We start from the raw sequence: 115,343 nt of genomic DNA, 5'->3' as shown, positions 1-115,343 counted from the left end.
CCACCGCGCAGTACACCATCGGCCAGGCAGACGTCGATGCCGGTGAGGTCCTCAACACCGCCATCGCAGCAGGAACCACCCCGACCGAGGTCGATGTGTCGTCGACCGAAGCCGAGGTTACGACCCCGCTCGCTGCGGCTGGTCCTGCGCTGACGGCGACGAAGCGCGGTACTCTCGCCGCCGGGTCGACCGGCCGTGCGGGAGACACCGTCGAATTCCGCTTCTCGGTCGTCAACACGGGCGACGTGACGGTCAGCGAGGTCGCTTTCGACGACGCCCTCACCGGGCTGAGCCCCCTGGCGATCACCTGGCCCGATGCGACGCGCCCCGGCGTGCTCGCTCCCGACGCCGAAGCGACCGCGACCGCGACCTACGTGCTCCTGCAGTCCGACGTGGACGCCGGCGCGGTGTCGAACGCCGTCACGGTCACGGGTACCCCCGTACGAGGGACCCTCGCGCCCGCTCCTGCTGCTGCGACCGTTCCGATCACCCCCGGGGCGGCGCTGTCCGCGGTGAAGACGGGTGTGCTCGCTGCGGGAGACATCGGCGCGGTCGGCGATCGGATCGACTACACCGTCGTGGTGACGAACACGGGCAACGTGACGGTCACCGGCGGCATCCTCGTGGACCCGATGGAGGGGCTCCAGGGTGTCTCCATCGCCTGGCCGGATCCAGCCGTTCCCGGTCGCGTGGGTGTGGGGGAGTCCGCCACAGGGCGCGGCTTCTATCTGCTGACGCAGGCGGATGTGGATGCGGGGTTTGTGGAGAATACGGCGTCGGTGGCGGCGTTCGCTCCGGGTGGGGTGCGGGTGTCGGCGGATACGAACACGGTGCGGGTGAATACGGTGTTGCCTGCGGCGGGGTTGTCGGTGTCGAAGTCGGGTGTGGCGTCGGGTGCTGGTGCGGTGGGCGATGTGGTGTCGTATGAGTTCGGTGTGACGAACACGGGCAATGTGACGGTGTCGGGTGTGGTGCTGTCTGATGCGGTGCCTGGTGTGGTGTTGTCGGGTGTGGTGTGGCCGGATGCGGGTGCGCCGGGTGTGATCGCTCCGGGGGAGACGGCGACGGCGACGGGGTCGTATGTGATCGTGCAGGCGGATGTGGATGCGGGTCGTGTGGTGAACACGGCGTCGGCGTCTGGTGTGCCGGCGCGGAGTGAGCCGATCACGGTGGTGTCTGCGGAGAGTGTGGTTCCGACGGTGGCGGCGGCTCCGGCGGTGTCGGTGACCGATCGTGGTGCGTTGGCTCCGGGGGCGTCGGGCCGGGCCGGTGATGTGGTGACGTGGACGTATGTGCTGACCAATGACGGGAACGTGACGCTGACCGGCGCCGCCCTCGCCGACGCCCTCACCGAAACGACCCCGCCGAGCTACACCTGGACGACTCCGGTCGGCATCCTCGCCCCGGGCGAGTCGGTGACGGCGACGGCGACGTACGTCCTGACCCAGGCGGATGTCGACGCGGGCAGCGTGACCAGCCTCGTCACCGGAACAGGAACACCGGCCAACGGCGGAGCCGTGGTCTCGGCCACGAGCCCGGCGACCGTGCCGATCGTCAGCGCTCCGGAGCTCGTCGTCACGAAGGATGACACCGCGACGGGCGGCAGCGTCGGAGACACGATCGAGTACGCGTTCACGATCGAGAACCGCGGCAACGTGACCCTGTCTGGTGTCGTGCTGTCCGACACGCTCTCCGGTCTCAGCACACCGACGATCACGTGGCCGACGACGAACCGTGTGCTCGCGCCGGGCGAAGTCGCCACGGCCACCGCGACGTACGTCATCACGCAGAGCGATGTCGACGCCGGTGACGTGACGAACACCGCATCGGCCAGCGCGTCGCTTCCCGGCGGCACGAGCATCTCGGCATCCTCCGATGCCGTCGTGACGCCGCTCGACGTATTCGCACCCGCCGTGGTCACGACGAAGTCCGCCGTCATCGCGAACGGTGCCGGCGGAGCCGTCGGCGACGTCATCGAGTACACGGTCACCGTGCGCAACTCGGGCAATGTGACCCTCGACGGCGTGGGCATCGTCGACGAGCTCGACGACCTCTCCGACATCTCGGTCGTGTGGCCCGGCGTCGAAGGGGTTCTCGCGCCCGAGCAGATTCTCGTGGGCACCGCGCGATATGTCATCACGCAGGCCGATGTCGATCGTGGGTCGGTGTCGAACATCGCGGTGGGCTCCGGCACCGATCCCTCGGACACCACCGTCGAGGACCCGTCGGACCGAGTCGTCGTTCCCACAGTCGTGGCCGCGCCGGATGCGACCGTGAGCAAGAGCGGCGTGCTCGAGCCCGGTGCGACGGGCCGCGCAGGCGACACGGTGCGGTACTCGTTCCGCATCGCGAACACGGGCAATGTCACGTTGTCTGGGGTCGCTCTCGACGATCAGCTCGTCGGCCTGTCCGACATCGTGGTCTCCTGGCCCGGAGCAGACGGCGTCCTCGCCCCCGGTGCGACCGCCGATGCCACCGCGGAGTATGAGCTCACTCAGGCCGACGTCGATCGAGGGCGCGTCGACAACAGCGTCACCCTGACGGCATCCGCCCCCGGTGGTGCGCCGGTCGAACGCACGGCGACCGCGACGGTGCCGATCACCGAGGCGGCAGAGCTGACGACGGTCAAGAGCGGACAGGTGCTCGAGCCGGGGATCGGGGCCGTCGGAGACGTCATCGAGTACCGCCTGGTCGTGACGAACACGGGCAACGTGACCGTGCAGGACGGGCGGCTCATCGATCGTCTCGCCGGACTCTCTCTGCCCGAGATCGCCTGGCCCGGCCCTGAGGGCGAGCTGCTCGTCGGCGACACGGTCGTCGGAGTCGCTCGGTACACGCTCACCCAGGCCGACATCGATCGTGGGTTCGTGCGGAACGTGGCCGGCGTCGAGGCGGTCACCGAGCAGGGGACGATCGTCGTCGCGGACTCCAACCCGGTCGTGATCAACACCGTGCAGCCCGCGGCCGCGCTGACCGTCGTGAAGGACGGCGTCGTCGACGGCGACGGAGGTGCAGGCGGCTCTGTCGACTACACCTTCCGCATCACGAACACCGGAAACGTGACCGTGAGCGCGATCACGCTCGCCGACCCGATGCCGGGGCTCAGCGTGCCGGAGATCACCTGGCCGGGAACGGCCGGTGTGCTCGCGCCCGGGCAGACCGCGATCGCGACGGCCGGCTACACGATCACTCAGACGGATGTGGATGCCGGATCGATCGCCAATGCGGCGACGGCGAGCGGCAGCTCGCGGGGTGGTCCTGTCACGAGCCCTGCCGGCATCGAGACCGTCGACACCCAGGGCATCCAGGCGTCGATCGTCGTGGACAAGACCGCCGCGCTCGACCCCGATGCCACAGGCGTCGCGGGTGATGTCGTCACCTGGAGCTACTCGCTGCAGAACACGAGCAACGTCACTCTCACGGGCGTCGCCCTGACCGACCGTCTCAGCGGCTCCACGGCCCCCGAGTACACGTGGCCGGACCCGTCCCGCCCGGGAGTGCTGCTCCCCGGTCAGACGGTGACGGCGGTCTCGACGTACGAACTCACCCAGGCAGACGTCGATCGCGGCGGTGTGTCGAGCGCCGTCGACGGTGTCGGCACCCCGCCTCGCGGAGCGGACGTCACCGGCAGTTCCGTCGCCTCGGTCGAGATCGCGGCGCGCCCCGGCATCGCTGCGACGAAGTCCGGGGTGGTCGACGGCGCGGGCGACGTCGGCGACCGGATCGATTACACCTTCGGCATCACGAACACGGGCAATGTCACGCTCACGCTCGTGGACCTCGTGGATGCCCTGGTCGGCGTCAGCTCGCCCACATTCGACTGGCCCGGTGAGCCCGGCATCCTGCTGCCGGGTGAGACGGTCGACGCGGCGGCCGACTACACCGTCACGCAGGCCGACGTGGACCGCGGCTCCGTCACCAACATCGCCACGGCCAGCGGAAAGCCGCCGGTGGGAGACACGATCACGGCGAGCACACCGCCGACGAACACGAGCGTCGCAGCTGCGGCACCGGAGCTGCTCACGGGCAAGACGGCGACGGTGCGCGGCGACGGTGCTGTGGGCGACATCGTCGACTACTCCTTCACCATCGAGAACACGGGCAACGTCACGGTGTCCGCGATCACGCTCTCGGACCCTCTTCCGGGACTCTCGGCCCCGACGGTGCGCTGGCCGGGTGAGACGGGCGTGCTCGCGCCGGGCGAGGTCGCGACCGCGACCGCCAGTTACGCGATCGTGCAGACGGATGTGGATGCGGGAGAGATCGTCAACATCGCGACCGCCGCGGGGGCCTCTCCGAGCGGGGCTGCCGTGCAGGACGACTCCGACCGTGTCAGCACCCCGACCATCGAGGCGGATGCCGGGATCACGATCGACAAGACGGGCGCACTCGCACCGGGCTCCACCGGTCAGGTCGGCGACGTCGTGCAGTTCGGCTTCACGATCGCGAACAGCGGCAACCAGACTCTCCGCGCCGTCGAGCTCTCGGACGCACTGTCGGGGCTCAGCGCCATCGACGTGGTCTGGCCGAGCGATGACCCCGCAGCGACCGGCGTCCTTCCGGTCGGCTCCGTCGCACGCGGTACCGCGACCTACACGCTGACCCAGGCGGACATCGATGCCGGATCGGTCGCCAACGCGGTCGAGGTCGTCGCGAGCACACCCGCCGGCACGACGGTCGATGCCGCCGACGCCGCGACGGTCACCATCCCGAGGACTCCTGCGCTGTCTGCGGTGAAGTCGGGTGTTCTGGCTGCGGGGGACATCGGTGCGGTCGGTGACACGGTGCAGTACGAGGTGGTGGTGACGAACATGGGCAACGTGACGGTCACCGGCGGTGTGCTGGTGGATCCGATGGTCGGCCTGTATGACGTGTCGATCGTGTGGCCGGACCCCGCCGCGCCCGGTCGTGTCGGTGTCGGTGAGCAGGCCGTCGGTCGGGGGAAGTACGACCTGACGCAGGCGGATGTGGATGCGGGTTTTGTGGAGAACACGGCGTCGGTGGCGGCGTTCGCTCCGGGTGGGGTGCGGGTGTCGGCGGATACGAACACGGTGCGGGTGAATACGGTGTTGCCTGCGGCGGGGTTGTCGGTGTCGAAGTCGGGTGTGGCGTCGGGTGCTGGTGCGGTGGGCGATGTGGTGTCGTATGAGTTCGGTGTGACGAACACGGGCAATGTGACGGTGTCGGGTGTGGTGCTGTCTGATGCGGTGCCTGGTGTGGTGTTGTCGGGTGTGGTGTGGCCGGATGCGGGTGCGCCGGGTGTGATCGCTCCGGGGGAGACGGCGACGGCGACGGGGTCGTATGTGATCGTGCAGGCGGATGTGGATGCGGGTCGTGTGGTGAACACGGCGTCGGCGTCTGGTGTGCCGGCGCGGAGTGAGCCGATCACGGTGGTGTCTGCGGAGAGTGTGGTTCCGACGGTGGCGGCGGCTCCGGCGGTGTCGGTGACCGATCGTGGTGCGTTGGCTCCGGGGGCGTCGGGCCGGGCCGGTGATGTGGTGACGTGGACGTATGTGCTGACCAATGACGGGAACGTGACGCTGACCGGCGCCGCCCTCGCCGACGCCCTGCCGGGTGCGTCCGCTCCGTCGTATGTGTGGCAGGGGGCGGAGGGTGTCCTCGTGCCGGGTCAGTCGGTGACGGCGACGGCGACGTATGTCCTGACCCAGGCGGATGTCGACGCAGGCAGCGTGACCAGCCTCGTCACCGGAACAGGAACACCGTCGACCGGTGCACGGGCCGCGGCCACGACCCCCGCGACGGTGTCGCTCGTCGCGGCTCCCGGTCTCGTGTTCAGCAAGACGGCGAGCCTGGACGCCGCGAGTGCGAACGGCACCGGCGACGGAGTGACCTTCGACTTCCGCATCGAGAACTCCGGGACCGTCACCCTCTCGGGCGTGGCCATCACGGACGAACTCGTCGGCATCGGACCGATCACGGTGGACTGGCCCGCGGCCGCAGGCGTGCTCGCGCCGGGACAGATCGCGCGGGGAACGGCGTCGTATGACATCAGCCAGGAGGACGTCGATCGAGGATCCGTCCAGAACACGGCATCCGTCCGTGCCACGACACCGAGCGGCGAGGTGCTGTCGACCCGTTCGACCATCGAGCCCATCCCGACCGCTGACCACGCTCCATCGATCCAGACGGTGAAGGGCGGCAGCTACGTCAGCGGCACCGGCGGCGTGGGCAGCATCATCGAGTACACCTTCGACATCACGAACACCGGAAACGTGACCCTGAGACTGATCCGTCTGCAGGACGACCTCGAGGGCCTCGGCACTCCTCGTATCGAGTTCCCGTCGGCCACCGGCATCCTGCCGCCCGGCGGGACCGCGACCGGTGTCGCCCGGTACACGGTGACCCAGGACGACGTCGATGCGGGGTCGATCACGAACGTCGCCACGTCGTTCGGAACGTCTCCGCGCGGAGTCGTCGTCTCCGACAGCTCCGCCCCGTTCACGATCGACACGGACTCGCCGACCAATCCGGAACAGGCGATCCGCACGACGCAGTCCGCGCAACTCGCCGCCGGGGACGTCGGCGTGCTCGGCGACTCGGTCGACTACACGTTCACGATCCAGAACACCGGCAACACGACCCTGAACGGTGTGACGCTCAGCAATACGGTCGCCGGACTCACCGGCTTCGCGTACACCTGGCCGGATGCCGCGAACCCCGGACGCCTGCTGCCGGGTCAGACCGTGACGATCACGGCGTCGCACCTCGTCACGCAGCAGGATGTGGACACGGGCACGGTCCGCAACACCGCGACGGGGTCGGGCACGCCGCCGGCGGGGGCGGTCGTGACGAGCCGCACGCCGATGACCATCGTGCCGCTGGTCGGCGGAACGGGATCGCTCGACGTCTCGAAGACCGGTACGCGCCTGGGCGACGGCAGCCTGGGCACGCAGATCCGCTACGACTTCGTCATCACGAACACCGGAACGCTCTCGCTCAGCTCGGTCGCTCTCACCGACTCGCTCGACGGGCTGTCCGACATCTCGTACGCGGAGTGGCCGACCGCTGACGGAGCGCTCGCGCCGGGAGAGTCCGTCAGCGCGGCGGCGACATACACGGTCCAGCAGAAGGACATCGACACGGGCGAGGTGCGCAACACCGCCTCGGCGAGTGCGCTGACCCCCGGGGGAGACCCGGTGACGGACGAGTCGCCCGAGTCGGTCGTGACGACGATCGGTTCCGCACCCTCGATCGACATCGAGAAGTCCCAGGTGCTCGCCCAGGGTGCCACCGGGCGCCCCGGCGACGTCGTCGATTACACCTTCACCATCACGAACACCGGCAACATCACGCTCCGCGGCGTGACGCTCGCCGATGGCCAGGTCTGGATCACGGGACTCGGCATCGCGTGGCCGGGAGAGATCGGCGTACTGGCCCCCGGACAGTCGGCGACCGCGACGGCCACCTACATCCTGACCCAGGCGGATGTCGATGCCGGGCGGATCACGTCGCCGGCGGTCACCACAGGTGACGGCGCAGGCACGGTCGTCCGTGATGAGACCGTCGCAGAGACGGTCATCGCCGCCGCCCCCGCGCTCACCCTCGTCAAGACCGCCGAGCTCACCGGAGCAGCGCAGCAGGGCGGCGGAATCCGATACCTGGTCACGGTCACCAACACAGGCAACGTCACGCTGTCCGACGTCGCGATCACGGATGACCTCGCCGGCCTCGGTTCCCCGACCGTGAACTGGCCCGGTACGCCCGGGATGCTGGCCTCCGGCCAGAGCGTCACGATGACCGCGGACTACGTGATCACGTCGGCAGACGTCGTGCGACAGCACGTCGACAACACCGCCTCCGCGGTCGGCACAGCGCCCGGCGGCACGACGACCGACGACGCCGACTCGGTTCGGGTGGATGTTCCCGACGCCCCGAGCATCCGCCTCGGTATGAGCATCTCGGTGAAGGACGGACAGAAGGGTTTCGCGGGCGACGCGCTCATCTTCCGCTACACCGCGACGAACACCGGGACCACGACCCTCACGGGCGTGCGCATCACGGATCCGTACCCCGGACTCTCGTCGATCGTCTACACCTGGCCCGGCGAGCCCGGCGTGCTGCTCCCCGGGCAGAGCGTCACCGCGACGGCCAGCGTGGTCATCACCCCCTCGATGGAGGGCACCGTGGTAACGTCCCGTGCCGTGGTGACCAGTGTGGAGGCGCAGTCGGGTGTGCAGGTGCTCGATGTGGCCTCGGATGCCGTGAACCTTCCGCAGCCCGCGCAGATCGTGCCGATCGATCTGCTCCCCTTCACAGGTGGCGGCGATCCCCTGCCTCTCGTGGGAGGGTCCGCGCTGCTTCTGCTCGCGGGCCTCGTGCTCCTGCTCGCCGCCCGGCGTCGCCGGTCGATGCGGCCCCATGACCTCTCCTCCTAGCAATCCGTACTGAAAGGCGACACGATGCTGAACTCGAGCTCAACCACCCCGTCCACCGCAGGACGCCGTACGGCGACCAAGGGGGTCGTCGTGGCCGGCATCGCCGTGACTCTCGGCCTGGTGCTCGCCGGATGCACCGACTCGGCACCGGACCCGAAGCCGACGCCGACAGCGACGGAACCCGCCGAGGCCGGGATCACGGACATCCAGGACACGCCCGGCTCCGGAGAGGGGCTCGAGGGGGCGCTCGCGGATGCCGAGGTCAAGACCTGCGAGCTCGCCGGCGACCACTGGGAGGTCGCCGGATCCGTCACGAATTCGAGCGATGCGGACGCGTCGTACCGGATCTACGTGTCGCTTCTGACCCAGGGCGGCGACACACGGTCGCTGACGCAGGTCGATGTCGAGCCGATCGCCGCCGGGGCGAGCGCCGACTGGGAGACCACGGTCGCCGTGGAGGACGAGGCGCTCGATTGCGTGCTGCGCGTGGAGCGCTACGCCTCCTGAGCGGCCTGTGCCGCGATCATGCGTCCTGTCGTGAGGAGCGCTTGACGACGTCATAGGCGTCGAGCGCGGCCTTGCGCGTGGCGGCGAGGTCCACGATCGGCTCTGTCGGAGCATCCGATGCCCACTCCGAGATGTACAGCCTGTGGGGGTCGAACTTCTTGGCCTGCAGCTCCGGGTTGAAGACGCGGAAGTACGGCGCGGCGTCGGCACCCGACCCGGCGACCCACTGCCAGTTGAACGGGTTGCTCGCGCCGTCGGCGTCGACCAGCGTGTCCCAGAACCACTCCTCGCCGCGCCGCCAGTCGATCAGGAGGTTCTTGACGAGGAACGACGCGGTGACCATCCGCACGCGGTTGTGCATGAAACCGGTGTGCCACAGCTCGCGCATTCCGGCATCCACCAGAGGCACGCCGGTGTCGCCGCGCTGCCACGCCTCGAGATGGTGCGTGTCGAGGGGCGGCCACGGGAACGCGTCGAACTGACGGCGAAGGTTCACGGTCGCCAGATCGGGGGAGTGGAACACGGTGTGCCACGCGAACTCGCGCCAGCCCAGCTCCGACAGGAAGCCCGCGGCTCCGTGCGCGTCGACCGCTTCGTGCCAGACGGTGAACGGGCTCAGCTCGCCCCAGCGCAGACGGGGCGAGAGCAGGGCGGTGGCGCCGGCGGACGGCTCGTCCCGCGCTCTGTCGTACGCGCCGATGTCGTCCTGAAGGAAGGCGCGCAGACGGGCTCGTGCCGCGGGCTCACCCGGCTCCCAGGTCTCGCGCAGTCCGCCCGCCCAATCCGGACTCGTCGGCAGAAGATCCCAGTCGTCGAGATCGTCGGATGCGGGGGCAGGCGACATCCCGTCGAGACTCCGGGGCGCGGGGAGCGGTGCACGGGGCGCGGGGAGCGCGAGGCATGCGCGCCAGAACGGCGTGAAGACGGAGAAGTGGGTGCCGCCTCCGGTCTTGACCGTCCACGGCTCGTGCAGCAGGGAACCGGCGAAGGATGCCACCTCGAGGCCGCCTTCGCGGAGAGACGTCTTCAGGGCGGCGTCGATCTCGCGTTCCGCGCCCCCGTAGCGACGGTTCCAGAACACGGCTGTCGCCCCCGCGTCCGCGACGGCCTCGCGGACGACGCGTGCGGCGGGTCCGCGGCGCAGGGTCAACGTGGCCCCGATCTCGAGGAGTCGCTCTCGGAGCGAGGTGAGCGAGTGATGCAGCCACCAGCGTGCGGCGCCACCGAGCGGGCGGATGCCGGGGGACTCCTCATCGAGCACGTAGAGCACGACGATCGGCTCATCTCGATCGATCGCTGCCCGCAGGGCCGGGTTGTCGGCGAGGCGGAGGTCGTCACGGAGCCACACGATCGAGGGGGAAGCCATGGCTCCATTCTCGCCCGCGCGGCGGAATCGGCGGGCAGGGGTTGCGTGCCGTCTGTCTCAGCGGCTAGGCCGCCGGCGGCCCGCCGGGAGAGGATCGGGAGCAGTCGCCCACAGGGCCCACAGCACGAGCAGCGGCTGGAGGAACAGCCGGCCGAAGCGCCGCGCCTCGGTGTCGAGACCGGGAGTCGAACGATGCGTGCGCCACTGGTGCACGTTCCCGGGGAGCACGGCCACGAAGAACGCGGCGGTCGCGATTCCGATGCGTCGTCGCTCCTTCGGCAGCACGAGGAGTCCGGCCGCGAGCGCGACCTCGGCGGCGCCCGAGGCGATCACGATCGCGTCCTTGTCGAGACGCGTGGCCTTCGTGGCCCAGTCCGGCACGACGACCCGGAAGCCGCGGGTGCTCACGAAGTGGACGATGCCGATCGCACCCAGTGCGAGTGCGAGGATCCAACGCGCCAGTGCTCTGATCATCCGCTCACGCTACCCCGATGCACCCGCTGACTCCCGGTTCACCGAGGCGCGTCGCGCCGGGTCAGTCGGCGTCGAGGAGACGGTCGGCCTCCCACTGCAGGAACCCGTCGGCGATCTCGGGTGCGTGCGTGTGATGCAGGTAGTGCTCGCCGTCGAGGGGGATGACGGTTCCGTCGTCGACCGTCGCCGCCTGACGTTCGTGAAGGTCGATCCAGTCCGGATTGCCGGCGTTGTCGGCCACCACGAACAGCAGGAGAGGGAGTCCGGCGGGGAACTCGGTGCCCGCGGCATCCGCGAAGTTGGTCCTGATGTGCGTCATCTCGTCGAGATAGGTCGGGCTGAGGGAGTTCCGGTTGCTGAAAAGCGACATCTGCTCGCGCGTGCGGTCGTCGTAGGCGAGGCCGTCGAGACCGTCTCCGGCTGCGCTGGAGACCAGGCGGATCAGGCCGAGGTTCTTCGCTGCGGCCAACAGGCCGGTGGGGAAGACCGTGTCCATGTTCGGCTGCCCCGGCACGCTGGTGTCGATCCCGACGAATGCCGTCACCTCGTCGGCGTACCTGTTCGTGTACTCGATCGCGTAGAGCCCTGCGATCGAGTGCCCCATCAACACGTAGCGGTCGACGTGGAGCGACTGCAGCGCCTGGTGGATCTCATCCACGATGTTGTCGGTCGTCCGCTCGCTGTCGGTGCCGTCGCTGAGACCGTAGCCGAACGGCTCGACCACGATGACGCGGTGATCCCGCGCGAGCTGCGAGATCAGAGGCTCGAAATCGAGGGCGGGAGACGCCGTGCCGAACCCGGGGAGCAGCACGACGTCCTGCTCGCCCTCGCCGGCGACGACCACGTTCATCGCCCGCCCGTCGACGCTCACCGTCTGACCGTAGGTCTCGATACGGTTCTTCTCCGTCTCTGTGGATACGGCGTTCACCACGGTCGTGGTCGTCAGCCCGACCGCCAGCACGGTGCCGATGGCCCCGCCGACGACGAGGGCTCTTCTGAGGGATCTGCGCATCATGGCCTTCCCGGCGCACACGGGTGTCGAAGGGTGGTGCACGCCTGTCCTCCCAGACTGGATCGTGAACTCCACGGGCGCGTCAGTCCGCCGCAGACACCTCGGTACCGCGTTCGCGGTATGCGGGAGTCATCCGCCGGGCGGATCCGAAGCGCACGCCGACACGAAATACTGGATGCATGCCGACCACCCGTACCTCCCGAGACGGGTTCCGGATGAGCGATGTCCTCGCGGTCGCGCTGATCGTGATCTTCGCCGTCCTCCCGTTCCCCGACGAGACCTTCCGCGGCGACGGGCTGCTTCTCATCCCGGGCCTCGCGCCGGCCGTGGTCGTGCCGTTCCGGCGCAGGTGGCCGCTCGCCTCCCTCGGTGTCAGCCTGGCGTGCGTGGTCGCCGTCGCCGCCGCGGGGTCGATCTCCCCGAGTGCGCTCCTCGCCGTCGCGATCTCCTGCTTCGCGGTGCTCGATCGTCTCGGACGCCGCATCGGCCTGCTCGCCCTCGGCGTGTCGGTCGTGGTCGCCGTCCTCGCGAACGGGTGGGCTCTCGGGGGTGACCTCTTCGACTCGACGGCTCTGCAGTTCGTCCTGCTCATCGTCCTGGGCGGAGCGCTGGGCGACACTGCCCGGTCGCGCCGGGAGTTCGCGACGGCGATGACCGAGCGCGCCGAGCGGGCCGAGCGGAGCCGCGACGACGAGGCGCGCAGACGGGTCGCCGAGGACAGAGTGCGGATCGCCCGTGACCTGCACGACGTCGTCGCGCATCAGATCGCGGTCATCAGCCTGAACGCGGGCGTCGCATCCTCGTCTCTCGAGACCCGACCCGAGCGCGCACGTGAGGCGCTGACGACCGTGCGCAGCGCCTCACGGACGGTTCTCGCCGACATCGGCGGACTCCTGACGCTCCTCCGCGCCGACGGCTCCGACGGCTCGGACGACGAAGCCGAGCTCCGCCCGCAGCGGGGGCTGTCCGATCTGGACGCGCTCCTCAGCGGTTTCCGCGGTGCGGGGCTCCGCGTCGATCTGCGGCGCGGACGCCGCGAGATCGCTCTGTCGCCGGGTGGCGATCACGTCGCCTATCTGGTGCTGCACGAAGCTCTCACCAACGCGCACAAGCACGGGCGCGGCGGCACGGCGACGGTGGCGATCCGCGCCGAAGGTGCGGCGGTGCACCTGACGATCGTGAACCCGACCGCGACCGAGTCGTCGCCGCCCGCGGTCGGCAACGGCCTGCGAGGGCTGCAGGAACGCATCGCCGCCGTCGGAGGCGCCGTGCACTTCGGCAGCGAGGGCGGAGTCTTCTCCCTCGAGGCGTGGATCCCGACCGCGGCCGACACGAGCTCATGACGATCTCGGTGCTCGTGGTCGACGACCAGCCTCTCGTGCGGCATGCCGTGCGGGACATCCTCGTCGACGGCGGTCTCGTCGTCGTCGGTGAAGCGTCGAACGGACGCGATGCGGTGCGCGCGGCCGCCGAGACGGCGCCGGACGTCGTGCTCATGGACATCAGGATGCCCGAGCTCGACGGCATCGCCGCGACGGCGCTCATCTGCGCGGATGCCGGCGCAGACGACCGCACCCGAGTGCTGATCCTCACGACGTTCGAGGAGGACGAGAACGTCGTCGCCGCGCTCCGAGCGGGTGCGAGCGGTTTCATCGGAAAGGGTGCTGAGCCGGAGGAGATCGTCCGGGCCGTGCGCACCGTGCACCGGGGTGACGCGCTGCTCTCGTCGTCCGCGACCCGGGCGCTGATCGAACGTTCGCTCCGCCCCGGAGCCGTGCCGCCCTCGGAGCGCTGGGACGCCGTGCTCGCTCCGCTGACACCGCGCGAGCGCGAGGTTCTCGAGCTCGTCGCCGAAGGGCTGACGAATCACGACATCGCCGACCGTCTCACGATCTCGCCCCACACGGCGAAGACCCACGTGAACCGGATCATGGCGAAGGTCGCGGCGCGCGACCGGGCGCAGCTGGTGATCCTCGCCTACGAGTCCGGGCTGGTGACACCCGGCGGCTGACCCCCGGCTTCCGGGTCTTTGCCACACTGGGTGCATGACCGTCCTGCGCATCAGCATCCTCTTCGTGCTCGCCGCCGTCGCCGAGATCGGCGGAGCCTGGCTCATCTGGCAGGCGGTCAAGGAGAACAGGGGATGGGTCTTCGCCGTGCTCGGTGTCATGGCGCTCGGCGCCTACGGGTTCATCGCGGCGCTCCAGCCCGACGCGAACTTCGGGCGTGTGCTGGCGTCATACGGTGGCGTGTTCATCGCCGGATCCCTGGCGTGGGGGATCATCGTCGACGGCTTCAAGCCGACGCTCTGGGACTGGGTCGGATCCGCGATCGCGCTGGTCGGCGCGGCGATCATCATCCTCGCGCCGACGGCGGCGAACACCGCGACGGAGAGCGTGTCGTAGCGGTCAGCAGCCGCCGGGCATGCGAGTAGCCTAGATCCAGACCCAGATGGAGTGTGCAGTGCCTGAAAATGCTCAGCCGAAAGACGGCTTCGCCCTGTTCTCTGACCGTTCAGTCGTCGCGATGCGCGTCAACGGAACCCTCAAGGACCTCGCCGCGACAGTGACGGATGCCGACGAGGTCGAGCCAGTCACGATCGACAGCCCCGACGGACTCAACATCCTCCGTCACTCGGCGGCGCATGTGCTCGCGCAGGCGGTGCAGCGGATCAACCCCCAGGCCAACCTCGGCATCGGCCCGCCCATCACCGACGGCTTCTACTACGACTTCGGTGTCGAGACCCCGTTCACGCCGGAAGACATCAAGGCCATCACGAAGGAGATGCAGCGCATCGTCCGTGAGGGACAGCGCTTCGTGCGTCGCGTCGTCACCGATGACGAAGCGCGGGCAGAGCTCGCCGACGAGCCGTTCAAGCTCGAGCTCATCGGACTCAAGGGTGGCAAGGAAGCAGCCGAGGGCGCATCGGTCGAGGTCGGCGAGGGCGAGCTGACGATCTACGACAACACGACCCGTGACGGCGAGGTCGTCTGGAAGGATCTCTGCCGAGGCCCGCACCTGCCCAACACGCGGATGATCGGCAACGGCTGGGATCTCACCCGCATCGCCGCCGCCTACTGGCGCGGCAGCGAGAAGAACCCGCAGCTGCAGCGCATCTACGGCACGGCGTGGCCGTCGAAGGACGAGCTGCGCGAGTACCAGCACCGTCTCGAGGAGGCCGCCAAGCGCGACCACCGGCGCCTGGGCAAGGAACTCGACCTGTTCTCGTTCCCCGAGGAGATCGGCTCGGGGCTCTCGGTCTGGCACCCTCGCGGCGGAGTCGTGCGCGGCGAGATGGAGCAGCACGCGCGCAAACGCCACATCGAGGGCGGCTACACCTATGTGTACACGCCGCACATCTCGAAGGAAGACCTCTTCCTCACCTCGAACCACCTCGTCACGTACAAGGAGGGCATGTACCCGCCGATCGTCATGGACGAGGAGCGCGACGACGAGGGCAACATCACCAAGCAGGGCCAGGACTACTACCTGAAGCCCATGAACTGCCCGATGCACATCCTGATCTACAAGGAGCGTGCGCGCAGCTACCGCGACCTGCCGCTGCGGTTCGCCGAGAACGGCACCGTGTACCGCAACGAGCTCTCCGGTGCGTTGCACGGCCTCACCCGTGTGCGCGGCTTCACCCAGGACGACTCGCACCTGTTCGTCACGCCCGACCAGCTCGAGGGCGAGGTCGCGAAGGTCCTGGAGTTCATCCTCTCGATGCTCCGCGACTTCGGTCTCACCGACTTCGAGCTCGAGCTGTCGATGAAGGATGACGAGAAGTCCAAGTGGATCGGCTCAGAGGAGTTCTGGGAGTCGTCGACGGATGCTCTGCGTCGTGTCGCCCTGGCATCCGGTCTGAAGCTGACCGAGGTCCCCGGCGAGGCGGCCTTCTACGGCCCGAAGATCGACCTGAAGACACGCGACGCGATCGGCCGCACCTGGCAGCTCTCGACCGTGCAGGTCGACCCCAACCTGCCTGAGCGATTCGAGCTCGAGTTCATGGACAAGGACGGACAGAAGAAGCGTCCGATCATGATCCACCGGGCGCTGTTCGGCTCGATCGAGCGCTTCTTCGCGATCCTCCTCGAGCACTACGCCGGCGACTTCCCGGTCTGGCTGTCTCCGGTTCAGGTCGTGGGCATCCCCGTCGCCGACGACTTCGCCGACTACCTCGGAGAGGTCGTCGACACGCTGCGCACGCAGGGTGTGCGCGCCGAGCTCGACACGTCCGACGACCGGATGCAGAAGAAGATCCGCACGCACACGACAGGCAAGGTCCCGCTGCTGCTGATCGCGGGCGAGAAGGACCGCGATGCGGGCACCGTCTCGTTCCGCTACCGCGACGGAACGCAGGAGAACGGCGTGCCGATCGCCGATGCCGTGTCGCGCATCCGTGCCGCGATCGATGCGCACACGCTCGTGCAGACAGCAGGGGATCTGGCGTGACGCCCTCGGAGCCGTGGGAGGACGCCGGTGAGTTCGCCGGCGTCCCCGACGAGTTCCAGCGGCTGTGGACCCCGCACCGGATGGCGTACATCCAGGCGGGCCCCGAGCCGTTGCGCGAGGAGTGCCCGTTCTGCGAGGCTCCGAAGTTCCCGGATGCCGAACGGCTGATCGTCGCGCGGGGTGAGACGGCCTACGTACTGCTCAACCTGTTCCCGTACAACTCCGGACACCTTCTGGTCTGCCCGTACCGCCACATCGGCACGTACGACCAGGCCACGCCCGAGGAGGTCGCCGAGATCGGGGCGCTGACCCAGATCGGCATGAGGGTCCTCCGCGAGGTCTCGCGGTGCGACGGCTTCAACCTCGGGATGAATCAGGGTGCCGTCGCCGGTGCCGGCGTCGACGGCCACCTGCACCAGCACATCGTGCCGCGGTGGACGTCGGACGCCAATTTCTTCCCGATCATCGCGAAGACCAAGGCGCTGCCTCAGCTGCTCGGCGAAGTGCGAGAAGCTGTGGCGAACGCCTGGCCGACGCCGTAGAGCGGCGGTTCAGCGCACCTGGCGTGCGGTGAACTGCATCCGCGGGTTCGCGTAGAACTCCTGCGCCTCCACGAGCTGCAGTTCGCGCGCACCGGACTCGAGAGTCGCGGCGAGCAGGTCGAACACGCTGGATGCGGTGCGTTCGAGCGCCGTATTGGCGTCGCCCGTCTCGACGTAGTGCGCGGTGAAGAGCGCTGCCGTGACGTCGCCCGAGCCGTTGGCCTTCATCGGGAGGCGAGGCGTCTGCACGATCCAGGCACCCGCCGAGTCGGCGACGAGCATCTCGATCGTGCCCTCTTCGCGGTCCGGGCGCTCGACGCTCGTGACGAGCACGGTGCGGGGTCCCATGGCCATCGCCAGGTCGACCGAGGCCAGCGTGGACTCCAGCGTGTCAGGCTCGGTCCCGGTGAGGAAGCCGAGTTCGAACTGGTTCGGGGTGATGATGTCGGCTGCGGGCACGACCTTCTCACGCAGCAGGATCGGGATCGCCGGTGCGACGAAGCATCCCGACTTGGCGTTGCCCATCACCGGGTCGCACGCGTAGACCGCGTCAGGGTTCGCGGCCTTGACGCGGACGACGGCGTCGATGATCACGTCTCCGATGCCCTCGCCGCCCTGGTAGCCGCTGAGCACGGCGTCGATCTCACCGAACACGCCGCGCTCCTCGATGCCCGTGAGGACCTCGCGCACGTCGTTCGGATCGATCATCGGGCCGCGCCAGGCGCCGTACCCGGTGTGGTTCGAGAAGTTCACGGTGTAGACCGGAAGAACCTCGACACCGATGCGCTGCAACGGGAAGACCGCGGCGGAGTTTCCGACATGTCCGTACGCGACGGCGGACTGGATGGAGAGGACCTTCATTCCCCGATCCTTTCATTCAGGGCGGGAGTGCTCCCGCGGCGGTGGGTCATCGTGCGGTGGGTCATCGTGCGGCCGAGACGAGGTCGGCGACGAGCGTCTCCGCATCCTCTTCGGACAGGTCGTGCACCGTGAGACGCAGGTGGCGCGAGGGATCGGCGCGCTCATCGAGGGCGAAGTCGTCGCCGGTGCGTGCCAGCCACCCACGGCGCATGAGCCTCTCGGCGACGAGGCGCGCGGGCTTCGGCAACTCGATCCACAGGCTCAGCCCGTCGGTGACGGGGGAGTCGAGGCCCTGTTCGCGCAGACGCGATGCGAAGGCCGCGTTCCGCGCGGCGTAGTGCTCGCGAGCGTCGGCGATCCGTGAGAGCACCGAATCGTCGGTGAGCTGCGTGAGCGTGAGACGCTGCAGCAGATGGCTGACCCAGGTGGTGCCCGGGCTCAACCTCATCGCGAGCCGCTCGGCCGTGGCGGCATCCGTGGCCGCGATGGCGAGGCACATGTCGGGTCCGAGGAATTTCGACACGGAGCGCACGAGCGCGTAGCGGCGATGCTCGGGGCCGATCAGCGACTCGTACGGGCGCTGCGACAGCATCGAGAAGTGATCGTCTTCGATGATCAGGACGTACGGGTGGTCGACGAGCACGGCGCGGAGCTCCGCGGCCCGGGTGGCGGTGAGGCTCGCCCCGGTCGGGTTCTGCGCGCGGGGGGTGCAGATCACGGCCCGGACGCCGGCGTCCAGTGCGGCGCGAAGACCGTCGACCGTCATCCCCTGATCGTCGACGGGCACGGGAACGGCACGATAGCCGCCCAGGCGGACCGTGTGGATGCTGGCCAGGAAGCAGGGGTCCTCCAGCGCGACGGCGTCGTCGCGCATGAGCGCCTGCGCGAGCAGACGCTCGACCGCATCGACCGCGCCGCTGGTGACGGTGATGCCGAAGTCGACGTGATCGAGGTCCTGCGAGATCCACTCGCGCGCCCACTCGTCGAGGCCGCGGTCGATGACGGGCTCGCCGTACAGCACGGGACGACCGGCGACCGTCGCGAGAGCCGCGGACGGATCGGGAATCAGGCGAGGGTCAGGGTTGCCCGTGCCGACATCCCGCAGCACGGTGTCTGAGGCGTAGCCCTCCTGCGCGACGGACTCGTGACCCGTGATGACGGTGCCTGCCCGCCCTCGCGAGATGACGATTCCGGCCTGCGCGAGCTGACGGTACGCGGCGACAGCTGTGTTGCGGTTCACGCCGAGAGTCGTGGCGAGTTCGCGCACGGGGGGAAGCGCGCTGCCCGGTCGCAGGACTCCGCGGTCGCGCAGGTCGCGCACGCTGTCCGAGATGTCGGCTGCGGTCGTTCCGGTGATCTGGTCGCTCATGTGTCCTCTTCACCGATTCTAGGTCGTCGTGGACAGTGATACTGTTTGGCCTAGATCAAACGAGACATCGTTCGACACACTCATGCACATCGTGCTTCCCCGACAGGAGCTCTCATGACCGAACAGCCCACCACCGGATCCTCCCGCGTCAAGCGCGGTCTCGCCGAGATGCTCAAGGGCGGTGTGATCATGGACGTGGTCACGGCCGACCAGGCGAAGATCGCCGAGGATGCCGGCGCGGTCGCAGTCATGGCACTCGAGCGGGTTCCCGCGGACATCCGGGCCCAGGGCGGTGTCTCGCGCATGAGCGACCCCGACATGATCGACAGCATCATCGACGCGGTGTCCATCCCCGTGATGGCCAAGGCTCGCATCGGCCACTTCGTCGAGGCGCAGGTGCTGCAGGAGCTCGGCGTCGACTACATCGACGAGTCCGAGGTCCTCTCGCCCGCCGACTACGTGAACCACATCGACAAGTTCGGCTTCACCGTGCCGTTCGTCTGCGGCGCCACCAACCTCGGTGAGGCGCTCCGCCGCATCAACGAGGGGGCGGCGATGATCCGCTCGAAGGGCGAGGCCGGAACAGGCGACGTCTCAGAGGCGATGAAGCACATCCGCAAGATCCGCGGTGAGATCGCGGCGCTCACCGCCCTTCCGAAGGACGAGCTGTTCGTCGCCGCGAAGGAGCTGCAGGCCCCGTATGAGCTGGTCGCCGAGATCGCCGAGACCGGCACGCTCCCGGTCGTGCTGTTCGTCGCGGGTGGCGTCGCCACTCCGGCCGACGCCGCGATGATGATGCAGCTCGGCGCCGACGGCGTCTTCGTCGGCTCCGGAATCTTCAAGTCGGGCAACCCTGCGGAACGCGCGAAGGCGATCGTCAAGGCGACGACGTTCTTCGACGACGCGAAGGTGATCGCCGAGGTCTCGCGCGGACTCGGTGAGGCGATGGTCGGCATCAACGTCTCGGATCTTCCCGCACCGCACCGCCTGGCCGAGCGTGGCTGGTAACCCACGGGTCGGAGTCCTGGCGCTGCAGGGCGACGTGCGCGAGCACGCCGCCCTGCTCCGCGGGCTCGGCGCTGAGGTGGCGCTGGTGCGCCGGCCGGAAGAACTCGCGGCCGTCGACGGTCTCGTGATCCCCGGTGGGGAGTCCAGCGTGATCGACAAGCTGTCCCGCGCCTTCGGCATGCAGCAGCCGATCCGGGCTGCGATCGCTGCGGGGCTTCCGGTCTACGGCACCTGCGCGGGTCTGATCCTTCTGGCCGACGAGGTGCTGGACGGCATCGAGGGGCAGCAGTCCTTCGGCGGCATGGACATCGCGGTGCGGCGCAACGCGTTCGGCCGGCAGACCGAGTCCTTCGAGACCGAACTCGATGTTCCGGTGCTCGGGCAGCAGCCGGTGCGCGCGACCTTCATCCGCGCACCGATCGTCGAACGCACGGGAGCTCCCGTCGAGGTGCTCGCCACGCTGCCCGATGGCGGAATCGTCGCCGTCGAGCAGGGGCGGCTGCTCGGAACGAGCTTCCATCCGGAGGTCGACGGTGAGACTCGGTTCCACGCGCGGTTCCTCGCGCACGTGAGTGACCACGTCCGCTCGGCGTGACGGTCATCGCGTCCGACCCGCCCGGGGGCCACGGCATGGCGGCACGAGCACGGCGTCGCGACTACTCTCGATCGGGTGACTGGATCCCGAGCAGAAGCCGCGTACTCGCGCGCCGTCGCCGCCTTCAGCACACCCACCCTGGATCTCCTGCACGGACGGTTCGCACCTTTCGTCGTGGCAGCGCTCACGATCCTGTTCACCGCCGACCGTGCGTCCGTGCCCATCGCCGACGCGCATGCGGAGCTCGCCGAGGTCATGGACGAGCTCCGCGCCGCCGGTGACGAGGACGACCGCAGGATCCCGTCGGGGAGTGGCAGGGACGTCTGCCGCAACTGGGTTCGGCTCGGCTGGCTCGTGCAGCAGATCGACGACGAGGTCGAGGTCTACCGTCTCTCGGCCCACGCGGTCGAGGCGCTGGAGATCTCCGGTCGCACCGGCGGAGGGCGCACCCGAGTGTCGAACTCCCGCGTCCGCACACTGCTCGATGCCGTCGAACACCTCTCGGACAGCGCCGAGGCCGACCCCGTGCGCCGTCTCGCTCGGCTCCATGCGGAGCGCGACCTCCTCGACGCCGAGATCTCGCGCGTCGAGGAATCAGGGCGCGCAGACCCGCTCGACGACGACGAGCTCCTCGAGGAGGCGGAGAACGTCCTGCACCTCGCACGCGAGCTGCCCGCGGATTTCACCCGTGTCGCCGAATCGCTCAAGGCCATGCAGCGGGATGTCGTCGCCCACCTCCGCCGGGACGAACGGCCGACCGGCGAGGTGCTCCGCGAGTACCTGCAGCGCGCGCAGGACGTCATGCAGTCGACTGCGGAGGGGCGGGCGTTCGCGGGTGCTCTGCGCCTGATCGGAGACCCTGACCGCATCGACGCCCTCACCGAGCAGCTCAGCGGACTCCTCAGCCAGCCGTTCGCGCGTCTCCTCGACAGCTCTCAGCGCGCCGAGCTCGACGCCGTCGGCCGACGCGTCGAACTCGGAGTCGAAGAGGTGCTGGCCGCGCAGCGGCGCGCCTCGCACGTGATCACGGGGCAGGTGAAGACCCATGATCCGCTGCGCGACCGCCAGATCGATGACCTTCTGCGCGACGTGATCGCCGGACTGCACGGCTGGTCGGGCACTGCCGCACACGTGGATCCTGTGCGCAGCATGCCGCTGATCGATCTGGGGCACCTGCGCCAGACCACGAGCGACATCCGTCCTCCGCGCGCGCCCGCGCCGCTCACGGATGCCGACGACGTCGACTTCGTCGATCACGACACCCGCGCGTGGGGCGGGCCGCGCTACGCCGAACTCGAGGAGTACGTGGCAGGGCTCGATGAGGAGTTCGACCTCGCGGAGGCGTTCCGACACATTCCCGACGCCACGCGGCGCCCCGTCGACCTGCTGGGGCTTCTCGAGCTCGCTCACCGCAATGGCCTCACAGAGGGCGACGGGATCTCCACCGTCGAGGCGCTGCGCCCTGACGGGACGACTCGCCGCTTCGCCTTCGGTTCCGTGATCGCCCGCAGCACGAAAGAGGATGCAGATGACTGACGAAGACCTCGCCGCGGTCGGCGTGAGCGACCCGTTCATCGCCCCGACGGCGATGGAGCAGGATCTCGAGGAGCACTTCCCGGGAGATCGCGGCACTCTCGATCCCGAGATCCGACGCGTGCTAGTGCACCTGCTGCAGCGTCGGTTCATCTCGGCTGAGCGCAATCGCCGTGAGTGGGCGCTGCTGCTCGACCACCAGCATGTGGTCGAATCCCGTCTCAACGACATCTATCTGCGACTGGTCATCGATCACGCCCGTGGATTCGCCTACAAGCAGCAGCTCCGCTCCGACGAGATCGACATGCCCGTGCTGCTGAAGGATGCCCCGTACTCCCGGGCGGAGACCCTCGTACTCGTGCATCTGCGAACCGTGTATCAGCGGGAGTCCGCCGCCGGGGAGGCATCGGTGCGCATCGACATCGAGGACATCGAGCAGACGGTGCTCAGCTACTTCGCGGACGTCGACGGCGGCACCGCGAAGCAGCAGCGGGCGATCCGCAGCGCGCTCGACCGGTTGGATCGAGAAGGCATCGTGCAGGAGGAGACGAGCGGAAGGTATCGGATCACCGCTCTCGTCGAGGTGGTGCTGAGTGCGGAGACGCTCAAGGAGCTGCGGGAGTGGCTGCGAGCCCAGGCGGTGGTGGCGCGATGACGATGATGGACACGCTCTTCGGGATGATCCCCGCGAGCTCCCGCGGCCAGCAGTGGGTCGCCGAGGAACTGCAGCTCATCAACTGGGGCGGCTACGACGGCGGGCCGCACCGTGTGCGGTTCTCACCGGACGCGACTCTGCTGTGCGGGGGATCCGGTTCGGGGAAATCGACGCTGATGGACGGTTACATCGCGCTGATGATGCCGCACACCACGCCGTTCAACGGGGCATCCAACGGCGGAGTGACCGGACGCCCGCGCGGCGAGGAGCAGCGCAACATCCTCTCCTACGGTCGCGGCAAGATCGACGAGTCGCGCACGGACGAGGGCACGAAGCTCCGAGTGCTGCGCGGTGACGGCGAGGACACCTGGAGCGCAGTCTCCATGACCTGGCTCGACCACGACGGTTCGCGATTCACCGCGATCCGAGGCTGGTACATCCCTGCCGATGCCCGAACCCTCGACGACACGACGCGGCTCCGGGCGACGATCGACGGCGCGTTCGACCTCTCGCGTCTCGAACACGCGGCGACGCATCGACTCAGCGACGCGGCGGCCCGTTCGATGGGCCTCGAACCGGTGGCGACCGACCGGGAGTTCTCAGCACGCCTGCACGCAGTTCTCGGCATCGGCGCAGCCGGTTCGGGTGCGAAGGCGATCAGTCTGCTCGCCCGCATCCAGGCCGGCCAACAGATCACGACGGTCGACGATCTGTACAAGAAGCTCGTGCTCGAGGAGCCCGAGACCATGACGACCGCCGATGCCGTGGTCGCACACTTCGACGAGCTCGAGAGCACGCGAACCCGCATGCTGGTCGCCAAGCAGCAGGTCGCGGCCCTGGAGCCGATCCGCGGCATCTCGCAGCGCATCGATGCGGCGGCGGAGCGGGTGCGGGTCGTCGACGAGGTCGGGGTCTTCTCGGAGGCATCCTCGCTCGCGTCGCTGTGGAGTGCGGAGCGTCGCCTCGACCTGCTTCGCGAGGTCGAGGGGGAGTTGCGCGACCGGACCCAGTCGCTGCAGCTCGCCGTGCGCGAGAAGCACGCCCTCGTGGCGGCCGCCGAGCTCGAACGCGAAGGCCTTCTCGATGTCCTGCGACAGTCCGGGGGCGACCGGCTCGAGACGGCACAGCGCGAACTGCGTGCGGTCGAGCGCCGACTCGACGACGTCCGGCGGGAGCGGGATCGTTTCGACACCGTGGTGCGCGACCTCGGCGCCGAGGTGCAGAGCGCGGCGGACTTCGAGAGTCTGCTCGCCCGTGTCCGTGCCGAACTTCCGGAAGACGGACTTCGCGGTGCACGCGCCGACTTCGCCGAGGCCGAGTCCGCCCGTCGGTCGGCGGAACGTGAACTCGCGCAGCTGCGCACCGAACGCGACCGGACCGAGGAGCTGCGGGGAAGCGTCCCCGCCCACCTGCACGAATCGCGGGCGGAGCTCGCCCGAGCCGCCGGACTCTCCGCCGACGACCTGCCCTTCGTCGGAGAGCTCGTCGAGGTGCGCACCGAGTTCGAGCCGTGGCGTGAGGCCTTCAATCTCGCGCTCGGAGGCTTCGCCAGGACTCTGCTCGTCGACGTCGCCCATCTGGGGCGATTCCGCGCAGCCATCGAATCCGTCAGGACGCCCGATCGGATCAGCTATGAGGGCGTGCAGACGGGACTGTCCGAGACCCGCACGTCGGATCCGCGTACGCTTCCCGCGCGCCTCGATCTCCGATCGACACCGTTCACGGGATGGCTCCAGCAGCGGCTTCAGGAGCGCTTCGCGTACGTGTGCGTCGACTCGTCCGCCGAACTCTCGGCGCATCCGCGCGCGCTGACCCTCGCGGGCCAGGTCTCTCAGGGAGACCGGGGATCCCACGGCGGTCACGGGCGAGCGAACATGCTCGGGTTCTCGAATGCACGTCGACTCCGTGAGCTCGACGTGCAGATCGCCGAGCTCGAAGCACGCCGCGACGTCACCGCCGCGGACGCGGCAGACGCCGAGCGTCGCCTCGACCGGCTGGACACCACCGCGAAGGCGCGCGCGAAGATCGAGGATCTCACCTGGGAGCAGATCGACGTCGAGGCCGTCTCAGCTGAGAGACAGCGCTGGCTGTCGGTCGAGGCGGAGGTCACGGACGAGAACCCGCAGATCGCCGAGATGCGTTCGCAGGCGGACGAGCTTCGACACCGTGCGGCTCGGCTGCGAGATGAGAGCGCACGTCTCGGCGGCGAGCTCGCGCTCGCCCAGGATCGCTGGGTGGACGTCACCGATCAGGTCGACGCATGCCAGCGCGTCATCGATGCGGCGGAGGCGACGGACATCGCTCTCGAGGAGCGGCACCGTGCCTTCCTCGACGCCCGCTTCCTCGGCGCGGACGCGGCGGTGAGCGTGACGGCATCCGAACGACTCGCCCATCTGGACTCCGCGCTGCGGACCGCGGCGGCACGGCTCCTCGAAGACCGGACGGCCGCTGCGTCTTCGCACGCCGAGCAGCGCGAGCAGATGCGCCGCCTGATGACCGGCTTCCTCGAGCGCTGGGACACGCTCACGATCCTGCCCGACCCCGACGAATCGGTCGCCGAGTTCGAGGCGATCCTCGACGCGCTGCAGACGAACGGCCTGCATGAGCTGGAGGCCGAATGGCGCGACAGTCTGCTCAAGCTGTCGGGCAACGACCTCACGAGCCTGGACTCGACACTCAGCCGATCACTGCGCGAGATCAAGAACCGCATCGATCCGATCAACCGGATCATGGAAGAGCTGCCGTTCTACGACGACGACCACCGGTTGCAGATCTCCCCGCGCGAGAACCAGTCGGAGGCGCGCAGGCGGTTCCGCAGGGAGCTGCGCGAGGTGCGGGGGCTGATCGACGCCGCGGCGACGGATGCCGAGCGCGAGAACGTCTATCGCAGGATGAGTCGTCTGATCGGACGCATGCGTCGGACGGCACCGGACTTCGCCGAACTCATCGACGTGCGCAACCACGTCCGTGTCAGCGCCGAGCGGGTGCACGCCGTCACGCGGGAACACGTCGCCCTCTACGACCACATCGGCGAGAAGTCGGGCGGTGAGTCGCAGGAGCTCGTCGCGTTCATCGTGGGTGCCGCCCTGCGGTACCAGCTCGGGGATGCCGGTGCGGCGCGTCCGAGATACGCACCGGTGTTCATGGATGAGGCCTTGATCAAGGCGGACGCGCACTTCACCAAGCGTGCGATCGGTGCATGGCGCGGGCTCGGCTTCCAGCTCGTGATCGGTGCGCCGAACGACAAGTACAGCGCGATCGAGCCGCACGTCGACGTGGAGTACGACATCCTCAAGGACACGCGCGGTCGCTCGTGGGCGAGGCCGAAGGTGGGTCTGCCGGCCGAAGACGCGTGAACCGGCGCTGACCTCGGTACGCGCCCTCACCCCGCCACGAGCCCCCGGATCGCGTCGAGCGTGCGGTCGATGTCGTGCTGCGTCGTCACCCAGGACGACATCGAACAGCGCAGGGCCGAACGGCCACGCCACTCGGCGCCGGTGACGGCCGCGGTTCCCTCTGCGAGGATCGCGGCGCCCAGGTCGCGGGTGGCGTCGTCGGAGGCGAGACGGAACATGACCTGCGTGTAGACGACCTCGTTCACCACGTCGATTCCCTCGATCGACGCGAGTCCTTCCGCCATCGCCACCGCGTTGTCGTGGAGCCGGTCCATGAGACTCGCGACGCCGTTGCGCCCGAGGCTCCGCAGCGCAGCCCATGCGGGCACCCCGCGTGCGCGGCGGGAGAGCTCGGGGGTGACGTCCCACGGATCGAGGCTCGTATAGATCAGATAGTCGCCGCCGGTGCGGAACGCGGCGATCGAGTCGGCGGGGTCGCGGACGATCGCCATGCCGCAGTCGTACGGCACGTTGAGGGTCTTGTGCGCGTCGGTCGCCCACGAGTCGGCCAGATCCATACCCGCGGTGAGGGACCGCAGAGATGCGGATGCCGCGGCCCAGAGCCCGAACGCGCCGTCGACGTGCACCCAGGCACCGTGCTCGTGCGCGATCGGGATGAGGGAGGTGAAGTCGTCGAAGGCGCCGGTGTGCACTTCGCCGGCCTGGAGGCACACGATGAGCGGCCCCGAAAGGTCAGCGAGAGCAGCGCGCAGGGCATCCGGTCGCATCCGTCCGTGGTCGTCCGACTCGATGACCGTCAGATCGGCCCGCCCTATGCCGAGGAATCGGGCGGCGCGGTCGATCGATCCGTGGCGGTCCGCACCGACCACGAACCGGAGGGGAGGAGATCCACGCAGGCCTCGCTCGGCGAGGTCCCAGCCTGCGCGGGCGAGGACGGCGTTCCTCGCCGTCGCCAGACAGGTGAAGTTGGCCATCTGGCCCCCGGTGACGAACCCGACGCTGGATGTGTCCGGAAGATCGAGCAGATCGAGCATCCACTGGCCCGCGACGCGCTCCATGGCGACGGTCGTCGGGGTGAGACTCGCCGAGCCGGAGTTCTGATCCCATGCCGACACCAGCCAGTCGGCCGCGAGTGCCGCGGGATGAGTGCCACCGATCACGAAGCCGTAGAAGCGCCCGCCCGGTATCGCGACCAGTCCGGGGTCTGCCCGTGACGCGATCTCCTCGATCACGTCGACTGCATCGCATCCGTCATCGGGCAGAGGCCCGCCGAAGGCGGTGAGCATGTCGTCGAGGGTCGCGCGCGGCCACACGGGGCGGTCGTCGAGCGAGTCCAGGAATCGGAGTGCGGCCTCGTGTGCGGCGTCGAGTCCGCGGGCCCTGTCGTCGTCGACTCTCTCGTCCATGAGTCAGGACTACACCCGTGATCCGCGTCACGCCAGGGGCACAGCGTGGGCATCGGACGAGATCTCGACCCGGGTGCATCCACGGGCCGACCGCATGGTTCGATAGAATGGACGATGCCCTGGGCCGAGCCCACGGGCGGATACGACGAGCGGAGACTTATGTCCGGGCATTCCAAGTGGGCCACCACGAAGCACAAGAAGGCCATCATCGACTCCAGGCGCGCCAAGTCCTGGGCCAAGCTCATCAAGAACATCGAGGTCGCGGCCAAGCTCGGCGGGGCCGATCTGCAGGGCAACCCGACGCTGTTCGACGCCGTGCAGAAGGCGAAGAAGACCTCGGTCCCGAAGGACAACATCGACCGCGCGGTGAAGCGCGGAGCGGGCATCGGCGGCGAAGCCGTCGAGTACACCTCGATCATGTACGAGGGCTACGGACCCAACGGCGTCGCGATGATGATCGAGTGTCTGACCGACAACAAGAACCGCGCAGCGGCCGAGGTGCGCACGGCACTCAGCCGTAACGGCGGCACGCTCGCCGACCCCGGCAGCGTCGCCTACAACTTCAGCCGCAAGGGCGTCATCGTGGTGGGCTCCGAGGGAACCACCGAGGACGACGTCATGATGGCCGCTCTCGAAGCGGGTGCCGAGGAGATCGAGCCGCACGCGGAAGGCTTCGAGATCATCACCGAGGCGACCGACCTCGTGACCGTCCGCAGCGCTCTGCAGGAGGCCGGCATCGACTACGAGTCGGCCGACGTCGAGTTCGTGCCGAACCTCAAGGTCGAGATCGACGCCGACACCGCGCGCAAGATCTTCCGCCTGATCGACGCCCTCGAAGACAGCGAGGACGTGCAGAACGTCTTCACGAACTTCGATCTGTCCGCAGACGTGCAGGCTGAGCTCGAGAACGACGACGCGTAGGCGCGGCGAGCGTCCGGACTCGATGACGGCGAATAGCCTGGGGGAGTGACCTCCTCGCTGCGCGTGCTCGGCATCGACCCCGGCCTCACCCGCTGCGGTGTCGGGGTGGTCGACGTCGACGGTTCGCGCCGCGGCACGCTCGTGCACGTCGGGGTGATCCGATCGGCACCAGATCTGCCGATCGGTGAGAGGCTCGCGCTCGTCGCCGCCGGCATCCGCGAGGTCATCGAGGCGCACAACCCGGATGCGGTGGCCGTCGAGCGTGTGTTCGCTCAGCAGAACACCCACACCGTGATGGGCACCGCACAGGCGAGCGGCGTGGCACTGCTGCTCGCGGCGGAGGCCGGTCTGCCCGCCGCCACCCACACACCGAGCGAGGTGAAGGCGGCCGTCACCGGCTACGGCTCGGCGGACAAGCGGCAGGTGCAGTCGATGATCGCGCGCATCCTGCGTCTGGATGCTCCTCCGCAGCCGGCCGACGCCGCGGATGCCCTCGCCATCGCCCTGTGCCATGCCTGGCGTCGTGGGGCCACCGGAGCGCCGGGGCAGGGGGCGCTCACGCCCGCCCAACGCGCCTGGGCTGACGCGGAGCGTGTCGCTCGAACATATATACGACCGGGTGCGTAGGCTGAGGAGATGATCTCCTCGCTGCACGGCGCCGTCCTCCATTCGACCGCCGATCAGGTCATCGTCGACGTCGGCGGCGTCGGGTTCTCGGTCGCCGTTCCCGCGGATGTCGCGCACACGGCGACGGTCGGCGAGAAGATCCTTCTTCACACGAGCCTGATCGTGCGTGAGGACTCGCTGTCGCTCTTCGGTTTCGCCGACCGCAGCGAACTGGAGATCTTCGGTCTGCTGATCAGCGTGACCGGGGTCGGACCGAAGTCCGCGCTCGGTGTGCTGTCGCACCTCACGGTCGACCAGATCGCCGACGCCGTGACCGCCGAAGACGATGCGCCGTTCCGCCGCGTCTCGGGTATCGGCCCGAAGACGGCCAAGCTCATCGTGCTGCAGCTCGCGGGCAAGGTGCACCCGGTCGGGGCGCCGTCCAAGCAGGTATCCAGCGGTCCTGTCGACGTGGTCGATCAGGTCGCCGCGGCGCTCGTCGGACTCGGCTGGTCCGAGAAGGTCGCCGCCGAGGCGGCGGCGCAGACGGCGGCCGAGGCGACCGACGCCGAGCGCGCAAGCGTCGCGCCGCTGCTGCGTCGCACTCTCGCACTCCTGGGGCCGGCGCGTGTCTGACGCTCTCGACGCCACGGAACCCACCGACGACACGGAACTCGCGATCGAAGGTGCCCTGCGCCCCACGAGTCTCGGGGAGTTCGTCGGGCAGCAGAAGGTGCGCGGTCAGCTGCAGCTGCTGCTCGACGCGGCACGCATCCAGAACCGGCCTCCCGATCACATCCTGCTCGCGGGCCCCCCGGGTCTCGGTAAGACGACGCTGGCCATGATCGTGGCGCATGAGAGCGAACGCCCGCTGCGCCTGTCGAGCGGCCCGGCGATCCAGCACGCCGGCGACCTCGCAGCCCTCCTGTCGAGCCTCGTGCCGGGCGAGGTGCTGTTCATCGACGAGATCCACCGCATGGCGCGCTCTGCCGAGGAGATGCTGTACCTCGCCATGGAGGACTTCCGAATCGACATCATGGTGGGGAAGGGCGCCGGTGCGACGAGCATCCCGTTGGATCTCGCTCCGTTCACGCTCGTCGGCGCCACCACGCGTTCGGGCCTGCTGCCCAATCCGCTTCGTGATCGGTTCGGGTTCACGGGGCATCTCGAGTTCTACGACGAACCGGAGCTCGAGCAGGTCATCGCCCGCTCGGCGCTGGTCCTGGGGGTCGACCTTCCCCGCGACTCGCTGTCGGAGATCGCCCGTCGCTCACGAGGCACCCCCAGGATCGCCAACCGCCTTCTGCGACGAGTGCGTGACTACGCACTCGTGCACGGGGGAGGAGCGGCGACGCTCGAGGGCGTGAGGGCGGCCCTCGAGCTGTACGACGTCGATCCGATCGGCCTCGACAGGCTCGATCGGGCCGTGCTCGAATCCCTCGTGCGCCGATTCCGTGGCGGCCCGGTCGGTCTGAGCACGCTGGCCGTGGCGGTCGGCGAAGAGGCCGAGACCGTGGAGAGCGTCGTGGAACCGTACCTCGTGCGGATCGGATTCCTCGGGCGTACGCCCCGGGGCCGCGTGGCCATGCCGGAGGCGTACGCGCACCTCGGCGTGCCGCATCCGGACGGGGCGCTTCGTCTTGATGACCTATAATCGCTGAAGACTTCCCCCGATGAAACTGCGCGCCCGTCTTCTGGTGCGCGCACCTGAGAAAGGCCCTTTGCCACCATGCCCATGGAAATCCTCCTCTTCGGCCTTCTCGCCGTGCTCGTCGTCTTCATGTTCGTCAACGGACGCAAGCGTCAGAAGCAGATGAAGGCGGAACAGGAAGAGAAGGCGACCAAGACGGTTCCCGGCGTGAAGGTGCTCCTTCAGGGCGGCATCTACGGAACGATCGTGGCCTATGACCACGACGACCTCGACTCGCCCGCTCTGGTCGAGATCGCCCCCGGTACGGTCATCGAGGTCCACAGCCAGGCGATCCTCCGCATCGTCGAACCGAAGGACGCCGTCGTCGACGGCCTCGACGACGGCGTGGTCGTCGTCGACGAGACGCCCCTCGCAGAGGACGCACCGGCCATCGAGACTCCCGAGGAGACCCGGCGTCGCCTCGAGCGCGACGCCGACGACAAGTAAGCCCTCGCCGCTTCACACTCTCGGCACTCCGGCATCGTAGAAAGCTGATCACACGTGGCCACTTCCTCCCCGGTCCGTCACGCCTGGCGGGTCCTTCTGGGCCTGCTCCTGGTGACGGGCGTCCTGTTCGGCATCAACGCGCTGGGCGTGCACGTCTTCGAGAAGAGCTCGTGGACTCCGGAGCTCGCGCTCGACCTGCAGGGTGGAACGCAGATCGTGCTCAGTGCCGAGACCGAAGACGGTGCGGCTCCGTCGAGCGAGCAGCTCGATCAGGCCGCGGCGATCATCCGGCAGCGTGTCGACGCCTCCGGTGTAGCCGAGGCCGACATCACGACCGAGGGCGGCCGCAACATCGTCGTCCAGATCCCGGGTGTCGCCGACGAGCAGACGCGCGAGCGCATCCAGTCCAGCGCGCAGCTCGAGTTCCGTCCTGTCCTCGCCACCACCGCGGGCACGAACACGTACGTGGGTGAGGACGGCAACGAAACCGCGTATCCGACTCCGGACGACTCGCTGAACGCGACGCCGACGGCCACGCCGACCGACGCGAGCGACCTGTCGTGGGTCAGCGACAAGCTGGCCGCGGAGTTCCAGGCCTACGACTGCGCGAACCCCGAGAACGACCCGTCGAGCGCTCCCAAGGACCAGCCACTGATCGCCTGCGATCCGTCCGGCCAGGCCAAGTACCTTCTCGGACCGACAGAGCTCACGGGTGATGCGATCACCGACGCGACCGCCGGCCGCGACCCGAAGTCGGGCGCCTGGCTCGTACAGCTGACCATGAACGCCGATGGCGCTGACGCGTTCGGCAAGGTCAGCACCCGCCTCAACCAGAACCGCATCAACGAGCTCTCGCCTCGCGACCAGTTCGCGTTCGTCCTCGACGGCTCCGTGATCAGCGCTCCGCGTATGAACGGGCAGATCCTCGACGGCCGCCCGAGCATCTCCGGCGATTTCACCCAGGAGACGGCGACCACTCTCGCCGACCAGCTGAAGTTCGGTGCACTGCCTCTGAGCTTCACCGTGCAGAGCTCCGACACGATCTCGGCGACTCTCGGAACACAGCAGCTGCAGATCGGTCTCATCGCCGGTCTGATCGGTCTGGCGCTCGTCGCGATCTACTCGCTCATCGTCTACCGGGCTCTCGGGTCGGTGATCATCGCATCGATCGCGGTGATGGCCGTGCTGACCTACATCATCATCTGCATCCTGGCGTGGAGACTCGGGTTCCGCCTGTCGCTCGCCGGCGTCGCCGGTCTGATCGTGTCGATCGGATTCACCGCCGACTCGTTCATCGTCTACTTCGAGAGAATCCGAGACGAGCTGCGCGACGGCAAGTCGATCACCGCGGCGGTCGAAGACGGCTGGGGTCGCGCCAAGCGCACGATCTACATCTCGAAGTCGATCAACATCCTCGCCGCGGTCGTGCTCTACATCCTGGCCGATGCCACGGTGAAGGGCTTCGCGTTCACGCTCGGCCTCACGACGTTGATCGACGTGTTCATCTTCGTGATCTTCACCCACCCCGTGATGCAGCTTCTCGCCCGCACGAAGTTCTTCGGCGGCGGACACAAGCTCTCCGGCCTCGATCCCGAGTCGCTCGGTGCCGTCTACCGCAGCCGCTCGCAGTTCCGCCAGGTGTCGACCGCGACCGCCGGACGAGGCGCGAAGAACGCCAGAGCCAAGGGCGAAGCCGAACGCCGTCAGACCATCGCAGAGCGCAAACGCGCCGAAGCACTCGCCGGTGACAGATCCACCAGCACCGGAAGTGAGGGGGACGCGTGATGGCTTCCATGAACGAGTTCGGAAACAACCTCTACACGGGCAAGACGTCCTTCCCGTTCGTCGGGAAGCGTCGACTCTGGTTCATCATCGCGATCGTCCTGGTGGTGGGTTCGGCTCTGGTGCCGCTGATCCGTCCGATCCAGTTCTCGATCGAGTTCACGGGCGGTTCGCAGTTCACGGTGCAGGCTCCGGACAGCACCGATCAGCAGACGGCGACGGATGCCGTGCAGTCGGTCGTGCCTGACGCTGCCACCAAGGTGGTCGTCATCAACGAGACCAACATCCGCGTCCAGACCGACCAGATGAGCGCGGCCGAGACCCAGCAGGTCTCCAACGCCCTCGCCGAGGCGTACGGCGTCGAGCCCGACAGCGTCACCTCGTCGTTCATCGGCCCGGCGTGGGGTGAGAACGTCACCAAGCAGTCGCTCTGGGGTCTCGCGATCTTCCTCGCCCTGACCTTCCTGATCCTCGCGATCTACTTCCGCACGTGGAAGATGTCGGCAGCGGCGATCATCGGCCTCCTCGACGTTCTCGTCATCACCGTCGGCGTCTATGCGCTGGCCGGCTTCGAGATCTCGCCTGCGGCCGTGATCGGCTTCCTGACGATCCTCGCGTACTCCCTCTACGACACGACAGTCGTGTTCGACAAGATCAGGGAGAACACCACCGAAGATGGCGAGAAGTCCGCGCGGCTCTTCGGCGAATCGGTCAACCTCGCGGTCAACCAGACGCTCGTACGCTCGATCAACACCTCGGTCGTGGCTGCGCTTCCCGTCGGTGCCGTCCTCTTCATCGGCGCCTTCTGGCTCGGTGCGGAGTCGCTCACCGACATCTCGCTCTCGATCTTCGTCGGCATCCTCGTCGCGACGTACTCGACCCTGTTCGTGGCTGCTCCGCTGTACTCGCTGTTCCGCGAGAACGAGCCCGGAATCGCCGCCCGCGATGCGAGGATCCGCGAGTCCCGCGCGAAAGCCGCTGTCGAGGTCTGATCGTTCCCGTTCTGCGGGGCCGCACCCCACAGAGCACGCGTAAGCTGTTGTGATTCGGAGGTGAGCGGATGGCGGAACCGCAGACGGCGTCGCAGGGATCCAGCCTGAGACGACTGGTTCCCCGCATCTTCTCCCGCGCGCCCAGGGTCAACGACCTCGACAACCTGATCCGCACTGTGCGGGCGAATCATCCGAAGGGTGATCTCGCGGTCATCGAGCGTGCCTACAAGGTCGCCAAGGAGAAGCACACCGGGCAGCAGCGTCAGAGCGGCGAGCCGTACATCACGCACCCGCTCGCCGTCGCGCAGATCCTCGCCGAGATGGGCCTGGGGCCCCGCGCGATCGCCGCGGCGCTCCTGCACGACACGGTGGAGGACACGGGCTACGCACTGACCGACCTCACCGCCGAGTTCGGCGACGAGGTCGCGATGCTCGTCGACGGCGTCACCAAGCTCGACAAGGTCAAGTACGGCGAGAGCGCCCAGGCCGAGACCGTCCGCAAGATGATCGTCGCGATGTCGAAGGACATCCGCGTCCTTCTCATCAAGCTGGCCGACCGACTGCACAACGCGCGCACGTGGGGGTTCGTGCCTCCCGAGAAGGCGGCCAAGAAGGCCAAGGAAACCCTCGAGATCTACGCGCCGCTGGCCAACCGCCTCGGCATCCAGGCGATCAAGTCGGAGCTCGAGGATCTCTCGTTCGCCGTCCTGCATCCCAAGATCTACAACGAGATCCACAACCTGATCGCTCAGCGCACCCCTCAGCGTGAGAAGTACCTCGCCCAGGTGGTCGAGGAGATCGATGAGGACCTCCGCGATCTGCGCATCCGCGGCAAGGTCGTCGGGCGGCCGAAGCAGCTCTACTCCGTCTACCAGAAGATGGTGGTGCGCGGCCGCGAGTTCGACGACATCTACGACCTCATCGGCATCCGCGTGCTCGTCGCATCCGTGCGCGACTGCTACGCCGTCCTCGGTGCGATCCATGCGCGCTGGACCCCGCTTCCCGGTCGCTTCAAGGACTACATCGCCACGCCCAAGTTCAACCTCTACCAGTCGCTGCACACGACGGTGATCGGGCCGTCCGGCCGCACGGTCGAGATCCAGATCCGCACGCACGAGATGCACCAGCAGGCCGAATACGGTGTCGCCGCGCACTGGATGTACAAAGAGCGGATGAACGGCGGCAAGGCCGAGGTCCGCGCGTCGGACAGCGACATGGCCTGGCTCGCGCACATCTCCGACTGGCAGGCCGAGACGGCCGACCCCGGTGAGTTCCTCGACTCCCTCCGGTTCGAGATCGGAGCCAAGGAGGTCTACGTCTTCACGCCCAAGGGGCGCGTGGTGGGTCTCCCCGCGGGCGCGACCCCCGTCGACTTCGCGTATGCCGTGCACACCGAGATCGGCCATCGCACGATGGGCTCGAAGGTCAACGGCCGTCTGGTGCCTCTGGAGTCCGAGCTCAAGAGCGGCGACGTCGTCGAGGTGTTCACCTCGAAGAACCCCGATGCCGGACCGAGCCAGGACTGGCTCGGCTTCGTCAAGAGCACCCGAGCCCGGAACAAGATCCGCGGGTGGTTCACGAAGGAGCGCCGCGAAGAGGCGATCGAGCAGGGCAAGGAGGCGATCGCCCGTGCGATGCGCCGCCAGAACATGCCGCTGCAGCGACTGATGAGTCAGGACTCGTTCGCCGAGGTCGCGCACCAGCTCCGCTACGAGGACGTCTCCGCGCTGTATGCAGCGGTCGGCGAGGGCCACGTGTCGACGCAGTCGGTTCTCGAGAAGGTCACCGCTCTGGTCGCGGCGACGGATCCGGTCACCGGTCCCATCGATCTTCCGGGCAGTATGCCGTCACGGGAGCCTCGTGCCGGTGATTCCGGGGTTCTCGTGCGCGGTGCGTCCGACATCCTCGTCAAGGTCGCGAAGTGCTGTACTCCGGTCCCGGGCGACGAGATCGTGGGCTTCGTCACGCGCGGAAGTGGCGTCTCGGTGCACCGCACCGACTGCGTGAACGTCAAGGCGCTCGCGAGCGAACAGGACCGCTTCGTCGAGGTCTCCTGGGCTCCGACGACGAAGAGCGTGTTCCGCGTGCAGATCCAGGTCGAGGCGCTCGACCGGTCGGGCCTGCTGTCGGACGTGACACGTGTGCTCAGCGAGCATCACGTGAACATCCTCTCGGCGACGGTCAGCACGACGGATGAGCGCCTCGCGATCAGTCGTTTCGTGTTCGAGATGGGTGATGCCGTGCACCTCGATCGAGTACTGAACGCGGTACGCCGCATCGACGCGGTCTACGACGTCTACCGCGTCACCTCGTCCTGAGGGAGAGTCTCTCGAGGGCTCCACGTCCCGCCCTCTTGCCGGGAACCCTGGTCATCGTCTCGAGGGCGGCGACAGCATCTCCGACGAGCCGCGGATCGACCTCGGCGAGCAGCAGCATCCAGCGTCGCAGCGACTCATCACGATGGAGTCCGAGCGCGAGGTCGATCATCGTGCGCCCTGGAGTCATCACGGGTACCCCGCCCAGGACGACGAACTCGCTCGCGGCGAGAGCAGTGTCGTGCAGCGTGACCCTCGGGGCTATCGCCGGTCTGATTCGATGATCGACCGCCCGCCTCACGTGGTGCCGGGCGGGGGGAGCATCTCCGGCGCCGTGGATCCATGCCGCTGTCGGACCTGACGCCGCGGTGTCCGCCGGGATGAGAGTCGCGACAGCAGCGGCCCTCGTGGCGGGGCCTTCGACGAGATCCGCGGGAATGTAGCCTTCGCCGATCTCGAACACGTGGCCGTCGAGTCGAGCCGCACTGAGCTCGGTGATGTCGAGTCTTCGTCCGGGCAGATACAGGAACGCGGGATGCACCACGCCAGTCTGGCGTGCTGCATCCCGCGTTCCTGACGGACCCGAGGATCTGTGGAGAGCGTCAGCCTCCGAGTGCGTTGAGCCAGGTACGACGGGCCTCGAGCGCATCTGCAGCGGCCTTCGCCGCCTTCTTGTCGCCGGCCTTCTCGGCGGCGGCGAGCTCGGACTCGAGCTTCTCGATCGCCTCGAGAAGCTGCGAGCTCATGTCGTTGGCGCGAGCCTTGGTCTCGGGGTTGTTCTTCTTCCAGTCGACCTCTTCGCGGGCCTTGAGCGCCTGCTCGATGACACGCAGACGGTCGTCGAGCGCTCGCTCCTTCTCGCGGGGGAAGACTCGACCGATCTCGTCCCACTGGCGCTGGATGCCGGTGAGCAGTGCCCGTGCACGCTTGATGTTCGGCTCGTCGGCGACCGCCTTGGCCTCCTCGAGCAGGGCCTGACGTGCTTCGATCTTCGGGCCGGACTCGGCCTCTTCGGCCGCAGCCTGCTCGGCGCGGGCCGAGTAGAGAGCGTCGCCGGCGGCCTTGAACCGCGCCCAGAGCGCGTCGTCGGCCTTGCGACCTGCGCGGCCCGCAGCCTTCCACTCGTCGAGCAGGTTCCGGTACGACGGGATGCCGTCGATCCCGCGCGGCGCGAGTGCCTCGGCGCGCTCCACCAGACGGGTCTTCGCGTCACGAGCGGCCTTGTGGGTGTCGTCGAGCTCGGAGTAGAACGCGCGACGGGCCTTGTCGACGGTTCCGCGTGCGTCGCGGAATCGCTTCCAGAGCTGCTGCGAGACGCTCTTCGACAGGCGCGGGCCGCTCTGCTGCTGGGCCTGCCACGCGTCGAACAGCTCGCCGAGCTCTGCCGTGACCTGCTTCCACTGCACCTTCGACAGATCGCGGGCGGCGATCGCCTCGGCGCGCTCCACCAGAGCGGTGCGCTCTGCGATCGCCTGATCGACGAGCTCCTTGGCCTGCTGGGCCTCCTGCGCGGTCGCCTCCGAGAGGGAGGACGTCAGGGTGTTGAGACGCTCGCGCAGGCCGGCGAGGTCGCCGACGGCCGCGGCATCCGTCGACTCGGCGAGGAGGTGACCGGCCTGCTTGACGAGGTCGCCGGCAGGCGCGCCGCCCGCCTGGTGGCGCTGTTCGAGCGCGTGCACCTTGAAGGCGATGTCGTCGTACTTGCGAACGAAGTAGGCGAGCGCCTCGGCCGGGGTGCCGTCAGGGTACTGCCCGACGACGCGCCACTCCTCGCCCTCGAGGACCTCGACGGTGCCGTCGTCTGACACGCGGCCCCACTTGGCGGCATCGGCGGAGGACGATGCGCTGGCAGGCGCGGCGGCGGCAGCAGGAGCGACGGTTGCCGGCTTGGGCAGCTTTCGCGGCAGGGGTGCCGTCGGGGGAGCGGGAACGGGGGGAGTCGGCTTCGACGGCTCTGTGGCAGACACGGTGATTCTCCTTGCGCGGTAGGGCCCGCGGGAGGCGGAAAGGACGAGGTTCAGCCTAGTACGAGAGCGACCTTCGGGTGTGGTCACCGCGTCTCACAACCATCGTTACCGTTCTGTGAGCAGAACGTTCGACGCACGAAACACCCGGCGTCACTTGCGGGAAACACCGTGCTCCTATCGTCGCCATCACGACGTCCCCCGGCGAATGGAGAAGCATGAACGAGGCCATCCTCACCCCAGAGGAGATCGTGGTCGTCGGAGCCGGCATGGTGGCGCACCGATTCGTCGAGAGCCTCATCAGCAGGGCCGAGAAGCCGATCCACGTCACCGTGATCGGAGACGAGGGGCGTCACCCGTACGACAGAGTGGGCTTGACGGGCTTCTTCTCGGGCGCGACCCCTGAGGCGCTCGAGCTCGACCGCTCGGTGTTCGACGACTTCCGTGTGCGGGTCATGACCGACGATCGCGTGCTGCGCATCGATCGCTCCGCGCGCACCGTCACGACGCGTTCCCGTCAGACGATCCCGTACGACACGCTCGTCCTCGCCACGGGTTCGTACGCGGCGAAGGTCGCGGTCGACGGCGCGGATCTGCCGGGGTGCTTCGTGTATCGGACTCTTGACGACGTCCGTCGGCTCAAGGACTTCGTCGAGTCGCGCAGCCGGATGCTGGGGCGTCCGCTCAAGGGCGCGGTCATCGGCGGAGGCCTGCTCGGGCTGGAGGCAGCGGGCGCGCTGCAGGGAATGGATGTCGAGTCGACCGTCGTGCAGTACTCCGATCGCCTGATGTCCGCGCAGCTGGACTCCGCCGGTGCGGGCATGTTGCGACGACTGCTCGAGGCCAGGGGCATCTCGGTGCGCACCGAATCGCGCACGACGCGTCTCGACCCTGACGCCTCCGGCGCGGTGACCGCGCTGGAGTTCCAGGACGGGTCGGTCGAGCGCGCCGACGTCGTGGTCTTCACCGTCGGCGTGCGCCCGCGGGACGAGCTCGCCCGCAACGCCGACATGCACGTCGAACCGCGCGGCGGCGTGGTCATCGACGACCGGTGCGCGACCTCCGACCCGCACATCCTCGCGATCGGGGAGGTCGCCAGCTTCGAGGGACGCTGTGTCGGGCTCGTGGCCCCGGGATACGCGATGGCGGAGGTCGCGGCGACCCGGCTGCTCGGCGGCGACGCGGTGTTCCCCGGATACGACGACTCGTCGAAGCTCAAGCTGTCGGGGGTCGACGTGGCGAGCTTCGGCGACGCGATGGCCGTCACCCCGAACGCGCTCGACGTGGTCTATGCGGACCCTGTCGCGGGCGTCTACAAGAAGCTGGTGCTCTCCGACGACGCACAGACGCTGCTCGGCGGCATCCTGGTCGGAGATGCCGCCGCCTATGGGGCACTGCGCCCGCTCGTGGGTGCCGCACTCGGCGCTGACCCCGCTGCGTATCTGCTGCCTGAGGGCGGGAACGAGGCACCCGGCGGCGAACTCCCCGACGCAGCCGTGGTCTGCTCGTGCTCGAACGTGACCGCGGGTCGCATCCGTCAGGCGGTGCACGAGGAGGGATGCGCGGACGCGGCGTCGGTCAAGGGATGCACGAAGGCGGGAGCCACCTGCGGATCCTGCGTCCTGATGGTGAAGAAGGTCGTCGGGCAGGAGCTCACGAAGCTCGGTCAGACGGTGTCGCACGCGCTGTGCGAGCACTTCGACCTCTCGCGCCGCCAGCTGTTCGACGCCGTGCAGGTCGCACAGCTCACGACGTTCAGCTCGATCGTCGAGCGCTTCGGCCGGGGCAGGGGCTGCGATATCTGCAAGCCGGCGATCGCCAGCATCCTGTCGGTGCTCGTGGGAGCGCACGTGCTCGACGGCGAGAACGCGACGTTGCAGGACACCAACGACCACGTGATGGCCAACATGCAGAAGGACGGCACGTACTCGGTCGTCCCGAGGATGGCCGGCGGCGAGGTCACTCCGGAGGGGCTCATCGCGATCGGCCAGATCGCAAAGGACTACGCCCTCTACACGAAGATCACCGGCGGCCAGCGGATCGACATGTTCGGCGCACGCCTCGAGCAGCTGCCGTCGATCTGGCAGCGCCTCGTCGATGCCGGTTTCGAATCAGGACAGGCGTACGGCAAATCGCTGCGCACGGTGAAGTCGTGCGTGGGCTCGACCTGGTGCCGATACGGGGTCCTCGACGCCGTCGGCATGGCGGTGAAGCTCGAGCTGCGTTACCGCGGGCTGCGCGCGCCCCACAAGCTGAAGCTCGGCGTCTCCGGGTGCGCGCGCGAGTGCGCCGAGGCGCGCGGCAAGGATGTCGGGGTCATCGCGACCGAGACCGGCTGGAACATGTATGTCGGGGGCAACGGCGGATTCTCACCCAGGCACGCGGAACTCCTCGCATCGGACCTCGACGATGACGGGCTCATCCGGGCGATCGACCGCTTCTTCATGTACTACATCCGCACAGCCGATCGACTGCAGCGCACGGCACCGTGGTGCGCGGAACTGGAGGGCGGGCTCGACGGCCTGCGCAGCGTGATCTTCGACGATTCGCTGGGGATCTGCGACGATCTCGACGCGGCCATGGCCCACCACGTCGATCGTTACGAGGACGAATGGGCGGCCACGCTCCGCGATCCCGTCAAGCTCGAGCGTTTCCGGTCGTTCGTCAACGCCGCGGACACACCGGATCCTTCGCTCGCGTACGTCTCGGAGCGGGGCCAGATCCGACCGGCCACGTCCGAGGAGCGCCGGACCGGCGGCGTCCTGATCGCCGGCACCGCGTTGGAGGTGCGGCGATGAGCATCGTCGTCGACACCGCCACCGGCACACGCGTCTGCACGCTCGACGACCTCGAGGTCGAACGCGGGCGAGCCGCGCTCATCGACGGCGAGCAGGTCGCGCTGTTCCTGCTCCCGGACGGCACCGTGCACGCGGTGGACAACCTCGATCCGTACAGCGACGCCCACGTGATCTCCCGGGGCATCGTCGGGACCCGAGGTGACGTGCCGACCGTCGCCTCGCCTCTGCACAAGCAGGTCTTCGATCTGCGCACGGGGGAATGCCTCGACACGCAGGGCAAGGGTGAGGCGAGGCTCCGCGTGTGGCCGGTGGCGGTGATCGCCGGGACCGTCTACGTGGGCTCCCCGGAAGGCGCTGCGCCATGAGACGCGCGCTGGTCGGTCGCGTCGACCTGATCGGCGGAGGACCGGGTCCGGCCGACCTCATGACGGTGCGCGCGTACCGTCTGCTGATGGCCGCAGACGTCGTCGTGGCCGATCGTCTCGGCCCCTTCGAAGAGCTGCGCGGAGAGCTCGACGCGCACGTCGAGGTGATCGACGTGGGGAAGAGTCCGGGGCATCACCCGGTGCCGCAGCACGAGATCAACGAGCTTCTGGTCGCACACGCACTCGCGGGTCGGCGGGTCGTGCGCCTCAAGGGAGGAGATCCGTTCGTCCTCGGCCGGGGAGGAGAGGAGGTCCTGGCGTGCGAGGCGGCCGGAGTCCCGGTCACCGTCACCCCCGGGATCAGCAGCGCGATCTCGGTTCCTCAGGCAGCGGGCATCCCGGTCACGCATCGGGGCGTCGCAGCCGCGGTGCACATCGTCAACGGACACGGTGACCTCACGCCGAGTGCCCTCGAAGCGCTGGCAGATCCGACCGTGACGACGGTCGTGCTGATGGGAGTGGCCTCTCTCCCACGTCTCGCCGCCAGGGCGGCGCGACACGGAGTTCCGGGAGACACCCCGGTCGCGATCGTCGAGAACGGTCACACCGAACGTCAACGGACGATCCGCAGCACCCTCGCCGAGGTCGTCGTCGATGCGGTCGCCGCTCAGGTCGTGAACCCCGCGGTGATCGTGATCGGGCAGGTCGCACGCGCGGGCCTTCTTCTGCCGACCGCCACGATGCTGTCCGAGAGCGTCACGTGACCACCGTGCGCACGCTCGACTCCGCCCTCGCCGGCTGCACGATCATCGTCGCGGCGGATCGTCGCTCCGTGGACCTCGCGGCCGCTCTCGAGCGCCGCGGTGCGGTGGTGCACCGCGCGCCGGCGCTGAGCATCGTGACCAACGCCGACGACGCCGAGCTGATCGCCCGCACCGAACTCGTCATCGCGACTCCGCCGGACATCGTGATCGTCACCACCGGTGTGGGATTCCGCGGGTGGATGGACGCGGCCCACGAGCACGGACTCGACGAGCAGCTCTTCGCGGCGCTCGAGAACGCGCATTTCGTCGCCAGAGGGCCGAAGGCCCACGGAGCGATCCAGCAGGCAGGCTTCGCCGCCGACTGGGTCGCCGAGTCCGAGACGTCCGCCGAGGTCGGGGAGTACCTCCTCGCCTCCGGGGTCGGTGGCAAGCGTGTGCTCGTGCAGCACCACGGCGCCGGCTCCGATGGTCTCGACGAACTCCTGGCGGACGCCGGTGCGGACGTCCTGAGCATCACGGTCTACCGCTGGGGACCGCCGCCCAACCCTGAGATCGTGAGGCGCTCGGCCCTTCAGGCCGCGAGCGGCGAGGCGGATGCCGTGCTCTTCACCTCGGCGCCGGGCGCTGCATCCTGGCTCGCGTTCGCCGAGCAGGCGGAGGCACTCGAACGGATCCGTCGTCGTGCCGAGAGCGGTCGTCTGCTCCTGGCATCCGTCGGGCCGATCACCGCCGCGCCCCTGCACGCCGCAGAGCTGCGGACGACGATCGCCGACCGTGGTCGCCTCGGATCGCTCGCGCGGACCGTGATCGCGCACTTCGGGGGAGGCAGGGCGCCGTCTCTGCCGACCGATGCCGGTCGCGTCGAGGTCCGCAGCGGTGGCGTGCTCGTCGGCGGCGAGTTCATACCGCTCTCACGCTCTGCCGCGGCGCTCATCGAGGCGCTGGCCGCTGCGGGCGGTCGGGTGCTCTCACGCGCCGAGCTCGGGGGAGTGCTGCCGGGGGCCGAGCGCAACCCGCACGCCGTGGAGGTCGCTGTCGCGAGGCTTCGCGACGCGCTCGGCAGCAATGAGCTGATCCACACGGTGGTCAAGCGCGGATACCGCCTCGCCGTCACCGAAGACTGATCGCCGACCGGGCGACGCGCCGGGTCAGTGCGTCGTCACTCCGCGGGCGCGTCGGTGGGGAGGTCGGTGGGCAGCGGGGTCGTGGACTCCGTCGGAGCGGGTGCGTCCGTCTGCTCGACGGTGGGCGTCGGTGCGGGAGCCGGCGGGTTCACCTGCGCGTACGCCACCTGACTCGCGACCGCACCGGCGACGACCAAGGCGCCGACGATGACGGCGACTGCGTTGTCGCGAGTGCGACGGCGAACCTGTCCCTCGTGCCATGACGTACGGGCGGCGTGGAGTCGTGCACGCTCCGCCTCGGTGCGCTGCTGTGCGCTCTTGGACCCGCGTCCGGCCATTGCGTGCTCCCTTACTGGACGTGAATGTGCGACGTCGCCTGAGAGCTTATCGTCGCGAGTGCCGCGCACCGTTCCTGCCCGAAGTGTCCGCACCCCGCGTTAGCCTGGACGGATGACATCCGCAGCCGCACTGCTCTCCGGGCAGACGCCTCTCGCTGTGCGCATGCGCCCGGTCTCGCTCGACGAGGTGGCGGGCCAGAAGCACCTGCTGCGCGCGGGGTCTCCGATCGTGGCACTCGCCGATCCGGCGGCCAGCTCACCCGGCGCGGTGTCGATCATCCTCTGGGGCCCTCCAGGCACGGGGAAGACCACGCTCGCCCAGGCCATCGCGCGGTCGTCCGGACGACGATTCGTCGAGCTCTCCGCGATCACGGCGGGCGTGAAGGACGTGCGCGAAGTGATGCAGGAGGCGATCACGCAGCGCGACCTGTACGGGCAGACGACCATCCTGTTCCTCGACGAGATCCACCGGTTCACCAAGGCGCAGCAGGACGCGCTGCTGCCAGGGGTCGAGAACGGATGGGTGCTGCTGATCGCCGCGACCACCGAGAACCCCTCGTTCTCGGTGATCTCACCGCTGCTGTCCCGATCGCTGCTGCTCACCCTGCAGCCCCTGACCGACGACGACATCGGAGTCCTCGTCGATCGAGCTGTGACGGACGCTCGGGGCCTGAACGGAGCGGTCACGCTCGCCGATGACGCGCGGGCCGCGCTCATCAGGCTCGCCTCCGGCGACGCACGGCGGGCGCTCACGGGGCTCGAGGCCGCGGCCGCGGTGGCGCTGTCGAACGGCGAAGACGGTGTGGTTCCCGCCGCGACGGCGGATGATGTGGCGCAGGCGGTCGACAAGGCGCTGCTGAGGTACGACCGCCAGGGCGATGAGCACTATGACGTCATCAGCGCGTTCATCAAGTCCATCCGGGGCTCCGATCCGGATGCCGCGCTCCACTACCTCGCCCGGATGATCGAGGCCGGGGAAGACCCGCGGTTCATCGCCAGGCGTCTCGTCATCTCCGCGTCGGAGGACGTGGGACTCGCGGACCCGCAGGGCCTCGTGATCGCCGTCGCGGCCGCTGACGCCGTCGCGTTCATCGGCATGCCTGAAGGACGCATCCCGCTGGCGGAGGCCACGGTCTACCTCGCGACGACCGCGAAGTCGAACGCGGCATATTCGGGCATCGACGCCGCGATCGCCGACATCCGCTCCGGCGGGTTCGGCCGGGTCCCGCTGCATCTGCGCGACGCCCACTACCCGGGGGCGAAGCGCCTCGGTCACGGGCGCGGCTACGTCTACCCCCACGACAGCGAGTTCGGCATCCTTCCGCAGCAGTATCTGCCCGACGAGCTGCAGGGCAGGCGCTACTACGAGCCCAAGAACCTCGGGGCCGAACGCGACATCTCGGCACGTCTCGAACGCATCCGTCGCATCCTCGACGGGCGTTGATCCCGGATCTGTTAGACTGGATCGGCTCGAAACCGAGTTTTCGGGCATCTCCTCGTTCACACCACACCTTGCTGGCGCCCCGGCGTGCGCTCCAAGGCAGAACGCGGACGATACGTCCGTGAGTCGCGAAAGACGCGACCACGTCATCGGAAGGAACGCTTCGTGACCACGAAGTCCCAGGACCGCCGCAAGGTTCGTCTGAGCCGTGCCCTCGGCATCCCGCTCACCCCGAAGGCCGCCCGCTACCTCGAGAAGCGTCCCTACGCTCCGGGTGAGCACGGCCGCACCAAGCGCAAGGCAGACAGCGACTACGCCGTCCGTCTGCGTGAGAAGCAGCGTCTGCGCGAGCAGTACGGCATCCGCGAGAAGCAGATGCGCAACACGTTCAACGAGGCTCGTCGTCAGGATGGCCTGACCGGTGAGAACCTGGTCGAGCTCCTCGAGATGCGTCTCGACGCTCTCGTCGTGCGTTCGGGCTTCGCCCGCACCACCGCGCAGGCTCGCCAGCTCGTCGTGCACCGCCACATCCTCGTCGACGGCCAGCTCGTCGACCGCCCGTCCTTCCGCGTGAAGCCGGGTCAGCTCATCCACGTCAAGGCCAAGAGCGAGGGCACCGAGCCCTTCCAGGTCGCAGCCGCCGGCGGTCACGCCGAGGTCCTGCCTCCCGTTCCCGGCTACCTCGAGGTCGAGCTCGACAAGCTCCAGGCTCGCCTGGTTCGTCGCCCGAAGCGCGTCGAGGTCCCCGTGACCTGTGAAGTGCAGCTCGTCGTCGAGTACTACGCAGCTCGCTGAGTTCAGCTTTTCCGCAGAAGGCGTCGGGGTCACCCGACGCCTTCTGTCGTTTCCGCATACGATGGAGGCACCGCGCCCTCGCGGGCCAAAGGCAAGGATGGCGACATGAAGAATGTGCTGTGGTTCCTGATCGGTGTGATCGGCGGCTTCGTCGCGGCGCATTTCATGAACAAGGACCCGCGCGGTCACGACATCCTCGCCGAGGTCGACGCTCGCTTCAACGAGTTCACCGGGATCATCGGTGACGCCTACCGCGAGCAGCAGGCGCGACTCACAGACCCCGCGGACGACTGAGCGCCGCGGCCGGTCGGCCGCCCGCGCTCCGCGTCCGCACTTCCACACACCCTGTACGCAAGGACACCTGGCACCCCTATGAAAACTGCGGACATCGCGCAGCGCTACCTCGATTTCTTCGAGAAGAACGACCACGTCATCGTCCCGTCGGCCTCGCTGGTGAGCGACGATCCGTCCCTGCTCTTCACGGTCGCCGGCATGGTGCCGATGATCCCGTACCTCACGGGCGTCGTTCCGGCTCCGCACCCGCGCATCGCCGACCTGCAGAAGTGCATCCGCACCAACGACATCGAAGAGGTCGGCAAGACCGCGCGTCACGGCACGTTCTTCCAGATGATGGGCAACTGGTCGTTCGGCGACTACTTCAAAGAGGGCGCCATCCGCTATGCGTGGGAGCTGCTGACGAGCTCCGAGTCCGACGGTGGTCTGGGCTTCGACGAGAAGGACCTCTGGGTCACCGTCTATGAGACGGATGACGAAGCGGAGGCGATCTGGCGCGACATCATCGGGCTCAAGCCCGAGCGCATCCAGCGACTCGGCCGCGCCGACAATTACTGGAACACCGGTCAGCCCGGCCCCGGCGGCCCGGACTCCGAGATCTTCTTCGACCGAGGCCCCGCCTACGGCAAGGACGGCGGCCCTGCGGCCGACGACTCGCGGTTCCTGGAGATCTGGAACCTCGTCTTCATGCAGGACTTCATCGAGAACATCCGCGGCAAGACGGAGTTCGACATCGTGGGGGAACTGCCCCAGAAGAACATCGACACCGGGATGGGTCTCGAGCGCGTCGCGTTCCTCAAGCAGGGCGTCGAGAACATGTACGAGACCGACCAGGTGCGTCCGGTCCTCGATCGCGCCGTCGAGCTCTCGGGCCGCCGCTACGGCGCGGCGCACGAGGATGACGTCCGGTTCCGAGTGATCGCGGACCACGTCCGGTCCTCGTTGATGCTGCTGTCCGACGGCGTGCGCCCGTCGAACGAGGGGCGCGGCTACATCCTCCGACGCCTCATGCGTCGCACTGTGCGTTCGATGCGTCTGCTCGGCGTCGACGAGCCGGTCTTCCCCGAGCTCTTCGCCACTTCGCGTGACGCCATGAAGTCGGCGTATCCCGTGCTCGAAAAGGAGTGGTCGACGCTGTCGGCCGCCGCCTTCGCCGAGGAGGAGACGTTCCGGCGCACCCTCGCGTCGGGCTCGACGATCCTCGACCTCGCCCTCGACGAGACGAAGAAGAAGGGCCACGGATCGCTGAGCGGTCGCGAAGCGTTCCTGCTTCACGACACCTACGGATTCCCGATCGACCTCACGCTCGAGGTCGCCGAGGAAGCGGGCCTCAACGTCGATCGCGCCGCATTCGACTCCCTGATGCAGGAGCAGCGCACCCGTGCGAAGGACGATGCGCGCAATCGCAAGCGCCAGCTCGCGGACGTCTCCGTCTACCGCGATCTGCGCGCGATGGGCGAGACCGGCTTCGACGGCTACAGCGAGCTCGAGGTCGACTCGCGCATCCTCGGCATCCTGGTCGACGGCCAGGTCGTGACGAGTGCCGCCGAGGGGCAGATCGCCGAGGTCGTACTCGCCGAGACGACGCTGTACGCCGAGTCGGGTGGCCAGGTCGCCGACAAGGGAGTGATCGTCGGTGCGGGCTTCGAGCTCGACGTGCTCGACGTGCAGCGACCGGTTCCCGGCCTCATCAGTCACACGGTCGAGGTGACGCGCGGATCCGTGGCGGTCGACGATGCGGCGACCACGGTCGTCGACGCGGCGAACCGCCGCGCCGCTCGTCAGGCGCACTCGGCGACGCACCTCGTGCACGCGGCGCTCCGCGACACGCTCGGCCCCACGGCCACCCAGGCCGGTTCGCTGAACCGTGCCGGCTACATGCGGTTCGACTTCTCGTGGTCTCAGGCGCTCTCGACGCAGACCCGCACCGAGATCGAGGAGATCACCAACCGTGCCGTCAACGACGCACTCGAAGTCACGACCCGCATCCTGACGCTCGACGAGGCGAAAGAGGCCGGCGCGATGGCCCTCTTCGGCGAGAAGTACGGTGACGTGGTGCGCATGGTCGACATCGGCGGTCCCTGGTCGCGTGAGCTCTGCGCGGGGACCCACGTCAGCACCAGTGCGGAGATCGGTCTCGTCAGCGTCGTGGGCGAGTCGTCGGTCGGTGCATCGAACCGTCGCATCGAAGCGCTGGTCGGCCAGGACGCATTCCGCGAACTCGCTGCAGAGCGCGCACTCGTCTCCCAGCTGACGACTTCGCTCAAGACTCCGCGAGACCAGCTCGCCGAGCGCATCGCCGACCTCTCCGCCAGCCTGAAGGCGGCGGAGAAGCGCATCGCCCAGTTCGAGTCCAAGGAGCGGGCAGGTCAGATCCCGGCCATCGCCGACGCCGCGGGTCGAGTGGGAGCGTTCCTCGTCGCGGCCCAGTCGCTCGGCGAGGTCGCGTCGGCCGACGACGTGCGCGAACTGGTGCTGGGCGTCCGTGAACGCCTCGGATCCGACGCCGCGGTGGTCGCCCTCGGTGCCGTCGTCAACGGTCGCCCCGTCGTCGTCGTCGCCACGAACGACGCCGCACGCGCCGCGGGCGCGAAGGCCGGTGCGCTCGCGAAGCGCGCCGCGTCGGTTCTCGGCGGCGGAGGCGGCGGTCGTGATGACGTCGCACAGGGCGGCGGGACGGATGCTTCGGCACTCACCTCGGCGCTCGAGGCCGTCTCGCAGGAGCTGCAGTCAGCGTGAGCGGCTTCCGCCGTGGTGTGCGGCTCGGTGTCGATGTCGGACGCGCTCGCGTCGGGGTCGCTCGCTGCGACCCCGACGGCATGCTCGCCGTCCCCGTCGAGACGGTACAGCGAAACGAGTCGTCGATCGATCGCATCGCGACGATCGCACTCGACTTCGATGTGCTCGAGTTCGTCGTCGGTCTGCCCGTCAACATGCAGGGCGCGGATACGCCCTCCACGACGGATGCGCGCGAATTCGCGGCCGCGCTGCAGGTGCGTACCGGCACGCCCGTACGGCTCGTCGACGAGCGTCTGAGTACGGTCACCGCACACGCCGCCTTGCGTTCTTCGGGCAGATCCCAGAAGAACTCTCGTAGCATTGTGGATCAGATCGCCGCAGTGGTCCTGCTGCAGCAGGCGATCGACACGGAGAAGAGCACCGGAAACCCGCCTGGTGCCACTGTTCCGCTCGACGAGGAGTCCCCCCGATAATGCCCGAACGTGAGAACGCGTCACCTCAGCATGATCCGGACGCCCGTCTGGGCGATCTGTTCGAGAACCTCCCCGAACCGTCGCAGCAGCTTCCGACGGTCGACAACACTCCGCCTCCGCCCGGATCGCGCAGAGCGGCCCGCGAGGCTGCGAGGTCGACGGGCGCCCGTGCGTCCACTCCTCCTGCCGCAGACTCACCTGACGAGCAGGATCTCGCCACCAGGGCGCTCCCGACGACGTCGGCAACTGATGCTTCAGCCGGTGCGCGTGTGCAGGACTCCGACACGCGGTCTGCCGGTGAGGAGCCGCCGCTGACCGCCTCCGATCCGGACCGCGCTCCTGACGAGGGAAGCGCGCAGACCGCGCCCGAGCCCGTCGATGCGGAGGTCGCCGCCGCATCATCGACCACGGCCTCGTCCGGAGGCGGCGGTCGCCTGGAGGATCTCTTCCACGCGCACCCCGATGAGGATTCCGACGGGCGCGCGCCGAAGAAGAAGCGACGCACCGGCTGCCTCGTCGCCCTGATCATCGTGCTCGCGGTGATCGGTGGACTGGTGGCGGGTGGCGTGTGGGCGTTCAACACGTATGGCGACAAGATCAGCGACGCACTCGGCTGGGGCGAGCCCGCCGACTGGGAACCCGGTCTCGCCGAGGGCGAGGTGCTCGTGACCATCCAGGACGGCGACACCGGGTCTCCCGTGTCGACCGCACTGCACGAGGCGGGCGTGACGCGCACCGATGAGGTCTTCTACGACTACCTGGTGAAGGAGGGCATCTCGGTCACGTTCTATCCCGGGATCTACCGCCTCCAGGAGAAGATGACGGCCGAGGCCGCACTCGAGGCGATCCAGAATCCTGCGAACAAGCTCGAGAACTCGGCGAGCGTCGGTGAAGGCGCGACGATCGAGTCATCGCTTCCGGGCATGGCCGAGTCTCTGGGGATGCCTCTCGAGGACCTCCAGGCCGCGGTCGACGCCGACCCCGCGACCTACGGCGTTGACGCGCAGAGCCTCGAAGGGTGGCTGTTCCCCGCCGTGTACACGTTCGATCCCGGTGTGACCGCCACTCAGGTCATCCAGCGCATGGTGGATCGCACGCAGGAGTCGTTGGATGCGGCGGGCGTCCCCGCCGAAGACGCTCAGCGCGTGCTGACGATCGCGTCCATCATCCAGCGCGAGGGACTCACGGCCGACTTCCCGAAGGTGTCGCGCGTGATTCAGAACCGCCTCGACATCGACATGAAGCTCCAGATGGATTCGACGGCCCAGTACGGGTACGGCTCCCTGCACGAAGGCGTCGTTTCGAGCTCCGCGGAAGCCCTCGAAGACGACAACGCCTGGAACACCTACGTGCACACGGGGCTTCCGGTCACGCCGATCGCGAGCCCGAGCGACGCCGCGATCGACGCCGCGATGCACCCGGTGGACGGACCATGGCTCTACTTCGTGACGGTGAACCTCGCGACAGGTGAGACGCAGTTCTCGGTGACGTACGAGGAGCATCTCCAGGGCGTCGAGAAATGGGAGAAGTGGTGCCAGGAGAACCCCGACGGAGGATGCTCGGCCGGATGATGCCTCGGCAGCTCGCGGTGTGGGGTGACCCGATCGCACACTCGAAGTCGCCCCGGCTGCACGCGGCCGCATACGGCGTTCTCGGTCTCGACTGGGACTATTCCCGCAGGCAGGTCGACGAGGTCGGCTTCGTGGAGGCGCTGGCGGGGCTGGACCGGTCGTGGATCGGCCTGTCGCTCACGATGCCGCTGAAGGAGCAGGCCCACCGGGCGGCAGAGGTTCGCGACCGATACGCAGACCTGACGGGCGCGGTCAACACGCTGCTCCTGAGCGACCGCATCCACGGCTTCAACACCGATGTCGGCGGCATCGTCGATGCCCTCGCGGAGCACGGTCTCGACGGTCTCGGTCGGGTGCGCATCGTCGGCGCGGGCGCGACGGCCTCATCCGCTCTCGTGGCAGCGGCCGAGTCCGGCGCCGACACGGTCGAGGTGCGTGCGCGTCGCCCGGAACGTGCGAAAGGCCTCGTCGAGCTGGGGGAGCGGCTGGGCGTCGCCGTCACCGCCGCCTCGTTCGACGGGGCTTTCGACGGCGTCGATCTCACCATCGCGACGCTTCCGAGCGGGACAGCGCTGGAGGAGTCGGTCGCGGCAGGACTGGGCGATGCCGGCGGAGCCCTGTTCGACGTCGCATACGCCCCCTGGCCGTCCGCGCTCGCGTCGCGCTGGTCCGACGGCCGCCCGACGATCTCGGGACAGGGGATGCTGCTGCATCAGGCCGTCCGTCAGATCCGGGTCTTCCTCCACGGCGATCAGACCGTCGCGCTGCCCTCGGAGGCCGATGTGATCCGCGCGATGCGAGCGGTTCTGTAACCACGGACGACACGCGGCACGAGTCTGGTCGAAACGCGTGGGAGACTAGAGCAATGCTCCGCGTGCTCACGGCCGGCGAATCGCACGGCCCAGAACTCATTGCCGTCATGGAGGGTCTGCCCTCGGGCGTGCCCGTGTCTTCCGAGGCGATCCAGGCCGATCTGGCACGCCGCAAGCTGGGCTACGGTCGCGGCTCGCGGATGAAGTTCGAACAGGACGAGCTGACCATCTCAGGCGGCGTCCGCCATGGCAAGACCCTCGGCAGCCCGATCGCCCTGCGCATCGGCAACACCGAGTGGCCGAAGTGGATCGAGGTCATGAACCCCGAACCCGTCGAGCTCACCGACAAGTCGCGCGGCCGCAGCGCTCCGCTGACCCGTCCGCGCCCGGGTCATGCCGATCTCGTCGGGATGCAGAAGTATGACTTCGATGAGGCTCGGCCGATCCTCGAGCGCGCGAGCGCGCGCGAGACCGCGGCCCGTGTCGCACTCGGCGCGATCGCCCGGTCGTTCCTGGGCGAGCTGGGCATCCGCCTCGTCAGCCACACGCTGTCGATCGGGCCCGTGCAGGTGCCGGCCGGTTCTGCGCTGCCGACTCCCGATGACGTCGAGGCGCTCGACGCCGATCCACTGCGCTGCTTCGATCCGGCCACGTCCGCCCTCATGGTGGCAGAGGTCGACGATGCCAAGAAGGACGGCGACACCCTCGGCGGCATCGTCGAGGTCCTCGCCTACGGCCTCCCGCCTGGGCTGGGATCCCACGTGCACTGGGACCGTCGACTCGACGCGCGTCTCGCGCAGGCGCTCATGAGCATCCAGGCGATCAAGGGCGTCGAGGTCGGCGACGGCTTCGAGACGACCCGTCGACGTGGTTCCGCAGCGCACGATGAGCTGTTCGCCACGGCGGACGGCATCTCCCGAGGCTCGGACCGCGCGGGCGGCACCGAGGGCGGGATGTCGACCGGTACGGTGCTGCGCGTGCGCGCGGGGATGAAGCCCATCGCGACCGTGCCGCATGCTCTCCGCACGATCGACATCGCCTCGGGCGAGGACGCCACCGCGCACCACCAGCGCTCGGACGTGTGCGCGGTACCCGCCGCGGGCGTCGTCGCCGAGGCGATGGTCGCGGTCGAGCTCGCCAACGCCGTGCTCGAGAAGTTCGGCGGAGACAGCATCCGCGAGACGCGCCGCAACCTCGAAGGCTACCTCGACGGGATCCCCGCCGAACTGCGCACGACACCTGCGTCCGAGGCGGCGCTCATCGCGCATGACGAGCGAGGCTGAGCAGCTGACGCTGGTTCTCGTCGGTCCGATGGCGGCCGGCAAGACCAGCGTCGGACGCCGTGTCGCGAAGAAGCTCGGCGTGCCCTTCGTCGACACCGACAAGCGCGTCGTCGCTGCACACGGGCCCATCCCTGCGATCTTCGCCGACCACGGGGAGGCGCATTTCCGCTCGCTCGAGCGCGCCGAGGTGGCCGCCGCTCTGAGCACGGGTGGAGTGGTCTCCCTCGGAGGCGGAGCCGTGACCGATCCGGGAACACGGGCGCTGCTGCTCGAGCATCCCGTGGTCTTCCTGACCGTGTCGCCGGAGGTGGTCGTGCATCGCATCAACGCCGGTGGTCGACCGCTGCTCGCGGGAGACGACCCGGTCGGGCGATGGACGCAGATCTTCGAAGAACGTCGAGGCTGGTACGACGAGGTGGCATCCGTGACGTTCGACACGTCTCGGCGCCCCATGCAGCGCATCGCCGACGACATCGTGGCCTGGAGGAGAGAACTGGCATGAGCACCACCACCATCAGCGTGACGGGGGAGACCCCGTACGACATCACCATCGGACGAGGGATCCTCGATCAGGTCTCCGCGGCTCTGGATCCCGGGGTGCGCAAGATCCTCGTCGTGCACCCTCCGACGCTCGCGGCCCGCGCCGCCGAGCTGCGCGATCGGCTTCTGGCCGACGTCGAGAACGGACCGCGCGAGGTGCTGCTGGCCGAGGTGCCGGATGCGGAGCAGGGCAAGCGCATCGAGGTCGCGGCGTTCTGCTGGCAGGTCATGGGCCAGGCCGACTTCACCCGCACGGATGCCGTCGTCGGCTACGGCGGCGGCGCGGTCACGGATCTCGCGGGCTTCGTGGCGGCGACCTGGCTGCGCGGAGTGCAGGTCGTCCAGGTGCCGACGACGGTGCTCGGACTCGTCGACGCCTCGGTCGGCGGGAAGACGGGGATCAACACCGCCGAGGGGAAGAACCTCGTGGGCGCCTTCTGGGCTCCGCGCGCCGTGATCGGCGATCTCGACGAGCTCGCGAGCCTCAGCCCGAACGAGGCGACCGCAGGGTTCGCCGAGGTCGCGAAGGCCGGTTTCATCTGGGCACCCGAGATCCTCGACATCATCGAGGCCGATCCGGCGCGCGCCGTCGACACGACGACCCCCGAGTTCCGTCGTGCGGTCGAACTCGCGATCGACATGAAGGCGAAGGTCGTCTCCGACGACTTCCGGGAGGCGGGGCAGCGCGAGATCCTCAACTACGGTCACACGCTCGGCCATGCGATCGAGCATGCGGAGCGCTACCGGTGGCGCCACGGCGCGGCGATCTCGATCGGGATGCTGTACGCGGCGGAGCTGTCACGGCTCGCCGGACGCCTCTCGGACGACGCCGCGGAGCGCCACCGCACGATCCTCGAATCGCTGGGCCTTCCGACCGGGTACCGCGCGGGTGCCTGGCCGCAGCTGCTGGCGACGATGCAGCGTGACAAGAAGAGCCGAGGCGGGATGCTGCGCTTCATCCTGCTCGACGACATCGCGAAGCCCACGGTGCTGCAGGCACCCGACGAATCGCTGCTGTTCGCCGCGTACCAGGAGATCGGCGACTGATACTGTGCCGTCATGCTCAGGCGAGTGACCATGGCGGCAGGGTCAGCGGCGGCGGTCGCAGCCGCTCTGATGCTGTCGGCGTGCGCCGGAAGCCCCGACGAGGGCGGATTCGGGTTGCCCACGTTGACGAGCGTCGAGGCCGAGAAGGCCCTCGGCGTCGGACCTGGCCGTGTTCCTTCCGAAGAGGGAGTGCTCGTGGTGCGCGACAACGGCTGCTTCGCGTTGAGCCGATCGGGCGGAGACTCCGTGTGGATCATCTGGCCGGAGAGAACGCGCCTCGACGCGGACGATGCCGCTCGGGTGATCCTCTCAGACGGCTCGACTGCCGGTGACGGCGACGACCTCGTGATCGAGGGGTCACCCGTTCCACTCGACGCGCTGCCGGGCGGAGAGGATCCGGACTCGTACTTCGGTTCCTTCGGTCGGTTCTGCGGAGCGGATGCTGCGGGGGCTCTCGTTGCTCTCGACGTCGTCGCGCGCTAGCGCTGCTAGAGTGCCGGGCGTGACCTTCCCCCGCCGCATCCTGCTCGTCAACGGTCCGAACCTCAACCTGCTCGGCAGCCGCGAGCCCGAGGTCTACGGCACGGCCACCCTCGCCGATGTCGAGCGGCTCACCGCAGAGGCCGCCGCCGCCGAGGGCTTCGAGATCCGCGCGATCCAGAGCAACCACGAGGGCGTCCTGATCGATGCGATCCACGCCGCGCGGGAGGACTGTGCAGGCATCGTGATCAATCCCGGCGGGCTGACGCACACGTCCGTCGCCCTGCGCGACGCGCTCACCGGCGTCTCGCTGCCCTTCGCCGAGGTGCACATCTCGAACGTCTACGCGCGCGAGGAGTTCCGGCACCACTCCTACCTCCACGATGTCGCTGCGGTCAGGGTGATCGGCGAGGGCGTGGCGGGGTATGCGAACGCTGTGCGGCAGCTCGCAGCGCTCATCCCGTAGAATCGACTGTCGGCCCACCCAGTCCACCGGGACGCGAGCGGCCCCCAGACTCTAGAAACGGAAAGTCCAGCGCATGGCATCTACCGCAGACATCAAGAACGGCGTCGTCCTCAGCATCGAGCGCCAGCTCTGGAGCGTCGTCGAGTTCCAGCACGTCAAGCCCGGCAAGGGCGGCGCGTTCGTCCGCACCAAGCTCAAGAACGTGATGAGCGGCAAGGTCGTCGACAAGACGTTCAACGCCGGAGCGAAGATCGAGATCGAGAACGTCGACCGTCGCGACTACACCTACCTGTACACCGACGGTGACGGCTACGTGTTCATGGACCAGACCGACTACGACCAGATCACCGTGAGCGCGGCGACCGTCGGCGACGCGAAGAACTTCCTGCTCGAGAACCAGCAGGTCACGATCGCGCTCAACAACGGCAACCCGCTCTACATCGACCTGCCGGCTTCCGTGATCCTCGAGATCACGTACACCGAGCCCGGCCTGCAGGGTGACCGTTCGTCGGCGGGCACGAAGCCCGCCACGCTCGAGACCGGCTACGAGATCCAGGTCCCGCTGTTCGTCGAGACCAACACCAAGGTCAAGGTCGACACGCGCACGGGCGACTACCTCGGCCGCGAGAAGTAAGGCGTGAGCGCCCGTACGAAGGCGCGCAAGCGCGCACTCGACATCCTGTTCTCGGCCGACGTCCGTGGCGACGAGGTCTCGGTGACGCTGGCCGCGGAAGCCAAGCGCGCAGCGAGCGAGCCCGCACGTGAGGCCTCGTGGCTGTACGCCCGCGAGGTCGTCGACGGCATCATCGATCACCGCGACGAGATCGACGAGCAGATCACCACGCACAGCCGTGACTGGAAGCTCGAGCGGATGCCGGCCGTCGATCGAGCGCTGCTGCGCATCGGCGTGTGGGAGATCCTCTTCAACGACCAGGTGCCGACGGCCGTCGCCATCGATGAGGCGGTCGAGCTCGCCAAGGAGTTCTCGACCGACGACTCCGGTGCGTTCGTGCACGGCGTGCTCGCACGCGTCTCTCGCGCGGCCTGAGCGAGGCCACAGACCGCGGCGACCTCGATGTCCGGGGCCGCGGGAAGGATAGGACCATGCCCGCGCCGCACGTCGACCTCCGCGACCTCATGCAGATCACGGACGCGGGCGGATATCAGCGCGGTCTCGCCTACTTCCGCGCCGGGAACGTGCTCGATGTGGTCTGGCACGAGGATCTCCTCGAGCTCGAAGGGCACGTCAGCGGCAGCGGCGATGCGCAGTACCAGACCGAGGTCGGCTTCGTGTCGTCGAACGGTACTCGTCGGGTCCGCACGACCCGCTGCTCATGCCCGGTGCGCAGCGGATGCAAGCACGTCGTCGCGACGCTGCTCGCCTCCAACGTGCACGAGTACACCGAGCAGGCCGCCGCGCTGAAGCGGCCCGCGGAGGCGGCTCCTCCTCCGGCGACGACTCGCGCGCCGGAATCGGCTCCCTCCTGGCGCAGCCTGCTCGATCCGGCCGTCTCGCGGCATCCGCAGCCGCTGGCGCTCGGCGTCGAGCTGCGTCACCGGGAGTCCCGGTCGGAGAACCACTGGGGTCCGCGTCCGGTGCGCGCGGCGACCGCGCGTGATCTCGCCCGGCCGGGCGGCGAGCTGCTGCTCGCGATCCGTCCTCTCATGCGCAGCGCCCAGACGGGGTCGTGGATCCAGGGCGGTGCGGGCTGGGATGCCGTGCGTCGGGATGCGGCCCAGTTCGGGCGCATGCAGAACCGCTGGTTCGGCGATCTGCTGAGCATCTCCCGCGATTCACTGCTCTCCGGCAACGCGGGCGACTGGCTGGTGCTCGATCAGGTCGAGTCCCCCCTGCTGTGGGGCCAGCTCCGCACGGGAGCGGAGCTCGGCATACCTCTCGTCGCGAGTCAGAAGAACGCGTCCGTGCGCCTCGCCACTTCAGCCGAGGTGTCGGCGCGCATCGCGCGGGTCGAGGACGGTTCGCTGTCCGTCGCCGCCGAAGTCCAGATCGAGGATGCCACCGTGCCCGCATCCGCGGCACATCCGATCGGTCGTACCGGCCTGTATTCGGCAGCTCTGATCGGGGCGCGGATCGAGATCGTGCTCGCAGAGGCACCCCTGAGCGAGCAGATCCGCGCGCTGCTGGCCGCCCCCGAACCCATCGTCGTCCCGGCATCCGATGAGCAGGCGTTCATCTCCGACGCCTATCCGCTGCTCGCGCGGCGGAGTGTGGTCCGCGCGGTCGGTGCCGTCTCACTGCCGGAGGTGCCCGATCCGACGCCCGTTCTGACGATCACGTACGAACGCGGAGACGTGGTGAGCTACTCGTTCGAGTGGTCATACGGCCGATTCGGACGCGTGCCGTTCGCCTGGAACGACGCCGCAGTGCGCGACGCCTCGGCAGAGGCGACGACCCGGGCACGGATCGAGGAGGCCTGGCAGGAGTTCCGGGCGACGAACTTCCGGCCGGGTGGTTCGTTCCACGACATCGATGCCGCGGCGTTCGTCGCCGAGGGCGTCCCCGCCCTCGAGGCGGTGGGCGTGACCGTCGAGTCGATCGGCGCACCCAAGGAGTACCGCGAGCTGACCGGCGTTCCCGAGGTGAAGGTCACGACCGTCGAGACGACCGACTCGGACTGGTTCGATCTCGGCATCCTCGTGACGATCGACGGGCGAAGGATCCCGTTCGGTCCGCTGTTCACCGCGCTGAGCAAGGGACGCAAGAAGCTCCTGCTCTCCGACGGCGGGTACTTCTCGCTCAACCACCCGGCTCTGGACCGCCTCCGCGATCTGATCGAAGAGGCGGGTGAGCTGCAGGAATGGGAGACCGGCCCCCGGATCAGCCGCTATCAGACCGACCTCTGGGAGGAGTTCGAAGACCTCGCCGACGAGGCGGAGCCCGCGGTCAACTGGCGAGCCACGGCCGAGGGGCTCCGTCAGGCCACCGGCGTTCCCGAGACACCCGTGCCCGCGGGAGTGCAGGCCGAGCTTCGGCCGTATCAGAAGACCGGGTTCGACTGGCTCGCCTTCCTGTGGCGCCACAGGATGGGCGGCATCCTCGCCGACGACATGGGTCTCGGCAAGACGCTGCAGCTGCTGACCTTCCTCCAACATGCGAAGGATCAGGGCGAGACCCGGCCGTTCCTGGTGCTCGCTCCCACGTCGGTGCTGAGCACGTGGCGGTCGGAGGCGGCGAGGTTCACTCCGGGACTGCGGGTGTCGATCGTCGACAGCACCAGCGGCAGGCGCGCGGATGCTCTCCGCACCGCTGCAGAGTCGGCCGACCTCGTGGTGAGCTCCTACACCGTCGCCCGACTCGACGAAGAGGAGTTCCGCACGGTCGAGTGGGCCGGTCTGATCCTCGACGAGGCCCAGTTCGTCAAGAACCCGAAGACGCGACTGCACCGGGCCATCGCGACGTTCCGATCCGACGTGACCTACGCGGTGACCGGAACGCCGATGGAGAACAGCCTGTCGGAGCTCTGGTCGCTCCTGTCCCTGGCGGCTCCCGGCCTGTTCCCGTCGGCGCGCAAGTTCCGAGACCGATACATCCAGCCCATCGAGAAGGGCAAGGTCCCCGAGAACGAGGAGGGCGGCGAGTACCGCGCCCGGCGTCTGGCCCAGCTCCGTCGCCGCGTTCGGCCCCTGATGCTGCGACGCACGAAGGAGCTCGTCGCCTCCGACCTGCCGGCGAAGCAGGAGCAGCTGCTCGAGGTCGAGCTGAGTCCCGAGCATCGAGCCCTCTACGACGTGGTGCTCCAGCGAGAGCGTCAGAAGGTGCTGGGGCTGCTCGACGATCTCGACCGCAACAGGTTCATCGTCTTCCGCTCGCTGACTCTGCTGAGGATGCTGAGCCTCGCGCCCGGCCTGGTCGACGAGGCGGATGCGGAGATCGGGTCCAGCAAGCTCGACACCCTGCTCGAGAGGGTGATCGAGTTGCAGGCCGAGGGGCACCGTGCCCTCGTCTTCAGCCAGTTCACGTCGTTCCTCGACCTCGCCGCTGCCCGCCTCGAAGCGGCCGGCATCCCGTACGCCCATCTCGACGGCTCGACGAGACACCGCGAGCAGGTCATCGACGCGTTCAAGGCGGGGGAGCAGCCGGTCTTCCTGATCAGCCTGAAGGCGGGAGGCTTCGGTCTGACTCTCACAGAGGCCGACTACGTCTTCCTGCTCGATCCGTGGTGGAACCCCGCGGCGGAGGAGCAGGCGATCGACCGCACACACCGCATCGGCCAGACGAGTCAGGTGTTCGTCTACCGGATGATCTCGACCGGGACGATCGAAGAGAAGGTCCTTCAGCTGCAGCAGCGCAAGGCGCGCCTGTTCACCGCCGTCATGGACGACGACGAGCTGTTCGCGCAGTCGATCACGGCCGACGACATCAAGGGGCTCTTCGAGGAGAGCTGATTACTTCCGGCCCGGTCATCGGGTTCGCTCAGGGGCCCATCGGTAGAATCGAACGGTTCACTTCAGGAGGATTGCATGCGGATCACGGGACTCGGCCACGCCGGGATGTTCATCGAGACGGTCGGCGGGAACATCATCTGCGACCCCGTCCTCGGACCCTCGTTCTTCGGCTCCTGGTTCCCGTTCCCCGACAACCGAGGGCTCGACTGGGAGCGATTCGGTCGTGAGGCTGACTTCCTCTACATCTCGCACCGGCACCGTGACCACTTCGACCCGAAGCTGCTCGAGCGCTACATCCGCAAGGACATCGAGGTGCTGCTGCCCGAGTACCCGATCGACGACCTCGAGCAGGACATCCGGGCGCTCGGCTACACGAACATCACCTACGCACCCGCAGGGGAGATCATCGAACGCGGTGATCTGAAGATCATGATCACGCCGCTCCGCGCCCCGAGCGACGGTCCGATCGGCGACTCGTCGCTGAGCGTCGACGACGGCACCGCGTCGATCCTCAACCAGAACGATTCGCATCCTCTCGATCTCGACACCCTGCTGCACTTCGGCAAGCCCGACGCGTACTTCACGCAGGTCTCCGGGGCCATCTGGTGGCCCATGGTCTACGACCTGCCCATGGACGCGAAGCAGAACTTCGCGAAGCTCAAGCGCGATGCTCAGAACAAGCGGGCGATGTACTACATCGACAAGGTGGACGCCCCGCACGTCTTCCCGATGGCAGGACCGCCCATGTTCCTGCGCGACGACCTCTTCGACTTCAACGGGATCGGCCGCAACGGCGAGTCGATCTTCACCGACCAGAAGCAGTTCCTCGCGCACATGAAAGGGCAGTCGCCGCAGTACGACGGCCACCTGTTCGTCCCCGGCACGGTCGTCACGGTCGACGGGGGAGACGTCGCCACCGAGCAGTCGCTCTACACCGAGGCGGAACTCGCCCACATCTTCGACGAGAAGTGGGACTACCTCGAGGAGCAGCGCTCGTCGCGTCAGCAGGAGATCCGCGACGAGGAGGCTTCCCGCGCGGAGGTCCTTCCGGCGGCGGAGATCCTCGAGGCGCTCAAGGGCTGGTGGGAGCCGCTGCTGAAGAAGTCGCGCACCATCCGCCTCGGTGTCGGCGGGTGCGTCCGGTTCAAGATCGGCGACCTCGACATGGTCGTCGACTTCCCCCGCGCCAAGGTGCGCGAGTACGGCGGGGAGGAGTGCATCTACTGGTACACGATCCCCGCCGATCTCGTCTCGACGAACATCCGCGACCACGAGATCGACTGGTCGAACTCGATCTTCCTGTCGATGCAGTTCCAGGTCGGACGCAGCGGCAAGTTCAACGAGTTCCTCACGACGTTCCTCAAGTGCCTCTCGGTCGATCGCATCGAGTACGTCGAGAACTGGTACCAGGAGCAGACCGACCAGACCGAGGATGCCGAAGTCGGCGACTGGGTCGTTCAGCGACGCTGCCCGCATCTGCGCGCCGACCTCACCAAGACCGGGAAGGTCGACGAGGACGGCATCCTGACGTGCAGCATGCACGACTGGAAGTGGGACCTCAAGACCGGACGATGCCTGTCGACCAGCGGTCACCCCATTCGCTCGACCAAGATCGACGACGTCACCGACGCGGTGCTCAGCGAGGCCAGCTGACGTGCGTGGCGCCTCGCATCCGCAGGGCTCGGGCCGGGATGCTCGGACCTCGCGTCTGCAGTTCGACGGACCGTTCCGGGGCGCCAGGTGGGTCGTGCGATCCGACGCTCCCAGACTGGTGCGCATCGCCGCGGAGTTCCTGCAGGAGCAGGGATTCGAGCCGCGCGAGGACGGTTTCGAGTCGACGCTTCGCGCCCAGGGATCGGACTGGACGTCGACCACACTCGAGATCGGCGATGAGAAGCGCTCTCGTCGCGGATTCTGGCGGGGGATCCTGACCGACGACCTTCCTTTCCCGCTTCCGCGTGCGCTGCAGCATTCGATCCCACCCACGCTCGTGGTGGTGGCAGCTCGTCACGTCGCGTCAAGGGTCGCCGAACTCGTCGTATTCCCCCACATCTCCCTCCGGGGAGACGCGGAGTACGCATGGGCCGCAGGCCCGCGGCTCCGCGTGGCGCTCGAGGGCATCACCGCGGCTGCCGGCGCCGAAGGCGCCATGGTCTCGCACGAGTTCCTGCGTGGGGTGCCGAATGACGGCGCTCCGTTCTCGCAGGCGGTCGTCCGCGACGTTCTCGGCTGGCGATGACCACGCGCTAGACTGGACGAATCAAGCAACCTTTAACACCGTCCTGTGAGGCGGAGAAGGGAGCGGCTGATGAGTGCACGCACCGTTCTGCACGAAGCCGATATCTCGCGGGCTCTGACCCGCATCGCACACGAGATCCTCGAGTCGAACCGAGGGGCGGAGAACCTCGTCCTGCTGGGCATTCCGACCCGCGGCGTCACTCTCGCCCGTCGCCTCGCCAGTGTCATCGGCGAGATCGCACAGACCGCGGTGCCGGTGGGAGCGCTCGACGTCACGATGTTCCGTGACGATCTCGCGAAGCACCCGACCCGGTCGCCGCGTCCGACGGACATCCCGGTCGGCGGCATCGACGGACGCACCGTGGTCCTGGTCGACGACGTGCTCTTCTCGGGACGCAGCATCCGTGCCGCTCTCGACGCACTGCAGTCGATCGGCCGCCCGGCTGTGGTCCGCCTGGCGATCCTCGTCGACCGCGGTCACCGCGAGCTGCCGATCCGCCCCGACTTCGTCGGCAAGAACATCCCTTCGTCCCGACAGGAGCGTGTCAACGTGCGCCTCACCGAAGACGACGGCTCCGAAGAGGTGACGATCGAAGCATGAGACATCTCCTCGACACCCGCACCCTCGACCGCGAGACCGCTCTGCGGATCCTCGACGTCGCCGAGGACATGTCCGACACGCAGTCGCGCGAGGTCAAGAAGCTCCCGACGCTCCGAGGCAAGACCGTCGTCAACCTCTTCTTCGAGGACTCGACGCGCACCCGCATCTCGTTCGAGGCTGCGGCGAAGCGTCTCTCGGCCGACGTCATCAACTTCGCAGCGAAGGGCTCCAGCGTCTCGAAAGGCGAGAGTCTGAAGGACACCGCCCAGACGCTGCAGGCGATGGGCGCGGATGCGGTCGTCATCCGGCACCCCGCCTCCGGCGCTCCTCAGACTCTCGCGACGAGCGGCTGGATCTCGGCGGGCGTCGTCAACGCGGGCGACGGTACGCACGAGCATCCGACGCAGGCGCTCCTCGACGCCTTCACGATCCGCAAGCGACGCTTCGGTGCCGACAGCCGCGGTCGCGACCTCGCCGGCATCAGGGTCGTCATCGTCGGCGACGTGCTGCACTCACGCGTCGCGCGCTCCAACGTCTGGCTGCTCTCGACGCTCGGTGCCGAGGTCACGCTGGTGTCACCGCCGACGCTGGTGCCGCAGAACGTCTCGCTCTGGCCGGCGAGGGTCGTCTACGACCTCGATCAGGCGCTGGCGGAAGGCCCGGATGCGGTGATGATGCTGCGCATCCAGCTCGAGAGGATGAACGCCGCGTATTTCCCGACTGAGCGGGAGTATTCCAGACGATGGGGTCTTGACGCACTGCGAGTCGCCGGTCTTCCGGACGGTAGCATTGTGATGCACCCCGGACCCATGAACCGGGGTCTGGAGATCTCCTCCGAAGCCGCCGATTCCCCGCGCTCCACCGTGCTGGAACAGGTGACGAACGGAGTGTCCATCCGGATGGCAGTGCTGTACCTGCTTCTTGCAGGGGAACGAGACGACGAACGAGGGGGAGACCAGTGAGCGAGACCCTCGTCATCACCGGCGCACAGCTTCTCGGTGCGGAGAGCGCCGACATCATCGTGGAGAACGGGGTGATCGCCGAGATCGGAACCGGTCTCTCCCGCACGGGGGCCCGTGTCATCGACGCGGCGGGCCTCGTCGCACTTCCCGGTCTCGTCGATCTGCACACCCATCTTCGCGAACCGGGCTACGAGGCCTCCGAGACGATCCTCACCGGCACCCGTGCGGCAGCGGCCGGTGGTTTCACGGCCGTCTTCGCCATGCCGAACACCTCCCCGGTCGCCGACACAGCCGGTGTGGTCGAGCAGGAGCTCGCGCTGGGTGAGGCCGCAGGCTACGCCACGGTCCAGCCGATCGGCGCCGTCACGGTCGGTCAGAAGGGCGAGCGCCTCGCCGAGCTGGGCGCGATGGCGACGTCGCGCGCCCAGGTGCGCGTCTTCAGCGACGACGGCTTCTGCGTCTTCGATCCGCTGATCATGCGCCGTGCGCTCGAGTACGTGAAGTCGTTCGACGGGGTCATCGCACAGCATGCGCAGGACCCGCGGCTCACCGAGGGCGCCCAGATGAACGAGGGCACCGTCTCGGCCGAGCTCGGACTCGCCGGGTGGCCGGCGGTCGCGGAGGAGTCGATCATCGCCCGTGATGTGCTCCTCGCCGAGCACGTGGGCTCGCGTCTGCACGTCTGCCATCTCTCGACGGCCGGCTCGGTCGACATCATCCGCTGGGCCAAGAAGCGGGGCATCAACGTCACCGCCGAGGTGACCCCTCACCACCTGCTGCTGACCGACGAGCTGGTGCGCGGCTACGACGCCCGGTACAAGGTCAACCCGCCGCTCCGCCGCGAAGAGGATGTGCTCGCCGTACGCGAGGGCCTCGCCGACGGCACGATCGACATCGTCGCCACCGACCACGCCCCGCACCCGAGCGAGCACAAGGCGTGCGAGTGGCAGGCCGCCGCGAACGGAATGGTCGGGCTCGAGAGCGCACTGCGCGTCGTGCACCAGTCGATGGTGCAGACCGGCCTGATCGGCTGGGAGGACGTGGCTCGCGTGATGAGCGCCGCACCGGCACGGATCGGTCGCCTGTCGGGGCACGGCACCGCGCTCGAGGTCGGTGCGCCGGCGCAGATCGCGCTCTACGACGCGTCGGTCGCAGGGGTCTTCACCGAGGCCGACCTGCACGGCCGCAGCGTGAACTCGCCCTACCTCGGACGCGACCTGCCCGGACGCGTCGAGTACACGGTGCACGGTGGCGTCCTCACCGTCGACGCCGGTGCCGTGGTCTCGGAGCTCCTGGCATGATCCCCAGGGATCTCGCGATCGCGCTGATGATCGCGCTGGCGGTCCTCGTGCTGCTCACGATGCTGTTCGCCTGGCGACGACGACTCCGACGCGACTCCGGACTCACGGCGCCCCTCGGTGTTCCCGAGCACGCGCAGGTGCTCGACCGCCACGAGGTGCTGTACGTGTCGACGACCAAGCACGATCAGCCGCTCGAGCGCCTGACGCTGTCGCCGCTCGCGTACCGCGCCAGAGGAGAGGTCGCGGTCACCGACCGGGGACTCGCTCTCTGCCTCGACGGAGCACCGACGGTGTTCCTAGCCTCGGCCCGCCTGGCGAGCGTCGACCGCGCGACGGTCACGATCGACCGCGTCGTCGAGCCCGGTGGGCTCGTCCGCGTGGCCTGGAGCGCTGACGACGACACGATCGTCGACTCCTACCTCCGTCTGACCGACGGAGATCCCCAGAACTTCATCTCAGAACTGCAGCGACTCGTCCCCGCCTCCGGCGCCTCGGACGACGAAGCCGCCCCCGACACAGGAGCAACGTCATGACAGCCCTCCCCGAACCCGCCGTCCTCGTCCTCGAAGACGGGACCCGCCACACCGGCCGCGCCTACGGCGCGCTGGGCACGACGATCGGCGAGGTCGTCTTCGCCACCGGCATGTCCGGCTACCAGGAGACGCTCACCGACCCGTCGTACGCCGGACAGATCGTCCTGCAGACCGCGCCGCACATCGGCAACACCGGAATGAACGACGAGGACCCCGAGTCCCGCCGCATCTGGGTGGCCGGTTACATCGTGCGCGACCCCTCGCGCGTCGTCTCGAACTGGCGCGCGAACGCCTCGCTCGACGAGGTGCTGGTGCAGGACGGCATCGTCGGCATCAGCGGCATCGACACCCGCTCGATCACGCGCCACATCCGGTCGGCCGGCTCCATGCGCGGCGGCATCTTCTCGGGAGAGGCCGCACGGCTCGGCGCCGAGGAGCAGCTGCGACTCGTGCGCGAGGCCCCGCAGATGGCCGGTCAGAACCTCTCGGCGCAGGTCTCTGTCGACGTCGCGACGGTGACGACGGCCATGGGGGAGAGGGTCGGCAACCTCGCTGTCCTCGACCTCGGCGTCAAGCAGGCCACGATCGACAACCTCGCAGCCCGCGGGTTCGAGGTGCACGTGCTTCCGCAGAACGTCACGATCGACGACATCCGCTCGATCGATCCCGTCGCGGTCTTCTACTCGAACGGCCCCGGTGACCCCGCGGCGTCCGGCGATCACGTCGAGCTGCTGCGTGCAGTCCTCGACGACGGTCTCCCGTTCTTCGGCATCTGCTTCGGCAATCAGCTGCTCGGTCGCGCGCTGGGCCTCGGCACCTACAAGCTGCCGTTCGGCCACCGTGGCATCAACCAGCCCGTACTCGACAAGTCCACGGGACGCGTCGAGATCACCGCCCACAACCACGGATTCGCCGTGGACGCCCCGCTCGAGGGATCCTTCGACAGCCCGAACGGCTACGGCAAGGTCGAGGTCAGCCACGTCGGGCTGAACGACAACGTGGTCGAGGGCCTCCGCGCCCTCGACATCCCCGCGTTCTCGGTGCAGTACCACCCCGAGGCGGCCGCAGGCCCGCACGACGCCAACTACCTCTTCGACCGGTTCCGCGACATGGTCATCGCCAGCAAGAAGGACGCCAAGTAATGCCCAAGCGCGACGACATCAACTCCGTTCTCGTCATCGGCTCCGGCCCGATCGTCATCGGTCAGGCCTGCGAGTTCGACTACTCCGGTACCCAGGCGTGCCGCGTCCTCCGCGAAGAGGGCGTCAGGGTCATCCTGGTCAACTCCAACCCGGCCACCATCATGACCGATCCCGACTTCGCGGACGCGACGTACATCGAGCCGATCACCTGGCAGGTCATCGAGACGATCATCGCCAAGGAGCGCCCCGACGCGATCCTGCCGACCCTCGGCGGTCAGACCGCGCTGAACGCCGCGATCGAGCTGCACAACCACGGCATCCTCGAGAAGTACGACGTCGAGCTGATCGGTGCGAGCTTCGAGGCGATCAACAAGGGCGAGGACCGCCAGATCTTCAAGCAGCTGGTGCTGGATGCCGGCGCAGACGTGGCGCGCAGCATCATCGCGCACACGATGGACGACCTGCTCGAGGGCGCCGCCGAGCTCGGCTACCCGCTCGTCGTGCGTCCCTCGTTCACGATGGGCGGTCTCGGTTCCGGGTTCGCGTACGACGAAGAGGACCTGCGTCGCATCGGCGGTGCAGGGCTCCGCGACTCGCCGACCACCGAGGTGCTCCTGGAGGAGTCCATCCTCGGCTGGAAGGAGTACGAGCTCGAGCTCATGCGCGACACCGCCGACAACACGGTCGTCGTCTGCTCGATCGAGAACGTCGACCCGGTCGGCGTGCACACGGGCGACTCGATCACCGTCGCTCCTGCGCTGACGCTGACCGATCGTGAGTACCAGAAGCTCCGCGACATCGGCATCGACATCATCCGCGCCGTCGGCGTCGACACCGGCGGCTGCAACATCCAGTTCGCCGTCGACCCGAGCAACGGCCGCATCATCGTGATCGAGATGAACCCTCGTGTGTCGCGGTCGAGCGCCCTGGCCTCGAAGGCCACCGGCTTCCCGATCGCGAAGCTCGCCGCCAAGCTCGCGCTCGGCTATCGCCTCGATGAGATCCCGAACGACATCACGGGCGTGACCCCGGCGAGCTTCGAGCCCACGCTCGACTACGTCGTGGTCAAGGTGCCGCGGTTCGCCTTCGAGAAGTTCCCCGCGGCGGACGCGACGCTCACCACCACCATGAAGTCGGTGGGCGAGGCGATGGCCATCGGCCGTAACTACGCCACCGCGCTGCAGAAGGCGCTGCGCTCGCTCGAGAAGCGCGGCTCCAGCTTCCACTGGGGTGCGGAGGAGCGCTCGGTCGACGAGCTGCTCGAGATCTCGAAGGTGCCCACCGACGGGCGCATCGTCACCCTGCAGCAGGCGCTGCGCAAGGGCGCGACCGTCGAGCAGGCCTTCGAGGCCACCGCGATCGACCCGTGGTTCATCGACCAGATCGTGCTGATCAACGAGGTCGCCGAGATCGTGGCGAACGCCCCCGAGCTCGACGCTGCGACCCTCCGCTACGCGAAGGAGCACGGCTTCTCCGACGCGCAGATCGCCGAGCTGCGTGGCGAGAAGGAGGCCGAGATCCGCGGCGTGCGCCACGGCCTCGGCATCCGTCCGGTCTACAAGACGGTCGACACGTGCGCGGGCGAGTTCCCGGCTCTCACCCCGTACCACTACTCGAGCTACGACTTCGAGACCGAGGTCGTGCCGTCCGAGCGCACCAAGGTCGTCATCATCGGATCCGGTCCGAACCGCATCGGTCAGGGCGTCGAGTTCGACTACTCCTGCGTGCACGCGTCGTTCGCGCTGTCGGACGCGGGCTTCGAGACCGTGATGGTCAACTGCAACCCCGAGACCGTATCGACCGACTACGACACCTCGGACCGTCTGTACTTCGAGCCGCTGACCCTGGAGGACGTGCTCGAGGTGCTCGACGCGGAGGCCGCCAGCGGAACCATCCTGGGCGTCGTCTGCCAGCTCGGCGGACAGACCCCGCTGGGCCTGGCGAAGGGCATCGAAGCTGCCGGCTACACCGTGCTCGGCACCAGCCCCGCAGCCATCGACATCGCGGAGGAGCGCGAGCTCTTCTCGCAGCTGCTCGATTCGGCCGGCCTCATCGCCCCGCGTCACGGCACGGCGATCGACGCCGACGGTGCGGTCGCGGTCGCCGAGGAGATCGGCTACCCGGTCCTCGTGCGTCCGAGCTTCGTGCTCGGCGGGCGCGGCATGGAGATCGTCTACAGCTCGGACTCGCTGCGCGAGTACTTCGTGCGCACGGCAGGAGAGGTCATCATCGAGGAGGGCAAGCCCCTTCTCGTCGACCGCTTCCTCGACGACGCGATCGAACTCGACGTCGACGCTCTGTACGACGGCACCGACCTGTTCATCGGCGGCGTGATGGAGCACCTCGAAGAGGCCGGCATCCACTCCGGCGACTCGAGCTGCACGCTCCCGCCGGTCTCGCTCGGCCGTACCGACATCGACCGCGTCCGCGAGGCCACCCTCGCGATCGCCGAGGGCGTGGGCGTCCGCGGTCTGCTGAACGTGCAGTTCGCGATCAGCGCGGGAGTGCTCTACGTGATCGAGGCGAACCCCCGCGCCAGCCGTACGGTGCCCTTCGTCTCCAAGGCGCTGGGCATCCCGATGGCGAAGGCGGCGAGCCGTGTCATGACCGGTTCCACCATCGCCGAGCTGCGCGCCGAGGGCATGCTGCCCGAGCAGGACGGCTCGCGCGTGCCGCTCGACGCCCCGGTCTCGGTCAAGGAGGCCGTGCTGCCGTTCAAGCGGTTCCGCACCGCAGACGGCAAGACGGTCGACTCGATCCTCGGACCGGAGATGCGCTCGACGGGCGAGGTCATGGGCATCGACCGTGACTTCCCGACCGCGTTCGCGAAGAGCCAGGCTGCCGCGTACGGCGGCATGCCGACGTCGGGAACGGTGTTCATCTCGGTCGCCGATTCCGACAAGCGCGCGGTGATCCTGCCGGCGCACCGCCTCCAGCAGCTCGGCTTCACGATCGTGGCCACCGAGGGCACTGCCGAGATCCTCTCGCGCAACGGCATCGCCGTGACCGTGGTCGAGAAGTTCAGCGAGACCCAGGAGTCGGGTGCCACGAACATCGTCGACCTGATCAACGAGGGTGCGATCGACATCGTCGTGAACACCCCCTCGGGTGGAGCGGCCCGTGCCGACGGCTACGAGATCCGCGCGGCAGCCGTCGCGGCCGACAAGGCGCTGTTCACCACGATGGCCGTCCTGGGCGCAGCGGTGAGCGGAATGGATGCGGCGCACGAGGGCTTCCAGGTGAAGAGCCTGCAGGAGTACGCGCTCGACCGACAGGCCGCTTTGTGAGCGCACGCTTCGGAGAGCGGGTCCGTGACGCCCTGTCGGCGCACGGCCCGCTCTGCGTGGGCATCGACCCGCACGCGGCGCTCCTGAAGTCCTGGGGGCTCACAGAGGACGCTCGCGGAGTCCGTGACTTCGGACTGCGGACCGTCGAGGCCGCCGCGGGCCGCGTCGGCGTCGTGAAGCCGCAGGTGTCGTTCTTCGAGCGGTTCGGTTCCGCCGGGATCGCAGCGCTCGAAGACGTTCTCGCCGCGGCACGTGCCGCGGATCTGATCGTGATCGCCGATGCGAAGCGCGGCGACATCGGAACGACCATGGACGCGTACGCCGAGGCCTGGCTCACCCCTGGCTCTCCGCTGGAGGCGGATGCGCTCACGGTGAATCCGTTCCTCGGCGTCGGCGCCCTGGGCGGCACCTTCGCCCTGGCGAATCAGCACGACAAGGGCCTGTTCGTCCTCGCCGCGACCAGCAACCCCGAGGCTGAGGGACTCCAGCGCGCGGTCTCCGAGACCGGGCGCGCTGTGTCCGCCGACATCATCGCCGTGGTGTCGTCCCGCAACGCGGAGCACTCGGACACGGGGGAGTGGGGGAGCTTCGGCTTCGTCATCGGAGCCACGGTCGACTGGACGGATGCCGGTATCGCGGCCTTCGCACCGACCGCGCCGATCCTCGCACCCGGGTTCGGGACGCAGGGGGCGACCCCCGCCGACCTCCGCCACCGCTTCGGCACGATGAGCCACGCGGTCATCGCGAGCGAGAGCCGCAGCATCCTCTCGGCCGGACCCGCCGGTCTCGCCACCGCCATCGACGCCCGCGTCGCAGAGTACAGGGAGAGCACCCGTGGCTGAGTCCCGTCCGGTTCCCGACGTCGATCGGGCCGCAGCGGCACGCAAGGCCGTGGAGCGTCGTCGCGCCCGCGCGTCGCTGAAGCGCGATCTGACCATGCGCGTCGTGACGCCGCAGGTCGTGCTCGAACGCGCGACCGCCGACCCCGACTCCGTCGAGGGGTCGATGCGGATCACCGACTTCCTCCTCGCCCTTCCGGCGATCGGCGCGGGCAAGCGCGACCGCATCCTCGATGAGCTGCACATCTCGCCGGTCAAGAGGCTGGGCGGTCTGGGCGTTCGTCAGCGAGTCGCACTCTCGCAGTGGCTCGACACGCGGTTCCCCGTACTCGAACCGCGCGGCGCCCGGAGCCGTCTGCTCGTGCTCGCCGGGCCCACGGCCGTGGGCAAGGGGACCGTCGCCGCGCACATCCGCGAGCACAACCCCGAGATCCACCTCTCGGTGTCGGCGACGACCCGTGCTCCTCGCCCCGGCGAGGTCGACGGCGTGCACTACTACTTCGTGGACGACGCGGAGTTCGATCGGCTGATAGCCGAGAACGAGCTCCTCGAGTACGCCGTCGTGCACAATCGGTCGCGCTACGGCACTCCGCGGGCGCCGATCGACGTCGCTCTCGCCGACGGCAAGACCGTGCTGCTCGAGATCGATCTCCAGGGCGCACGTCAGGTGCGGAAGGCGGAGCCCGCGGCGACGCTGATCTTCCTGCTGCCGCCGACATGGGACGAACTGGTCCAGCGACTGGTCGGACGCGGCACCGAAGGCGCCGAGGAGAGAGCCCGCCGGCTGCGCACCGCGAAGGTCGAACTGGCCGCGCAGAACGAGTTCGACCACCTCATCGTGAACGAGGACGTCGCCACCGCCGCCGCAGAGGTCGTAGAATTGTCTTCAAGCTCTGCGCGCTGAGCGTCTTCGCGCGCCCGGAGCAGCGTCTTCGCGACGATCCCGTCGCCTGATCAGGAGGTCCCACCATGGCCGGACACCACACCAACGGAATCATCGATCCCCCCATCGACAACCTGCTCGACCGTGTCGACTCCAAGTACGAGCTCGTGATCTACGCGGCCAAGCGCGCGCGTCAGATCAACGACTACTACTCCGACCTGCACGAGGGGAACCTCTTCGACAACGTGGGCCCGCTGGTCGACTCGTCGGTCGAGGACAAGCCCCTCACGATCGCTCTGCACGAGATCAACGAGGACAAGCTCCGCCTCCGTCACGCCGAGTGACGTCCGATGACCGCACCGCCGGCTGATGTCGGCGGTGCGGTCCATCATGGGAGCGACCCCCTTCTTTCCGTCCGACCCCGTTCTGGAGCCCTGATGAGCGCCCTGCGTCTGTTCACGTCCGAGTCCGTCACCGAAGGGCACCCGGACAAGATCTGCGACCAGATCTCGGACAGCATCCTCGACGGGCTCATCGCGAAGGACCGGGATTCCCGGGTCGCCGTCGAGACTCTGGTCACCACAGGACTCGTGCATGTCGCCGGCGAGATCCGCACCGAGGCGTACGTCGACATCCCCACCATCGTCCGGCAGGTCGTCAACCGGATCGGCTACACGTCGAGCGAGACCGGCTTCGACGGCGACTCGTGCGGTGTCAGCATCTCGGTGGGTGAGCAGTCGACCGACATCGCGCACGGTGTCGACAACGCGCAGGAGCACCGCGACGGCGGATCGATCGATCCCTTCGACAGCCTCGGCGCGGGCGACCAGGGCATCATGTTCGGCTTCGCCACCAACGAGACGCCGCAGCTCATGCCGATGGCCGCGTGGACGGCGCACCGGATCGCCGAGCGGTTGACGGAAGTGCGACGCTCCGGCGTCTTGCCGTTCCTCCGACCCGACGGCAAGACGCAGGTCACGCTCGGCTACGACGGATTCACGCCGAAGACCGTCGACGCGATCGTCCTCTCGACCCAGCACCACCCCGACATCTCGCAGGACGACATCAAGGCGCAGGTGCGCGAGCATGTCATCGACCCGATCCTCGAGACGACCGGGCTCGACCTCGACGACATCACCTACTACATCAACCCGGCCGGGCCCTTCGTCACAGGCGGCCCGAAGGGCGATGCAGGCCTGACCGGACGCAAGATCATCATCGACACGTACGGTGGCGCCGCTCGGCACGGCGGAGGCGCGTTCAGCGGAAAAGACCCGTCGAAGGTCGACCGCTCGGGTGCGTACGCCACACGCTGGGTGGCGAAGAACGCGGTCGCCGCAGGTCTCGCCGACCGGCTCGAGGTGCAGGTCGCCTATGCGATCGGCGTCGCACGCCCCGTCGGCCTGTACGTCGAGACGTTCGGCACCGGCAAGGTGTCCGACGAGGTCATCACCCGCGCCATCAGCGATGTGTTCGATCTTCGCCCGCAGGCGATCATCGAGCAGCTCGACCTGCTCCGCCCGATCTACGCGCAGACCGCTGCGTACGGACACTTCGGGCGCGAACTGCCGGAGTTCACCTGGGAGCGCACCGACCGCGCCGAAGAGCTGCGGCGCGCTGCCGGCCTCTGACGGGCCGGTGCCTGTTGTCCTCCGACGGGCAGAGCCTGTTGCCTTCTGACGCGCAGAGCAGACGCATCGCGCGCGTTCTCCTGGACTCGCCGCTTCCTCAGCTCGATCGCCTGTTCGATTACGCCTTGCCGGATGAACTCGGCGATGTCGTGCCCGGAGTGCGGGTGCGCGTGCCGTTGCGCACGGCGGGGCGAGTGATCGACGGTTACGTGATCGAGCTCGACAGCGAAGACGATGCCGACAGACCCCTGTCCGAGGTCGACAGCGTCGTCTCGCAGGTCCCCGTACTGCCCGACAGGCTCTACCGGCTCGCGCGGCGCGCCGCCGACCGTGCAGCGGGATCGGCATCCGATGTGCTCCGACTCGTCATCCCGAAGAGACAGGTGCGCGTCGAGAAGGCGTGGAAAGCGGACTCGCCGCAGGTCGTCTCGACCGAGGAGCAACTCGCGAGTGCGGCCGAGCTGGTCGCGTCGTACGACGGTCTCGAAGAGGTGCTCGAGAGCGGCGGACGAGCGGCAGTCGAGGCGATCCCCGTGCATCACGACGGTGCACCGGGGTGGGCCGCCCTGCTGGCATCGTCGGCGGCGCGGATGCTGGCCGCCGGACAGTCCAGCATCCTGGTGGTGCCCGATCACCGCGACCTCGATCAGCTCCTCGCCGTACTCGCCACGTCGGTTCCCGCCGAAGCGGTCGCCCGGTACGACTCGAGGCAGACGAATCCCGACCGATATCGTTCGTTCCTCCGCTCCCTGGAGGACGCACCGTGCATCGTCGTCGGCAACCGCTCGGCGGTGTACGCCCCTGTGCGCGCCGGGCTCGTCGCGGTGTGGGACGACGGAGATCCGCTGCTCGGCGAGCCCCTCGCCCCGTACATCAATGCCAGGGACGCAGCGCTTCTGCGTCAGGAGCAGGAGGATTCGGCGCTCCTCTTCGTCGGCCACACGCGCACCACCGACGTCGAGCGTCTGGTCGCGCACGGCTGGTTGCAGGATGTCAGGGCCGCGCGCCGGGTCCTGCCGCGGGTCGTGTTGAGCACACCTCAGGAGATGGACGCACCCACAGCGCAGCGGATGCCGTCATCCGCGTTCCTCTCGGCGCGCAACGCCGCCGCAGAGGGACCCGTGCTGGTGCAGGTCTCCCGCCCCGGGTTCTCGCCCTCGCTGGTCTGCGCCGAGTGCCGGGCTCCTGCCCGTTGCGCCCATTGCGGTGGCCCTCTGGGGGCGAAGCATCGCGGTGCCGTCCCCGTCTGCGCCTGGTGCGGGCGCGGTGCACGGGTCTGGGCCTGCCCTGCGTGCTCATCGACGAAGCTGCGGCTCGCCTCGTCGGGCAGCGAGCGCACAGCCGATGAGCTGGGCAAGGCGTTCCCCGGCATCCGCGTGATCGTGGCCGACAGCGCACACCCCGTGGAGCACGTCACGGACAAGCCGTCCCTCATCGTCGCGACACGTGGAGCGGAGCCGCTGGCCGAGGGCGGCTACCGAGCGATCGTCCTGCTCGACGGGCCGCGGATGCTGCAGGCGCCCGACCTCCGCATCGGAGAGGCGTGCCTGCGCTGGTGGTCCAACGCCGCAGCTCTCGCGGCTCCCGGTGCCCCGATCCACCTCGTCGGAGTCGACGGCTCCATCGCGAGGGCACTCGCCACGTGGAACCAGTCCGGGTACGCGAGGTCCGAGTTGGCGGAACGCGCACCGTTGCACATGCCCCCGGCGGCGCGCGTGGCGCTGGTCGAAGGTTCCGCCTCAGCGGTCGGCCGGGCACTCGCGGCTCTGCAGGAACTCGCGCTTCCCTCGGATGCCGTGCTCGGACCGGTGCCGGTCGAATCCGAGGACTACCCGCCCCGTGTCCGCGCCCTCGTCCGCTTCGACTACGGAGCCGGGGCCAAGGTCGCGACGACGCTCCGTGCCGCGGTCGTCGCCGAAGCCGTGAGCGCTCGTCGAGGCAAGGGCAAGTCGACTCGCATCGCGCTCTCGGTTCGGCTCGATATCCTCGATCCAGAGCTCTGATCACGAAGAACGCTCAGCACTCACCCGATCCACCACCGCATCCCTCCGGAGCACCTTCATGCGTCTCGTCTTCGCCGGCACACCGTCGGCCGCCGTTCCCACCCTCCGTCGCCTCGCGACCGAGCACGACGTCGCCGCCGTCGTCACTCGGCCTGATGCGCCGCTGGGCCGCAAACGCGTGTTGACGCCGTCGCCGGTCGCCCAGGTGGCGACCGAACTGGGTCTGCCGGTGATCAAGGCCGCACGGCTCGATGCGGAGGCGACAGACGCGATCGCCGCGCTCGGCGCCGAACTGGGAGTGATCGTCGCGTACGGGGGTTTGGTCCGCGAGCCGCTGCTCTCCACCCCGGCGAAGGGTTGGATCAACCTCCATTTCTCGCTCCTGCCGCAGTGGCGAGGCGCCGCACCGGTGCAGAGAGCGCTGATCGCGGGTGATGAGCAGCTGGGCGCGAGCGTCTTCCAGCTCGTTCCTGCGCTCGATGCGGGCGATGTCTTCGCCACGCGCGTCGTCGACGTCGCCCCGGAGGCGACCGCCGATGCGGCGCTCGAGACTCTCGCGGTCGACGGTGCTGATCTGATGTCGGAGGTGGTCGCGTCGATCGCCGACGGCACCGCCCGATCGGTGCCGCAGCGCGGCGAGCCGACGCTCGCGCCGAAGCTCACCCTCGACGACGGGCTGCTCGACTGGGCGCAGTCGCTCGGATCGGTGTTCGCGCGATTCCGCGGAGTCACACCCGAGCCCGGCGCCCACACGACGGTCGACGGTCTGCGACTCAAGATCCTCGCAGCGGTGCCCGGAGATGACGGTGCGGAACTGGAACCCGGCGAGATCGTCGCGACCAAGTCGGCGCTGCTCATCGGGACCGGATCCGCACCGCTGTCGGTCACGCGGGTGCAGCCCGCAGGGAAGGGCGCCATGAACGCTGTCGACTGGTGGCGTGGTCAGCGCGACACCGAGAATGTGAGGGCCGGAGCATGAGCGGCGAGCAGGGCGAGCGTCGTCGCCGCACCGGAGACCCCCGTGGCCGCTCGCAGGGGCGGCGCGATCCTGCGTCCGGCCGACGAGGTGCGTCCGGGGGAGAGGGGCAGCAGCGCGGCCCGCAGCGCACTGTGCAGCCGGCCAGGAGGGTCGCATACGACGTGCTCCGCGCCGTGTCGGAGTCCGAGGCGTACGCCAACCTGATCCTGCCCCCGGCCATCGCGGAAGCCGGCCTCAACCCGCAGGATGCGGCGCTGGCCACCGAACTCGCGTACGGCACACTGCGGCGCCGAGGCACGTACGATGCGATCATCTCGGCGGCAGCCGACCGGCCCGCCGACGAGATCGATCCGGCCGTGCTCGATGCACTGCGGCTCGCGACACATCAGCTGCTCGCCACCCGGGTCGCCTCGCACGCCGCGGTGAACGAGTCCGTGAACCTCGTCGCGATGGCACAGGGGCGTGGAGCGTCGAGCTTCGCGAACGCCGTGCTGCGCCGGATCACCCGGGAGACTCCGGAGGAATGGGAGAAGCGCATCGAGGACTCGGCGCGCTCCGACGACGAGCGGCTCGCCCTGCGCTCTGCCCACCCGGTGTGGGTCATCCGTGCTCTCCGCCGCGCTCTCGCGGCGGAGGGACGCGCGGATGAGCTCGACGATCTCCTCGACGCCGACAATGCCTCACCCGAGGTGACGCTGGTCGCGCTCCCCGGCCTCGCGGAGCCGAGAGAGCCACGTCGGCCGTATGCGCCGACGGCATACGGTTCGCCGGGCGGAGACCCGCACCGCGTGATCGCCGCGTCCGGCGGCACCGTGCGCGTCCAGGACGAGGGATCGCAGCTCGTCGCACTCGCGCTGGCCGGAGCCGCACCGATCGCAGAGGGCGAGCGGTGGCTCGACCTCTGCGCCGGCCCCGGAGGCAAGACGGCGCTGCTCGCAGCGGTCGCCGGCCCGCATCATGTGACACTCGAGGCCAACGAGGTCGTGCCGACCCGGGCTCGTCTCGTGCGCAACGCCCTGCGCGCCGTGCCCGGGGAGATCGTCGTCCATGAGGAGGACGGCCGGACCTTCGGCGCCTCGCACAGCGGCATGTTCGATCGCATCCTGGTCGATGCCCCCTGCACCGGCCTCGGTGCGCTCAGGCGGCGTCCTGAGGCCCGCTGGCGCAAGTCCCCGGCCGACGTCGCCGAGCTCGTGCCGCTGCAGGTCGAACTGCTGTCCTCAGCGCTCGACGCGCTCGCGCCCGGTGGCATCGTCGCCTACGCGACCTGCTCGCCGCATCTCGCCGAGACGACGGGCGTGGTGCAGGAGGTCCTGCGCGGACGCACCGACATCACTGAGCTCGACGCACGTGCGGTGGTCGCACGGGTCGCTGACTCACCGATCGACCTCGCAGACGACGGCTCGGGTCGGGTCCAGCTCTGGCCGCATCGCCATGGCACGGACGCGATGTTCCTCGCGCTCCTGCAGCGGGACACGACTGACACGCTCGCCGCGTCCGACAAGCGCAGCGCACGCGCCGACGAAGGAGAATAGACACGTGGAACTCCCGGGCGCACCGCGCATCAACCCCAGCATCCTCGCCGCCGACTTCGTCAACATGCAGCGGGACCTCGCGAAGATCGCGTCGGCCGACTTCGCGCATGTCGACGTCATGGACAACCATTTCGTGCCGAACCTCACCTTCGGCACCCAGATGGTCGAGCGGATCCAGGCGACGAGCCCGATCCCACTCGACGTGCATCTGATGATCACCGACCCCGAGCGCTGGGCGCCCGCTTACGCAGAGCTCGGTGCCGCGAGCGTGACGTTCCATCTCGAGGCCGCGGCCGACCCGATCTCCCTCGCCCGCACGCTTCGCAGCATCGGGGCTCGAGCCGGCGTCGCGATCAAGCCCGACACCCCTGCCGAGGGCCTGTACAGCGTGCTCGAGGAGTTCGATCAGATCCTCGTCATGACGGTGGAGCCCGGGTTCGGCGGTCAGGGGTTCATGCCCGAGACGATGCCGAAGCTGCGCGCTCTCGCGGATGAGGCCAAGCGCCGCGGCTCGAACGTCTGGCTCCAGGTCGACGGCGGCATCTCGGACGCGACGATCGAGGCGGCCGCTGCCGCCGGGGCAGACACCTTCGTCGCGGGATCCGCCGTGTACGGCGCCGAGGACGTCGAAGCGGCCGTCACTCGGCTCAGGGACCGCGCCAGAGCCGCTAGCCTGGAATCGTGAAGACTTTCGACGAGCTGTTCGCCGAGCTCAGCCTCAAGGCCGAGACCCGACCCGAAGGATCGGGGACGGTCGCAGAGCTCGACGGCGGCGTGCACACGATCGGCAAGAAGATCGTCGAAGAGGCCGCCGAGGTATGGATGGCCTCCGAGTACGAATCCGACGAGGCCGCGGCCGAGGAGATCTCGCAGCTGCTATACCACGTGCAGGTGATGATGATCGCGAAGGGCCTGAGCCTGCAGGACGTCTACCGACATCTGTGAAGCGCTCCGCCCCACTCGCTTCGATCTGAAGGCATCCCATGCTGCGCATTGCTGTTCCCAACAAGGGCTCTCTCTCCGAGACGGCCGCCGACATGCTCGCTGAGGCCGGCTACGCCGGTCGTCGTGACCCCAAGACCCTCCACGTCGTCGACACCGACAACGACGTCGAGTTCTTCTACCTCCGCCCGAAGGACATCGCCACCTACGTCGGCTCCGGCGCCATCGACGTCGGCATCACGGGTCGCGACCTCCTGCTCGACGCCCGGATGCCCGGAGCGCGCGAGATCGAGGCGCTCGGCTTCGCCGGTTCGACCTTCCGCTTCGCGGCGCCCTCCGGCCGCTACACCGAGGTCTCGGAGCTCGACGGTCTCCGCATCGCGACCTCGTACCCGGGGCTGGTCGATGCGTTCCTCGACGAGCGCGGCATCGCGGTCGATCTCGTGCCGCTCGACGGCGCCGTGGAGTCCGCCGTGCGCCTCGGCGTCGCCGACGCCGTCGCTGACGTCGTCGAGACAGGCACGACGCTGCGCCAGGCCGGCCTCGACGTCTTCGGTCCCGTGATCCTGCAGTCCGAAGCGGTCCTGATCGCCGGCCCGCAGGACGCTGAGGGGTCCGAGACGCTGCTGCGCCGCCTGCGCGGTGTGATGGTCGCCCGACGATTCGTGATGATCGACTACGACCTGCCTCTGGCGCTGCTCGACGACGCGGTGAAGATCGCCGGCGGCATCGAGTCGCCGACCGTCTCGCCGCTGCGGGATCCCGAATGGGTGGCTGTCCGCGTGATGGTGGCGCGGGCACGGGTGAACCCCGTGATGGACGCGCTGTACGCGCTCGGCGCCCGGGCGATCCTCGTGACGGCGATCCACAACGCGAGGCTCTGATGACGCTCGCGAGCCGAGTCATCCCGTGTCTGGACGTCGCCGACGGCCGCGTCGTCAAGGGAGTGAACTTCGAGAACCTCCGCGACATGGGCGACCCCGTCGAACTCGCGCGCCACTATGCGGCGCAGGGTGCGGATGAGATCACGTTTCTCGACGTCACCGCGACCGTCGACGCCCGCGCGACGACCTACGACGTCGTGCAGCGCACTGCGGAGCAGGTCTTCGTGCCGCTGACCGTCGGCGGGGGAGTCCGCAGCGTCGACGACGTCGCGCGGCTGCTCTCGGTCGGCGCCGACAAGGTCGGCGTCAATTCCGCCGCCATCGCGCGACCCGAGCTGATCGGTGAGATCGCCGACCGGTTCGGCGCGCAGGTCCTCGTCCTCTCGCTCGACGTCAAGCGCGCGGACACCACCACGTCCGGTTTCGTGGTCACCACGCACGGTGGACGCACGCAGACGACCCTCGATGCCCTCGAGTGGGCGCGAGAGGCAGCCGAGCGCGGTGCCGGAGAGCTGCTCGTCAACTCGATCGATGCGGACGGCACGCGCGACGGCTTCGATCTCGAACTGGTGAAGCTCATGCGCGAGGCGGCGTCCGTGCCGGTCATCGCCTCGGGTGGTGCAGGCAAGGCATCGGACTTCGCTCCGGCGATCAAGGCGGGGGCGGATGCGGTGCTCGCTGCGAGCGTGTTCCACACGGGTGCTCTCACCGTCGGAGACGTGAAGGACGCGCTGCGCGCAGAGGGAGTGCTGGTCCGATGACCGACATCGAGGAGCGGATCGCTCAGGTCGCGTTCAACGCAGACGGGCTCGCGCCGGTCATCGTGCAGCAGTGGGACACCGCCGAGGTGCTCATGCTCGCGTGGATGGATGCCGAGGCACTGCGCCGGACACTGACGACGGGGCGCGCCGTGTACTGGTCGCGCTCTCGGCAGGAGTACTGGCGAAAGGGCGACACCTCCGGCCACATCCAGGTCGTGCACGAGGCACGCCTCGACTGCGACGGTGACGCGATCCTGCTCCGCGTCGACCAGACCGGACCCGCCTGCCACACCGGGACACGCACCTGCTTCGACTCGAACGACCTCGAAGCCGTCGAAGGAGGCGCATCCTCGTGACGTTCGCCCGCCGAGGACGCTCCCTCGCCGTCTCCGGTTTCCTCCTGTCCGGAGCAGTCGGGATCATCTCGTCGACCCAGACGTGGCTGACCGTCGAGCGCGCGGATGCCGGAGAGGCGATCCTGGTTCCGGGAGCCTCCGCGCTGCCGTTGCTCGCGCCCCTGAGTCTCGCCGTGCTGGCGCTCGGCATCGCCCTGTCGATCGTCGGCCCCGTGCTCCGGCTGTTCTTCGGCGTGCTCGGCGCTGCCAGCGCCCTGTTCCTCGGGTGGACGACATTCCAGCTGCTGCTCTCCGAACCGTTGAGCGCCGTCGGACCGACCGTGACCGAGACCACCGGACTCGCGGGAAGCTCGGCGATCGCCGACGTCGTCGCGGGGATCGAGCTCTCGGCCTGGCCGGTCATGACGCTCATCGGGTGGATCGTGCTGCTGGCCGCCTCGCTCGTCGTCCTGTTCACCTGGCGTCGATGGAAGACGGGCGGACGCCGCTACCGCACCGATGCCGCGCACGTCGAGGCCGCCGCAGGCCCTGTGGATGCGATCGATTCGTGGGACGACCTGTCTCGCGGAACCGACCCCACACGATGACCCCGATAGACTTGAACCGACCCACCACGTCGTCCCCCGGAGGAGACCATGACCAACCCGATCGCTGACCCCGGCCACGGACACTCGCCGGCAGCATGGACCGCCGTGATCATCATGCTCGCGGGCTTCACGATCGGCACGCTGGCGTTCTGCCTCGCCGAGTTCAGCCCCGTGTGGGTCGCCCTGATCTGGGTCGGCGCCGCCATCGTCCCGATCGGCGCGCTCGTGGGCTGGCTGCTCGCCAGGGCCGGATACGGCGTGAAGGGCCCCAAGTACTCGCCGAAGGCGCACTAATGGTGCTCGCCGACCTCACGGCCGGCGCAGTCGCTGACGCAGAACGTCGCGCGCTCACCCGGCCCTTGGCCGACGTGGAGCGCGATGCTCTCGCGCGCCCTGCGGCCAAGGACGCCCTCGCGTTCCTCGCGCCCGCCGATCGCGTCAAGATCATCGCCGAGGTCAAGCGCGCGAGCCCGTCTCGCGGTGCCCTCGCCGAGATCCCGGATCCTGCGCTGCAGGCCTCGCTCTACGAGACGGGCGGAGCCTCGGCGATCAGCGTCCTCACGGAGGAGCGCCGCTTCGGCGGCAGCCTGGCCGATCTCGAGGCCGTCACCTCCCGCGTCTCGCTTCCGGTGCTCCGCAAGGACTTCATCGCCAACCGCTACCAGGTGCTCGAAGCACGTGCCGCGGGTGCCGACCTCGTGCTGCTGATCGTCGCCGGACTCGAGCGCTCCGTGCTGGAGGACCTGTTCGGCTTCATCACGGAGCTCGGCATGACCCCTCTGGTCGAGACCCACTCGGCCGACGAGCTCGAGGTCGCGATCGACCTCGGTGCGCCTCTGATCGGGGTCAACGCTCGCGACCTGAAGACCCTCGAACTCGATCGCGACCTGTTCGGTCGACTGGTCGAGCGCATCCCCGACTCGGCCGTCAAGATCGCCGAGTCCGCGGTACTCACCCCTGCAGATGTCACGCACTACCGCTCGGCGGGTGCGGACGTCGTCCTGATCGGGGAGGCGCTCGTCACGGGCGACCCGGTCGCCACTCTCAAGAGCTTCCTGGAGGCGTGATGAGCCTGCGTGATCAGCACGGGCCACTGTTCGGCGACTACGGCGGGCGGTACATGCCGGAATCGCTGATCGCAGCGATCGACGAGCTGTCCGCAGCGTACGCCGACGCGATCGTCGATCCCGCCTTCCGCTCCGAGCTGGCATCGTTGCTCAGCTCGTACGCCGGGCGTCCGTCGCCGCTGACCGAGGTCGCGCGGTTCGCCGAGCACGCCGGCGGCGCGCGCGTGTACCTCAAGCGCGAGGACCTGAATCACACCGGCTCGCACAAGATCAACAACGTGCTGGGGCAGGCGCTGCTGACGAAGCGTCTCGGCAAGACACGCGTGATCGCCGAGACCGGCGCGGGCCAGCACGGCGTCGCCACCGCGACCGCCGCAGCCCTCTTCGGCCTCGACTGCACGATCTACATGGGCGAGGTCGACACCGAGCGTCAGGCGCTGAACGTCGCCCGGATGCGGTTGCTCGGTGCCGAGGTCGTCGCCGTGACCTCCGGCTCGCGCACGCTCAAGGACGCGATCAACGACGCGTACCGTGACTGGGTCGCCACCGTCGAGACCACCAACTACATCTTCGGCACCGCCGCGGGCCCGCATCCGTTCCCCGCCATGGTGCGCGACTTCCAGAAGATCATCGGCGAGGAGGCCCGCCAGCAGCTTCTCGACGAGGTCGGCCGCCTCCCCGACGCCGTCGTCGCGTGCGTCGGCGGAGGATCGAACGCCATCGGCATGTTCGACGCCTTCCTCGATGACGAGGGCGTGAAGCTGTACGGCGTCGAGGCGGCAGGCGACGGAGTCGACACGCCCCGTCACGCCGCTTCCATCGAACGCGGTCGCCCCGGCATCCTGCACGGCGCGAAGACCTACGTCCTACAGGACGAGGACGGGCAGACCGTCGAGTCGCACTCGATCTCGGCAGGACTCGACTACCCGGGGGTCGGACCCGAGCACTCGTGGCTCGCCGACATCGGCCGCGCCGAGTACATCCCGGCGACCGATGACGAGGCGATGCAGGCGCTGCGTCTGCTGAGTCGCACCGAAGGCATCATCCCGGCGATCGAATCCGCGCATGCTCTCGCGGGAGCCCTGCGCCTCGGACGCGAGCTCGGCCCGGATGCCGTGATCGCGATCTGCCTCTCGGGCCGCGGCGACAAGGACATGGACACCGCTGCACGCTACTTCGACCTCTACGACGCCGAGGCGCTCGCGCACGACGTCGCCCAGGAGACCGCAGCCGAAGACGCAGCCTCGAAGGGGGAGCCCGAGCTATGAGCCGCGTCGAACAGGCGATCGCCGCAGCCCACGCGGCGGGTCGCAGCGCCTTCGTCGGATACCTCCCGGTCGGCTTCCCCGACCTCGAGACGAGCATCCAGGCCGCGATCGCCCTCGCCGAGAACGGCGTCGACATCATCGAGCTCGGCCCGCCGTACAGCGACCCGGTGATGGACGGCGCGGTGATCCAGGAGGCGACGACCGCCGCGCTCGCGAACGGGTTCAAGATGAAGGACCTCTTCACCGCGATCCGTGCGATCACCGCCGCCACCGATGTCCCCGTGCTGGTCATGACCTACTGGAACCCCGTCTTCCAGTACGGCGTCGACCGCTATGCCGACGATCTGCTGGCAGCGGGCGGCGCAGGGCTCATCACGCCCGACATCACACCCGACGTCGCGGGGGAGTGGATCGCGGCGAGCGAGCGGACCGGCCTCGACCGCGTCTTCCTCGCAGCCCCCACGTCGACCGATGAGCGCCTCGAACTCGTGGTGAAGTCGTCGACCGGATTCGTCTACACCGTGTCGACCATGGGCATCACCGGAGAACGCACCGAACTCGACCGTGCGGCGCGCACACTGGTCGGACGCCTGCGCGAGCACGGCAGCATCCGAGCCTGCGTGGGCATCGGCATCTCGACCGCCGAGCAGATCGCCGGCGTGTCCGAGTACGCCGACGGCGCGATCGTCGGCACCGCACTCGTCCGCGCCCTGCGCGACGGCGGCATCCCCGCCCTCGCCGAGGTCACCCGAAACCTGGCCGTCGGCACGTCGTCGTCGCGCCCCGTACACGAGAACTAGAATCGCAATCATGTCCCTCGCGCTCCACAGCACCTTCAGCGGCGTGCTCGCCAGCATCCCCAGCCCCCCGGTCTCCTACATCGACCTCGGCCCGCTCCGGATCCACTTCTACGCGCTCTGCATCATCGCCGGCATCATCGCCGCCGTGCTGCTGACCAACCACCGCCTGACCAAGCGCGGGGCAGAGCCGTGGGTCGTGATCGACATCTCGATCCTCGCCGTTCCGATCGCCATCATCGGCGCGCGCATCTTCCACGTGCTCACCCACCCGAACTTCTACTTCGGCGAGGGCAAGAACACCTGGAACCCGTTCGAGCCCGGCTCCGTCTGGGCGATCTGGGAGGGTGGCATCGCGATCTTCGGTGCGCTCATCGGTGGTGCCATCGGTGCGTACCTGGGCTGCCGCTGGACCGGCATCCGCTTCTGGACCTTCGCCGACGCCCTCGCTCCCGGTCTCCTGCTCGCGCAGGCGATGGGACGCTTCGGCAACTGGTTCAACCACGAGCTGTTCGGTCTGCCGACCGACCTGCCGTGGGGCCTCGAGATCGAGTCCGACAACTCGGCCTTCCCTCCCGGCCTTCCCGAGGGCACGCTGTTCCACCCGACCTTCCTCTACGAAGTCATCTGGAACCTTCTCGGCGTCGTCGTCCTGCTGTGGCTGAGCCGCAAGGTGACCGCTCTGCAGTGGGGCAGGCTCTTCGCGATCTACCTCATCTGGTACAGCGCGGGCCGCGTCGTGTGGGAGTCGATCCGCATCGACCCGAGCGAGATCATCCTGGGTCTGCGCAGCAACGTCTGGGCCGCGATCATCGGCATCGTCGTGGGTCTCGCGATCCTCATCGTGCAGTCGCGTCGTCACCCCGGCCTGGAGCCTTCGCCGTACCAGCCCGGCCGCGGACGGAAGGACCTGGACGCTGATGTAGAATCGCAGGACAATCCCTCCGATTTCGTGGACGTGAGTGAGCCTCCGTCCGAAGAAGTCGCCGCAGGAGCCAGCGCCACAAGCACCGCTCCCACGGACACGGAAAGCTCTCGATAGCAGACCGGTCCGTGCGGACCCCATCGCATCCACCCGGCCAATGACGCCCCCGGGTCATCCGAAGATCTGAGGACGGTACTGGTGTATTTTCAGCCTCCCTACGGCGCTTCCGGCGCTTACCCCCCGAAGCAGGGCATGTACAACCCGGCGTTCGAGAAGGACGCCTGCGGCCTGGCCATGGTCGCCACCCTGCGTGGTGAAGCGGGCCACGACATCATCGCGCTGGCGCTCGAAGCGCTGCGCAACCTCGAGCACCGTGGTGCGATCGGCTCCGATGCCGGCACCGGAGACGGTGCAGGCATCCTGACGCAGATGCCCGACGCCTTCCTCCGTGCGGTCACCGATTTCGAACTGCCCCCGGTCGGCGAGTACGCCGCGGGTCTGGCATTCCTCCCGCGCGACTCCAGCGAACGCCGCCAGCAGAAGGCCGGCATCGAGAAGATCGCCCGAGCCGAGGGCCTCCGCGTCCTCGGATGGCGCGAGGTTCCGACGGTCAACGACAACCTCGGAAAGCTCGCCGACGAGGCACGCCCCGCCTTCGAACAGCTCTTCGTGAGCGCCGGGGGAGCCACGCACTCGCAGGCACCCCTCACCGGCATCGCGCTCGACCGTGTCGCCTATCGTCTGCGCAAGCGCGCAGGGCACGAGCTCGGCGCCTACTTCGTCTCACTGTCCGCCCGCACCCTCGGGTACAAGGGCATGGTCACGACGCTTCAGCTCGAGCCGTTCTACCCCGACCTGCAGGACGAGCGCTTCATGTCGGAGCTCGCCGTCGTGCACTCGCGGTACTCGACCAACACGTTCCCCTCGTGGCCGCTCGCGCAGCCGCTGCGCATGCTCGCACACAACGGCGAGATCAACACGGTCGGTGGAAACCGCAACTGGATGCGTGCCCGTCAGTCCCAGCTCGAGTCCGAGCTGCTCGGCGACGTCGCTCCGCTGCTGCCGATCTGCACCGATGGAGCCAGCGACTCGGCCTCCTTCGACGAGGTGCTCGAGCTGCTCACCCTCACCGGACGCAGCCTGCCGCACGCCATCATGATGATGGTGCCCGAGGCGTACGAGAAGCAGTCCGACATCTCGCCGGAGCTGCGCTCGTTCTACGAGTACCACTCGAACCAGATGGAACCGTGGGACGGCCCCGCCGCCCTCATCTTCACCGATGGCACCGTGGTCGGCGCGACCCTCGACCGCAACGGCCTGCGCCCCGGGCGCTGGACCGAGACCACCGACGGACTGATCGTGATCGGTTCCGAGACCGGTGTGCTCACGTTCGAGCCCGAGCGCATCAAGCGCCGCGGGCGCCTGCAGCCCGGCAAGATGTTCCTCGTCGACACGTCGCAGAAGCGCATCATCGAAGACGAGGAGATCAAGCACGATCTCGCCACGATGCACCCCTGGCAGGAGTGGTTGGATGCCGGATCCGTGCGTCTCGCCGACCTCCCCGAGCGCGAGCACATCGTGCACCCGCCTGCGTCGATCACGCGCCGCCAGCGCACCTTCGGCTACACCGAGGAAGAGGTGCGGATCCTCCTGACCCCGATGGGTCAGACCGGTGTCGAGCCTCTGGGCGCCATGGGGTCCGACACTCCGATCGCGGTTCTCAGCAAGCGGCCCCGTCTGCTCTTCGACTACTTCACGCAGCAGTTCGCGCAGGTCACCAACCCGCCGCTGGACTCGATCCGCGAAGAGGTCGTCACAAGCCTGAAGCTCGGCCTCGGCCCCGAGAGCAACCTGCTGACGTGGGGTCCCGACCACACGCGCACCGTCTCTCTCGACTTCCCGGTGATCGACAACGACGAGCTGGCGAAGATCCGCCACATCGACAAGGCACTGCCCGACCGTTCCAGCGTGACGATCAAGGGTCTCTATCACTTCGACGCGGGCTCGAACACGCTCGAGAAGCGTCTCACCGAGATGTACGACGAGGTCGACGAGGCCATCGCACAGGGTGCCGAGTTCGTCATCCTGTCGGACCGCGACTCGAACAAGGATCTGACCCCGATCCCGTCGCTGCTCATGGTCTCGGCGATCCACCACCACCTGATCCGCCGTGAGAACCGTATGAAGGTCGGTCTGATCGTCGAGGCGGGTGACGTCCGCGAGGTGCACCACGTCGCGACGTTGATCGGATACGGCGCATCGGCCGTGAACCCGTACCTCGCTATGGAGACGGTGGAGCACCTCGTGCGCACGGGCTACATCACGGGCATCAGCCCCGAGAAGGCCGTCCGCAACCTGATCTACGCACTCGGCAAGGGCGTGCTGAAGATCATGTCGAAGATGGGCATCTCGACCGTGTCGTCGTACGCCGGCGCACAGGTCTTCGAGGCTGTCGGCCTGAGCGAGGAGTTCATCGACAAATACTTCACGCGCACCGAGTCGAAGCTCGGCGGTATCGGCATCGAAGAGATCTTCATCGAGAACCAGGCGCGTCACGACTACGCCTACCCCGAGGACGAGGCCGCACGTGCACACGAGCGTCTCTGGACCGGTGGCGAGTACCAGTGGCGTCGCGACGGCTCCCCGCACCTCTTCAACCCGGAGACCGTCTTCAAGCTCCAGCACGCCACGCGCGAGCGTCGCTTCGACATCTTCCGCGAGTACACCAAGCTCGTCGACGATCAGGCGGCCGAGCTCAAGACGCTTCGCGGTCTCTTCACGCTGCGCACGGGCACCCGCAAGCCCGTGCCGCTCGACGAGGTCGAGCCCGTGTCCGCGATCGTCAAGCGTTTCTCCACCGGGGCGATGAGCTACGGCTCGATCTCCAAGGAGGCGCACGAGACCCTCGCCATCGCCATGAACCGGATCGGCGGCAAGTCGAACACCGGTGAGGGCGGCGAGGACACCGACCGTCTGCTCGACCCCGAGCGCCGCAGCGCGATCAAGCAGGTCGCATCCGGTCGCTTCGGCGTCACGAGTCTGTACCTCACGGAGGCCGACGACATCCAGATCAAGCTCGCCCAGGGTGCCAAGCCCGGCGAGGGAGGTCAGCTTCCCCCGCAGAAGGTGTACCCGTGGGTCGCACGTACCCGTGGCGGAACGCCGGGTGTCGGTCTGATCTCGCCCCCGCCGCACCACGACATCTACTCGATCGAAGACCTCAAGCAGCTCATCTTCGACCTGAAGCGGGCGAACCCCGAGGCGCGCATCCACACGAAGCTCGTCAGCCAGTCGGGCATCGGAGCGGTCTCCGCCGGTGTCGCCAAGGCGCTCAGCGACGTCATCCTCGTGTCAGGACACGACGGAGGCACGGGTGCGAGCCCGATGAACTCCCTCAAGCACGCGGGAACACCGTGGGAGCTCGGTCTCGCCGAGACGCAGCAGACGCTCATGCTCAACGGCATGCGGGACCGCGTCGTGGTGCAGGTCGACGGCCAGCTCAAGACCGGACGCGACGTCATCATCGGTGCGCTGCTCGGCGCAGAGGAGTTCGGTTTCGCGACCGCCCCCCTCGTCGTCAGCGGATGCATCATGATGCGCGTCTGCCACCTCGACACGTGCCCCGTGGGCGTCGCGACCCAGAACCCCGTTCTGCGCGAACGCTTCACCGGCAAGCCCGAGTTCGTCGTGAACTTCATGGAGTTCATCGCCGAAGAGGTGCGCGAGCTGCTCGCCGAGCTCGGCTTCCGCTCGATCGACGAGATCGTCGGCCGCGCGGAGCTGATCGAGGCGAATGCGGCCCTGGAGCACTGGAAGGCGGAGGGTCTCGACCTGAGCCCGGTGCTCGAAGGGCCCGCGTTCCCCGCGAGCGAGCCGCGCCGCAACCGCCGTACGCAGGATCACGAGCTCGAGAAGCACTTCGACGTGCAGCTGATCGACATCGCGAAGCCTGCTCTCCTCAACGGCGAGCCCGTCGTGGTCGAGCTGCCCATCGCCAACACCGAGCGCGCGGTCGGCACCATGCTGGGCCACCAGGTCACGTCTCGTCACGGCGCTGCGGGGCTCCCCAGCGGCACGATCGACGTCACCCTGCACGGCACGGCCGGTCAGTCGCTCGGCGCGTTCCTGCCCTCGGGAATCGTGCTTCGCCTCGAAGGCGATGCCAACGACTACGTCGGGAAGGGCCTCTCCGGCGGCGACATCACGATCCGTCCGGCACGGGGCTCCGCCATCGCGCCGCACGAGAACGTGATCGCCGGCAACGTCATCGGCTACGGCGCGACGGCGGGAACCATGTTCCTCTCGGGCGTCGTGGGCGAGCGATTCCTCGTTCGCAACTCGGGTGCGACCGCGGTCGTCGAAGGCGTGGGCGACCACGCGCTCGAGTACATGACCGGCGGCGTCGCGGTGATCCTCGGCTCGACGGGTCGCAACCTCGGAGCCGGCATGTCCGGGGGAGTGGCCTACATCCACTCGCTCGACACCGGCAAGGTGAACGCCCAATCGCTCGGCAGCGGCGAATTGCGCCTCGAGCCCCTCGACCGGGCCGACCTCGAGGTCCTGCGCAGCCTGATCGTCGCTCACGTGGAGAAGACGGCATCGCCGCTCGGATCCGACATCCTGGCGCGGTTCGATGAGACCGCCGGCCAGTTCACGAAGGTGCTTCCGCGAGACTACGCCGCCGTGCGCAGCATGCGCGAGGAAGCAGTCGCCGAGGGTATCGACCCCGACGGCGACATCGTCTGGAACCGCATCCTGGAGGTGACCGGTGGCTGACCCCAAAGGCTTTCTGAAGACCACGGAGCGTGAGCTCCCCAAGCGTCGCCCCGTGCCCGTACGCATCATGGACTGGAAAGAGGTCTATGAGGCGGGCGATCAGGCGGTGCTCAAGCGTCAGGCCGGTCGCTGCATGGACTGCGGTGTGCCGTTCTGCCACCAGGGCTGCCCGCTCGGCAACCTGATCCCCGAATGGAACGACCTGACCTGGCGTGGTGAGGGGCGCGCGGCGATCGATCGCCTGCACGCCACGAACAACTTCCCGGAGTTCACGGGTCGTCTGTGCCCCGCCCCGTGTGAGAGCTCGTGCGTGCTGGGCATCAACCAGCCGGCGGTGACGATCAAGCAGATCGAGGTCTCGATCATCGACGAGGCCTTCGCCAAGGGCTGGGTCGAGCCGCAGCCGCCCGCACGCCTGACCGGCAAGACGGTCGCCGTCGTCGGCTCCGGCCCCGCAGGGCTGGCAGCCGCACAGCAGCTGACCCGCGCCGGCCACACCGTCGCCGTCTTCGAGCGCGACGACCGCATCGGCGGTCTGCTGCGCTACGGCATCCCCGACTTCAAGATGGAGAAGGGGCAGTTGGAATCGCGCCTTCGCCAGATGCAGGAGGAGGGGACGCGCTTCCGCGCCGGCGTCGAGATCGGCAAGGACATCTCCTGGGCCGACCTGCGCGCTCGTTACGACGCGATCGTGATCGCCACCGGATCGACGGTTCCTCGCGACCTCTCGATCCCGGGCCGCGACCTCGACGGCGTGCACTTCGCGATGGAGTACCTCGTCGAGTCCAACCATGCGGTCGCCGGCGACAAGGTCCCCGAGCAGATCACGGCCGAGGGCAAGCACGTCATCGTGATCGGTGGCGGTGACACCGGTGCGGACTGCATCGGCACGGCCCACCGTCAGGGTGCGCTGAGCGTCACGAATCTCGCGATCGGCAAGCAGCCGGGCACCGAGCGTCCGGGGCACCAGCCGTGGCCGATGATGCCGACGCTGTTCGAGGTCGCCTCCGCCCACGAAGAGGGGGGTGAGCGCGTCTTCCTCGCCTCCACCGTCGAGTTCCTCTCGAACGACGTGGGCGAGGTCCGTGCACTGCGCGTCGCCGAGACCGAGTTCATCGACGGCCGTCGCGTGCCCAAGAGCGGTACGGAGCGCGAGATCCCCGCGGACCTCGTCCTCATCGCGATGGGCTTCACCGGCCCCGAGCAGGACGGCTACACCGAGGACACGCTTCCGCAGCTGACCGACCGTGGTGCCTTCCGTCGAGACGACAGCTACGAGTCCACCGTTCCCGGCGTGTTCGTCGCCGGTGACGCGGGCCGCGGACAGTCGCTCATCGTCTGGGCGATCGCCGAAGGCCGTGCGGCCGCGGCGAACGTCGATCGGTTCCTCATGGGAACCACCGTGCTGCCCGAGCCGGTGCGTCCGCATGAAGTCGCTATCGGCCTCCAGCCCGCGTAGGCTGAGCCGCGGCACCGTCGCCTGATTTCCATCCCCCACTACCCTGGAGCAATCTTTGAGACGCGCGAAAATCGTCGCCACCCTGGGACCCGCCACCTCCACGTACGAGACCGTACGTGCACTCATCGACGCCGGCGTGGACGTCGCCCGTCTGAACCTCAGCCACGGTGACTACTCCGTGCACGAGAACAACTACGCCAACGTTCGCCGGGCAGCCGACGACGCCGGCCGCGCTGTCGCCATCCTGGTCGACCTGCAGGGTCCGAAGATCCGTCTCGGCAAGTTCGAGGCCGGCCCCTACGAGCTCGCCAAGGGCGACATCTTCAAGATCACGACCGAAGACATCATCGGCAACAAGGACATCTGCGGCACGACCTTCAAGGGCCTGCCGCAGGACGTCAAGCCGGGAGACTTCCTGCTCATCGACGACGGCAAGGTCCGCGTCGAGGTCGTCGAGACCGACGGTGTCACCGTGACGACGAAGGTCATCGTCGCCGGTGCCGTCTCCAACAACAAGGGGATCAACCTCCCCGGTGTCGCCGTCAACGTCCCCGCGCTGAGCGAGAAGGACGAAGACGACCTCCGCTGGGGTCTGCGCATCGGCGCCGACCTCATCGCGCTGTCGTTCGTCCGCAACGCGGAAGACGTGAGCCGCGTGCACGAGATCATGGCTGAAGAGGGCGTCAAGGTCCCCGTCATCGCCAAGGTCGAGAAGCCGCAGGCCGTCGATTCGCTCGAGGAGATCGTCGACGCGTTCGACGCGATCATGGTCGCCCGCGGCGACCTCGGCGTCGAGCTCCCGCTCGAGGCCGTGCCGATCGTGCAGAAGCGCGCGGTCGAGCTCGCACGCCGCATGGCGAAGCCGGTCATCGTCGCGACGCAGATGCTCGAGTCGATGATCAACAGCCCCGTGCCCACGCGCGCCGAGACCTCGGACGTCGCGAACGCGGTGCTCGACGGTGCCGACGCCGTGATGCTGTCGGGCGAGACGAGCGTGGGCGACTACCCGGTGGTCGTCGTCGAGACCATGGCCCGCATCATCGAGTCGACCGAGGAGCACGGTCTCGAGCGCATCGCGCCCCTGACCACCAAGCCCCGCACGCAGGGTGGCGCGATCACTCTCGCTGCCCTCGAGGTCGCCGAGTTCGTCGAGGCGAAGTATCTCTGCGTCTTCACGCAGTCGGGCGATTCGGCGCGTCGCCTGTCGCGTCTGCGCTCGCGCATCCCGATGATCGCGTTCACCCCCGAGCCGAACATCCGCCGCCGCATGGCGCTGACCTGGGGCATCCAGTCGAAGCTCGTCGACATGGTGCAGCACACCGACCTGATGTACCTGCAGGTCGACGACTACCTGCTCTCGAGCGGCCTCGCCGTCGAGGGAGACAAGGTCGTCGTGATCTCCGGTTCCCCTCCCGGAATCGTGGGTTCGACCAACGACATCCGAGTGCACAAGGTCGGAGACGCCGTCAACGGCGCGGCTCCGATCTACAAGGAAGCCACGGTCTGACATCGAATCGCAGCGAAGGGGCGGAACGACAGTTCCGCCCCTTCGTCGTATCCAGGGCGGTGCCGCGCACGCGATCGCCTCCGGCGTATCGTCGAGCACGACGCGCATGCGTCGGCGGGAGTGGCAGGGGAGTGGATCATCGATCTCGTGAAGAAGGCGGGCTGGTGGATCGCCGATTACGCATACGCCGTCTACTGGCAGTTCCGGGCGGCGTTCGGTCGGCAGAAGGCGGATGCCTTCGCGAGCGGCGATGCTGCGCCGCTCCTCATCCTCCCGGGCGTCTACGAGACCTGGAGGTTCATGCAGCCGCTGATCACCGCGCTGCATGATCGCGGTCATCCCGTCCACGTCCTCGACGCTCTCGAACACAATCGGCGGCCGGTGCACGACGCGGCGCGGGTCGTGGAGGAGTTCCTCGAGACGAACCGGATGACCGACGTGATCGTGGTCGCGCACAGCAAGGGCGGACTGGCGGGGAAGCTCGCCATGGCCGGCGCCTCGGGCGAACGCATCCGTGCGATGCTCGCGGTCGCGACGCCGTTCGGCGGATCCCGTTACGCCCGCCTGCTGCCGGTCCGCTCGCTGTGGGCGTTCTCCCCTTCGGACCCGTCGATCGTCGAGCTGGCGACGCACCTCGAGGTGAACGAGAGGATCGTCTCGGTCTACGCCGCCTTCGACCCGCACATCCCCGAGGGCAGCGAGCTGATCGGTGCGCGCAAGAACGTGCGCATCGAGACCGGAGGACATTTCCGGATCCTCGCGGACCCTCGCGTCGTCGCCGAGGTCGCAGCGTTGTCCGAGCGATGAGCAGCGCCGGTTCGGCGCGGGTCCGCGCAAACCCTCGACTTTCGGCCATGGGGCTGTCAGGCGCAGACCTGTACTCTGGTGCAGGCGCAGACCTCCGCACGTCGACACGTCTGCCCCGCACCCATGGATGACCTGACCATCGAACCCGCCGTGGACGAGCGACCCGAGATCGCCCGACCGGTGTCCGTCGAGCCGTGCACGTCTCGCCTCGATCTCGTCGAGACGGCCTCGTCCGACTCGCTGCCGCCTCTGAAGCCGGGCAGCATCGGGGTGCGTTACCGACTGAAGCGGCGTTTCCGTACCTACGACGCGATCGCCTGTGTTCCCGCTTACCTCGCGCAGACCCGCTCAGCAGAGACGATCGCGGGGCGCGAGGGCGAACGGATCCACGGCGACCGGACGTACGAGCCGCTGCTCGTCGGCGGCATGCCCGTGGCCGCATCAGACGAGAACCTCGGCGCGATCATCAGTGCGACGGTGCCGGAGGCGGTCCTGCAGGCAGATCACCCCGCGACGGCAGAACGTGAACTCCATGCGGCCATGGCGCCCGCGCTCGATCGCTATCTGCTGATCGACGGAGAGGTGTGGATCAGCATCTGATCCCTGTTGTGCCGGCGGTGGGACTCGAACCCACACGCCCTCTCGGACAAAGCATTTTGAGTGCTCCGCGTCTGCCATTCCGCCACGCCGGCTCGTGTGTCGCGTCTTCGACTTTATCGCAGAGGATCGGTGATCACGGCCACTCGCCGCGCCATCGGGGTCCTCAGAGGTCGTCTCCACTAGGATGGATCTGTGACCGAGCAAGAACAGGCAGCTGAGCAGCCCACGTCATCCGCACCCCGACGCGTCGTCGTCGCCGAGGACGAGTCGCTGATCCGTCTCGACATCGTCGAGATCCTCCGCGACAACGGCTTCGATGTGGTGGGTGAGGCCGGAGACGGTGAGACCGCGGTCGCACTGGCGACCGAGCTGCGTCCCGACCTCGTCATCATGGACGTCAAGATGCCGCAGCTCGATGGCATCAGCGCGGCCGAGAAGCTGCACAAGGGCAACATCGCTCCCGTCGTCCTCCTCACGGCCTTCAGCCAGAAGGAGCTCGTGGAGCGTGCGAGCGAGGCCGGCGCGCTGGCCTACGTCGTCAAGCCGTTCACCCCGAACGACCTGCTGCCGGCGATCGAGATCGCGCTGGCTCGCCACGAGCAGATCATCACGCTCGAGGCCGAGGTCGCCGACATGGTCGAGCGCTTCGAGACCCGCAAGCTCGTCGACCGCGCCAAGGGGCTGCTGAACGAGAAGATGGGCCTCTCCGAGCCCGAGGCCTTCCGCTGGATCCAGAAGGCGTCGATGGATCGTCGCCTCACGATGCAGGACGTCGCCAAGGCGATCATCGAGCAGCTCGCGCCGAAGAAGTAGTCTTTGCTGCCGCTCGACGCGGAGCATGTTCTGCGGCCTGTCCGCGCCGGTGACGGCGTTGCGCTTGCGAAGGCGTATTCAGCGAACCGCGAGCACCTCGCGCCGTGGGAGCCTCTCAGGCCGGAGGACTTCTTCACCACCGCCTGGCAGGAGGACGATGCGCGGCGGTGCGTGGATGATGCCGCTGCCGGCCGCAGCATCCGGTTCGTCATCGAATCGACCGACGGCGAGATCCGCGGCCGAGTCAACCTGAACAACATCGTCCGCGGCGCGTTCCGCAGCGCCGACCTCGGTTACTGGGTCGATGCGACGCAGCTGCGTCGAGGTCTGGCTTCGCGAGGAGTGGCCGAGGTCGCCGCCTACGCGCGCGACGAGCTGCGGTTGCATCGGATCCAGGCGGCGACGCTGCTGCACAACCTCGCGTCACAGCGGGTGCTCGTCGGCACCGGCTTCGAACGCATCGGTCTCGCGCCGCGATATCTGCGGATCGCGGGGGAGTGGCAGGACCACCTGCTGTTCCAGCTCCTGCTGGAAGAGCCGCTCAGCGTGCCGCGGGAGCATCCTTGATCATGTTGGTGATCCGGATCGTCGAGCACCGTCGGCCCTGATCGTCGGAGACGACGATCTCATGGACCGTGATGCTGCGTCCGAGATGCACGGGCGTGCAGACACCCGTCACGACGCCCGACGTCGCGGAGCGCGTGTGTGTCGCGTTGATGTCCACCCCGACCGCGAGCCGGCCGGGGCCTGCGTGGAGGTTCGCCGCCATCGAGCCGAGCGACTCGCCGAGGACCACATAGGCGCCGCCGTGCATGAGGCCGACCGGCTGCGTGTTGCCCTCGACGGGAAGCGTCGCGACGCAACGCTCAGTGGTGAACTCGAGGAATTCCATGCCCATCTTCTGGGCGAGTGCGCCCATCCCGCGGGCTGTCGCCCAGTCGAGTCCTGCACTCGTCGCGGTCTCGGTCATGGATCCTCCTCAGCGGGTGTCTGTCGTCCTCGTTAGGCTGACAGGGTGACGGACTCCGCAAAGCCTACCCTCATGGTCATCGACGGCCATTCGCTCGCCTATCGTGCCTTCTTCGCCCTTCCGGTCGAGAATTTCACGACCAAGGACAACCAGCACACGAACGCCATCTACGGCTTCCTGTCGATGCTGGTGAACCTCATCAAGGCAGAGCAGCCCACGCACATGGCGATCGCATTCGACACCTCTCGTCATTCGTTCCGCACTGACCAGTACCCCGAGTACAAGGCGACTCGGTCGGAGTCACCCCAGGAGTTCCGCGGCCAGATCCCGCTGCTGCAGGACTGCCTCGCCGCGATGTCGATCCCGGTGCTGATGAAGGAGGGCGTCGAGGCCGACGACATCCTCGCCACCCTGTCGACTCAAGGGGCCGAGAAGGGATACGACGTCCTCGTGGTCTCCGGAGACCGCGACACGATTCAGCTCGTCACCGACGATGTGACCCTGCTGTACCCGTCGGTTCAGGGTGTCTCACAGCTCAAGCGCTACGACCCGGTGACCGTGCAGGAGCGCTATGGCGTGCGCCCGGAACAGTACCCCGACATCGCCGCGCTGGTCGGCGAGACCAGCGACAACCTGCCCGGCGTTCCCAAGGTCGGTGAGAAGACGGCCGTGAAGTGGCTGACGCAGTTCGGCTCGCTCGACGATCTCCTCGAACGAGCGGATGAGATCAAGGGCGTGGTCGGAGGAAACCTCCGCGACCACATCGAGGACGTGCGGCGGAACCGTCGACTCAACCGGCTGCTGACGGATGTCGAGCTGCCCGTCGCTCCCGACGATCTCGCGGTCGCGCCGATCGATGCGCAGGCCGTCCGTGACATCTTCGCCCGCCTCGAGTTCCGCACGCTGCTGCCCCGCGTCTTCGATGCGGTCGGAGCCGGAGAGGTCGCCGAGGACCCGGCCACAGCGGTCGTCCTGCCCGAGCCCGTCCAGGTCGGCGCATCGGATTTCGTCACGTGGGCGGAGTCGCAGACGGGTGATGTCGCAGTACGGCTCCTCGTCCAGGGCGGAGCACCCACCCGTGTGGGCGCGGCGACCGAGAAGGAACTCCGCGAACTCGACTGGACCGACGACGTCGCCGCGGCACTGCGCCCGTGGCTCGAGTCGACGAGCCCCAAGGTGATCCACGACGCGAAGCCGCAGGTGAAGGCGTTGCTGCGGCAGGGTGTCCGCGTCAACGGGCTCGCCTACGACACGAGCCTCGCCGGGTGGCTGTTGCGCCCGAGCTTCCCCGACAAGACGCTCGGTGACCTCGTCGAGCGCTACCTCGGCGAGAAGCTCCCCGAGGCTGATCCCTCGCAGCTGGTTCCCGAGACGGAGGGCGCCACACCCTCGCAGGAGGCCTGGTTCGCCCTGCGTGTCGCGAATGCCCTGCGAGAAGACATCCCCGAGTCGGTCGCGAAGGTCCTCACGGACATCGAGCTGCCCACGCTCATCACGCTCGCCGACATGGAGGTCGCCGGCGTCGCGGTGTCGCACGAGGTCCTCTCGACCTTCTCCGGCGAACTCGCAACCCGCGCCGAAGGCCTCGCCCAGGAGGCCTTCGGCATCGTGGGGCGCGAGTTCAACCTCGGTTCCCCGAAGCAGCTGCAGGAGGTGCTCTTCGACGATCTCCAGCTCCCGAAGACGCGCAAGACCAAGACGGGGTACTCGACGGATGCCGCTGTGCTGGCCGACCTGCAGGATTCGCACCCGCACCCCTTCCTCGGCCTGCTCCTGCAGCACCGCGAGGCCACGAAGCTGCGCCAGATCATCGAATCGCTCGACACGGCGATCGGTGCCGACGCTCGTGTCCACACGACGTACGTGCAGACGGGCAGCCAGACCGGTCGCCTGTCGAGCACCGACCCGAACCTGCAGAACATCCCTGTCCGCACCGAGGAGTCGCGCCGCATCCGCAGCGCGTTCCAGGTCGGGGAGGGCTACGAAGCCCTCCTCACCGCCGACTACTCGCAGATCGAGATGCGCATCATGGCGCATCTCTCCGGAGACGAGGGCCTCATCGAGGCGTTCAACAGCGGCGAGGATCTGCACCGGTTCGTCGGCGCGCGCGTCTTCGGGGTCGAGCCGAGCGATGTGACCTCCGCGATGCGCACGAAGGTCAAGGCGATGTCGTACGGGCTCGTCTACGGACTCTCGGCATTCGGCCTGTCGAAGCAGTTGCGCATCGAGCAGTCCGAGGCGAAGCAGTTGATGGTCGAGTACTTCGCCCGGTTCGGTGCGGTGCGCGACTATCTCCGTGCGTCGGTGCTGAAGGCCAAGGAGGTCGGCTACACCGAGACGATCTTCGGGCGCCGCCGACCGTTCCCCGATCTCGCCAGCCCGAACCGCGTGCTGCGTGAGAACGCCGAGCGGGCGGCGCTCAACGCACCGATCCAGGGAAGTGCCGCGGACATCATGAAGATCGCGCTGCTGCACATCCACGAAGATCTGCGCACCAAGGGCCTCACCTCGCGCGCCCTCCTGCAGATCCACGATGAACTCGTGGTCGAGGTGGCCCCGGGCGAATGGGACGCGACCGAGCGGATCGTCCGGACCCGAATGGGCGATGCGGCGGATCTCACCGTGCCCCTCGACGTGCAGGTGGGCCGAGGTCACGACTGGAACGAGGCCGCGCACTGATCGTCGACGACGCGCACCACACCGATATCCTGCGCGGAGGGGGCGGGGCTACGCTGGAGGGATGACCTCTTCTCCCCGCACCCCGTCTGCCATCGACAAAGTCGCCGATGAGTGGGTCGACACCATCGCGGTGCTCGCCCCGACACTCGGCACCTACATCGGTCGCGACGAGGTCAACGACCGGTTCGGCGACTTGAGCCCGGCTGGGCATGACGAGATCGCGTCGGCCACGCGTGCCACGCTTGCGAAGCTCGCCGCCCTCGAGCCGGTCGATGCAATCGACGAGGTGACCAAGACCGATCTGTCTGCAGAGCTCAGCCTCGATCTCGAGCTGCACGACGCGAAGTGGCACCTGCGCGACCTCAACGTGATCGCCTCGGCCGCACAGGACGTGCGCTCGGCGTTCGATCTCATGCCGACGGCGACCGCGGATGACTGGTCGGTCATCGCGACTCGCCTCGCCGCGGTACCGGACGCGCTCCGGGGCTACACCGAGACCCTTCGGGCCGGCATCGCCGAGGGCGTCACGCCTGCGCGCCGTCAGGTCGTCGAGGTCGCCACGCAGATCGATCGCTACACGGCGGACGACGGCTTCTTCGCGGCATTCGTCGCCGATGCCGCGCCCGCGGAGGGCAACCTCCCGGCATCCCTCGCTCGCACCCTGGCCGACAACTCCGCGGCCGCCCGCGTGGCCTACGACGAGCTGCGCAGCTTCCTCGCGGAGGAGCTTGCTCCCGCCGCAACCGAGGTCGATGCCGTAGGACGCGAGCTCTACGCTCTGAACTCCCGTCGCTTCCTCGGAGCGACCATCGATCTCGACGAGACGTACGAGTGGGGTCGCGAGGAGCTCGCCCGCATGGTCGCAGAGCAGACGGCGATCGCGAACGAGATCCTCCCCGGATCCTCGGTCGAGGAGGCCGTGGCGCACCTCGAGGCCGATCCCGCGCGCAAGCTCGTGGGCACCGAGGCGCTGCAGCACTGGATGCAGGAGACGAGTGACCGCGCGGTCGCCGAACTCGGCGCCACGCACTTCGACATCCCCGAGGCGATCCGCACCCTCGAGTGCATGATCGCGCCCACCCAGGAGGGTGGCATCTACTACACGGGGCCGACCGATGACTTCTCGCGCCCTGGACGCATGTGGTGGTCTGTTCCCGAGGGTGTGACCGAGTTCGACACCTGGCGCGAGCTGACGACCGTGTACCACGAGGGTGTTCCCGGGCATCATCTGCAGATCGCACAGGCGGTGTACAACCGTGCCGAGCTGAACTCGTGGCGGCGACTGCTCGCCGGCACGTCCGGTCATGCCGAGGGCTGGGCGCTCTACGCCGAACGGCTCATGCAGCAGCTCGGATACCTCGACGACCCGGCCGATCGGCTCGGCATGCTCGACGGGCAGCGGATGCGCGCGGCGCGCGTCGTACTCGACATCGGCGTGCACCTCGGCAAGCCCCGCCTCGACGGCGACGGCACGTGGGACGCCGACTACGCCCTCGACTTCATGCGCAAGAACGTGAACATGTCGGACCAGTTCGTGCAGTTCGAGGTCAACCGCTACCTGGGCTGGCCGGGGCAGGCGCCGTCGTACAAGGTCGGCCAGCGCATCTGGGAGCAGGTGCGTGACGCATACCAGGCGGAGCGCGGAGCAGATTTCGACGTCAAGGAGTTCCACAAGCGAGCTCTCGATATGGGCGGCGTCGGCCTCGACACGCTTCGGACCGCTCTTCTCGCACGATGAGGGAATGAGTCCAGCGCGCACCGTGTTCATTCAGTTGAATAGAAAGGGCTGACATGAGCATCGAGTTCGGGCTGGACACCTTCGGCGACATCACGAGGGGCGCCGACGGCGAGCTCCTCTCAGGAGCGCAGACGATCCGCAACATCGTCGAGCAGGCGGAGCGGGCCGACAGCGTCGGCGTCGACTTCTTCGGAGTGGGGGAGCATCACCGCACCGAGTTCGCCGTCTCGGCCCCCGAGATGGTGCTCGCGACCATCGCCGGAAGGACGAAGGACATCCGCCTCGGTACGGCGGTGACCGTGCTGTCGTCGGACGACCCGGTGCGTGTCTTCGAGCGCTTCTCGACTCTGGATGCGCTCTCGAACGGACGGGCAGAGGTCGTGCTCGGCCGTGGCTCTTTCATCGAGTCGTTCCCGCTGTTCGGTTACGACCTCCGCGACTACGACGCGCTCTTCGAGCAGAAGCTCGAGCTGTTCGTCGAACTGCTCAAGGAGGAGCCCGTGACGTGGTCCGGCTCCATGCGCGCCTCTCTCGAGAACGCGAACGTCTTCCCGAAGACCGCGAACGGTCTGCGCACGTGGGTGGGCGTGGGCGGCAGCCCCGAGTCGGTCGTGCGCGTGGCGCGACACGGACTCGGACTGATGCTCGCGATCATCGGAGGACCAGCCGGGCGGTTCCGGCAGTTCGTCGACCTCTACCACCGGTCGGTGGCGTCGTTCGGCACGACCTCGCATCCGATCGCCGTCCACTCACCCGGACACATCGCCGACACCGACGACGAGGCGTGGGAGGCCGCGTACTCGGGCTTCGAGGCGATGAACAACACGATCGGACGCGAGCGCGGGTGGCCTCCGTACAGCCGTGCTCGATTCCAGAACGACATCGGCCCCGCCGGCGCGCTGTACGTCGGTTCGCCCGATCGCGTCGCCGCGAAGATCGCCGACACGGTCACGACGCTGGGACTCGGACGATTCGACATGAAGTACGCCACGGGCACCCTGTCGCACGAGGCGATGATGCGCAGCGTCGAGCTGTACGGTTCCGAGGTCATCCCGCGCGTGCGCAAGCTGCTCGCCGACCGCGATTGAGCCACAGGCTCGGCGGCGCGGTGTGCGCCCCTACGATGTAGGAATGGCCAACACCGCGCTGCCGAGCCGCGCATCGATCGCCGGGCGTCTCGACGACCTTCCGTTCACGCGTCGCCATCTGCGCCTGCTCACCGGCTCCGGAGTCGGCTGGGCGCTGGATGCGATGGATGTCGGACTCATCTCGTTCATCCTCGCGGCGCTCACCCAGCAGTGGGGCCTCACGAAGACGGATGCCGGCTGGATCGCATCCGTCGGATTCATCGGCATGGCTCTCGGCGCGACGCTCGGCGGCCTTCTCGCCGACCGCCTCGGGCGACGCCAGGTCTTCGCACTCACGCTCCTCATCTACGGCATCGCCACGGGGGCGAGCGCACTCGTCGGCGGACTCGCCGCGCTTCTCGTCCTTCGGTTCCTCGTCGGGCTCGGGCTCGGCGCCGAGCTCCCTGTCGCCTCGACATACGTGAGCGAGTTCGCGCCGGCGCGTATCCGGGGGCGCCTCATCGTCATTCTCGAGGCGTTCTGGGCGCTGGGATGGACGGCCGCAGCGCTCATCGGCTTCTTCGTGATCCCCGCATCCGACGACGGCTGGCGTTGGGCCTTCGCGCTCGGCGCGATCCCCGCCGTCTACGCGCTGATCGTGCGCTGGGGCCTGCCGGAGTCACCGCGCTGGCTCGCCTCGCGGGGACGCATCGCCGAGGCCGATCGGATCGTGTCGACGTTCGAAGCGGATGCCGGTGTCGAGCCGGGCCCGGCGATCAGGCGCGAGCCGGTCTCTCGTGCGATCGCCGTCACCACCAGGGCGCGTCTCACGACCCTCTGGAATGCCGAGTTCCGCGTCCGCACGCTGTGCCTGTGGATCGTCTGGCTCTGCGTGAACTTCGCCTACTACGGTGCGTTCATCTGGATCCCCAGCATCCTCGTCGATGCGGGTTTCGATCTCGTCCGCTCGTTCGGGTTCACCCTCATCATCACCCTCGCTCAACTGCCGGGATACGCGGTGGCCGCCTGGTTGATCGAGGTCTGGGGGCGCCGGACCACTCTGTCGGTGTTCCTGATCGGGTCCGCCGTCTCGGCGGTGTTCTTCGGCACGTCCACGACGGAAGCCGCGATCATCGCCTCCGGCATGGCGCTCTCGTTCTTCAACCTCGGCGCGTGGGGCGCACTGTACGCCGTCACCCCCGAGATCTATCCGACGTCGCTCCGGGGGACCGGTTCCGGATGGGCCGCGGGTGTCGGGAGGATCGCCTCGATCGTGGCTCCTCTCGCCGTACCCGTGATCCTGGTCGCCGGGGGAGCGCCCGTGCTCTTCGCCGTGTTCGGAGCGTGCTTCGTGGCGGCGGCCGCTGCGGCGTGGGGCCTGGTCGATCGACGGGGAGTCGCGCTCGACGACCGCTGACGCGGCCACATGTCCGTGGGCGGGAATAGGCTGTCGTGGTGACAGACGTGCGCTATGTGGCCATCGGCGATTCCTTCACCGAGGGAGTGGGTGATGTGCTGCCGGACGGACGCGAGCGGGGCTGGGCCGACCTGGTCGCCCAGGGGTGGGCCGATGCCGCCGGGCACTCGATCAGCTATGCGAATCTCGCGATCCGCGGCAAGCTGGCCTGGCCCATCGTCGAGCAGCAGCTCGAGCCGGCGCTGGCGCTGCGCCCGACCCATCTCTCCTTCAACGGCGGCGGCAACGACATGCTCCGCCCGAGGACCGATCTCGAACACATCGCCGATGCGTTCAGTCGAGTGCTTCGACGGTGCGACGAAGAGGGCGTCACGCTGATCCTGCTGTCGGGCGCGAACCCCAGCGGGCAGTTGCCGATGGGTTCGCTCGTGCAGCGCCGCGGCGACCAGCTCTCCGATGCCGTCCTTCGCAGGGTCGAGGGGCGCGACGACGTGGTGCGCGCGCTCAACTGGCCCGATCGTGAGCTCGCCGATGCGAAGTACTGGTCAGAGGATCGGCTGCACATGAACGCCGCGGGACACCACCGGGTCGCCGCCCGGGTGCTTCAGGGCCTCGGCTTCGAGCCACCGTCGTCGTGGTGGTCGCCGACCGCACTCACGGCGGGTGGCCCGGCCGGCCTCGCCTACTACCGGGAGTTCGTCGGCCCCTGGGTGAGGCGGCGCGTCACACGTACGTCCTCCGGGGACGGACGCACGGCGAAGTATGCGGACTGGGTAGAGAGAGCACCCCAGGCGTGACCGACATCGAGATGCGCCGCATTCCGGGCGGCTCGGTGACTCTGCACGATGCGCGGCGCAAGGTCGAGCGCACCGTGGTCGTGGAGGACTTCGAGATCGGTGTGTTCCCGATCACGGAGGAGCAGCTCGCCGAGGTGCTGCCGATCCCCTCGACGCACCCACGCAGACCGGCTGCGGATCTGAGCTGGCTGCGCGCGGTCCACTTCTGCAACGCCGCGTCCGAGTGGGAGGGACTCGATCCGGTCTATCGGTTCGACGGAGAATACGTCACCTGGGACGCCACCGGCGACGGCTATCGGCTCCCGACAGAGGCCGAATGGGAGTACGCGTGCCGCGCCGGCTCGACCGGACCGCACTATGCGCCGCTCACCGATGCGGCATGGACCAGCGCAGACGGAGTGTCGACGCCGCAGGACGTCGGAGGCAAACTGCCCAATCTCCACGGCCTGTTCGACACGCTCGGCAACGTCTGGGAGTGGTGCTGGGACCTCCTCGATCCCGCCCGGTACGACGACTACCGCGTGTTCCGCGGGGGCGGTTTCGCCGACGACTCCTGGAGCGTCCGGGCCTCGGTCCGACGAGGGGGCGCACCACGGATGCACCACGAGGACGTCGGACTGCGCGTGGCGCGCGGCGCCTTCGACACGCCAGGCGAGGCGCAGGGGTGGTCGGACCGTGCCGACCGCGAACGGGCCGCGTTCGACGGCCCGGTGCCGTTCGGCTGGACGCCGCTGCGACGCCCCGGGCGCTGAACCGCTCGATCGGACGGTCAGTCCCTTGGCATCTGCTTGATCATGTAGCGGTTCGGCCCCGGCGATTCCGCGAAACCGTACTTCGCGTACAGGCCGTCCGCGGTGCTCGTGGCGAGCACGATCCGCTTCACCGTCGACCCGTCCTGGAGATCCTGGATGACTCCTTCGACGATCATCCGCCCGATCCCCTTGCCACGAGCGGATTCATCGACGAACACATCGCACAGCCACGCGAAGGTCACCCCGTCGGTGACGACGCGGGCGTACGCGACCTGCCGGCCATCGGCATCGCGCACCGAGTAGTTCCTCGACTCGTCCATCGCGGCGTCCTGGGTCTCTCGACTCCTGCCCTGCGCCCAGTAGGACTCGACGCTGAGCCAGTGGTGCACCAGGTCCCGGTCGATCAGGGACGGGTCGTTCGAGAACGTGAAGGCGGAGGACATGCGCCTCATCCTAGAAGCTGTCAGCGCCGCTTCTCGGGATCCAGGCCCATCCGGATGCGGGTGCGCTTGCGTTCGATCACGATGAACACGACGCCCAGGATCCAAAGGGGGATCGGCATCAGGAACGCGATCCGGAACGCCTCGAACGAGTAGGTCTCCGGTGTTCCGGCGCCTTGGACGTCGAGCGCGAGGCCGATCAGCCAGATCGCGATGAGGGCGGCGATGAAGCCGCCGGCATTGGTCACTCCGGTCGCCGTGCTCAGGCGATGCGACGGATTGTGAGTGCGGGCATGGTCGAAGGCGATCATGCTGGCCGGACCACCCGTGGCGAGGGCCACCGCGAGCACATAGAGAAGCCAGATCGGCGCGGGTTCCGGCATGGCGATGACGGCGACCCACGCGACGAACTGCACACCGACCGCAGGGAGGACGAGCGCCACCGAGCGCTGATTGGGCAGCCGTCTCGAGAGGTCTCCGATGATCGGCCCCAAGGCCATTCCGGCGACCACGTAGACGGAGATGATCCCGGCCGCATGAGCGGTGTCGAGGCCCTGGGCTGCGGTGAGGAACGGCATTCCCCAGAGCAGGATGAAGGCCGTACCCGCGAACGGCGTCGTGAAGTGCGACCAGAAGGCGAGCCGTGTGCCGGGGTGCGCCCACGCCGCGCGGATGCCGACGCCCGTGTCGATCGCCGAGGTGACGACGCGGATCACGCCCGTGTCGGTGTCGACGGAGACGTCGGCGCCGCGTGCGGCGGGGTGGTTGCGGATGAGGAGCGCGACGAGGATCGTGAACAGCACGCCGAGCCCGGCGATGCTGCCGAACGTGATCGTCCAGGTCGTCGCGTGCAGGAGCGCGGCCAGGGGGACGAGGGCGATGAGCTGGCCGCCCTGGCCGATGATGCCGGTGAACTGCACCATGATCGGCCCTCGCTGCGCGGGGAACCACGTGGCGACGAGACGCAGTACTGCGGGGAAGATCGCCGCATCGCCCGCCCCGAGCAGAATGCGCGCGAAGACTGCGATCCCGATGCTGGGGGAGAGCGCCATGGTGAGCTGCCCGGCCGCCATGAGCAGCATGCCGACCGTCATGATCGGGCGGGACCCGAAGCGGTCGAGCAGGATGCCGATCGGGATCTGCATGCCGCCGTAGACGGCGAGCTGCACCACGGCGAAGAGCGCGAGCGTGGACGCATCTGCCTGGAATCGATCGGCGGCCTCGACTCCGACCGCGCCCAAGGAGGTGCGGTTCGTGATCGCGAGAACGTAGGCCGCGACGCCCACGCCCCAGATGAGCCAGGCCCTCCACCCCGGGTCGGTCACGGGGGAGCGGGGAACCTGTTGCACCCTTCAACGCTACTCCTGGTGCGCGGCCTCCTCGGTCGCGCGCCGCACCGGAGAGTCCCCTTCCGGATGTCGGATGCTCTCGCTACCGTGGCCGCATGACTCCCGCACCCGTTCACCACTCCCTCAACTACGTCGAGCTCGTCGTCAATGACCTCGAGACCGCGAAGCGGTTCTATGGCGACACTTTCGGCTGGGTGTTCGTCGACTACGGTCCTGCCTACGCGGGCATCGCCTCGCCGACAGGCGACGGGTCAGAGGTGGGCGGTCTGTTGCTCTCCGACCAGGCGCGTCCCGCGGGAGGTCCTCTCGTGCTCCTGTACTCCGATGACCTCGATGCCACGCACACCGCCATCACCGAGGCCGGCGGCGCCGTCACCCAGGGCCCCTACGAGTTCCCCGGCGGTCGTCGACTGCATTTCGTGGACCCGAGCGGCAACGAGCTGGGCGTCTGGGCAGCCCAGTGAGAGCAGAATAGAGGTGTGACCTCGCCCCATCTGCACTCGTCGTCTGACGAACTCCGGCTGTCGATCCGCGTCCGGCAATCGCGGTGGGACGAGGCCGATACGACTGCGGTGAGTGCGCTCGTCCGCACCTATCTCCTGCAGACGGAATCGGAGAAGCACGAGTACGGTCGAGCCGAGCCGCCTGCGTCGATCATGGCGCTGCCGCCACGATACGAGCGGGAGGTGGCCGATCCGCGCGCCTCCTACGCCGACTGCACCACGCTGCTCGCCATGATCGAGCAGCGGCCCGTCGGGGTCGTGATCATCCGGATCGACGGAGGAGAGGCCGAGATCAAGCGTCTCTGGGCGGATCCGGATCTTCGCGGGCGAGGACTCGGATCCGCACTGTTGGATGCGGCGTTGGCGCTGACCGCCGGGCGCGTGCGCCTGTCCGTCTGGGACTGGCGGGCTCCGGCGATCGGGCTCTATGAATCCCGCGGGTTCGAACGGGTCGCATCCTGGGATGACCGCGAAGGACTCGTCTGTATGGTGAGACCTGACCAAACTTTGCCCTTGCGCTAACCTTCCGCGTGAGCAATACTTATCCTCATGGCAAACCATGACGGTGTGAACGAGGTGTTCCTCGCTCTCGCCGACCCGACCCGTCGCGAGGTCATCCGCTCACTCGGGCGTGGCCCCGCGAGTGTGGGGGAGCTCGCCCGGCCTTTCGCGATCACGCTTCCGTCGTTTCTGAAGCACATTCGCGCACTGGAGGAGAGCGGACTCATCCGCACCTCGAAGAGCGGACGCGTGCGCACCTGCACACTTGATCACGACCGCCTAGCCGTCGTCGGTGATTGGCTCGACGAGCAACGCCGGCTCTGGGATGAGCGAACGGACCGACTCGAGTCCCTGGTGACCGACCTGGAGGAGACAGTATGACCAGCACAACCCACAACCCGCGTCTCGATCTGACTCTGGAAAGGACGATCCGGGCATCACCGTCGGCGGTGTGGCGCGCATGGACAGACCCGGAGCTTCTCGCACAGTGGTGGGTTCCCGCCCCCATGCAGGCACGCGTCGACCGCCTCGACGTACAGCCCGGGGGCGGTTTCGTCACCAGCATGAAAGAGGAAGCGGGGGAGTACGTCCCGCATTCGGATGGGATCTTCCTGGTCGTGGAGACCGAGCGGCGACTGGTCTTCACCAACGTGGTCGACAGCTCCTGGCGGCCCGCGAAGCCCGAACCTGTCTCGATGACGGCGGAGATCACGCTCGACGAGCATCCCGACGGCACGATGTACCGTGTGATCGTGCGCCATGGCGATCCCGCTGCACGGAACTTGCACGAAGACCTCGGCTTCTTCGAGGGCTGGGGCTCGGTGACGTCGGCACTGGCCGAACTCGTCGAGGCCGAACAGGCGGCATGAGAGAGAACACGTCGACCCCCGCTCGAGGAGCGCTGGGCGCAACGACACTGCGGACGGACCGGTTGATTCTCCGACCGCAGGTTGTCGCGGATGCGGAGGTGTTCCATCAACTGTGGAGCGAACGCGACGAACGCGTGCCGGCTCATCGAAAGCTCAATGCCGAGGGTCACCCCACGGTCTCCGATATCTCGGCCCATATCGCGGGCGAGGAGAGCGAGCGCTCCGACCTCCTGTCCGTCCAGGATCGCGCGACCGGCGATGTCTACGGCTACTGCGGACTCGTCTTCGACGGTAACGGAGCAGAGGGCGAGCCGGAGATCGCGTTCGAGCTTCTGCGCAGCGCCCAGAATCGCGGGTACGCGACGGAGGCCGCTACCGCCGTTCTCGCATGGGCGGTCTCAGCAGGCCATGAGCGAGCGTGGGCGAGTGTCTGGGAATGGAACGCGGCCTCGCGCCGCGTGCTCACGAAACTCGGCTTCGTGGATTCAGGACAGGATCGCCCCGCGAGCGAGCACGGGCGGAACATACTGACGGTGATGTCGCTGCCGCCGATGAATGCCCCGTCAATGGGACGCAAGGTGCACCCTGAATGATGGAACATGTCGTCACCGTCGAGCATGAGGCTCTGTCTGTATCGCAGTCTGCGGCACTGGGTGAGCTCTTCGACCGCGAGTATCGAGCGGAGCACGGAGAATGGAATCCTGATCGGCCGTACGGTTACTCGCCGGCGGATATGCACACGGTGATCTTCCGCGGCCCGCTCGCCGTGGCGCACGTCGGATTTCAACGCCGCCTCATCCGCGTCGGCGCCAGGGAGGTCAGGGTCGCAGGTACTGGGGGAGTCCTGGTTCATCCGGACTGGCGCTCCGGAGGAGTTGGCCGCCGCGTGATGACCCACGCCCAGCAGGCGATGCGCGACGACGATCGTATCGACTTCGGCTACCTCGGGTGCCGAGAAGAGGTCGTGTCGTTCTATCAGCGCACCGGATGGTCACGGGTGAACGCCGTGGAGCGGCATGTGTCGATGACCGATTCGAGCGCGACGGTGGCGTCCTCAGGGGGTCCGATACTCGTCTTTGCAGCCAGGCCGCACGCTGGCGCAGACGCGTGGCCGCCGGGGGACATCGATCTTCGTGGCACCCCCTGGTGATTCTGGCGAGTGTCGGCCGAAAGGAGAGCGTGGCCTTTGGGCCTCGGCACCAGCTGAGAATGACCATCCTCGTTGACTGGACAACGGGGCTACCGCGGAAGGGAGTCAGCGGAAACCTCTACTGGACTTCGGTCGCCGGAGCCTTGAGGCAGCCGACGGTGTACGGATACTCCAGCGTCGCCGAGTAGTGGTATTGCTCGACTACTTCTCCGTCCAGCATGATCGGACTCGTTCGGCCGTGGCATGCGTCGAGATCGGCGTTCGTCGGAAGAAAGCCCCCCGCGTCGCGCTCGACGACGATCGGATAGCCGTCAACGGCCCAGCCGACCACGGTGGATGCTCCGGCCGCGTTGTCTCGCAGGCATGTAGGAACCTCGTGATAGTGGTAGGTGCCGGTCATCTCGGGGTGACCCTGGCAGACGTCCTGGGCCTCGTGTGCAACGGCATCGTCTCCGCGAGCGTCAACGGCGCTGAAGAGCACGACCCCGTTGAGTAGCACGCCGATCGCTCCGGTGCCCACGCAGTTCGGGGCGGAGCTATCAGCAGGCGCGATCGGCAGCGAGAACGTGTACTCGAGCGACTCGCTGATGGCGTTGGGGTTCCGGTCGAATTCAATGGCCGGGTCTGTTGCCGCGACAGGAAACACTCCAGTCACGTAGTCCATCGGGAGACCGTTGGTGATGATCGTCCGGGTAGCCCCCTCGACATCCTCAGACATCGCGGCTATCGGCCATGAGACCTCGCCCTGCACCACGATCTTCTCGCGCGCGTTCCACGTGTCGCCATTGATCCACGGGCCCTCGACCTGTGCACCGGGAGCGTCCGGGTTGGCGGGGCGGCAAGAGAGAACAGAGCCGACCGCGGCCGTTTCGGTGGAGAGGTTGCCGTCGCCGAGTGGCAGCGCATCCAGAGTCACGCTTCCCGGCGCTGACCAAGTGTTCTCAATTCTCTCGACCGTATCGGCAGTCACCGATGCCGACGGGCTGGGGCTGGGGCTGGAATCCGGCCCGCTCGTCGAGGGAGCAGCCGCGCATCCGGCGAGAAGAAGGAGCGCGAGAAAGGCAACAGAGAGACTCGCGATATTCCGATTCACGATTGGGACACTACCGGTTCAAGATCTCCCTATGATCGCGTGATGCTAGGGAAGTGCCCGCGACGCTGCCCTTATCGCCGAAGCTGGTTCAACGAACCTAATCACCCAGGCCGCTCGCAGTGCGCCGAAAGCTCTCACAGTCCTAGCTACGCCAGGTAGCTGTACTGCTTGAGATCTCTCACAGTCGCGTTGGCCGCGGCGCGACAATACGGGGGCGTGGAACCGCGCGCACCCGCCACGCTGGATGGTCAGGGCGCGTACCACCACGGCATCATCGGCCAGAACTGGTCTGGCATCCGCTCGAAGATGCCGGAGACCGCCGCCACGACAAGCCAGAGTCCGAACCCTGCAGCGGTGATGATCCACGCGATCGTCTTGTGTTCGTCGAAGTCCGGGAGCAAGCGTCCCGCCTTGTCGCGTTGCACCCCGGCGAGCGTCAAGATCAGATCGATCAGCCACCAGATCCCGAAGCCGCCGGCGGTTAGGAGCTTCAATATTCCTGTGCCGGTCTTGCCGAGATAGAACCGGTCGACTCCGAGGAAGCCGAGAAGCCAGGCGAACATCCAGGTGGCGATGAAGGACCGGTCCGACGCTTGCGCTGATGCCGGTTGTGCGCCGACGTCGTGTGACTCGACTCGTGGGAGGTTCATGGACATGATTACTCCTTTCGCTTCTCAGCGTGCGCGTTGTTCGGTGCCCGACGGGGGCCGAAGGTCCTCTCGGCTCAGATCCGTCTTCGTTGCGCGCGGGTGGTGGCGCGACATGTCATCCGCGAAGCGTGCCTAAAGATCCTGGCGATCGAAGATCTCGGGCATGCTCGCAGGTGACAACGAGGCTCGCGGGAACCACGCTGCGACGCCGAGCATCGCCATCACGAGTGCCAGTTGGGCGATGCCTGTGGCGAAGTAGAGCGCCTGCAGCCAGGACATGCCGCGGATCATCCCGGTCTCGGTGAAGATCCAGACGATCATGCCGAACCCCGCCACGGCGGACCAGAGCAGAGCGGACTCTCGGCGCGCCAAAAGCAGTCCGGCTGCAAAAGCTTGGGATCCTCCGACCACGCCGATGAGTATCAAACCGGGCCATACGAAAGATCTGAATGGGCCGTCGTCGAGAAAGGACTGAGGCATTCCGAACCCGGCCGTCGCGATGAGGCCGATACCTCCGGCGAATGCGGATACGGCCTGGAAGATCGCCAGCGCGATCAGAGTCCACAATGACACAACGCGCAACCGGTCGATCATAACGCTCCAGCTTTCGAGTCGTGTTGTTCGTTCTGGAATCTGCAAACGCTGACCTGGATCGGAGATCGTCGTCCTGCGGGACGGCATCGGACCTTCAGGTTCAGACAGAGAACGAGGCGGTACTCCCGTCGGACTACCGCCTCTGTCACACCAGCCATCCCGCGCGATCCATGTGACTTGTCAATGGCGCGGTGCGATCGTGGATTTGACTCCTGGATCTGTTCGACTGTCCGGGTGCGACCCCGTATGCACGAGGCTATGCCCCTTCGGTGGAGGCCTGCGGGACCAAGGTCCCACGACTATGCGGTGCCCCAAAGCGCAGCCTCGGTGGCGGTCGGTAGGCATGACGCATGTGACACCTGGAGTACGTCCTTGCCGCAGCCCGAGGGACGTTCGAGTCTTGCGGAAGTCGCCCCAGCGGGTCCGATGTGGGAAACCTACCTATCGGACTCCACAACCGAACTTGATCCGCAGCACCTGCTGACCGCATCTGTTGGGCGCTCACCACGAGCGCGAAGACGAGCACGCAAGGGGACAGACGACGATCAACGCGTCGCGTACGGTTCGGAGGTGTGTCAGCACTCTCCGGCTCGGTCCGACGCATCAGCCGGCCGGAATCGCCGAAGGGCGACGTATCGCCAGGGGGTGTGCGCACCGGCCGGGTTCTCGGACTCGTCTACGCGCGTCGCGCTCAGCCTCGTCCCACTCGGCGCCCAGCTCCTCGAGATCCACTGCCAGCGCCCCTGGCACGACACGGAAAGGTCGACCACGCGGCCCACGCAAGCGGCGCAGCCGCGAACAGCACTCACTGCTAGTCATCCCCTCACACATGGGACGTTGGACTCTACGCCACCGCGTCGGAAGGACCAGCGTGGAACCATGGTGAAACCAGTCCGCTCCGGATCCCCGTGGGGAGACCCTGCACAGTGCAGAGAGATGGCTGAGGACGAGTGCTGGAACAGATTCGCGGACGCCGACGTCCGTATCGCGGCGCAGGTGGTGACTGGTCGAGAGGCCACGCCGGTATCTCACGTAATAGAGGACGGTCGCCTCACGTTCTGCGCCGCCTCCGGCAATGGCTCAAGAGACTTCCTGGCTCACAGCCTGATGTCCGTTCAGATCGATGGATACAACACGCGCGAGGCGTTCACCGTGTCCATGATCGGATACGCAGAGGACATCGCGCCAGGATCGGAGGCTCTCCGGCTCGACGGCTATGCACCGCAGCCGTCTCCGCCCGCTGACCGGCGCTGGGTGACGTTCGTACCGATCAGCATCAAGGGTCGGATCTTCGCCGTCGACGCTGACCCGTCGGATCGAGAGCCGTCATCGGAGGCGCGGCAGCGCGGAACCGTTCACGAGCGGCAGCTGTTGACTCCGTGATCTCCGAAGCGGCTTCCCGACGCTATCTAACGTCGGCCAGAGGCTCGGGGCCACTCCGCCTCGACTCTCGCGGCATCAGCACCCACAGGATGGCCGCGGGAAGAACGGGTGCGATCAGCGCGTAAGGGAGGTTCGTGCCGCCGCTCACTACTGCTTGATAGAGGGCGATCACGACAACACCGGCGGAGAATGAGACGAGGGCAGCGACAAGGCGGGCCCGCGCAGTCAAGCCGTGAGTCGCCACGAATGCGATGATCCCGTTGATGAGAAACGGCGCGATGAACAGGCCCTGGACCTTGAGGGTGAGGCTTTCCCCGGCGTCGATCTCAGCGCCTGCGGACAGAGCGAAGAGGACCGACACGACCGCATAGCCGGCGAACGCCAGAGATGCCGCCACGAGTGCGCGCAGGAGGCGCTCGAAGATCGGCGGGAGTGCGGCGAGCACTCCCGTCGGGTGGCGGGCTATCAGCGCAGTAGCGATGCTGAAGAGGAGGGTCTGTCCGAGCATCTCGGGCAAGCCAATCAAGTGGTACCACAGAGGAAGTCTGGTGTAGATGATTCCTTCGACCGATGATGGTGCCGCAGCTGCGGTCGAGAGGATGCCGATCCCGATGAGCAGCATCCACAGGCGAAGCCACCCGTAGCGCGGTATGAGAGCAGAGCGGAACGGCAGAAGCACGGCGGCGATGATAAGACCACGGAGAACCTGCACCAGCGGCCCGATCAGCACGGCGACGGATCCGAAATCCTTCATGTAGTCACGCACGATCGGTGCTGCGAACACCGACTCGTAATCGAGCATCGCCGCTGCGGCCGCGCCCATCACGAAGTAGGTGACGACATGGGCCACTGTGACCTTGCCGAGAAAGCTGATCGTCTCTGACTGCCTCACCCAGACAGCATGGCCCGCAGGGAGCATGACTTCCGGACCGAAGGTCCCACCGACAGTGTGAACGAGGGCGAGTGCGGAGCCAGCTAGGCGGCTTCCTGGTAGGCCTGCACGACCCATCGAAGAAGTTCCTCATCGACATCGGTGACCGAGCGGAGCTCGATGTGATGCATCCAGGTCCGCGGCGACGGATGGACAACCTCGACAGAGAGAGCGGTGCACTCGGAACGAACAGGTCTTCTCCCACCATCTGCATCGTCACACCGGGTGTGCCGTCACGCCCCGAGGATGCCGAGCACGTGGAAGGTCACGTAGACGGGCCAGACCGCTGCCTGAAGCAGGCCGAGAGCGACGTCCCAGAAACCCCCGCTGGAGTTCGAAACGAAATAGATGGCAGCACCGATGTAGCAGAGCAGGAAGAAGAACCCCCACGGGCCGGCTTTCTCAACGACCCTGATTCGACTCGGTTGTTCGTGCATGGACGGAGCTTCACACAGCCCGGGCGCAGCGCCTGGGTCGGAAGTCCTTTCACCCTTGACCCATGACCGAGACGGTCATGGGTCGCCTCTGATCCAGCGCTACGCGGGACCAATGACCCTGCATGGGGTTCGCGAAGTCGGGAAGTCTGTGGATAGCGCGCGATATCGCCCGCACCGAAGAGAGGACGAGCAATGAGCACTCCCACCGTGGCGCGCAGCGACCACGACATCCAGACCGCCGTTCAGGACGAACTCGACTGGACCCCGGACGTGGACGCCGCCGGAATCGGCGTTGCCGTCGAGGACGGCGCTGTGATCCTCACTGGTGAGGTCGACCAGCATTCGGAGCGTCTCGCTGCCAAGCGTGCGGCACGGCGTGTGAGGGGCGTGTCGACGGTTGTCGACGCATTGACCGTGCACCCGAAGGCCTCGATCACGATCACGGACACGGACGTCGCCCGGGAGGTGCGACGTGCGCTGCAGTGGGCGGACAATGTCCCCGACACAGTCAGAGCTGAGGTGTCGGACCACAACGTGATTCTCACCGGCGAGGT

At 68.1% G+C, this 115,343-nt stretch carries 103 protein-coding genes, 1 tRNA gene and 1 pseudogene (2 of these 105 only partly in view); 86 read left to right on the top strand and 19 right to left on the bottom strand.

Going from position 1 to position 115,343, the window contains the following annotated elements:
• On the top strand, positions 1–8,396 hold the final stretch of the coding sequence (locus tag JOF42_RS11710; RefSeq protein WP_210098013.1) for a CLIPPER-2 domain-containing protein. The gene continues 9,736 nt to the left of window position 1, outside the view; the window shows 8,396 of its 18,132 coding nt (coding positions 9,737–18,132); its start codon lies beyond the left edge, outside the window; the stop codon is at positions 8,394–8,396.
• Between the two features lie 24 nt (positions 8,397–8,420).
• Positions 8,421–8,903: a hypothetical protein gene (locus JOF42_RS11705; protein WP_245340791.1), complete on the top strand. Its 483-nt coding sequence runs from the start codon at positions 8,421–8,423 to the stop codon at positions 8,901–8,903.
• A 16-nt stretch (positions 8,904–8,919) separates the two neighbouring features.
• Here the strand turns inward: JOF42_RS11705 and JOF42_RS11700 are convergent, their stop codons facing one another.
• From JOF42_RS11700 to JOF42_RS11690, 3 genes are all read right to left on the bottom strand, one after another.
• Entirely contained in the window at positions 8,920–10,269 is a 1,350-nt protein-coding gene (locus tag JOF42_RS11700; RefSeq protein WP_210098012.1) for a cryptochrome/photolyase family protein, read from the bottom strand.
• Positions 10,270–10,326: 57 nt separating this feature from the next.
• Positions 10,327–10,743, bottom strand: a complete 417-nt coding sequence (locus JOF42_RS11695) for a DoxX family protein (protein ID WP_210098011.1) — start codon at positions 10,741–10,743, stop codon at positions 10,327–10,329.
• A gap of 61 nt (positions 10,744–10,804) precedes the next feature.
• Complete coding sequence (locus JOF42_RS11690; RefSeq protein ID WP_210098010.1) at positions 10,805–11,755, bottom strand: alpha/beta hydrolase; 951 nt, start codon at positions 11,753–11,755, stop codon at positions 10,805–10,807.
• 179 nt (positions 11,756–11,934) lie between these two features.
• Here JOF42_RS11690 and JOF42_RS11685 point away from each other — a divergent pair, with 179 nt between their 5' ends.
• The 5 genes from JOF42_RS11685 (at position 11,935) to JOF42_RS11665 (ending at position 16,749) form a co-directional block, all read left to right on the top strand.
• Positions 11,935–13,098: a sensor histidine kinase gene (locus tag JOF42_RS11685; RefSeq protein WP_210098009.1), complete on the top strand. Its 1,164-nt coding sequence runs from the start codon at positions 11,935–11,937 to the stop codon at positions 13,096–13,098.
• A complete protein-coding gene (locus JOF42_RS11680) occupies positions 13,095–13,766 on the top strand; it encodes a response regulator (RefSeq protein WP_210099183.1) in 672 nt (223 codons plus the stop codon). Before JOF42_RS11685 ends, JOF42_RS11680 begins: the two co-directional genes overlap by 4 nt.
• A 34-nt stretch (positions 13,767–13,800) precedes the next feature.
• Complete coding sequence (locus JOF42_RS11675) at positions 13,801–14,160, top strand: YnfA family protein (RefSeq protein ID WP_210098008.1); 360 nt, start codon at positions 13,801–13,803, stop codon at positions 14,158–14,160.
• 121 nt (positions 14,161–14,281) lie between these two features.
• Positions 14,282–16,207, top strand: coding sequence for a threonine--tRNA ligase (gene thrS / locus JOF42_RS11670; RefSeq protein WP_245341210.1), 1,926 nt, complete (start codon positions 14,282–14,284; stop codon positions 16,205–16,207).
• Entirely contained in the window at positions 16,204–16,749 is a 546-nt protein-coding gene (locus JOF42_RS11665) for an HIT family protein (protein WP_210098006.1), read from the top strand. Before thrS ends, JOF42_RS11665 begins: the two co-directional genes overlap by 4 nt.
• Positions 16,750–16,758: 9 nt before the next feature.
• Here the strand turns inward: JOF42_RS11665 and pdxY are convergent, their stop codons facing one another.
• Positions 16,759–17,610 (bottom strand): pyridoxal kinase PdxY, encoded by an 852-nt coding sequence (gene pdxY / locus JOF42_RS11660; RefSeq protein WP_210098005.1) that lies wholly within the window; start codon positions 17,608–17,610, stop codon positions 16,759–16,761.
• 61 nt (positions 17,611–17,671) lie between these two features.
• Positions 17,672–18,979, bottom strand: coding sequence for an aminotransferase class I/II-fold pyridoxal phosphate-dependent enzyme (locus tag JOF42_RS11655; RefSeq protein WP_210098004.1), 1,308 nt, complete (start codon positions 18,977–18,979; stop codon positions 17,672–17,674).
• Positions 18,980–19,093: 114 nt separating this feature from the next.
• On the opposite strand from JOF42_RS11655, the gene pdxS reads away from it, so the two are divergent.
• From pdxS to JOF42_RS11630, 5 genes are all read left to right on the top strand, one after another.
• A complete protein-coding gene (gene pdxS, locus JOF42_RS11650; RefSeq protein ID WP_210098003.1) occupies positions 19,094–19,987 on the top strand; it encodes a pyridoxal 5'-phosphate synthase lyase subunit PdxS in 894 nt (297 codons plus the stop codon).
• The gene (pdxT, locus tag JOF42_RS11645) at positions 19,977–20,582 is read left to right on the top strand and encodes a pyridoxal 5'-phosphate synthase glutaminase subunit PdxT (protein ID WP_210098002.1); all 606 of its coding nucleotides are present in this window, start codon (positions 19,977–19,979) and stop codon (positions 20,580–20,582) included. Before pdxS ends, pdxT begins: the two co-directional genes overlap by 11 nt.
• Before the next feature lie 75 nt (positions 20,583–20,657).
• A complete protein-coding gene (locus JOF42_RS11640) occupies positions 20,658–22,118 on the top strand; it encodes a DUF3375 domain-containing protein (protein ID WP_210098001.1) in 1,461 nt (486 codons plus the stop codon).
• Positions 22,111–22,770, top strand: a complete 660-nt coding sequence (locus JOF42_RS11635; protein WP_210098000.1) for a DUF4194 domain-containing protein — start codon at positions 22,111–22,113, stop codon at positions 22,768–22,770. Before JOF42_RS11640 ends, JOF42_RS11635 begins: the two co-directional genes overlap by 8 nt.
• Positions 22,767–26,126: an ATP-binding protein gene (locus JOF42_RS11630; RefSeq protein ID WP_210099182.1), complete on the top strand. Its 3,360-nt coding sequence runs from the start codon at positions 22,767–22,769 to the stop codon at positions 26,124–26,126. The genes JOF42_RS11635 and JOF42_RS11630 overlap by 4 nt, the downstream gene beginning before the upstream one ends.
• Before the next feature lie 26 nt (positions 26,127–26,152).
• Here the strand turns inward: JOF42_RS11630 and JOF42_RS11625 are convergent, their stop codons facing one another.
• The gene (locus tag JOF42_RS11625; protein ID WP_210097999.1) at positions 26,153–27,532 is read right to left on the bottom strand and encodes a pyridoxal phosphate-dependent decarboxylase family protein; all 1,380 of its coding nucleotides are present in this window, start codon (positions 27,530–27,532) and stop codon (positions 26,153–26,155) included.
• Positions 27,533–27,691: 159 nt separating this feature from the next.
• On the opposite strand from JOF42_RS11625, the gene JOF42_RS11620 reads away from it, so the two are divergent.
• The 8 genes from JOF42_RS11620 (at position 27,692) to JOF42_RS11585 (ending at position 36,288) form a co-directional block, all read left to right on the top strand.
• Complete coding sequence (locus tag JOF42_RS11620) at positions 27,692–28,453, top strand: YebC/PmpR family DNA-binding transcriptional regulator (protein ID WP_210099181.1); 762 nt, start codon at positions 27,692–27,694, stop codon at positions 28,451–28,453.
• 45 nt (positions 28,454–28,498) lie between these two features.
• Complete coding sequence (gene ruvC, locus JOF42_RS11615; protein WP_210097998.1) at positions 28,499–29,080, top strand: crossover junction endodeoxyribonuclease RuvC; 582 nt, start codon at positions 28,499–28,501, stop codon at positions 29,078–29,080.
• 9 nt (positions 29,081–29,089) lie between these two features.
• Positions 29,090–29,695, top strand: a complete 606-nt coding sequence (gene ruvA / locus JOF42_RS11610) for a Holliday junction branch migration protein RuvA (RefSeq protein ID WP_210097997.1) — start codon at positions 29,090–29,092, stop codon at positions 29,693–29,695.
• Positions 29,688–30,713 (top strand): Holliday junction branch migration DNA helicase RuvB, encoded by a 1,026-nt coding sequence (ruvB, locus tag JOF42_RS11605; RefSeq protein ID WP_210097996.1) that lies wholly within the window; start codon positions 29,688–29,690, stop codon positions 30,711–30,713. The genes ruvA and ruvB overlap by 8 nt, the downstream gene beginning before the upstream one ends.
• Before the next feature lie 81 nt (positions 30,714–30,794).
• On the top strand, positions 30,795–31,196 hold the full coding sequence (locus JOF42_RS11600; RefSeq protein ID WP_210097995.1) for a preprotein translocase subunit YajC: 402 nt from the start codon (positions 30,795–30,797) through the stop codon (positions 31,194–31,196).
• Between the two features lie 54 nt (positions 31,197–31,250).
• Positions 31,251–32,981 carry a protein translocase subunit SecD gene (gene secD, locus JOF42_RS11595; RefSeq protein ID WP_210097994.1) on the top strand — a complete coding sequence of 577 codons (1,731 nt, stop codon included), beginning with the start codon at positions 31,251–31,253 and terminating at the stop codon, positions 32,979–32,981.
• Positions 32,981–33,970 (top strand): protein translocase subunit SecF, encoded by a 990-nt coding sequence (secF, locus tag JOF42_RS11590; protein WP_210097993.1) that lies wholly within the window; start codon positions 32,981–32,983, stop codon positions 33,968–33,970. Before secD ends, secF begins: the two co-directional genes overlap by 1 nt.
• Before the next feature lie 68 nt (positions 33,971–34,038).
• Positions 34,039–36,288 (top strand): RelA/SpoT family protein, encoded by a 2,250-nt coding sequence (locus tag JOF42_RS11585; RefSeq protein WP_210097992.1) that lies wholly within the window; start codon positions 34,039–34,041, stop codon positions 36,286–36,288.
• Here the strand turns inward: JOF42_RS11585 and JOF42_RS11580 are convergent.
• Positions 36,275–36,826, bottom strand: coding sequence for a type IV toxin-antitoxin system AbiEi family antitoxin (locus JOF42_RS11580; protein ID WP_210097991.1), 552 nt, complete (start codon positions 36,824–36,826; stop codon positions 36,275–36,277). The two genes, JOF42_RS11585 and JOF42_RS11580, sit on opposite strands and share 14 nt — an antisense overlap.
• Positions 36,827–36,887: 61 nt before the next feature.
• Positions 36,888–38,252 (bottom strand): DUF349 domain-containing protein, encoded by a 1,365-nt coding sequence (locus JOF42_RS11575; RefSeq protein ID WP_210097990.1) that lies wholly within the window; start codon positions 38,250–38,252, stop codon positions 36,888–36,890.
• 215 nt (positions 38,253–38,467) lie between these two features.
• Here JOF42_RS11575 and nirB point away from each other — a divergent pair, with 215 nt between their 5' ends.
• From nirB to JOF42_RS11555, 4 genes are read left to right on the top strand one after another with little or no spacing between them, the layout of a single operon-like run.
• Positions 38,468–41,047, top strand: a complete 2,580-nt coding sequence (gene nirB / locus JOF42_RS11570) for a nitrite reductase large subunit NirB (RefSeq protein ID WP_210097989.1) — start codon at positions 38,468–38,470, stop codon at positions 41,045–41,047.
• Complete coding sequence (nirD, locus tag JOF42_RS11565; RefSeq protein ID WP_210097988.1) at positions 41,044–41,412, top strand: nitrite reductase small subunit NirD; 369 nt, start codon at positions 41,044–41,046, stop codon at positions 41,410–41,412. The genes nirB and nirD overlap by 4 nt, the downstream gene beginning before the upstream one ends.
• Positions 41,409–42,176: a uroporphyrinogen-III C-methyltransferase gene (gene cobA, locus JOF42_RS11560; RefSeq protein WP_210097987.1), complete on the top strand. Its 768-nt coding sequence runs from the start codon at positions 41,409–41,411 to the stop codon at positions 42,174–42,176. The genes nirD and cobA overlap by 4 nt, the downstream gene beginning before the upstream one ends.
• Positions 42,173–43,300 carry a uroporphyrinogen-III synthase gene (locus JOF42_RS11555; RefSeq protein WP_210097986.1) on the top strand — a complete coding sequence of 376 codons (1,128 nt, stop codon included), beginning with the start codon at positions 42,173–42,175 and terminating at the stop codon, positions 43,298–43,300. Before cobA ends, JOF42_RS11555 begins: the two co-directional genes overlap by 4 nt.
• Before the next feature lie 35 nt (positions 43,301–43,335).
• Here the strand turns inward: JOF42_RS11555 and JOF42_RS11550 are convergent, their stop codons facing one another.
• Positions 43,336–43,638, bottom strand: a complete 303-nt coding sequence (locus tag JOF42_RS11550) for a hypothetical protein (protein ID WP_210097985.1) — start codon at positions 43,636–43,638, stop codon at positions 43,336–43,338.
• Between the two features lie 112 nt (positions 43,639–43,750).
• Between JOF42_RS11550 and JOF42_RS11545 the strand changes: the two genes are divergently transcribed.
• From JOF42_RS11545 to JOF42_RS11320, 46 genes are all read left to right on the top strand, one after another.
• Entirely contained in the window at positions 43,751–45,082 is a 1,332-nt protein-coding gene (locus tag JOF42_RS11545) for a replication-associated recombination protein A (RefSeq protein WP_210097984.1), read from the top strand.
• Positions 45,083–45,244: 162 nt separating this feature from the next.
• Positions 45,245–45,874 carry a 30S ribosomal protein S4 gene (gene rpsD, locus JOF42_RS11540; RefSeq protein ID WP_210097983.1) on the top strand — a complete coding sequence of 210 codons (630 nt, stop codon included), beginning with the start codon at positions 45,245–45,247 and terminating at the stop codon, positions 45,872–45,874.
• 105 nt (positions 45,875–45,979) lie between these two features.
• Positions 45,980–46,168: a hypothetical protein gene (locus tag JOF42_RS11535; RefSeq protein ID WP_060926815.1), complete on the top strand. Its 189-nt coding sequence runs from the start codon at positions 45,980–45,982 to the stop codon at positions 46,166–46,168.
• A 78-nt stretch (positions 46,169–46,246) separates the two neighbouring features.
• Positions 46,247–48,907, top strand: coding sequence for an alanine--tRNA ligase (alaS, locus tag JOF42_RS11530; RefSeq protein WP_210097982.1), 2,661 nt, complete (start codon positions 46,247–46,249; stop codon positions 48,905–48,907).
• Entirely contained in the window at positions 48,904–49,380 is a 477-nt protein-coding gene (gene ruvX, locus JOF42_RS11525) for a Holliday junction resolvase RuvX (RefSeq protein WP_210097981.1), read from the top strand. The genes alaS and ruvX overlap by 4 nt, the downstream gene beginning before the upstream one ends.
• Complete coding sequence (mltG, locus tag JOF42_RS11520; protein ID WP_210097980.1) at positions 49,380–50,951, top strand: endolytic transglycosylase MltG; 1,572 nt, start codon at positions 49,380–49,382, stop codon at positions 50,949–50,951. The genes ruvX and mltG overlap by 1 nt, the downstream gene beginning before the upstream one ends.
• Complete coding sequence (locus JOF42_RS11515) at positions 50,948–51,763, top strand: shikimate dehydrogenase (RefSeq protein WP_245340789.1); 816 nt, start codon at positions 50,948–50,950, stop codon at positions 51,761–51,763. Before mltG ends, JOF42_RS11515 begins: the two co-directional genes overlap by 4 nt.
• Before the next feature lie 53 nt (positions 51,764–51,816).
• The gene (aroC, locus tag JOF42_RS11510; protein ID WP_210097979.1) at positions 51,817–53,046 is read left to right on the top strand and encodes a chorismate synthase; all 1,230 of its coding nucleotides are present in this window, start codon (positions 51,817–51,819) and stop codon (positions 53,044–53,046) included.
• Positions 53,030–53,548 (top strand): shikimate kinase, encoded by a 519-nt coding sequence (locus JOF42_RS11505; RefSeq protein ID WP_210097978.1) that lies wholly within the window; start codon positions 53,030–53,032, stop codon positions 53,546–53,548. The genes aroC and JOF42_RS11505 overlap by 17 nt, the downstream gene beginning before the upstream one ends.
• The gene (gene aroB, locus JOF42_RS11500; protein ID WP_210097977.1) at positions 53,545–54,633 is read left to right on the top strand and encodes a 3-dehydroquinate synthase; all 1,089 of its coding nucleotides are present in this window, start codon (positions 53,545–53,547) and stop codon (positions 54,631–54,633) included. The genes JOF42_RS11505 and aroB overlap by 4 nt, the downstream gene beginning before the upstream one ends.
• A 12-nt stretch (positions 54,634–54,645) precedes the next feature.
• Positions 54,646–55,116 carry a hypothetical protein gene (locus tag JOF42_RS11495; protein WP_210097976.1) on the top strand — a complete coding sequence of 157 codons (471 nt, stop codon included), beginning with the start codon at positions 54,646–54,648 and terminating at the stop codon, positions 55,114–55,116.
• Between the two features lie 19 nt (positions 55,117–55,135).
• Complete coding sequence (gene aroQ / locus JOF42_RS11490) at positions 55,136–55,579, top strand: type II 3-dehydroquinate dehydratase (RefSeq protein ID WP_210097975.1); 444 nt, start codon at positions 55,136–55,138, stop codon at positions 55,577–55,579.
• 73 nt (positions 55,580–55,652) lie between these two features.
• Complete coding sequence (gene efp / locus JOF42_RS11485) at positions 55,653–56,213, top strand: elongation factor P (protein ID WP_210097974.1); 561 nt, start codon at positions 55,653–55,655, stop codon at positions 56,211–56,213.
• Positions 56,214–56,216: 3 nt separating this feature from the next.
• Entirely contained in the window at positions 56,217–56,627 is a 411-nt protein-coding gene (nusB, locus tag JOF42_RS11480) for a transcription antitermination factor NusB (RefSeq protein ID WP_210097973.1), read from the top strand.
• A gap of 56 nt (positions 56,628–56,683) precedes the next feature.
• Positions 56,684–59,986 (top strand): DEAD/DEAH box helicase, encoded by a 3,303-nt coding sequence (locus tag JOF42_RS11475; protein ID WP_245340787.1) that lies wholly within the window; start codon positions 56,684–56,686, stop codon positions 59,984–59,986.
• Between the two features lie 75 nt (positions 59,987–60,061).
• Positions 60,062–61,639 carry a Rieske 2Fe-2S domain-containing protein gene (locus JOF42_RS11470; RefSeq protein WP_210097972.1) on the top strand — a complete coding sequence of 526 codons (1,578 nt, stop codon included), beginning with the start codon at positions 60,062–60,064 and terminating at the stop codon, positions 61,637–61,639.
• Between the two features lie 118 nt (positions 61,640–61,757).
• Positions 61,758–62,225: a hypothetical protein gene (locus JOF42_RS11465; protein ID WP_210097971.1), complete on the top strand. Its 468-nt coding sequence runs from the start codon at positions 61,758–61,760 to the stop codon at positions 62,223–62,225.
• A 69-nt stretch (positions 62,226–62,294) separates the two neighbouring features.
• Positions 62,295–62,825: a bifunctional pyr operon transcriptional regulator/uracil phosphoribosyltransferase PyrR gene (pyrR, locus tag JOF42_RS11460; RefSeq protein WP_210097970.1), complete on the top strand. Its 531-nt coding sequence runs from the start codon at positions 62,295–62,297 to the stop codon at positions 62,823–62,825.
• Positions 62,822–63,787, top strand: a complete 966-nt coding sequence (locus JOF42_RS11455; RefSeq protein ID WP_210097969.1) for an aspartate carbamoyltransferase catalytic subunit — start codon at positions 62,822–62,824, stop codon at positions 63,785–63,787. Before pyrR ends, JOF42_RS11455 begins: the two co-directional genes overlap by 4 nt.
• On the top strand, positions 63,784–65,088 hold the full coding sequence (locus JOF42_RS11450; RefSeq protein WP_210097968.1) for a dihydroorotase: 1,305 nt from the start codon (positions 63,784–63,786) through the stop codon (positions 65,086–65,088). The genes JOF42_RS11455 and JOF42_RS11450 overlap by 4 nt, the downstream gene beginning before the upstream one ends.
• Complete coding sequence (locus JOF42_RS11445; RefSeq protein WP_210097967.1) at positions 65,085–65,621, top strand: PH-like domain-containing protein; 537 nt, start codon at positions 65,085–65,087, stop codon at positions 65,619–65,621. Before JOF42_RS11450 ends, JOF42_RS11445 begins: the two co-directional genes overlap by 4 nt.
• The gene (carA, locus tag JOF42_RS11440; RefSeq protein ID WP_210097966.1) at positions 65,618–66,763 is read left to right on the top strand and encodes a glutamine-hydrolyzing carbamoyl-phosphate synthase small subunit; all 1,146 of its coding nucleotides are present in this window, start codon (positions 65,618–65,620) and stop codon (positions 66,761–66,763) included. The genes JOF42_RS11445 and carA overlap by 4 nt, the downstream gene beginning before the upstream one ends.
• The gene (carB, locus tag JOF42_RS11435; protein WP_210097965.1) at positions 66,763–70,050 is read left to right on the top strand and encodes a carbamoyl-phosphate synthase large subunit; all 3,288 of its coding nucleotides are present in this window, start codon (positions 66,763–66,765) and stop codon (positions 70,048–70,050) included. The genes carA and carB overlap by 1 nt, the downstream gene beginning before the upstream one ends.
• The gene (gene pyrF, locus JOF42_RS11430) at positions 70,047–70,892 is read left to right on the top strand and encodes an orotidine-5'-phosphate decarboxylase (protein ID WP_210097964.1); all 846 of its coding nucleotides are present in this window, start codon (positions 70,047–70,049) and stop codon (positions 70,890–70,892) included. The genes carB and pyrF overlap by 4 nt, the downstream gene beginning before the upstream one ends.
• The gene (gene gmk, locus JOF42_RS11425; protein WP_210097963.1) at positions 70,885–71,793 is read left to right on the top strand and encodes a guanylate kinase; all 909 of its coding nucleotides are present in this window, start codon (positions 70,885–70,887) and stop codon (positions 71,791–71,793) included. The genes pyrF and gmk overlap by 8 nt, the downstream gene beginning before the upstream one ends.
• Before the next feature lie 65 nt (positions 71,794–71,858).
• Complete coding sequence (gene rpoZ, locus JOF42_RS11420; RefSeq protein ID WP_042536631.1) at positions 71,859–72,116, top strand: DNA-directed RNA polymerase subunit omega; 258 nt, start codon at positions 71,859–71,861, stop codon at positions 72,114–72,116.
• Positions 72,117–72,209: 93 nt separating this feature from the next.
• Positions 72,210–73,403 carry a methionine adenosyltransferase gene (gene metK, locus JOF42_RS11415; RefSeq protein WP_210097962.1) on the top strand — a complete coding sequence of 398 codons (1,194 nt, stop codon included), beginning with the start codon at positions 72,210–72,212 and terminating at the stop codon, positions 73,401–73,403.
• A gap of 38 nt (positions 73,404–73,441) precedes the next feature.
• Positions 73,442–75,406, top strand: coding sequence for a primosomal protein N' family DNA-binding protein (locus JOF42_RS11410; protein ID WP_210097961.1), 1,965 nt, complete (start codon positions 73,442–73,444; stop codon positions 75,404–75,406).
• A 58-nt stretch (positions 75,407–75,464) separates the two neighbouring features.
• Positions 75,465–76,385 (top strand): methionyl-tRNA formyltransferase, encoded by a 921-nt coding sequence (gene fmt / locus JOF42_RS11405; RefSeq protein ID WP_210097960.1) that lies wholly within the window; start codon positions 75,465–75,467, stop codon positions 76,383–76,385.
• Positions 76,382–77,920: an RsmB/NOP family class I SAM-dependent RNA methyltransferase gene (locus JOF42_RS11400; RefSeq protein WP_210097959.1), complete on the top strand. Its 1,539-nt coding sequence runs from the start codon at positions 76,382–76,384 to the stop codon at positions 77,918–77,920. Before fmt ends, JOF42_RS11400 begins: the two co-directional genes overlap by 4 nt.
• A 4-nt stretch (positions 77,921–77,924) precedes the next feature.
• Entirely contained in the window at positions 77,925–78,605 is a 681-nt protein-coding gene (gene rpe / locus JOF42_RS11395) for a ribulose-phosphate 3-epimerase (protein WP_307803591.1), read from the top strand.
• On the top strand, positions 78,602–78,865 hold the full coding sequence (locus JOF42_RS11390; protein WP_056307688.1) for a phosphoribosyl-ATP diphosphatase: 264 nt from the start codon (positions 78,602–78,604) through the stop codon (positions 78,863–78,865). Before rpe ends, JOF42_RS11390 begins: the two co-directional genes overlap by 4 nt.
• Positions 78,866–78,903: 38 nt before the next feature.
• Positions 78,904–79,746 carry an ATP phosphoribosyltransferase gene (hisG, locus tag JOF42_RS11385; protein WP_210097957.1) on the top strand — a complete coding sequence of 281 codons (843 nt, stop codon included), beginning with the start codon at positions 78,904–78,906 and terminating at the stop codon, positions 79,744–79,746.
• The gene (gene hisF / locus JOF42_RS11380; protein ID WP_210097956.1) at positions 79,746–80,507 is read left to right on the top strand and encodes an imidazole glycerol phosphate synthase subunit HisF; all 762 of its coding nucleotides are present in this window, start codon (positions 79,746–79,748) and stop codon (positions 80,505–80,507) included. Before hisG ends, hisF begins: the two co-directional genes overlap by 1 nt.
• On the top strand, positions 80,504–80,863 hold the full coding sequence (gene hisI / locus JOF42_RS11375) for a phosphoribosyl-AMP cyclohydrolase (protein ID WP_210097955.1): 360 nt from the start codon (positions 80,504–80,506) through the stop codon (positions 80,861–80,863). Before hisF ends, hisI begins: the two co-directional genes overlap by 4 nt.
• Positions 80,860–81,450 carry a Trp biosynthesis-associated membrane protein gene (locus JOF42_RS11370; protein WP_210097954.1) on the top strand — a complete coding sequence of 197 codons (591 nt, stop codon included), beginning with the start codon at positions 80,860–80,862 and terminating at the stop codon, positions 81,448–81,450. The genes hisI and JOF42_RS11370 overlap by 4 nt, the downstream gene beginning before the upstream one ends.
• Before the next feature lie 48 nt (positions 81,451–81,498).
• Positions 81,499–81,744, top strand: a complete 246-nt coding sequence (locus JOF42_RS11365) for an HGxxPAAW family protein (protein WP_210097953.1) — start codon at positions 81,499–81,501, stop codon at positions 81,742–81,744.
• A gap of 2 nt (positions 81,745–81,746) precedes the next feature.
• A complete protein-coding gene (gene trpC / locus JOF42_RS11360) occupies positions 81,747–82,517 on the top strand; it encodes an indole-3-glycerol phosphate synthase TrpC (protein ID WP_210099178.1) in 771 nt (256 codons plus the stop codon).
• Entirely contained in the window at positions 82,517–83,785 is a 1,269-nt protein-coding gene (gene trpB / locus JOF42_RS11355) for a tryptophan synthase subunit beta (protein ID WP_210097952.1), read from the top strand. Before trpC ends, trpB begins: the two co-directional genes overlap by 1 nt.
• Positions 83,782–84,585, top strand: coding sequence for a tryptophan synthase subunit alpha (gene trpA / locus JOF42_RS11350; RefSeq protein ID WP_210097951.1), 804 nt, complete (start codon positions 83,782–83,784; stop codon positions 84,583–84,585). Before trpB ends, trpA begins: the two co-directional genes overlap by 4 nt.
• 10 nt (positions 84,586–84,595) lie before the next feature.
• Positions 84,596–85,624 (top strand): prolipoprotein diacylglyceryl transferase, encoded by a 1,029-nt coding sequence (gene lgt, locus JOF42_RS11345; protein ID WP_210097950.1) that lies wholly within the window; start codon positions 84,596–84,598, stop codon positions 85,622–85,624.
• A 135-nt stretch (positions 85,625–85,759) separates the two neighbouring features.
• On the top strand, positions 85,760–90,283 hold the full coding sequence (gene gltB, locus JOF42_RS11340; RefSeq protein ID WP_210097949.1) for a glutamate synthase large subunit: 4,524 nt from the start codon (positions 85,760–85,762) through the stop codon (positions 90,281–90,283).
• Entirely contained in the window at positions 90,276–91,742 is a 1,467-nt protein-coding gene (locus tag JOF42_RS11335; RefSeq protein ID WP_120492942.1) for a glutamate synthase subunit beta, read from the top strand. Before gltB ends, JOF42_RS11335 begins: the two co-directional genes overlap by 8 nt.
• 55 nt (positions 91,743–91,797) lie before the next feature.
• Complete coding sequence (gene pyk / locus JOF42_RS11330; protein ID WP_210097948.1) at positions 91,798–93,249, top strand: pyruvate kinase; 1,452 nt, start codon at positions 91,798–91,800, stop codon at positions 93,247–93,249.
• A 147-nt stretch (positions 93,250–93,396) separates the two neighbouring features.
• Complete coding sequence (locus JOF42_RS11325; RefSeq protein WP_307803590.1) at positions 93,397–94,056, top strand: esterase/lipase family protein; 660 nt, start codon at positions 93,397–93,399, stop codon at positions 94,054–94,056.
• A gap of 123 nt (positions 94,057–94,179) precedes the next feature.
• Positions 94,180–94,656, top strand: coding sequence for a hypothetical protein (locus JOF42_RS11320; protein ID WP_210097947.1), 477 nt, complete (start codon positions 94,180–94,182; stop codon positions 94,654–94,656).
• A gap of 9 nt (positions 94,657–94,665) precedes the next feature.
• On the opposite strand, the gene JOF42_RS11315 is transcribed toward JOF42_RS11320, so the two are convergent.
• Positions 94,666–94,748: transfer RNA gene (locus JOF42_RS11315), tRNA-Leu, on the bottom strand.
• 100 nt (positions 94,749–94,848) lie between these two features.
• On the opposite strand from JOF42_RS11315, the gene JOF42_RS11310 reads away from it, so the two are divergent.
• Both JOF42_RS11310 and JOF42_RS11305 read left to right on the top strand, forming a co-directional pair.
• Positions 94,849–95,469 carry an ANTAR domain-containing response regulator gene (locus tag JOF42_RS11310; RefSeq protein ID WP_042536652.1) on the top strand — a complete coding sequence of 207 codons (621 nt, stop codon included), beginning with the start codon at positions 94,849–94,851 and terminating at the stop codon, positions 95,467–95,469.
• A 3-nt stretch (positions 95,470–95,472) separates the two neighbouring features.
• Positions 95,473–96,036, top strand: coding sequence for a GNAT family N-acetyltransferase (locus JOF42_RS11305; RefSeq protein WP_210097946.1), 564 nt, complete (start codon positions 95,473–95,475; stop codon positions 96,034–96,036).
• Here the strand turns inward: JOF42_RS11305 and JOF42_RS11300 are convergent.
• Positions 96,011–96,439, bottom strand: a complete 429-nt coding sequence (locus JOF42_RS11300) for a hotdog fold thioesterase (RefSeq protein WP_210097945.1) — start codon at positions 96,437–96,439, stop codon at positions 96,011–96,013. The genes JOF42_RS11305 and JOF42_RS11300 overlap by 26 nt on opposite strands.
• Before the next feature lie 45 nt (positions 96,440–96,484).
• Here JOF42_RS11300 and polA point away from each other — a divergent pair, with 45 nt between their 5' ends.
• The 6 genes from polA to JOF42_RS11270 all read left to right on the top strand — a co-directional run bounded on the left by polA (position 96,485) and on the right by JOF42_RS11270 (position 104,889).
• Positions 96,485–99,118: a DNA polymerase I gene (gene polA, locus JOF42_RS11295; RefSeq protein WP_210097944.1), complete on the top strand. Its 2,634-nt coding sequence runs from the start codon at positions 96,485–96,487 to the stop codon at positions 99,116–99,118.
• A gap of 61 nt (positions 99,119–99,179) precedes the next feature.
• On the top strand, positions 99,180–100,856 hold the full coding sequence (locus JOF42_RS11290) for a DUF885 domain-containing protein (RefSeq protein ID WP_210097943.1): 1,677 nt from the start codon (positions 99,180–99,182) through the stop codon (positions 100,854–100,856).
• Positions 100,857–100,909: 53 nt separating this feature from the next.
• On the top strand, positions 100,910–101,944 hold the full coding sequence (locus JOF42_RS11285; protein WP_210097942.1) for an LLM class flavin-dependent oxidoreductase: 1,035 nt from the start codon (positions 100,910–100,912) through the stop codon (positions 101,942–101,944).
• Positions 101,945–101,987: 43 nt separating this feature from the next.
• The gene (locus JOF42_RS11280; RefSeq protein ID WP_210097941.1) at positions 101,988–103,340 is read left to right on the top strand and encodes an MFS transporter; all 1,353 of its coding nucleotides are present in this window, start codon (positions 101,988–101,990) and stop codon (positions 103,338–103,340) included.
• A 47-nt stretch (positions 103,341–103,387) separates the two neighbouring features.
• On the top strand, positions 103,388–104,137 hold the full coding sequence (locus JOF42_RS11275; RefSeq protein ID WP_210099176.1) for an SGNH/GDSL hydrolase family protein: 750 nt from the start codon (positions 103,388–103,390) through the stop codon (positions 104,135–104,137).
• Between the two features lie 11 nt (positions 104,138–104,148).
• Complete coding sequence (locus tag JOF42_RS11270) at positions 104,149–104,889, top strand: formylglycine-generating enzyme family protein (RefSeq protein WP_245341192.1); 741 nt, start codon at positions 104,149–104,151, stop codon at positions 104,887–104,889.
• 17 nt (positions 104,890–104,906) lie between these two features.
• Here JOF42_RS11270 and JOF42_RS11265 read toward each other — a convergent pair whose 3' ends face one another.
• Both JOF42_RS11265 and JOF42_RS11260 read right to left on the bottom strand, forming a co-directional pair.
• The gene (locus tag JOF42_RS11265) at positions 104,907–105,332 is read right to left on the bottom strand and encodes a GNAT family N-acetyltransferase (RefSeq protein ID WP_210097939.1); all 426 of its coding nucleotides are present in this window, start codon (positions 105,330–105,332) and stop codon (positions 104,907–104,909) included.
• Between the two features lie 20 nt (positions 105,333–105,352).
• Positions 105,353–106,678 carry an MFS transporter gene (locus JOF42_RS11260; protein ID WP_210097938.1) on the bottom strand — a complete coding sequence of 442 codons (1,326 nt, stop codon included), beginning with the start codon at positions 106,676–106,678 and terminating at the stop codon, positions 105,353–105,355.
• A 95-nt stretch (positions 106,679–106,773) separates the two neighbouring features.
• Here JOF42_RS11260 and JOF42_RS11255 point away from each other — a divergent pair, with 95 nt between their 5' ends.
• Genes JOF42_RS11255 through JOF42_RS11230 form a run of 6 tightly spaced genes read left to right on the top strand, consistent with a single transcriptional unit; the run spans position 106,774 to position 109,701 of the window.
• Positions 106,774–107,142 (top strand): VOC family protein, encoded by a 369-nt coding sequence (locus JOF42_RS11255; protein WP_210097937.1) that lies wholly within the window; start codon positions 106,774–106,776, stop codon positions 107,140–107,142.
• Between the two features lie 15 nt (positions 107,143–107,157).
• Positions 107,158–107,703 (top strand): GNAT family N-acetyltransferase, encoded by a 546-nt coding sequence (locus JOF42_RS11250; protein WP_210097936.1) that lies wholly within the window; start codon positions 107,158–107,160, stop codon positions 107,701–107,703.
• A 27-nt stretch (positions 107,704–107,730) separates the two neighbouring features.
• Positions 107,731–108,063 (top strand): ArsR/SmtB family transcription factor, encoded by a 333-nt coding sequence (locus JOF42_RS11245; protein WP_210097935.1) that lies wholly within the window; start codon positions 107,731–107,733, stop codon positions 108,061–108,063.
• Positions 108,060–108,551, top strand: a complete 492-nt coding sequence (locus JOF42_RS11240) for an SRPBCC domain-containing protein (protein ID WP_210097934.1) — start codon at positions 108,060–108,062, stop codon at positions 108,549–108,551. The genes JOF42_RS11245 and JOF42_RS11240 overlap by 4 nt, the downstream gene beginning before the upstream one ends.
• Positions 108,548–109,144, top strand: coding sequence for a GNAT family N-acetyltransferase (locus tag JOF42_RS11235; RefSeq protein ID WP_245340785.1), 597 nt, complete (start codon positions 108,548–108,550; stop codon positions 109,142–109,144). Before JOF42_RS11240 ends, JOF42_RS11235 begins: the two co-directional genes overlap by 4 nt.
• Positions 109,141–109,701, top strand: coding sequence for a GNAT family N-acetyltransferase (locus JOF42_RS11230; protein ID WP_210097933.1), 561 nt, complete (start codon positions 109,141–109,143; stop codon positions 109,699–109,701). Before JOF42_RS11235 ends, JOF42_RS11230 begins: the two co-directional genes overlap by 4 nt.
• Positions 109,702–109,819: 118 nt before the next feature.
• On the opposite strand, the gene JOF42_RS18220 is transcribed toward JOF42_RS11230, so the two are convergent.
• The 3 genes from JOF42_RS18220 to JOF42_RS11215 all read right to left on the bottom strand — a co-directional run bounded on the left by JOF42_RS18220 (position 109,820) and on the right by JOF42_RS11215 (position 112,038).
• Positions 109,820–110,794: a YHYH protein gene (locus tag JOF42_RS18220; protein WP_210097932.1), complete on the bottom strand. Its 975-nt coding sequence runs from the start codon at positions 110,792–110,794 to the stop codon at positions 109,820–109,822.
• A 248-nt stretch (positions 110,795–111,042) separates the two neighbouring features.
• On the bottom strand, positions 111,043–111,450 hold the full coding sequence (locus JOF42_RS11220) for a TM2 domain-containing protein (protein ID WP_210097931.1): 408 nt from the start codon (positions 111,448–111,450) through the stop codon (positions 111,043–111,045).
• Positions 111,451–111,576: 126 nt separating this feature from the next.
• Positions 111,577–112,038, bottom strand: coding sequence for a hypothetical protein (locus JOF42_RS11215; protein ID WP_210097930.1), 462 nt, complete (start codon positions 112,036–112,038; stop codon positions 111,577–111,579).
• A gap of 1,107 nt (positions 112,039–113,145) precedes the next feature.
• On the opposite strand from JOF42_RS11215, the gene JOF42_RS11210 reads away from it, so the two are divergent.
• A complete protein-coding gene (locus tag JOF42_RS11210; protein WP_210097929.1) occupies positions 113,146–113,421 on the top strand; it encodes a hypothetical protein in 276 nt (91 codons plus the stop codon).
• A gap of 22 nt (positions 113,422–113,443) precedes the next feature.
• On the opposite strand, the gene JOF42_RS11205 is transcribed toward JOF42_RS11210, so the two are convergent.
• The 3 genes and pseudogenes from JOF42_RS11205 to JOF42_RS11200 form a co-directional block, all read right to left on the bottom strand.
• Positions 113,444–114,313, bottom strand: coding sequence for a hypothetical protein (locus tag JOF42_RS11205; protein ID WP_210097928.1), 870 nt, complete (start codon positions 114,311–114,313; stop codon positions 113,444–113,446).
• 83 nt (positions 114,314–114,396) lie between these two features.
• Positions 114,397–114,501, bottom strand: a pseudogene (locus JOF42_RS18285) (DUF5655 domain-containing protein); the annotation flags it as partial.
• An 84-nt stretch (positions 114,502–114,585) separates the two neighbouring features.
• The gene (locus JOF42_RS11200) at positions 114,586–114,789 is read right to left on the bottom strand and encodes a hypothetical protein (protein ID WP_210097927.1); all 204 of its coding nucleotides are present in this window, start codon (positions 114,787–114,789) and stop codon (positions 114,586–114,588) included.
• A gap of 192 nt (positions 114,790–114,981) precedes the next feature.
• On the opposite strand from JOF42_RS11200, the gene JOF42_RS11195 reads away from it, so the two are divergent.
• A protein-coding gene (locus tag JOF42_RS11195) for a BON domain-containing protein (RefSeq protein ID WP_210097926.1) crosses the window boundary here: on the top strand, positions 114,982–115,343 show its 5' portion. Its footprint extends 310 nt past the window's final position; only the first 362 of its 672 coding nucleotides appear in the window; it begins with the start codon at positions 114,982–114,984; the stop codon falls past the right edge of the window.

The sequence above is a fragment of the Microbacterium phyllosphaerae genome (assembly GCF_017876435.1).
Taxonomy (GTDB): domain Bacteria; phylum Actinomycetota; class Actinomycetes; order Actinomycetales; family Microbacteriaceae; genus Microbacterium; species Microbacterium phyllosphaerae.
The sequence above is the reverse complement of the archived record's forward strand: the minus strand, read 5'-3'. Positions and strand labels throughout refer to the sequence as shown.

Coding starts and splice junctions, on each gene's coding strand:
- JOF42_RS11705 (WP_245340791.1), top strand. CDS start 8,421: ATGCTGAACTCGAGCTCAACCACCCCGTCCACCGCAGGACGCCGTACG.
- JOF42_RS11700 (WP_210098012.1), bottom strand. CDS start 10,269: ATGGCTTCCCCCTCGATCGTGTGGCTCCGTGACGACCTCCGCCTCGCC.
- JOF42_RS11695 (WP_210098011.1), bottom strand. CDS start 10,743: ATGATCAGAGCACTGGCGCGTTGGATCCTCGCACTCGCACTGGGTGCG.
- JOF42_RS11690 (WP_210098010.1), bottom strand. CDS start 11,755: ATGCGCAGATCCCTCAGAAGAGCCCTCGTCGTCGGCGGGGCCATCGGC.
- JOF42_RS11685 (WP_210098009.1), top strand. CDS start 11,935: ATGCCGACCACCCGTACCTCCCGAGACGGGTTCCGGATGAGCGATGTC.
- JOF42_RS11680 (WP_210099183.1), top strand. CDS start 13,095: ATGACGATCTCGGTGCTCGTGGTCGACGACCAGCCTCTCGTGCGGCAT.
- JOF42_RS11675 (WP_210098008.1), top strand. CDS start 13,801: ATGACCGTCCTGCGCATCAGCATCCTCTTCGTGCTCGCCGCCGTCGCC.
- thrS (WP_245341210.1), top strand. CDS start 14,282: ATGCGCGTCAACGGAACCCTCAAGGACCTCGCCGCGACAGTGACGGAT.
- pdxY (WP_210098005.1), bottom strand. CDS start 17,610: ATGAAGGTCCTCTCCATCCAGTCCGCCGTCGCGTACGGACATGTCGGA.
- JOF42_RS11655 (WP_210098004.1), bottom strand. CDS start 18,979: ATGAGCGACCAGATCACCGGAACGACCGCAGCCGACATCTCGGACAGC.
- pdxS (WP_210098003.1), top strand. CDS start 19,094: ATGACCGAACAGCCCACCACCGGATCCTCCCGCGTCAAGCGCGGTCTC.
- JOF42_RS11635 (WP_210098000.1), top strand. CDS start 22,111: ATGACTGACGAAGACCTCGCCGCGGTCGGCGTGAGCGACCCGTTCATC.
- JOF42_RS11630 (WP_210099182.1), top strand. CDS start 22,767: ATGACGATGATGGACACGCTCTTCGGGATGATCCCCGCGAGCTCCCGC.
- JOF42_RS11625 (WP_210097999.1), bottom strand. CDS start 27,532: ATGGACGAGAGAGTCGACGACGACAGGGCCCGCGGACTCGACGCCGCA.
- JOF42_RS11620 (WP_210099181.1), top strand. CDS start 27,692: ATGTCCGGGCATTCCAAGTGGGCCACCACGAAGCACAAGAAGGCCATC.
- ruvA (WP_210097997.1), top strand. CDS start 29,090: ATGATCTCCTCGCTGCACGGCGCCGTCCTCCATTCGACCGCCGATCAG.
- JOF42_RS11600 (WP_210097995.1), top strand. CDS start 30,795: ATGGAAATCCTCCTCTTCGGCCTTCTCGCCGTGCTCGTCGTCTTCATG.
- secF (WP_210097993.1), top strand. CDS start 32,981: ATGGCTTCCATGAACGAGTTCGGAAACAACCTCTACACGGGCAAGACG.
- JOF42_RS11585 (WP_210097992.1), top strand. CDS start 34,039: ATGGCGGAACCGCAGACGGCGTCGCAGGGATCCAGCCTGAGACGACTG.
- nirB (WP_210097989.1), top strand. CDS start 38,468: ATGAACGAGGCCATCCTCACCCCAGAGGAGATCGTGGTCGTCGGAGCC.
- nirD (WP_210097988.1), top strand. CDS start 41,044: ATGAGCATCGTCGTCGACACCGCCACCGGCACACGCGTCTGCACGCTC.
- cobA (WP_210097987.1), top strand. CDS start 41,409: ATGAGACGCGCGCTGGTCGGTCGCGTCGACCTGATCGGCGGAGGACCG.
- JOF42_RS11550 (WP_210097985.1), bottom strand. CDS start 43,638: ATGGCCGGACGCGGGTCCAAGAGCGCACAGCAGCGCACCGAGGCGGAG.
- JOF42_RS11545 (WP_210097984.1), top strand. CDS start 43,751: ATGACATCCGCAGCCGCACTGCTCTCCGGGCAGACGCCTCTCGCTGTG.
- JOF42_RS11535 (WP_060926815.1), top strand. CDS start 45,980: ATGAAGAATGTGCTGTGGTTCCTGATCGGTGTGATCGGCGGCTTCGTC.
- alaS (WP_210097982.1), top strand. CDS start 46,247: ATGAAAACTGCGGACATCGCGCAGCGCTACCTCGATTTCTTCGAGAAG.
- mltG (WP_210097980.1), top strand. CDS start 49,380: ATGCCCGAACGTGAGAACGCGTCACCTCAGCATGATCCGGACGCCCGT.
- JOF42_RS11515 (WP_245340789.1), top strand. CDS start 50,948: ATGATGCCTCGGCAGCTCGCGGTGTGGGGTGACCCGATCGCACACTCG.
- aroC (WP_210097979.1), top strand. CDS start 51,817: ATGCTCCGCGTGCTCACGGCCGGCGAATCGCACGGCCCAGAACTCATT.
- JOF42_RS11505 (WP_210097978.1), top strand. CDS start 53,030: ATGACGAGCGAGGCTGAGCAGCTGACGCTGGTTCTCGTCGGTCCGATG.
- aroB (WP_210097977.1), top strand. CDS start 53,545: ATGAGCACCACCACCATCAGCGTGACGGGGGAGACCCCGTACGACATC.
- JOF42_RS11495 (WP_210097976.1), top strand. CDS start 54,646: ATGCTCAGGCGAGTGACCATGGCGGCAGGGTCAGCGGCGGCGGTCGCA.
- efp (WP_210097974.1), top strand. CDS start 55,653: ATGGCATCTACCGCAGACATCAAGAACGGCGTCGTCCTCAGCATCGAG.
- JOF42_RS11475 (WP_245340787.1), top strand. CDS start 56,684: ATGCCCGCGCCGCACGTCGACCTCCGCGACCTCATGCAGATCACGGAC.
- JOF42_RS11470 (WP_210097972.1), top strand. CDS start 60,062: ATGCGGATCACGGGACTCGGCCACGCCGGGATGTTCATCGAGACGGTC.
- pyrR (WP_210097970.1), top strand. CDS start 62,295: ATGAGTGCACGCACCGTTCTGCACGAAGCCGATATCTCGCGGGCTCTG.
- JOF42_RS11455 (WP_210097969.1), top strand. CDS start 62,822: ATGAGACATCTCCTCGACACCCGCACCCTCGACCGCGAGACCGCTCTG.
- JOF42_RS11445 (WP_210097967.1), top strand. CDS start 65,085: ATGATCCCCAGGGATCTCGCGATCGCGCTGATGATCGCGCTGGCGGTC.
- carA (WP_210097966.1), top strand. CDS start 65,618: ATGACAGCCCTCCCCGAACCCGCCGTCCTCGTCCTCGAAGACGGGACC.
- carB (WP_210097965.1), top strand. CDS start 66,763: ATGCCCAAGCGCGACGACATCAACTCCGTTCTCGTCATCGGCTCCGGC.
- rpoZ (WP_042536631.1), top strand. CDS start 71,859: ATGGCCGGACACCACACCAACGGAATCATCGATCCCCCCATCGACAAC.
- metK (WP_210097962.1), top strand. CDS start 72,210: ATGAGCGCCCTGCGTCTGTTCACGTCCGAGTCCGTCACCGAAGGGCAC.
- fmt (WP_210097960.1), top strand. CDS start 75,465: ATGCGTCTCGTCTTCGCCGGCACACCGTCGGCCGCCGTTCCCACCCTC.
- JOF42_RS11400 (WP_210097959.1), top strand. CDS start 76,382: ATGAGCGGCGAGCAGGGCGAGCGTCGTCGCCGCACCGGAGACCCCCGT.
- hisG (WP_210097957.1), top strand. CDS start 78,904: ATGCTGCGCATTGCTGTTCCCAACAAGGGCTCTCTCTCCGAGACGGCC.
- hisF (WP_210097956.1), top strand. CDS start 79,746: ATGACGCTCGCGAGCCGAGTCATCCCGTGTCTGGACGTCGCCGACGGC.
- hisI (WP_210097955.1), top strand. CDS start 80,504: ATGACCGACATCGAGGAGCGGATCGCTCAGGTCGCGTTCAACGCAGAC.
- JOF42_RS11365 (WP_210097953.1), top strand. CDS start 81,499: ATGACCAACCCGATCGCTGACCCCGGCCACGGACACTCGCCGGCAGCA.
- trpB (WP_210097952.1), top strand. CDS start 82,517: ATGAGCCTGCGTGATCAGCACGGGCCACTGTTCGGCGACTACGGCGGG.
- trpA (WP_210097951.1), top strand. CDS start 83,782: ATGAGCCGCGTCGAACAGGCGATCGCCGCAGCCCACGCGGCGGGTCGC.
- lgt (WP_210097950.1), top strand. CDS start 84,596: ATGTCCCTCGCGCTCCACAGCACCTTCAGCGGCGTGCTCGCCAGCATC.
- gltB (WP_210097949.1), top strand. CDS start 85,760: ATGTACAACCCGGCGTTCGAGAAGGACGCCTGCGGCCTGGCCATGGTC.
- JOF42_RS11320 (WP_210097947.1), top strand. CDS start 94,180: ATGGATGACCTGACCATCGAACCCGCCGTGGACGAGCGACCCGAGATC.
- JOF42_RS11300 (WP_210097945.1), bottom strand. CDS start 96,439: ATGACCGAGACCGCGACGAGTGCAGGACTCGACTGGGCGACAGCCCGC.
- JOF42_RS11290 (WP_210097943.1), top strand. CDS start 99,180: ATGACCTCTTCTCCCCGCACCCCGTCTGCCATCGACAAAGTCGCCGAT.
- JOF42_RS11285 (WP_210097942.1), top strand. CDS start 100,910: ATGAGCATCGAGTTCGGGCTGGACACCTTCGGCGACATCACGAGGGGC.
- JOF42_RS11280 (WP_210097941.1), top strand. CDS start 101,988: ATGGCCAACACCGCGCTGCCGAGCCGCGCATCGATCGCCGGGCGTCTC.
- JOF42_RS11270 (WP_245341192.1), top strand. CDS start 104,149: ATGCGCCGCATTCCGGGCGGCTCGGTGACTCTGCACGATGCGCGGCGC.
- JOF42_RS11265 (WP_210097939.1), bottom strand. CDS start 105,332: ATGTCCTCCGCCTTCACGTTCTCGAACGACCCGTCCCTGATCGACCGG.
- JOF42_RS11255 (WP_210097937.1), top strand. CDS start 106,774: ATGACTCCCGCACCCGTTCACCACTCCCTCAACTACGTCGAGCTCGTC.
- JOF42_RS11245 (WP_210097935.1), top strand. CDS start 107,731: ATGGCAAACCATGACGGTGTGAACGAGGTGTTCCTCGCTCTCGCCGAC.
- JOF42_RS11240 (WP_210097934.1), top strand. CDS start 108,060: ATGACCAGCACAACCCACAACCCGCGTCTCGATCTGACTCTGGAAAGG.
- JOF42_RS11235 (WP_245340785.1), top strand. CDS start 108,548: ATGAGAGAGAACACGTCGACCCCCGCTCGAGGAGCGCTGGGCGCAACG.
- JOF42_RS11230 (WP_210097933.1), top strand. CDS start 109,141: ATGATGGAACATGTCGTCACCGTCGAGCATGAGGCTCTGTCTGTATCG.
- JOF42_RS11220 (WP_210097931.1), bottom strand. CDS start 111,450: ATGTCCATGAACCTCCCACGAGTCGAGTCACACGACGTCGGCGCACAA.
- JOF42_RS11215 (WP_210097930.1), bottom strand. CDS start 112,038: ATGATCGACCGGTTGCGCGTTGTGTCATTGTGGACTCTGATCGCGCTG.
- JOF42_RS11210 (WP_210097929.1), top strand. CDS start 113,146: ATGTCCGTTCAGATCGATGGATACAACACGCGCGAGGCGTTCACCGTG.
- JOF42_RS11200 (WP_210097927.1), bottom strand. CDS start 114,789: ATGCACGAACAACCGAGTCGAATCAGGGTCGTTGAGAAAGCCGGCCCG.